This is a genomic window from Ferrimonas sp. YIN67 (assembly GCF_057219095.1).
On record NZ_JBXVVJ010000006.1, the window covers coordinates 57,672 to 173,014 of the forward strand.

The 115,343-nt window shown below is 59.7% G+C and carries 93 protein-coding genes and 3 tRNA genes (2 of these 96 cut by a window edge); 43 read left to right on the plus strand and 53 right to left on the minus strand.

Annotated elements, in window-relative coordinates; translation table 11 throughout:
• Both AC2D8U_RS13475 and AC2D8U_RS13480 read left to right on the plus strand, forming a co-directional pair.
• A protein-coding gene (locus AC2D8U_RS13475; protein WP_484619588.1) for a BCCT family transporter crosses the window boundary here: on the plus strand, positions 1-1,357 show its 3' portion. The gene continues 632 nt to the left of window position 1, outside the view; only the last 1,357 of its 1,989 coding nucleotides appear in the window; the start codon falls outside the window, past its left edge; its stop codon occupies positions 1,355-1,357.
• A 98-nt stretch (positions 1,358-1,455) separates the two neighbouring features.
• Positions 1,456-3,426, plus strand: coding sequence for a BCCT family transporter (locus AC2D8U_RS13480; protein WP_484619589.1), 1,971 nt, complete (start codon positions 1,456-1,458; stop codon positions 3,424-3,426).
• 173 nt (positions 3,427-3,599) lie between these two features.
• On the opposite strand, the gene AC2D8U_RS13485 is transcribed toward AC2D8U_RS13480, so the two are convergent.
• Entirely contained in the window at positions 3,600-4,064 is a 465-nt protein-coding gene (locus AC2D8U_RS13485) for a hypothetical protein (RefSeq protein WP_484619590.1), read from the minus strand.
• 142 nt (positions 4,065-4,206) lie between these two features.
• Positions 4,207-4,470: an accessory factor UbiK family protein gene (locus AC2D8U_RS13490; protein WP_484619591.1), complete on the minus strand. Its 264-nt coding sequence runs from the start codon at positions 4,468-4,470 to the stop codon at positions 4,207-4,209.
• 122 nt (positions 4,471-4,592) lie between these two features.
• Here AC2D8U_RS13490 and rep point away from each other — a divergent pair, with 122 nt between their 5' ends.
• Complete coding sequence (rep, locus tag AC2D8U_RS13495; RefSeq protein WP_484619592.1) at positions 4,593-6,608, plus strand: DNA helicase Rep; 2,016 nt, start codon at positions 4,593-4,595, stop codon at positions 6,606-6,608.
• Between the two features lie 9 nt (positions 6,609-6,617).
• On the opposite strand, the gene AC2D8U_RS13500 is transcribed toward rep, so the two are convergent.
• On the minus strand, positions 6,618-9,173 hold the full coding sequence (locus tag AC2D8U_RS13500) for a bifunctional diguanylate cyclase/phosphodiesterase (RefSeq protein ID WP_484619593.1): 2,556 nt from the start codon (positions 9,171-9,173) through the stop codon (positions 6,618-6,620).
• A 277-nt stretch (positions 9,174-9,450) separates the two neighbouring features.
• Here AC2D8U_RS13500 and AC2D8U_RS13505 point away from each other — a divergent pair.
• The 3 genes from AC2D8U_RS13505 to AC2D8U_RS13515 all read left to right on the plus strand — a co-directional run bounded on the left by AC2D8U_RS13505 (position 9,451) and on the right by AC2D8U_RS13515 (position 9,832).
• A tRNA-Arg gene (locus tag AC2D8U_RS13505) sits at positions 9,451-9,527 on the plus strand.
• A gap of 29 nt (positions 9,528-9,556) precedes the next feature.
• A tRNA-His gene (locus AC2D8U_RS13510) sits at positions 9,557-9,632 on the plus strand.
• A 124-nt stretch (positions 9,633-9,756) separates the two neighbouring features.
• Positions 9,757-9,832: transfer RNA gene (locus tag AC2D8U_RS13515), tRNA-His, on the plus strand.
• Positions 9,833-9,950: 118 nt separating this feature from the next.
• On the opposite strand, the gene moaA is transcribed toward AC2D8U_RS13515, so the two are convergent.
• Genes moaA through AC2D8U_RS13545 form a run of 6 tightly spaced genes read right to left on the minus strand, consistent with a single transcriptional unit; the run spans position 9,951 to position 15,573 of the window.
• A complete protein-coding gene (gene moaA / locus AC2D8U_RS13520; protein WP_484619594.1) occupies positions 9,951-10,937 on the minus strand; it encodes a GTP 3',8-cyclase MoaA in 987 nt (328 codons plus the stop codon).
• An 8-nt stretch (positions 10,938-10,945) separates the two neighbouring features.
• Positions 10,946-12,754 carry a bifunctional molybdopterin-guanine dinucleotide biosynthesis adaptor protein MobB/molybdopterin molybdotransferase MoeA gene (locus tag AC2D8U_RS13525; RefSeq protein WP_484619595.1) on the minus strand — a complete coding sequence of 603 codons (1,809 nt, stop codon included), beginning with the start codon at positions 12,752-12,754 and terminating at the stop codon, positions 10,946-10,948.
• Between the two features lie 10 nt (positions 12,755-12,764).
• The gene (gene mobA / locus AC2D8U_RS13530) at positions 12,765-13,361 is read right to left on the minus strand and encodes a molybdenum cofactor guanylyltransferase MobA (protein WP_484619596.1); all 597 of its coding nucleotides are present in this window, start codon (positions 13,359-13,361) and stop codon (positions 12,765-12,767) included.
• On the minus strand, positions 13,358-14,038 hold the full coding sequence (locus tag AC2D8U_RS13535; protein WP_484619597.1) for an energy-coupling factor ABC transporter ATP-binding protein: 681 nt from the start codon (positions 14,036-14,038) through the stop codon (positions 13,358-13,360). Before AC2D8U_RS13535 ends, mobA begins: the two co-directional genes overlap by 4 nt.
• Before the next feature lie 3 nt (positions 14,039-14,041).
• Positions 14,042-14,752, minus strand: a complete 711-nt coding sequence (locus AC2D8U_RS13540) for an ABC transporter permease (RefSeq protein WP_484619598.1) — start codon at positions 14,750-14,752, stop codon at positions 14,042-14,044.
• Positions 14,749-15,573, minus strand: a complete 825-nt coding sequence (locus AC2D8U_RS13545; protein WP_484619599.1) for an ABC transporter substrate-binding protein — start codon at positions 15,571-15,573, stop codon at positions 14,749-14,751. The genes AC2D8U_RS13540 and AC2D8U_RS13545 overlap by 4 nt, the downstream gene beginning before the upstream one ends.
• Positions 15,574-15,798: 225 nt before the next feature.
• On the opposite strand from AC2D8U_RS13545, the gene AC2D8U_RS13550 reads away from it, so the two are divergent.
• From AC2D8U_RS13550 to AC2D8U_RS13560, 3 genes are read left to right on the plus strand one after another with little or no spacing between them, the layout of a single operon-like run.
• Positions 15,799-17,160 (plus strand): sigma-54-dependent transcriptional regulator, encoded by a 1,362-nt coding sequence (locus AC2D8U_RS13550; RefSeq protein ID WP_484619600.1) that lies wholly within the window; start codon positions 15,799-15,801, stop codon positions 17,158-17,160.
• A complete protein-coding gene (locus tag AC2D8U_RS13555; RefSeq protein ID WP_484619601.1) occupies positions 17,160-19,280 on the plus strand; it encodes a sensor histidine kinase in 2,121 nt (706 codons plus the stop codon). The genes AC2D8U_RS13550 and AC2D8U_RS13555 overlap by 1 nt, the downstream gene beginning before the upstream one ends.
• Positions 19,280-19,531 (plus strand): hypothetical protein, encoded by a 252-nt coding sequence (locus AC2D8U_RS13560; RefSeq protein ID WP_484619602.1) that lies wholly within the window; start codon positions 19,280-19,282, stop codon positions 19,529-19,531. Before AC2D8U_RS13555 ends, AC2D8U_RS13560 begins: the two co-directional genes overlap by 1 nt.
• A 24-nt stretch (positions 19,532-19,555) precedes the next feature.
• Here AC2D8U_RS13560 and AC2D8U_RS13565 read toward each other — a convergent pair whose 3' ends face one another.
• From AC2D8U_RS13565 to AC2D8U_RS13575, 3 genes are all read right to left on the minus strand, one after another.
• Positions 19,556-20,020: a glycine zipper family protein gene (locus AC2D8U_RS13565; RefSeq protein WP_484619603.1), complete on the minus strand. Its 465-nt coding sequence runs from the start codon at positions 20,018-20,020 to the stop codon at positions 19,556-19,558.
• A gap of 143 nt (positions 20,021-20,163) precedes the next feature.
• Complete coding sequence (locus tag AC2D8U_RS13570; protein ID WP_484619604.1) at positions 20,164-21,069, minus strand: substrate-binding domain-containing protein; 906 nt, start codon at positions 21,067-21,069, stop codon at positions 20,164-20,166.
• On the minus strand, positions 21,066-21,899 hold the full coding sequence (locus AC2D8U_RS13575; protein ID WP_484619605.1) for a formate dehydrogenase accessory sulfurtransferase FdhD: 834 nt from the start codon (positions 21,897-21,899) through the stop codon (positions 21,066-21,068). The genes AC2D8U_RS13570 and AC2D8U_RS13575 overlap by 4 nt, the downstream gene beginning before the upstream one ends.
• 252 nt (positions 21,900-22,151) lie before the next feature.
• On the opposite strand from AC2D8U_RS13575, the gene AC2D8U_RS13580 reads away from it, so the two are divergent.
• The 17 genes from AC2D8U_RS13580 to ubiA all read left to right on the plus strand — a co-directional run bounded on the left by AC2D8U_RS13580 (position 22,152) and on the right by ubiA (position 41,176).
• Positions 22,152-22,607: a DUF3305 domain-containing protein gene (locus tag AC2D8U_RS13580; protein WP_484619606.1), complete on the plus strand. Its 456-nt coding sequence runs from the start codon at positions 22,152-22,154 to the stop codon at positions 22,605-22,607.
• Positions 22,604-23,149: a DUF3306 domain-containing protein gene (locus AC2D8U_RS13585; RefSeq protein ID WP_484619607.1), complete on the plus strand. Its 546-nt coding sequence runs from the start codon at positions 22,604-22,606 to the stop codon at positions 23,147-23,149. Before AC2D8U_RS13580 ends, AC2D8U_RS13585 begins: the two co-directional genes overlap by 4 nt.
• Positions 23,150-23,281: 132 nt before the next feature.
• Positions 23,282-24,982 carry a 4Fe-4S binding protein gene (locus tag AC2D8U_RS13590; RefSeq protein WP_484619795.1) on the plus strand — a complete coding sequence of 567 codons (1,701 nt, stop codon included), beginning with the start codon at positions 23,282-23,284 and terminating at the stop codon, positions 24,980-24,982.
• A gap of 13 nt (positions 24,983-24,995) precedes the next feature.
• Positions 24,996-25,619: a TorD/DmsD family molecular chaperone gene (locus tag AC2D8U_RS13595; protein WP_484619608.1), complete on the plus strand. Its 624-nt coding sequence runs from the start codon at positions 24,996-24,998 to the stop codon at positions 25,617-25,619.
• Between the two features lie 133 nt (positions 25,620-25,752).
• Positions 25,753-25,956 (plus strand): twin-arginine translocation signal domain-containing protein, encoded by a 204-nt coding sequence (locus tag AC2D8U_RS13600; protein ID WP_484619609.1) that lies wholly within the window; start codon positions 25,753-25,755, stop codon positions 25,954-25,956.
• Between the two features lie 9 nt (positions 25,957-25,965).
• Positions 25,966-28,830, plus strand: coding sequence for a formate dehydrogenase subunit alpha (locus AC2D8U_RS13605; protein ID WP_484619610.1), 2,865 nt, complete (start codon positions 25,966-25,968; stop codon positions 28,828-28,830).
• A gap of 18 nt (positions 28,831-28,848) precedes the next feature.
• Positions 28,849-29,427, plus strand: coding sequence for a formate dehydrogenase FDH3 subunit beta (fdh3B, locus tag AC2D8U_RS13610; RefSeq protein WP_484619611.1), 579 nt, complete (start codon positions 28,849-28,851; stop codon positions 29,425-29,427).
• Positions 29,428-29,562: 135 nt separating this feature from the next.
• Positions 29,563-30,495: a formate dehydrogenase subunit gamma gene (locus AC2D8U_RS13615; RefSeq protein WP_484619796.1), complete on the plus strand. Its 933-nt coding sequence runs from the start codon at positions 29,563-29,565 to the stop codon at positions 30,493-30,495.
• A gap of 753 nt (positions 30,496-31,248) precedes the next feature.
• On the plus strand, positions 31,249-31,446 hold the full coding sequence (locus AC2D8U_RS13620) for a twin-arginine translocation signal domain-containing protein (protein ID WP_484619612.1): 198 nt from the start codon (positions 31,249-31,251) through the stop codon (positions 31,444-31,446).
• A gap of 14 nt (positions 31,447-31,460) precedes the next feature.
• On the plus strand, positions 31,461-34,325 hold the full coding sequence (locus tag AC2D8U_RS13625) for a formate dehydrogenase subunit alpha (RefSeq protein WP_484619797.1): 2,865 nt from the start codon (positions 31,461-31,463) through the stop codon (positions 34,323-34,325).
• 14 nt (positions 34,326-34,339) lie between these two features.
• Positions 34,340-34,915, plus strand: a complete 576-nt coding sequence (fdh3B, locus tag AC2D8U_RS13630) for a formate dehydrogenase FDH3 subunit beta (protein ID WP_484619613.1) — start codon at positions 34,340-34,342, stop codon at positions 34,913-34,915.
• A 58-nt stretch (positions 34,916-34,973) separates the two neighbouring features.
• Positions 34,974-35,957 (plus strand): formate dehydrogenase subunit gamma, encoded by a 984-nt coding sequence (locus AC2D8U_RS13635; protein WP_484619614.1) that lies wholly within the window; start codon positions 34,974-34,976, stop codon positions 35,955-35,957.
• Positions 35,958-36,246: 289 nt separating this feature from the next.
• The gene (locus AC2D8U_RS13640) at positions 36,247-36,639 is read left to right on the plus strand and encodes a DoxX family protein (RefSeq protein WP_484619615.1); all 393 of its coding nucleotides are present in this window, start codon (positions 36,247-36,249) and stop codon (positions 36,637-36,639) included.
• Between the two features lie 165 nt (positions 36,640-36,804).
• On the plus strand, positions 36,805-37,785 hold the full coding sequence (locus AC2D8U_RS13645; protein ID WP_484619616.1) for a glutathione S-transferase family protein: 981 nt from the start codon (positions 36,805-36,807) through the stop codon (positions 37,783-37,785).
• Between the two features lie 135 nt (positions 37,786-37,920).
• Positions 37,921-39,546, plus strand: a complete 1,626-nt coding sequence (locus AC2D8U_RS13650) for a methyl-accepting chemotaxis protein (protein ID WP_484619617.1) — start codon at positions 37,921-37,923, stop codon at positions 39,544-39,546.
• Between the two features lie 57 nt (positions 39,547-39,603).
• Positions 39,604-40,119: an aminoacyl-tRNA deacylase gene (locus AC2D8U_RS13655; RefSeq protein ID WP_484619618.1), complete on the plus strand. Its 516-nt coding sequence runs from the start codon at positions 39,604-39,606 to the stop codon at positions 40,117-40,119.
• Positions 40,120-40,306: 187 nt separating this feature from the next.
• Entirely contained in the window at positions 40,307-41,176 is an 870-nt protein-coding gene (ubiA, locus tag AC2D8U_RS13660; protein ID WP_484619619.1) for a 4-hydroxybenzoate octaprenyltransferase, read from the plus strand.
• 35 nt (positions 41,177-41,211) lie between these two features.
• Here the strand turns inward: ubiA and AC2D8U_RS13665 are convergent, their stop codons facing one another.
• The 5 genes from AC2D8U_RS13665 to ubiD form a co-directional block, all read right to left on the minus strand.
• The gene (locus tag AC2D8U_RS13665; protein ID WP_484619620.1) at positions 41,212-41,805 is read right to left on the minus strand and encodes a GNAT family N-acetyltransferase; all 594 of its coding nucleotides are present in this window, start codon (positions 41,803-41,805) and stop codon (positions 41,212-41,214) included.
• Positions 41,806-41,995: 190 nt separating this feature from the next.
• Positions 41,996-43,690, minus strand: a complete 1,695-nt coding sequence (locus AC2D8U_RS13670) for a sialate O-acetylesterase (protein ID WP_484619621.1) — start codon at positions 43,688-43,690, stop codon at positions 41,996-41,998.
• A gap of 136 nt (positions 43,691-43,826) precedes the next feature.
• A complete protein-coding gene (locus AC2D8U_RS13675) occupies positions 43,827-44,066 on the minus strand; it encodes a hypothetical protein (protein ID WP_484619622.1) in 240 nt (79 codons plus the stop codon).
• Positions 44,067-44,118: 52 nt separating this feature from the next.
• Positions 44,119-44,811 carry an NAD(P)H-flavin reductase gene (gene fre, locus AC2D8U_RS13680; RefSeq protein WP_484619623.1) on the minus strand — a complete coding sequence of 231 codons (693 nt, stop codon included), beginning with the start codon at positions 44,809-44,811 and terminating at the stop codon, positions 44,119-44,121.
• 25 nt (positions 44,812-44,836) lie between these two features.
• Positions 44,837-46,303, minus strand: coding sequence for a 4-hydroxy-3-polyprenylbenzoate decarboxylase (gene ubiD, locus AC2D8U_RS13685; protein WP_484619624.1), 1,467 nt, complete (start codon positions 46,301-46,303; stop codon positions 44,837-44,839).
• 137 nt (positions 46,304-46,440) lie between these two features.
• Between ubiD and AC2D8U_RS13690 the strand changes: the two genes are divergently transcribed.
• The gene (locus AC2D8U_RS13690) at positions 46,441-46,881 is read left to right on the plus strand and encodes a hypothetical protein (protein WP_484619625.1); all 441 of its coding nucleotides are present in this window, start codon (positions 46,441-46,443) and stop codon (positions 46,879-46,881) included.
• Positions 46,882-47,028: 147 nt separating this feature from the next.
• Positions 47,029-48,216: a conjugal transfer protein TraF gene (gene traF / locus AC2D8U_RS13695; protein ID WP_484619626.1), complete on the plus strand. Its 1,188-nt coding sequence runs from the start codon at positions 47,029-47,031 to the stop codon at positions 48,214-48,216.
• Between the two features lie 99 nt (positions 48,217-48,315).
• Here the strand turns inward: traF (AC2D8U_RS13695) and AC2D8U_RS13700 are convergent, their stop codons facing one another.
• Entirely contained in the window at positions 48,316-49,560 is a 1,245-nt protein-coding gene (locus tag AC2D8U_RS13700; RefSeq protein WP_484619627.1) for a conjugal transfer protein TraF, read from the minus strand.
• Positions 49,561-49,797: 237 nt separating this feature from the next.
• Between AC2D8U_RS13700 and traF (AC2D8U_RS13705) the strand changes: the two genes are divergently transcribed.
• Positions 49,798-51,009: a conjugal transfer protein TraF gene (gene traF, locus AC2D8U_RS13705; protein ID WP_484619628.1), complete on the plus strand. Its 1,212-nt coding sequence runs from the start codon at positions 49,798-49,800 to the stop codon at positions 51,007-51,009.
• Positions 51,010-51,095: 86 nt separating this feature from the next.
• Here traF (AC2D8U_RS13705) and rho read toward each other — a convergent pair whose 3' ends face one another.
• Positions 51,096-52,364 (minus strand): transcription termination factor Rho, encoded by a 1,269-nt coding sequence (rho, locus tag AC2D8U_RS13710; protein ID WP_484619629.1) that lies wholly within the window; start codon positions 52,362-52,364, stop codon positions 51,096-51,098.
• A 204-nt stretch (positions 52,365-52,568) separates the two neighbouring features.
• A complete protein-coding gene (gene trxA / locus AC2D8U_RS13715) occupies positions 52,569-52,895 on the minus strand; it encodes a thioredoxin TrxA (RefSeq protein ID WP_484619630.1) in 327 nt (108 codons plus the stop codon).
• A 170-nt stretch (positions 52,896-53,065) separates the two neighbouring features.
• Here trxA and rhlB point away from each other — a divergent pair, with 170 nt between their 5' ends.
• From rhlB to AC2D8U_RS13735, 4 genes are all read left to right on the plus strand, one after another.
• A complete protein-coding gene (gene rhlB, locus AC2D8U_RS13720) occupies positions 53,066-54,346 on the plus strand; it encodes an ATP-dependent RNA helicase RhlB (RefSeq protein WP_484619631.1) in 1,281 nt (426 codons plus the stop codon).
• Positions 54,347-54,371: 25 nt separating this feature from the next.
• The gene (locus AC2D8U_RS13725) at positions 54,372-55,271 is read left to right on the plus strand and encodes a Ppx/GppA phosphatase family protein (RefSeq protein WP_484619632.1); all 900 of its coding nucleotides are present in this window, start codon (positions 54,372-54,374) and stop codon (positions 55,269-55,271) included.
• Positions 55,272-55,444: 173 nt separating this feature from the next.
• Complete coding sequence (locus AC2D8U_RS13730; protein ID WP_484619633.1) at positions 55,445-56,851, plus strand: L-cystine transporter; 1,407 nt, start codon at positions 55,445-55,447, stop codon at positions 56,849-56,851.
• A gap of 57 nt (positions 56,852-56,908) precedes the next feature.
• Positions 56,909-58,243, plus strand: a complete 1,335-nt coding sequence (locus AC2D8U_RS13735) for a CoA-disulfide reductase (protein ID WP_484619634.1) — start codon at positions 56,909-56,911, stop codon at positions 58,241-58,243.
• Positions 58,244-58,324: 81 nt separating this feature from the next.
• Here AC2D8U_RS13735 and rarD read toward each other — a convergent pair whose 3' ends face one another.
• The 12 genes from rarD to ubiE all read right to left on the minus strand — a co-directional run bounded on the left by rarD (position 58,325) and on the right by ubiE (position 67,545).
• Complete coding sequence (gene rarD / locus AC2D8U_RS13740) at positions 58,325-59,230, minus strand: EamA family transporter RarD (protein WP_484619635.1); 906 nt, start codon at positions 59,228-59,230, stop codon at positions 58,325-58,327.
• Positions 59,231-59,363: 133 nt separating this feature from the next.
• On the minus strand, positions 59,364-59,708 hold the full coding sequence (locus AC2D8U_RS13745; protein ID WP_484619636.1) for a DUF3718 domain-containing protein: 345 nt from the start codon (positions 59,706-59,708) through the stop codon (positions 59,364-59,366).
• A gap of 266 nt (positions 59,709-59,974) precedes the next feature.
• Positions 59,975-60,532, minus strand: coding sequence for a thioredoxin family protein (locus AC2D8U_RS13750; protein WP_484619637.1), 558 nt, complete (start codon positions 60,530-60,532; stop codon positions 59,975-59,977).
• Between the two features lie 130 nt (positions 60,533-60,662).
• Positions 60,663-61,670 (minus strand): porphobilinogen synthase, encoded by a 1,008-nt coding sequence (gene hemB / locus AC2D8U_RS13755; protein ID WP_484619638.1) that lies wholly within the window; start codon positions 61,668-61,670, stop codon positions 60,663-60,665.
• A gap of 78 nt (positions 61,671-61,748) precedes the next feature.
• On the minus strand, positions 61,749-62,534 hold the full coding sequence (locus AC2D8U_RS13760; protein WP_484619639.1) for a TatD family hydrolase: 786 nt from the start codon (positions 62,532-62,534) through the stop codon (positions 61,749-61,751).
• On the minus strand, positions 62,531-63,046 hold the full coding sequence (locus AC2D8U_RS13765) for a hypothetical protein (protein WP_484619640.1): 516 nt from the start codon (positions 63,044-63,046) through the stop codon (positions 62,531-62,533). The genes AC2D8U_RS13760 and AC2D8U_RS13765 overlap by 4 nt, the downstream gene beginning before the upstream one ends.
• Positions 63,047-63,089: 43 nt before the next feature.
• Positions 63,090-63,821 carry a twin-arginine translocase subunit TatC gene (gene tatC, locus AC2D8U_RS13770; RefSeq protein ID WP_484619641.1) on the minus strand — a complete coding sequence of 244 codons (732 nt, stop codon included), beginning with the start codon at positions 63,819-63,821 and terminating at the stop codon, positions 63,090-63,092.
• Between the two features lie 2 nt (positions 63,822-63,823).
• Positions 63,824-64,219, minus strand: a complete 396-nt coding sequence (gene tatB, locus AC2D8U_RS13775; RefSeq protein ID WP_484619642.1) for a Sec-independent protein translocase protein TatB — start codon at positions 64,217-64,219, stop codon at positions 63,824-63,826.
• Positions 64,220-64,224: 5 nt separating this feature from the next.
• Positions 64,225-64,455 (minus strand): Sec-independent protein translocase subunit TatA, encoded by a 231-nt coding sequence (tatA, locus tag AC2D8U_RS13780; protein ID WP_484619643.1) that lies wholly within the window; start codon positions 64,453-64,455, stop codon positions 64,225-64,227.
• Between the two features lie 71 nt (positions 64,456-64,526).
• The gene (gene ubiB, locus AC2D8U_RS13785; protein ID WP_484619644.1) at positions 64,527-66,161 is read right to left on the minus strand and encodes a ubiquinone biosynthesis regulatory protein kinase UbiB; all 1,635 of its coding nucleotides are present in this window, start codon (positions 66,159-66,161) and stop codon (positions 64,527-64,529) included.
• Positions 66,158-66,760, minus strand: a complete 603-nt coding sequence (locus AC2D8U_RS13790; RefSeq protein WP_484619645.1) for a ubiquinone biosynthesis accessory factor UbiJ — start codon at positions 66,758-66,760, stop codon at positions 66,158-66,160. The genes ubiB and AC2D8U_RS13790 overlap by 4 nt, the downstream gene beginning before the upstream one ends.
• Positions 66,761-66,789: 29 nt before the next feature.
• Positions 66,790-67,545 carry a bifunctional demethylmenaquinone methyltransferase/2-methoxy-6-polyprenyl-1,4-benzoquinol methylase UbiE gene (gene ubiE / locus AC2D8U_RS13795; RefSeq protein WP_484619646.1) on the minus strand — a complete coding sequence of 252 codons (756 nt, stop codon included), beginning with the start codon at positions 67,543-67,545 and terminating at the stop codon, positions 66,790-66,792.
• Between the two features lie 157 nt (positions 67,546-67,702).
• Here ubiE and AC2D8U_RS13800 point away from each other — a divergent pair, with 157 nt between their 5' ends.
• Both AC2D8U_RS13800 and AC2D8U_RS13805 read left to right on the plus strand, forming a co-directional pair.
• On the plus strand, positions 67,703-68,362 hold the full coding sequence (locus tag AC2D8U_RS13800) for a transglutaminase-like cysteine peptidase (RefSeq protein ID WP_484619647.1): 660 nt from the start codon (positions 67,703-67,705) through the stop codon (positions 68,360-68,362).
• Positions 68,359-70,290: a bifunctional diguanylate cyclase/phosphodiesterase gene (locus tag AC2D8U_RS13805; RefSeq protein ID WP_484619648.1), complete on the plus strand. Its 1,932-nt coding sequence runs from the start codon at positions 68,359-68,361 to the stop codon at positions 70,288-70,290. Before AC2D8U_RS13800 ends, AC2D8U_RS13805 begins: the two co-directional genes overlap by 4 nt.
• Positions 70,291-70,302: 12 nt before the next feature.
• On the opposite strand, the gene AC2D8U_RS13810 is transcribed toward AC2D8U_RS13805, so the two are convergent.
• Together AC2D8U_RS13810 and rraA are read right to left on the minus strand one after the other, a co-directional pair.
• Entirely contained in the window at positions 70,303-71,349 is a 1,047-nt protein-coding gene (locus AC2D8U_RS13810; protein ID WP_484619649.1) for a formimidoylglutamase, read from the minus strand.
• Positions 71,349-71,834, minus strand: a complete 486-nt coding sequence (gene rraA / locus AC2D8U_RS13815; protein WP_484619650.1) for a ribonuclease E activity regulator RraA — start codon at positions 71,832-71,834, stop codon at positions 71,349-71,351. The genes AC2D8U_RS13810 and rraA overlap by 1 nt, the downstream gene beginning before the upstream one ends.
• Positions 71,835-72,079: 245 nt before the next feature.
• Between rraA and AC2D8U_RS13820 the strand changes: the two genes are divergently transcribed.
• The 3 genes from AC2D8U_RS13820 to AC2D8U_RS13830 all read left to right on the plus strand — a co-directional run bounded on the left by AC2D8U_RS13820 (position 72,080) and on the right by AC2D8U_RS13830 (position 75,215).
• Complete coding sequence (locus AC2D8U_RS13820) at positions 72,080-72,598, plus strand: phosphatase PAP2 family protein (protein ID WP_484619651.1); 519 nt, start codon at positions 72,080-72,082, stop codon at positions 72,596-72,598.
• A gap of 37 nt (positions 72,599-72,635) precedes the next feature.
• The gene (locus AC2D8U_RS13825) at positions 72,636-73,697 is read left to right on the plus strand and encodes an MJ1255/VC2487 family glycosyltransferase (protein ID WP_484619652.1); all 1,062 of its coding nucleotides are present in this window, start codon (positions 72,636-72,638) and stop codon (positions 73,695-73,697) included.
• 87 nt (positions 73,698-73,784) lie between these two features.
• On the plus strand, positions 73,785-75,215 hold the full coding sequence (locus AC2D8U_RS13830; RefSeq protein ID WP_484619653.1) for a DUF2867 domain-containing protein: 1,431 nt from the start codon (positions 73,785-73,787) through the stop codon (positions 75,213-75,215).
• Positions 75,216-75,262: 47 nt separating this feature from the next.
• On the opposite strand, the gene AC2D8U_RS13835 is transcribed toward AC2D8U_RS13830, so the two are convergent.
• The 5 genes from AC2D8U_RS13835 to AC2D8U_RS13855 form a co-directional block, all read right to left on the minus strand.
• Positions 75,263-75,655: a gamma-butyrobetaine hydroxylase family protein gene (locus tag AC2D8U_RS13835; protein WP_484619654.1), complete on the minus strand. Its 393-nt coding sequence runs from the start codon at positions 75,653-75,655 to the stop codon at positions 75,263-75,265.
• 143 nt (positions 75,656-75,798) lie between these two features.
• Positions 75,799-77,127 (minus strand): ATP-dependent protease ATPase subunit HslU, encoded by a 1,329-nt coding sequence (gene hslU / locus AC2D8U_RS13840; protein WP_484619655.1) that lies wholly within the window; start codon positions 77,125-77,127, stop codon positions 75,799-75,801.
• The gene (gene hslV, locus AC2D8U_RS13845; RefSeq protein ID WP_484619656.1) at positions 77,127-77,663 is read right to left on the minus strand and encodes an ATP-dependent protease subunit HslV; all 537 of its coding nucleotides are present in this window, start codon (positions 77,661-77,663) and stop codon (positions 77,127-77,129) included. Before hslV ends, hslU begins: the two co-directional genes overlap by 1 nt.
• Positions 77,664-77,801: 138 nt before the next feature.
• The gene (locus AC2D8U_RS13850; protein WP_484619657.1) at positions 77,802-78,329 is read right to left on the minus strand and encodes a cytochrome b; all 528 of its coding nucleotides are present in this window, start codon (positions 78,327-78,329) and stop codon (positions 77,802-77,804) included.
• 98 nt (positions 78,330-78,427) lie between these two features.
• On the minus strand, positions 78,428-80,461 hold the full coding sequence (locus AC2D8U_RS13855) for a methyl-accepting chemotaxis protein (RefSeq protein WP_484619658.1): 2,034 nt from the start codon (positions 80,459-80,461) through the stop codon (positions 78,428-78,430).
• Between the two features lie 176 nt (positions 80,462-80,637).
• Here AC2D8U_RS13855 and phbB point away from each other — a divergent pair, with 176 nt between their 5' ends.
• A complete protein-coding gene (gene phbB, locus AC2D8U_RS13860) occupies positions 80,638-81,375 on the plus strand; it encodes an acetoacetyl-CoA reductase (protein WP_484619659.1) in 738 nt (245 codons plus the stop codon).
• A gap of 214 nt (positions 81,376-81,589) precedes the next feature.
• On the opposite strand, the gene AC2D8U_RS13865 is transcribed toward phbB, so the two are convergent.
• The 4 genes from AC2D8U_RS13865 to priA all read right to left on the minus strand — a co-directional run bounded on the left by AC2D8U_RS13865 (position 81,590) and on the right by priA (position 87,221).
• Positions 81,590-82,198, minus strand: coding sequence for a tRNA-uridine aminocarboxypropyltransferase (locus AC2D8U_RS13865; protein ID WP_484619661.1), 609 nt, complete (start codon positions 82,196-82,198; stop codon positions 81,590-81,592).
• A 409-nt stretch (positions 82,199-82,607) separates the two neighbouring features.
• Positions 82,608-83,186, minus strand: coding sequence for an SPOR domain-containing protein (locus AC2D8U_RS13870; protein WP_484619662.1), 579 nt, complete (start codon positions 83,184-83,186; stop codon positions 82,608-82,610).
• A gap of 2 nt (positions 83,187-83,188) precedes the next feature.
• Complete coding sequence (argS, locus tag AC2D8U_RS13875; protein WP_484619663.1) at positions 83,189-84,937, minus strand: arginine--tRNA ligase; 1,749 nt, start codon at positions 84,935-84,937, stop codon at positions 83,189-83,191.
• Between the two features lie 85 nt (positions 84,938-85,022).
• Positions 85,023-87,221 (minus strand): primosomal protein N', encoded by a 2,199-nt coding sequence (gene priA / locus AC2D8U_RS13880; RefSeq protein WP_484619664.1) that lies wholly within the window; start codon positions 87,219-87,221, stop codon positions 85,023-85,025.
• A 234-nt stretch (positions 87,222-87,455) separates the two neighbouring features.
• Between priA and rpmE the strand changes: the two genes are divergently transcribed.
• From rpmE to AC2D8U_RS13900, 4 genes are all read left to right on the plus strand, one after another.
• Positions 87,456-87,671 (plus strand): 50S ribosomal protein L31, encoded by a 216-nt coding sequence (gene rpmE, locus AC2D8U_RS13885; protein ID WP_484619665.1) that lies wholly within the window; start codon positions 87,456-87,458, stop codon positions 87,669-87,671.
• A gap of 234 nt (positions 87,672-87,905) precedes the next feature.
• The gene (locus AC2D8U_RS13890) at positions 87,906-89,159 is read left to right on the plus strand and encodes a malic enzyme-like NAD(P)-binding protein (protein WP_484619666.1); all 1,254 of its coding nucleotides are present in this window, start codon (positions 87,906-87,908) and stop codon (positions 89,157-89,159) included.
• A gap of 96 nt (positions 89,160-89,255) precedes the next feature.
• On the plus strand, positions 89,256-90,554 hold the full coding sequence (locus tag AC2D8U_RS13895; RefSeq protein WP_484619667.1) for a MipA/OmpV family protein: 1,299 nt from the start codon (positions 89,256-89,258) through the stop codon (positions 90,552-90,554).
• 192 nt (positions 90,555-90,746) lie between these two features.
• Positions 90,747-92,258, plus strand: a complete 1,512-nt coding sequence (locus tag AC2D8U_RS13900; protein ID WP_484619668.1) for a sulfatase-like hydrolase/transferase — start codon at positions 90,747-90,749, stop codon at positions 92,256-92,258.
• Positions 92,259-92,859: 601 nt separating this feature from the next.
• Here AC2D8U_RS13900 and AC2D8U_RS13905 read toward each other — a convergent pair.
• From AC2D8U_RS13905 to AC2D8U_RS13950, 10 genes are all read right to left on the minus strand, one after another.
• Entirely contained in the window at positions 92,860-95,241 is a 2,382-nt protein-coding gene (locus AC2D8U_RS13905; RefSeq protein ID WP_484619670.1) for a GH92 family glycosyl hydrolase, read from the minus strand.
• Positions 95,242-95,504: 263 nt separating this feature from the next.
• Positions 95,505-96,995 (minus strand): sulfatase family protein, encoded by a 1,491-nt coding sequence (locus AC2D8U_RS13910; protein WP_484619671.1) that lies wholly within the window; start codon positions 96,993-96,995, stop codon positions 95,505-95,507.
• Positions 96,996-97,044: 49 nt separating this feature from the next.
• On the minus strand, positions 97,045-99,687 hold the full coding sequence (locus AC2D8U_RS13915) for a glycoside hydrolase family 3 C-terminal domain-containing protein (RefSeq protein WP_484619672.1): 2,643 nt from the start codon (positions 99,685-99,687) through the stop codon (positions 97,045-97,047).
• A 487-nt stretch (positions 99,688-100,174) separates the two neighbouring features.
• A complete protein-coding gene (locus AC2D8U_RS13920; protein WP_484619673.1) occupies positions 100,175-101,653 on the minus strand; it encodes a sulfatase family protein in 1,479 nt (492 codons plus the stop codon).
• 53 nt (positions 101,654-101,706) lie between these two features.
• Positions 101,707-104,340, minus strand: a complete 2,634-nt coding sequence (locus AC2D8U_RS13925) for a glycoside hydrolase family 3 C-terminal domain-containing protein (protein WP_484619674.1) — start codon at positions 104,338-104,340, stop codon at positions 101,707-101,709.
• 787 nt (positions 104,341-105,127) lie between these two features.
• Positions 105,128-107,752: a glycoside hydrolase family 3 C-terminal domain-containing protein gene (locus tag AC2D8U_RS13930; RefSeq protein WP_484619675.1), complete on the minus strand. Its 2,625-nt coding sequence runs from the start codon at positions 107,750-107,752 to the stop codon at positions 105,128-105,130.
• 74 nt (positions 107,753-107,826) lie between these two features.
• Positions 107,827-110,454 carry a glycoside hydrolase family 3 C-terminal domain-containing protein gene (locus AC2D8U_RS13935; RefSeq protein ID WP_484619676.1) on the minus strand — a complete coding sequence of 876 codons (2,628 nt, stop codon included), beginning with the start codon at positions 110,452-110,454 and terminating at the stop codon, positions 107,827-107,829.
• 422 nt (positions 110,455-110,876) lie between these two features.
• On the minus strand, positions 110,877-111,242 hold the full coding sequence (locus AC2D8U_RS13940; RefSeq protein ID WP_484619677.1) for a hypothetical protein: 366 nt from the start codon (positions 111,240-111,242) through the stop codon (positions 110,877-110,879).
• 151 nt (positions 111,243-111,393) lie between these two features.
• Complete coding sequence (locus tag AC2D8U_RS13945; RefSeq protein WP_484619678.1) at positions 111,394-114,027, minus strand: glycoside hydrolase family 3 C-terminal domain-containing protein; 2,634 nt, start codon at positions 114,025-114,027, stop codon at positions 111,394-111,396.
• A 147-nt stretch (positions 114,028-114,174) separates the two neighbouring features.
• On the minus strand, positions 114,175-115,343 hold the end of the coding sequence (locus AC2D8U_RS13950; RefSeq protein ID WP_484619679.1) for a glycoside hydrolase family 3 C-terminal domain-containing protein. The gene runs 1,462 nt beyond the window's last position; 1,169 of the gene's 2,631 nt are visible here — the last part of the coding sequence; its start codon lies beyond the right edge, outside the window — the gene reads right to left on this strand; its stop codon occupies positions 114,175-114,177.

A 115,343-nucleotide genomic window follows, 5' to 3' on the forward strand; every position in this document is an offset into this window, starting at 1 on the left:
GGGCCTGGGTGTGGCGCAGGTCAACGCGGGCCTGTCTCACCTGTTTGGCATTGCCATCAGCACCCAGGTGCAGGTGGTGTTGATCCTGGTGATCACGGCGCTGGCTACCCTCTCCGTGGTTTCAGGTCTGGACAAGGGGATCCGACGTCTGTCTGAGCTGAATCTGGTACTGGCCGTCAGCTTGATGCTGCTGATCCTGGTGCTGGGGCCGACGGTTTTGCTGCTGCAGACCTTCGTGGAAAATACCGGCAGTTACCTGTCCGAGATCGTTTCCAAGACCTTCAACCTGTATGCCTATGATCCGACGGACTGGCTGGGTGGCTGGACCCTGTTCTACTGGGGCTGGTGGGTTTCCTGGTCACCTTTTGTCGGCATGTTTATTGCCCGGATCTCCCGTGGCCGCACCATACGTCAGTTTGTGATGGGGGTGCTGTTTGTGCCGGCGGGCTTCACCCTGGCCTGGATGACGGTGTTCGGTAATTCGGCCATCGATTTGATCCTCAACCAGGGCGTAGCGTCACTGGGCAGTGTGATCGATGAAAACTCGTCCCTGGCCCTGTTCGTCTTCCTGGATAACTTCCCCTTCTCCAGTGTCCTCTCCTTCGTCGCCATGCTGATGATCGTGGTGTTCTTTGTCACTTCGGCGGATTCCGGCTCCATGGTGGTGGACATGCTGGCCTCCGGGGGGGATGACAAGACCCCGGTATGGCAGCGGATCTTCTGGGCCGGACTGATGGGTGTCTTTGCCATCGTGCTGTTGATGGCGGGGGGACTGTCTGCGCTGCAGACCGCCGCGATCGCCTCGGCGCTGCCCTTCTCCATCATCCTGATGGTCTCCATGTATGGTTTGCTGCAGGCCCTGCGACTGGATCTGCATAAAAAAGACAGCCAGCAGGCTGCCAACCTGGCCCCGAGGGTTACGCGTAACCCTGTCTCCTGGGATCGACGGCTGCGCAATATGATGCAGTTCCCCCGTCGCAGTGACGTTAACCGCTTTATTGATGAAGTGGTGACGCCGGCGATGGAAGATGTCGCCGCAGAGCTGCGTAAGGAGTCGGTGACGGTCAATGTCTTTAAGGATGAAGACAGGGACAGGGTGCGGCTCGAAGTGGTGCTGGGTGCTGAGGTCGATTTCGAGTACGAAGTGCGACCCCGTGCTTTCCTCAGGCCGGCCTTCTACCCCGAGACCACGGAGAGCGAAGAGGACGAGGAGAGCAAGTACTTTCGCGCCGAGGTACACCTGCGCGAAGGGGGCCAGGATTACGACATCATGGGCTGGAGTCGGGAGCAGGTGCTGGGGGATATTCTCGACCAGTATGAGAAACACCTGCACTTCCTGCACGTGGTTCGTGAGTAATCGATAGAGCACAGCCCCCGAGTATTCGGGGGCTGTGTGTTTCTGCCTGAGTCTGAGCTTTGGTGGAGCCGAAGAATAATTTTCCAAGGAGTATGGAGGTGGTTATCTCTGAGCAAGAACAACGACTGGGTCCCGTCTTCTATTGGGCGAGCGGTTTAATCCTGGTTTTGGTGGTGCTGGCAGCCCTGTTTCCTGAGCCGTTTAACCTCCAGATGTCCGGTCTGCAGGGGTGGTTGTTTGATAATGCCAGCTGGTTTTATGTCAGCGTCGTGGCAATGATTTTGGTGTTTGTCGCCTACTTGGGACTGTCCCGTTTTGGCGAGATCAAACTGGGGCCGGACCATGCCGAGCCCAGTTACAGCTATTCATCCTGGTTTGCCATGCTGTTCTCGGCGGGCATGGGGATCGGCCTGATGTTTTTCGGCGTGGCCGAGCCGGTGATGCACTTTATGAGTCCCCCCGAGGGAGATCCGGGCACCATTGCTGCCGCCCAGGAAGCGATGAAGTTGACCTTCTTCCACTGGGGTCTGCACGCCTGGGCGATCTACGCCATCGTGGCGCTGATCTTGGCTTTTTTTGCCTACCGGCATGGTCTGCCCCTGACCCTGCGTAGCGCCCTCTATCCCCTGATCGGGGAGCGGATCTACGGCCCTATCGGTCATGCGGTGGATATCTTTGCCATTCTGGGCACCGTCTTTGGGGTGGCCACCTCCTTGGGCTACGGGGTGCTGCAGATCAACAGCGGGCTGAGCCACCTGTTTGGTGTGGCCGTCTCAACCCCGGTCCAGGTGGCTCTGATCCTGGGGATCATGGCGCTGGCGACCCTCTCTGTGGTGACCGGTCTGGATCGGGGGGTACGCCGTCTGTCCGAGTTGAATCTGGTGCTCGCCCTGTTACTGATGTTGCTGGTGATCGTGCTGGGGCCGACGGTATTGCTGTTGCAAATGTTTGTACAGAATACCGGCAGTTACCTCTCTGATCTGGTCAATAAAACCTTTAACCTCTATGCCTACGATCCCAAGGAGTGGCTGGGGGGCTGGACCCTGTTGTACTGGGGGTGGTGGTTATCCTGGTCGCCATTTGTCGGTTTGTTTATCGCCCGGATCTCCCGTGGACGAACCATTCGTCAGTTTGTTACCGGCGTCCTCTTTGTCCCGGCAGGGTTCACCCTGGCCTGGATGACGGTGTTTGGTAATTCCGCCATCGACATGGTACTGCATCAGGGCCAGCAGATGCTGGGCCAGGCGATCAGTGCCGACGCCTCCCTGGCCCTGTTTCACTTTTTGGAGCAGTTTCCTTTCGCTTCGGTGCTGTCGGTGATCGCCTTGATGATGATCGTGGTGTTCTTTGTCACCTCCGCCGACTCCGGCTCCCTGGTGGTCGATATGCTGGCCTCCGGTGGCAATACTCAGACCCCGGTTTGGCAGCGGGTTTACTGGGCGGTGCTGATGGCCGTGGTGGCGATTGTGTTGCTGCTGGCGGGGGGCCTGGCCGCCTTGCAAACCGCGACCATCGCCAGCGCACTGCCCTTTGCGCTGATCCTGATGGTGGCTTGCTATGGCCTGCTGCAGGCCCTGCGCCTGGATCTGCACAAGAAAGATAGCCTGCAAAGTGCCAACCTGGCCCCCAGGGTTACACGTAATCCTGTGCCCTGGCAGCAGCGCCTGCGCACCGCCATGCGCCTGCCCAGCCGCCTCGAGGTGGCCCAATTTATCGAGGCGACCGTCATGCCCGTTATGGAGGAGGTAGCCGAGGAGCTGTTGAAACAGGGGGTGACAGCCCAGATCCACCCTCAGGCGGATCAGCATAGGGTTCGCCTGGAGGTGCTGCTGGGCGCTGAGATGGATTTCGAATACGAAGTAAGGGTGCAGGACTATCTGCGACCGGCTTTCCGGCCCAGTGATATCGAACCGCTGCTCGACCCGGACCATTATTTCCGTGCCGAGGTACACCTGCGCGAAGGGGGCCAGGATTACGACATCATGGGCTGGAGCCGGGAGCAGGTGCTGGGGGATATTCTCGACCAGTATGAGAAACACCTGCACTTCCTGCACGTGGTTCGTGAGTAGAAACGAGCCCGGGTACTCGGGAAGAGCCTAGGTGCTGGGGAAGAGCCAAGGTAGTGTCCTGCTCTTCCTAGAACCTAGAACCTGCTCTTCCTAGAACCTAGAACCTGCTCTTCCTAGAACCTAGAACCTAGAACCTAGAGCCGAAAAGCGGGGCGCATTGTGCGCCCCGTTGTTTACTCACCGCGCTTAAGAGCCTGTCTCAGTTTGTCGAGCTGGTAGTGGATCCGCTCGGCCATCTTGGGCTGGGCGGCGGCCTGGCCCATCAGGTAGGCGCAGTGCAGGGCGCGATGGTACAGGGGCCAGCGTTGGCCGGCTTCGGCGATGCCCTGGCCTTCGATAAAGTCTCCGAGCAGGGCCTTGAGGGCCTTGCCATCGGTTGGGGTGTTCGTTTGATAGAGGGCTGCGCCGTGTTGAAACGCTTCGATCAGGCCGCCTTTTAGCTGGCTTTTCAGGTCCGGTTCCGGCTCACTTTTGGCTGCCCAGTTGATCCCGGCCTGGTATAGCCTGGCCTCGATCGCCTCCAGTTGCTCTTTTGCCCGGACATTGGCGGCGGCGTGTTCTTTTTGAATGCGTTTGGCCTTAAAGACGAAGAAGAGGGCCACCAGGGCCACGCCAAGCAGGATAAGGTTGTAGATCACGAAGATGTCTCGCGGTGATGGTTTTGCTAGCAAGGATAGGGCAAGGCGCCTTGCCAGACAAAGCGTTCCGGCAAAGTGACAGGCACAAAAAAACGGGCATGCGCCCGTTTTTTTGTGCCTGTCCTACATAATACGATTGGTATTACTCTGCGTCGCTTTGGTCCGCCGGAGTGGCTTCCAGCGCGTCGAGACGGGCTTCCAGCTGTTCAACCATCATGCGGGTCTTGGCCAGCACGGCGGCCTGGCGATCGAACTCTTCCCTGGAGACGAAGTCCAGCTTGCTCAGCTGCGCCTGAAGCAGGGTTTTAGCTTTGAGTTCAAAATCATCGGCCGCGGCTTTGATGCCGGGCGGCAGGGTGCCAGCCAATTGTTGGGCCAGCTCTTCCAGTTTCTGAGGGTTCAGCATAGGTCCGTCTCTGTATCGAATTTTTCGTATAGTACCAGAGTGTGGCTTTGAACTGGCCATCCAATCGGTCGCGTTATTAGGGTAAACTGCGCGCCCCATCTAGCTGAAGGACTGTCTTGTCGATGAAATTAAACCCGGCCCAACACCAAGCCGTTACCTATGTCTCGGGCCCCTGCCTCGTGCTGGCCGGTGCCGGTTCGGGCAAGACCCGGGTGATCATCAATAAGATCGGTTACCTGATCCAACAGTGTGGCTATAAGGCTAAGCACATCGCCGCGGTGACCTTTACCAATAAGGCGGCCCGGGAGATGAAGGAGCGGATCGCCAGCTCGCTGGGCAAGGGTGAGGCGCGGGGCCTGCGGATCTCCACCTTCCACACCCTGGGACTGGATATCATTCGTCGTGAGCACAAGGTGCTGGGGCTTAAGCCCGGCTTCTCCCTGTTTGACGATCAGGACTCCCTGGCGCTGCTCAAGGAGCTGACCGAGGATGAGCTGCTGGAAGATAAGGACCAGCTGCAGCAGCTGATCAAGCAGATCAGCGACTGGAAAAACGATCTGGTGATGCCGGAGCAGGCCAAGCGGATCGCCAATGATGCCCAGCAAGCCCTGCATGCCGAGCTGTATGGGCGTTACCGGGACCATATGACGGCCTACAACGCGCTGGATTTTGATGATCTGATCATGCTGCCGACGGTGCTGCTGTCGACCAATGAGGAGGTTCGGGAGCGCTGGCAGAGCCGCATCCGCTACTTGCTGGTGGACGAATATCAGGACACCAACACCAGCCAGTACCAGCTGGTGAAGCAACTGGTGGGGGAGCGGGCCCGCTTTACCGTGGTGGGGGACGACGATCAGTCCATCTACTCCTGGCGCGGGGCCAAGCCACAGAACCTGGTGTTGCTGGGCAAGGACTACCCCAACCTGGAGCTGGTCAAACTGGAGGAGAACTACCGCTCCTCCGGTCGGATCCTCAAGGCGGCCAACATCCTCATCGCCAACAACCCTCATGTCTACGACAAGACGCTGCGGGCCAACCTCAGCTACGGTGAGCCACTGACCGTGGTGACGGCCAATAACGAGGATCATGAGGCAGAGCGGGTGGTGGCCTCCCTGGTGCGGCATAAGTTTATGAACCACGCCAAGCACAAGGATTACGCCATCCTCTATCGGGGTAACCACCAGGCCCGGATCTTCGAGAAAGCGCTGATGGCCAACCGGATCCCCTATAAGATCTCCGGGGGTACCAGCTTCTTCAGCCGGGCGGAGATCAAGGACATCATGGGTTACCTGCGGGTACTGGTGAACCCGGACGATGACAATGCCTTCCTGCGGATCTGCAACGTGCCCAAGCGTGGCATGGGACCGGCGACGCTGGAGAAGATAGGTCGCTTGGCCAACCGTAAGCAGGTGAGCTTGTTTGCCGCCTGTTTCGATCCCGAGATCGAGCAGGTGCTGCCGCCCCAGGGGGCGGAAACCGTCATGGTCTTTACCCGCTGGCTGGTGGAGCTGGGGGATCGCGCCGTGCGCGGCGATACCCTGGAGGCGCTTAAGGAGATGATCCGCGGGATCAATTACGAGGATCACCTGTACGATACCTCGCCCAGCCCCAAGGCGGCGGAGATGCGGATGAAGAACGTCTCCGAGCTGTATCGCTGGATCACCGACATGCTCGATGGCGACGATCTGGAGGAACCGATGACCCTGGAGCAGGTGGTGACCCGGCTGACCCTGAGGGACATGATGGAACGCAACAATGAGGACGAGGAGTCGGATCAGGTGCAGATGATGACCCTGCACGCCTCCAAAGGGTTGGAGTTTCCCTATGTCTTCCTGGTGGGGGCGGAAGAGGGCCTGTTACCCCACCAGAGCAGCCTGGATGAGGGCAATGTGGAGGAGGAGCGCCGCCTGGCCTATGTGGGGATCACCCGGGCACAGAAAGAGCTGTTCTTTACCCTGTGCAAGGAGCGTCGTCAGTATGGTGAGCAGATCCGCTGTGAGCCCAGCCGTTTCCTGCTGGAGTTGCCTCAGGATGATCTTGTCTGGGAAGCGCGACAGAAGAAGCCGTCGGTGGAGCAACGTCAACAGACGGGCAAGACCAATATCGCCATGATGCGGGCCATGCTCAATAAGAAGTAGGGGTTTGGGCTAGCCTAACTGCGGCTGGCCTTCCTGTTGTCGAGTCGAGGTAAGTTGTGCCACGGGCTGCGGAGAGCTGAACAGGAAGCCCTGTCCCCAGCGACAGCCCATGTCGATCAGCTGGCGACGCTGCCCTTCGGTTTCGATCCCTTCGGCAACGATGATCACCCCCAGTTGCCCTGACATATCGAGCAGGGACTGGACGATGGCCCGGTGGCGATGGCAAAGCGGAGTGAGTTGGCTGTATTGTTTGTCGATCTTGATGTAATCCAGCGGCAGGTGGGGCAGCAGGGTCAGGGCCGAGTAACCGGTCCCGAAATTGTCCAGTCCCAGCCTGACGCCCAGGGCACGGAGACGCTCCAGGCCGGTCTTCAAAGTGGCCTGCTCCAGCCTAAGCTCCCGCTCGGAAAATTCCAGGGCCAGTTGGGATGCCGAGATGGGCATGGCTCGAATATGTTCCTCCAGTAGCGTCAACTGTGCCTCGCTGCGCAGGTGGGCCAGATCCAGGTTGATGTGCAGCCAACCATTGGGGCCCAGTAGGGGGGACAGGATGGCCAGATCCTGACGGATCCGTGACAGGACGTGGCGATCCAGCGCCGTGATTGCCCCGCACTGGCTGGCCCAGGGGAGGAACTCCTGGGGGGGCAGGAGCCCCAGCGTCGGATGGTGCCAGCGAACCAGGGCTTCCACGCCCACCAGGTGGCCGTCGGCCAGATCGATCATGGGCTGATAGAGCAGGGTGAGCTCATTGTGCTCCAAGGCATGGCGGAATTGGGCTTCGCGCCTGTGGTCCTGTTTCAGGGTGGCCTGCATGGTTGAACTGAAGAAGGCAAAGCAGCCCCGTCCGGCGGATTTCGCATGATAGAGGGCGGCATCGGCATTGCGCAGGAGAGTTTCGGGTTTGTTGTCAGCTCCGGGCGTCGCCAGGGCGATGCCGATACTGGTGCCGGGAAAGAAGTCGCGTCCCTCCAGCTCGACGGGCTGGCCGACGGTACGAAGGATCCGCTCGCACACCTCCTGCACATCTTCGATCTGCCGAATGCCATCCAGCAGGATCACAAACTCGTCTCCGCCAATCCGAGCCAGGGTGTCATTGTCCCGAATGCAGGTAGCCAGTCGCCGGGCAATCTCGATCAGGAATTGATCGCCGATCAGGTGACCCAGGCTGTCATTGACCAGCTTAAATCGGTCCAGATCGATAAAGAGGACGGCAAAGCGCTCCTGAGAACGGCGATTAAGCTGCTTGCTGGTGTGCTCAAGGCGATCCAGCAGCAGGGCCCGATTGGGCAAGTTGGTCAGGGTATCGTGGAAGGCGTCGTGCCGCAGGCGTTGCTCCGCTTTACGCCGTTGTGCTATCTGGCGTTGCAGGTCGGCATTGAGGGCCTGCATCTCACGAGTGCGCTCCTCGACCTTGCGCTCCAGCTCTTCATGGTAGCGGGCCCGCTGCTCCTCGATAGTGCGGCGTTCGATGGCACTGCTGATATGCTGGGACACAAAGCCCATCAGTTCCAAGTCTTTCTGATCATACTCTTCACCCGCCTGCTGGCTGAATACCGCCAGGACGCCCCGGGTCTGCCCCCCCAAGGTGAGTGGGACACCTATCCAATCTCTCAGAAACAGGAGGCAGCGTTCGACCCCTTGGCCCAGGCTTCCGTCGGCATAGCTGGCCTGGATGGCTTTTCCCTTGAGCTGTACCGGTTTGCCCGCCTTGAGCACCCGCTCGACCAGGCCATCCTGGGGAGGACGAGGTGGGGGAGGGGGGAGGGTATCGCCAGCCTGGTAGTAGGGAAAACTCAGCTCTTTGCCATCCTCATTGAGCAGGGCAATCAAACAGTTGTTGGCTGGCAACAATTGGCGTAGGGCCTGATGAATGGCTCGATAGAAGCTGTCGATATCGGTATGACGAGCGGTCAGTTCGGTGATCGCCAGAAGGGCTTTCTGTAACTGTTCGGCCCGGCGTCGCTGGCGGTTTTCCTCATGCAGGGCTTGGTTTGCCATGCGCATCTCACGGGTCCGGCGAGCGATGACCAGCTCGGTCTGCTCGGCGTACTTTAGCCTGCCCAGCGCAGTAACCAGGTGATCACCGATAAACTGCAGCAGTTCCTGATCATGCTGGCTGTATAACCTGCCTGGCTGGTAGGACTGCATCGCCAGAACCCCAATGATCTCACCATTTTGTTTTAGTGGCACGCCGATCCAAGCCTCGCACGGCGTGCCCAGCGAGCGGACATTGTGTTCTCGCTCGAGTCTGTGAAAGTCCGACGGACCCAGCCGCATGGCTTGGCCGTGACGATAGAGATGATAGGTGAGGCCGTTGCGAAATGCTTCCTGGCTGGTCTTGCTTATGGGATTGGCATTGCCTTTCCGGTCGACGAAGAAGGGACAGGAGAAACGGTCCTCTTCACTGTGGTAAAACACCGCGTAGCAGTACTCCACTTGGGATTGGCGCAATACCAGGGGACCCAGTTGCTGGTAGAACTGCTCCATGGAGTGGCACTGACTGGCCAGTTCAGAGATCCCCAGCAGCAGTTGCTGGATCTGTTCGGCTTGGCGACGCTGTCTCACTAGTTTTCGTAATCGTTGGACCCGGCGCTGAGACTGCGCAAGCGGTCCGTCGCTGTCGGTTAGCGATGTCCGAGTCATGTGATCCGTCCCTGGCTCTGTTGCTAAACTGTTACATTATATGGCTACGGCTAAAAAACAAACACTTCTGTGGTAAAAATGTGCCCAATAGCAGGATAGGATCCCTTGGGTTAGTTAAAAAATCAGCAGCCGAGTTAAATTTGCGATTTATCCATGGACGCATGGGGGCGGCTTGAGTATTATACCCGCCGTCAAGGATGCGCCCATAGCTCAGCTGGATAGAGCGTTGCCCTCCGGAGGCAAAGGTCAGAGGTTCGAATCCTCTTGGGCGCGCCATTTTCAATGGCCCGACACAAAATTCTTTGGTGGCTATAGCTCAGTTGGTAGAGTCCCGGATTGTGATTCCGGTTGTCGCGGGTTCAAGTCCCGTTAGCCACCCCATCTTTCTCGTTTGCTGGACCCGTTCGGCAAACTCCAATGATACGACTTGGTCAGGCGCGGACAATTGTCTACGCTATCTTACGTATTGTTGAGCAGCCTTGCTGCTGCACCCACTGTTTCAGTGGTGGCTATAGCTCAGTTGGTAGAGTCCCGGATTGTGATTCCGGTTGTCGCGGGTTCAAGTCCCGTTAGCCACCCCATCTTTAACAAAAAAGCCGCACTCATCGAGTGCGGCTTTTTTGTTTTTTAGGGGGTATGTTCCCGATCGCAATGTCTAAAAGCGGTTAGCTAACAGCTATTAGCTAACCGCATACGCGGTTATCCCCCGGTGTGGCTCATAAAGCGCAGGATGTGGGTCTCTCCATCCTGGCTGAAGTGGTGCATCTCCGGCTTGCGGGCCATGGCATCGAGGATCGCCTGCTTGAGCTTCTCCAGGTTACCCGGGTACTGACGCAGGATGGCGCGCAGATCGACGGAGTTTTCATTGCCCAGGCACAGCAGCAACTCCCCCGTGGTGGTGAGCCGCACCCGGTTGCACTCATGGCAGAAGTTATGGCTGTGGGGGCTGATAAAGCCGATGCGAATGTCACTGTCGGGCATGCGGTAGTAACGGGCCGGTCCACCTGTGTTTTCCGTGGTGGGGATCAGCTCGTAGCGCTCGGCCAGTATGGTGCGCACCGCCTCGCTGGTGAGCATGGAGTTGGCCCGACGGTTATCGCTGAGGATCCCCAGGGGCATCTCCTCGATAAAGCTGATGTCCACTCCCTTGTCCCGGGCGAAGGCGACCAGATCGAGGATCTCATCGTCATTGTTGCCTTTCATGGCGACGGTATTGAGCTTGATCCGCTCGAAGCCCGCCTCGATGGCGGCATCGATCCCGGCCAGGACCCGCTCCAGCTTGCCGTTGCGGGTGACGGCCCTGAATCGCTCCGGATCCAGGGTGTCCAGGCTGATGTTGATCCGCTTGAGGCCCGCGTCTTTGAGCGGCCGGGCGAATTTCTTCAACCGGGAGCCATTGGTGGTCAGGCACAGATCCTTGAGACCCGGCAGGGCGGCGATCTGCTGGACCAGGTAGTCGAGGTTGCTCTTGACCAGGGGCTCGCCACCGGTCAGGCGGATCTTCTCGACCCCCAACTCGGTGAACGCCTGGGCGATCTGGTGCAGCTCCTCGAGGCTCAGCACCTGATCCCGGGGCAGGAAGGTGGGATCCTCATCCATGCAGTAGACGCAGCGAAAATCGCAGTGATCCGTGACTGACATGCGCAGATATTTGATTTGGCGGCCAAAGCCATCAATGAGTGCCATGGGATCTCCTACAACAGATCGGCAAAGGGTTGCACCCAGACGCTGTCGCCCGGTTGCACCTCACCTTGGGGTTCTTCAATCACGATCAGGCAGTTGGCCCGGACCATGGAGCCCAGCATGCCACTGCCCTGGTGGCCCGTGGTGGCGACGGTCAGCTGGCCGCCAGCCCCCAGGCTCAGGATCCCCCGGTTGAACTCGGTGCGTCCCACCCGGCTGCGCATCGGCTCGCTGGCGATCGCCTTGAGCAGCTTAGGCTGCCAGTGGTGCTCCCCGGCCATCTTGCGCAGGGCCGGTTGAACAAACTGAATAAAGGAGACCATGACCGCCACAGGATTGCCGGGCAGGCCGAAGAACAGGGCGTCCTTGACGGTGCCAAAGGCCAGGGGGCGGCCCGGGCGTTGGGCGATCTTCCAGAAGTCGATGCTGCCCAGCTTGGCCAGGGCGTCCTTGATAAAGTCGGCATCGCCGACGGAAACCCCACCCGAGGTGATCACCACGTCCGCCGCGTCGGCGGCGTGTTCCAGGGCGGCTATCATCGCCGCCTCGTTGTCCTCGATGATCCCCAGATCCAACACCTCGCAGCCCAGCTTGGCCAGCATGCCATGCAGGGTGAAGCGGTTGGAGTCGAAGATGCAGTTGGCTTGGAGCGGTTGCTGGGGGGCACACACTTCGTCGCCGGTGGAGAAGATCGCCACCTTGGGGCGACGATATACCCCGGGCGTGGCCAGCCCCAGTGAGGCCAGCAGGCCCAGCTCGGCGGGACCGATGCGGTGACCGGCTTGCAACGCGGTGGTGCCCTGTGCGATGTCTTCGCCCGCCTGACGCACGTTCTGCCCCGGCTCGATGGGGCCTTCGAACTGCACCTGGCGTGCGCCGCCGTCGACCTCGGTTTCCGTTGCCAGCTCTCGCATCACCACGGTATCGGCTCCGGCAGGCATGGGCGCACCGGTCATGATCTTGACCGCCTGACCGGGCGCCAGGGTGCCGTCGAAGGCGTAACCGGCAAAGACCTCACCGACCACCTGGTACGCGTCATGGGGGCCGGCTGCAAAGGCGTAGCCGTCCATCGCCGAGTTGGTGCATTGCGGTACGTTGATGGGGGAAACGGCGTCCCGGGCCAGTACGCGGTTGAGACTGTGGGTCAGTTCGGCTTGCTCGATCTCCGCCACCGGGTGAACCATGGCGAGAATGCGGTCCAGTCCCTGTTTCACCGACAGCTGTTTGCGCTCTGTGTCATCACAGCTGGGGCCAAATGGCTGAGGGGCGGCCGGTTGCCAGTGCTGGATAAAGTTTGTGATGAAATCGGCAATGCCATCGACGTCATTGATGTCCAGCTTGGGCAGGGCAAAGTCCGTGGGCAACTGGGTGTCCGCGTCACAGGCGATCGCCTGGATCAGGGGATCCCCGGTGAAGACAAAGGGTTTTCCGACTTCGGCGCGGTGCAGTTCGAGCTTGGGCAGGGGCAGCTTCTTGAAGCCTTCCACCAGGATCATATCGACGCGGGATTGATCGACCATGGCCAGCAGCTCTTTTAGATCCGGATCGCCCTCGACCGGCCGCTCCATCATCAGGGCGCGACGTTTGGAGGAGGCGATCAGCATCTGATCGGCGCCGGCCTTGCGCAGTTCAAAGCTGTCTTTACCCGGCTTATCCACTTCGAAATTGCAGTGGGCGTGCTTGAGCACCGCGATCTTGAGGCCCCGACGATTGAGCTCCGGCAGCAGCTTGCGCAGCAGGGTGGTCTTTCCCGTGCCACTGTAGGCGCACAGGCCCAGTACGGGAACGCGGCAATCCGCCAGCAGGTCGTTTTGTCTCATCTTTCTTCCTTCAGCGCGATTGGCCAAGCAGGGCCTGTTCGAGTTGGTGGTGCTGCTCCGGGGTGTTGATGTTGGCAAAGGCCGATGTCATGCCGGAGAAGGTGCAGCGGGCGACCTGGTGTTGTTGATACCAGAGATCGATCTTGCGATCCCCACCATCCAGATAGGCCTGCAGGGATGGCAGTAGGCCTCGATGGAGCAGCATCACCACAGGGTGCTCTCGCTCTCCGTCGAAGGCGACCACCAGCTCGGCCCCGCTCTGTTGCTGGGTCTGCTGCATCCGCGCGGCCAGATCCCGAGGCAGTTGCGGGGTGTCACAGGGGCAGATCAGCACCCAGTCGGTCTTGGTCTGTTTCAGCGCCACGGCGATCCCGGCTAGAGGGCCGGGAAAGTCGGCCTGTTCATCCCCATGGACCGGGTAACCCAGCTCGGCGTAGCGTGCCTGGTTGCGGTTGGCGATCAACAGGGTCGGGATGGAGTCGCTGCCGACTCGATCCAGCACATATTGCACCATTGGCTTGCCGGCGACCGTGATCAGGCCCTTGTCTTGGCCATCCATGCGGCGTGCGCGGCCGCCCGCCAGCACAGCCAGGGTCAGGTTGTTCATGCCAATTGCTCCTGTGGGGGTTGCAGATGCAAGGTTTGGCCTGCCAGCAGCCACTGCTGCTGGCAGGCTTGAGTGATGCGGGTGTTCTGATGGCTGGTGATCAGCAGGCCACACCCTTGCTGCTGCAGGGTGTCCAGCATGGCGGCAATGGCATCGATGGAGTCGGGATCCAGGCTGGCCGTTGGCTCGTCCAGCAGCAGGTGATCCGGACGCAACACCCAGGCTCGGGCGAGGGCCAGGCGCTGGCGCTCGCCACCGGACAGGACCTGGGCCGAGTGTTGCCGCAGGTGGGAAAGGTTGGCCAGTTCGATCGCCTGTTCGAGCCGTTGTTGACGCTCTTCTGCCGACAGGGCCAGCTGTTTGAGGCCGTAGTTGAGGTTCTCCTCAACGCTGCCATCAAACAGGTAGGGCGTCTGATGCAGGTAGATCACTCGGCCTCGCAGCGGATCGGGGCGTGCCCAGGGGCGGCGGGGAGGCTGATCTCCCCCCTGCTCTAGCCGCACCCGGCCCCGGCAGGGTTTTTGTAACCCGGACAGGATCTTCAGCAGGGTCGTTTTGCCTGCGCCATTGGCACCACGCAGCCAGATCCTTTGTCCGGCTTGCAGTCCAAGCTGGGCAATGGTGAACAGGCGGCGTTGATCGAAGTGGATCTCAAGGTTGTGTGCGGACAAGTGCATGCATTACCCCCGACGAAGGCCTTCCTGCTTGTTGCGCAGGGAGCCCAGAGAAAAGTTAATAATCAGTGCCAGGATCAGCAATACGGTGCCCAGGGCGGCGGCCTGGGCAAATTCGCCCTTACTGGTTTCCAGGGCGATGGCGGTGGGAATGTTGCGGGTCACATTATGGATGTTACCGCCCACCAGCATGGAAGCGCCCACTTCGGTGATGATGCGGCTGAAGGCGGCGATCACCGCCACCAGTAGGGGGGCTCGCAGCTCGTGACATAGGGTCAGGAAGGCCCGGTAACGGGGAGCCCCTAGGGTACGGGCGGTTTCCCAGGCGCGCCAGTCGCCGCCAGAGAAGGCGCCGTAGCTCAGGGAGACCAGTACGGGCGCTGCCAGTAAGCACTGGGCCAGGATCATGGCGTTTTGGGTGAACAACCAGCGTAGATCCCCCAGCACTCCTTGACGATAGAGCAACAGGTAGGCGATCAGGCCGACCACCACAGTGGGGATCGCCTGAAGAGTCTGAAACAGGGAGATGGCGACATTACGGCCGGGAAAACGGCTGACGGCCAGGGCAAACCCCAGCAGGATGCAGGGCAGCAGGGTGACAGCCATGGCCCGCAGCGAGACGCTGAAGGAGACACCTATGATGGCCCAGACATCTGGATCGAAACTCAGCAGCAGGGCCAGGCCCTGCTGGAAAACGGACAACATACCGTCGTTCATTCACTCGCCTTAGTGGGGGAGAAGGTGGCCTTGAACAGTGGCTCACCGTGGATCTTAAAGTCGTCAATCATACGCTGAGCTTGCGGGCTTACCAGCCAGTCGCTAAACGCTTTTGCCCCGGTGTGATTCAGATCCGGGTACTTCTGATCACTGAGTAGGATCACCTGGTAAGGATTGAGCAAAATGGGATCCCCCTGCAGGCTCACTTCCAGATCCAGTTTATCCATGAAGGCCAGGTAGGTGCCGCGATCGGCCAAGACATAGGCTTGCATCTCGCTGGCGGTGAGCATGGCCGGGCCCATACCCTGACCAATGGCGGCGTAGCCGGTAAAGCTGGTGTCCTGCCCGGTGGCTTGCCAGATGGCGAGTTCTTTCATATGAGTGCCAGATTCATCGCCTCGGGAGACGAAGGGGGCTGGCTTGTTGGCAATGTTATTGAAGGCCTCGGTGACACTGCGAGCCTGTTTGACCCCGGCCGGATCGGTTTTCGGCCCCAATACCACGAAGTCATTGGCCATCAGTTGGCGGGGCAGGCGACCGTAGCCTTCCTCAACAAACCGGGCTTCGGCGGCGGGGGCATGGGTCATGACAATATCCACATCGCCGTTGCGGCCGTGACGCAGGGCCTTGCCGGTGCCGGTGGCGATCACCTGAACCTGGTAACCACTCTCTTTTTCAAAGGTCGGTAACAGGTAGGCGAGCAAGCCAGAGTTGTCGGTGCTGGTGGTGGTGGCCAGGCGGATCACCGTGTCCGGGGCGGCAATCGCCAGCAGGGGCAGTGTGAGCAGCATCAGCGCCACGGACTGGATGGTTCGGATCATGGGGTTGGAACCTACTTTACTGGTTAAAAACGGGTCCTTGCGAAGTCATTAGAAGGCAAATATGGTGCCAATCTGATCCCTCAAGGGAGTTTTTTGCTATCGGTCACGTTTTCTGTGTGGTAAACAGGGTCAAAATGACTCACCTTACAAAAGACCTCAGTCAAATTGACCCCAAGGGGACATTTTGGCCCATCGAATTTTGCAGATCGGAGTGACACGCTCATTATGGCTGAACAGGTAATGCAGAACACCGCCATGTCTGTGCTGGTGGTGGACGACGAGTCGGGAATGCGCTCGTTCTTGAAGAAGGCCCTGGCACGTCGTTTTGCCCTGGTCGAGACCGCCGGCAGTGTCGAGGAGGCGGAGCAGTTGCGTAGCCGCTGCCACTTCGATCTCCTGATTGTCGACATCAGTCTGCCTGGTCGGGACGGGATCGAGTGGCATGAAGCGCTGGATCTGGATACCCGTCGCTCCGATGTGATCTTTATGACCGGCTTTGCCGATATGGATACGGCGATCCGTGCCCTGCGGGCCGGGGCGGCGGACTTTATCCTGAAACCCTTCCGCCTTGAGCAGATGATGCAGGCGGTGGACCGCTGCATTGAGCGGCGTCTGTTGCGTCGGGAAAACCTGATGTTGAGACGGGAAATGGCCCACAGCCACCCCAGCACCATCATTGGCAACAGTCCCAATCTGCAGCAGGTGAAGGAGATCACCCGGCGGGTCGCTCCCACCAATTCCGTAGTGCTGATTGAGGGGGAGTCCGGTACCGGTAAGGAGCTGGTCGCGCGTTCCCTGCACCAGCTGTCCGGCCGCACGGGCACCTTCGTCGCGGTCAATTGTGGTGCCATTGCCCCAGAGTTGCTGGAGAGTGAGTTGTTTGGTCATGTGGCCGGAGCCTTTACCGGAGCCCGTGGTGCCCGGGAGGGCCTGTTCAGCTTCGCCTCCGGCGGTACTATCTTTCTCGATGAGATCGGCGAGATGCCACTGCAGATGCAGACCTCACTGCTGCGAGTGTTGGAGCAGCGCACCATACGTCCGGTGGGCTCCGAGAAGGAGATCCCCGTGGACGTGCGGGTCGTCGCGGCGACCAATCGGGAACTGATGGCCGAGGTCGAGGCTGGCCGGTTTCGGCGCGATCTCTATTATCGCCTGAATGTCCTCAACATCCGGATCCCCTCTCTGCGGGAGCGTCCGGATGATGTGGTGGATCTGGTCCATCACTTCACCCGTCAGTTGGCGGCAGAGCTGGGGGTCCGGGAGGTGGCCTGGAGCCATGAGGATCTGCAGGTGATGCAGGGCTATGACTGGCCTGGCAATATCCGCGAGTTGCGGAATCTGGTAGAGAGATGTTTGCTGCTGGGTAAACCGCCCGCCGAGTATTGGCGCAGTCAGCAGACGCCGGCAGAGACCGTTGTCGCAGGGGAGGGGTACCCGGAGGATATGCCCTTGAAAGAGGTGGAACGCCTCCATGTTCTCAAGGTCGTAGAGGAGCAGCTTGGCAATAAATCCGCCGCTGCCCGGATCCTGGGCGTTTCCCGTAAGACCTTGGACCGTAAGTTTAAAGAGTGGGGTTTATCTGAATAATGCTGGCATGGTGGCGGCGGCAGTTTCGCAATGACGTCAAGGTCCTGACCAGTACGGTTCGTTACCGATTGTTGGTACTGATGCTGTTGCCGGTATTGGTGACCCTAGCCAGCTTGGTGTTTATCACCATCTATTGGAACGTGACCTACACGGGCACTCAGCTGTTTATGAAGGTGCGCAGTGATCTTGCGGTGGCTCAGGGCATGGTAGAGTCCAGTGCCCGGCGTCAGGAGCACGCCATGGCCCAGTTGCAGCACGGTTGGGAGTTTGACCGCCTGATGCGGACTCTGAGCCTCTCCGATCGGGCCATGGACCGCCTGTTGGAGCAGGCTCGAGAGCGCTTGCAGCTGGAGTTTTTGCGGATCCTGCCATTGGAGGCGGCGTTGGCGGATGAAGCGCTGCGCCCCTTGATCCCTGAGTCCGGTGATTCCGGTCGCTCCAGCCTGCAGGTGCTGAGTCGATCCCAGATGTTGCAGATCAGTCCAGTGCTGGCGCGAGAAGCCAGCATGGCACTGGAGCCGACGCCCATGGCACAGCCCCCCCGAAAAGGTTTTGAGCAGCGTGGCATGGTGATCCGTTCTTTGGTGGAGTTGCAGGCGCCGGACGGGCGCCGTATCGGCTTCCTCGATGGCGGGGTGTTGCTGAACCATAATACGGAGCTGGTCGACCAGATCCGTGAACTGACCTATGCCGAAGGCACCCTGCCAGCCCGCACCCGAGGCACGGTCACCCTATTCTTGGATAATGTCCGGATCAGCACCAATGTGCCGTCGGAAGAGGGTCTGGGTCGGGCGGTGGGCACCCTGGTGTCGGAGCAGGTTCGGCTCAAGGTACTGGAAGCCGGGGAGATGTGGGTGGATCGTGCCTTCGTCTATAACGACTGGTATATCTCGGCCTACGCTCCCCTACAGGACATCAATGGCGAGCGGATCGGCATGATCTATACCGGCTTTACCGAAGCCCCCTTTGTCCACAATTATCTGATGAACATCTTTGAGCTGGGCACCATCCTGCTGCTGGTCCTGTTGGGCTCTGGTTTGGCGGTATTTTATGGGGCCGCTGGCTTGCTCAAGCCTATCGATAGGATCCACTCCGTGGTTCGGGAGGTACAGCGGGGACATGACCGGCGGATCGGCGATCTGGGGCTCGATCCCTCCAACGAGCTGGCCCAGCTCAGTCGTCAATTTGATCTGATGCTGGATCAACTGCAGGAGCGTAACCGTCAGATCCAGCTGGCGAACGACCAGTTGGAACAGAAGGTGGAGCAGCGAACGGCGATCCTCAAGAAGCGCACCCAGGAGCTCAAGCGCAACATCACCCTGCTGGAAGAGACTCGGCAGCAGATGGTGACCAATGAAAAACTGGTGGCCCTGGGGGAGATGACGGCGGGGATCGCCCATGAGATCAACAACCCGACGGCGGTGATCCTGGGCAATATCGAGCTGATAAAGTGGGAGCTGGGGGAGCATGCGGACACAGTTGAGGAGGAGATTGAACTTATTTTTCAGCAGGTTCAGCGGATCAAGGCGATCATCCAGTCTCTGTTGCAGTATGCCCGCCCCGGCGATCTCAACATGCCCCTGGAGCGCCTGCCCGTGGATCCCATCATCCAGGAGATGTTGGTGCTGGTGCGCCACTCCCTGCGTAAACAGTCGGTCGAGGTAGTGCTGGATCTGCAGGCCACTCAAGCCGTCGAGGTAAACCGTCAACAGTTGCTGCAGGTGCTGATCAACCTGGTGGTCAATGCGGCCCATGCCCTGGATGGTCGAGGAGAGGTGCGGGTACGCAGCGGCGACTGGTTGGAAGAGGGGGCGATCAAGGGCGCCTGGATCGCCGTGGAAGATGATGGTGTAGGCATTCCCGAAGCGCTGCAGCCGAGGATCTTCGACCCCTTCTTCACCACACGTAAGCAGGGAACGGGCTTGGGACTGTCCTTGAGCTACGGGATCATTCGCCGTTTTGGTGGGGTGATGGAGTTGGAGTCCGAGCCGGGGAAAGGCTCCGTCTTTACTGTTCGCTTGCCGCTGAAGTGTCCGGCGCTGGAGCGGGAGGAATCAGTGCCGATCACCCTGCAGCAGCGGCCCGCCGGCGATACCGGCTCTGATCTGGATCTGCCTTGATGGCCAAGCCCAATAAAAAGGGGCCGCAGCGTACCGTCGAGGTGCTCTGCTGCAAGTGCAAAACCCGCCTCTATCTCTATCGCAAGGGTGGCAAGGGCAGTCTGGTCAAATGCTTCAAGGAGCGGATCAGCCGGGACTTTACTACCGAGCCGGGACACTGTCCCGGCTGTGGCGGTCAATTTGCCCGTGATGCCCTGGTGCGGGGCACGCCCGCCTTTAAGATCATCGGCGGCAAGGCGATCGCCAAGTGAGGGAGGGCCTGTCACCGGCCTCACTCACTGGATGCTGTACCCTTTCCCTTCCATACAGGCTTTAAAGGCCCGCTGAAAGGTCGCCATCTGCGCCTGCCTGTTTTGCTCTGCCTGTTGCACCGCCTGTTCGTTCTGTTTCTGTTTACGCCTTTGCTTAGCACCGCCGCCGAGCACGCCAGTGCCTGCTCCGATCGCGGCGCCTTTTCCGGCGTCTCCGGCGATGGCCCCGATAATGGCCCCAGTGGCTGCGCCGCCAACGGCGCCACCGATGCGCTCACCGCCGACCTGCTGCTGAGCCGGTCCGCTTTGGCTGGCCAGGGTGACGGGATCGACGCCGGTGCTATCTGTGGCCCATAGCTGGCATTCGGCTTGATCCAGACGCTGTTGCTCGGGAGCCTGACCTTGGGCCGGGTAGATGATGGGAGGGGTCTGGGCCCAGCAGGGGGCGATAAGCAGCAGGGGGAGAAGGTGGCGGATCGCAAAGTTCATGGCGGGGCTCTCCACAAGATGGCAAGCCCCAAGTATAAGTGCTAACGAGCGGTTGGCTTAAAACGTCAGGCTACAGGCTACAGGCTACAGGCTACAGGCTACAGGCTACAGGCTACAGGCTAGAAGCTTACCGCTGCTCCTTATCAGCTACCACTCCACAGGATCTTGCCGCAATCGGCCAGATCATAGCCCCCCAGGCGCTGGGCATGGGTGAGGGTTTCGGGGTTTTGCATGATCGTAAACAGTTGCTGCAGGTGTTGACGGAAGTAGACCCCCTGGGGCATTACGAAGTCGAAGGACTCCTTGCCCAGGGGAACAAAGGCCAGGCCAAACTCTCCGGCAATACCCTGGCAGCCGAAACCGAAGTCTGCATCACCCCGGGCGATCCCCGCAGCCAGTTCCCGCTCGGTAAAGGAGGTGGCCACCAGGTTCAGATCTGTGCCGGTCATCCCCTTTTCTGCCAGCCAGTTATCAAAGTGGTAGCGGGCGCCGGCGCCCTCCTGGCGATTCATCCAGCGATAGCGCAGGGAGAGGGCTTCATCCACATTCTGCCCCAGGTGGTGATGTTCGGTGCGCATCAACAGGCCAAACTCCCGGCTGGCCCCGTGCACCAGAACCCATTGCTTGTGGGCCGGATAACGCTTGAGCAGGGCGGGATGGCGCAGATCCCGCTCGGCCGCACTGCCCCAGTGGATGCAGCAGAGATCCGCATAGCCCTGGGACAGGTGGGACAGACCCAGGCGGGAGTCGGTAGGAGAGTAGTTCACCAGACCAGAGCTGCCTATCCGCTGGCCGACCCGGCCAACCACCCAGTGCAACAGGGGGTCATCGGAGCCGGTCATGATCAAGCGGTCTGACAGCATGCCGCTGTGGCAGGAGTCGATGATCCAGCGGTCGATCAGGGTCTTTGGAAATAACCATTTACCCGTGATCTTGGTGCCCGGAAGCTGGCGTTCATTCGCCATGGCATAGACTTTCTTTTCATTCAGATCGAGGTAATCTGCCACCTGCTTGGCATTCATAAACAGGTTGTCTTGCTGCTCGCTCATGCGTGCTCCCCATCAAATTGCACGGTTTCAGCGCCGTGATAAATCAGAAAATGTCGTCCCTTGGCCCGGGCGATCAGGGTGATCCCCAGTTGCTGGGCCAGGCTCAGGCCCATTTCGGTGATCCCGGAGCGCGACAGCAGTACCGGGATCCCCATCTTGGCGACCTTAATCACCATCTCGGAGGTGAGGCGGCCCGTGGTGTAGAAGATCTTGTCTCCCCCGCTTAAGCCGTCCAGCCACATGTCACCAGCCAGGGTGTCCACCGCATTGTGGCGACCCACATCCTCGACAAAGCTCAGGATCTGTTCACCCTCACAGACCCCGCAGCCGTGCACCGCCCCGGCATTCTTATAGGTGTCGTTATACTGTCCCAGATTTTTCAGCAGGGCGTAGATCCCGCTTTGGCTCAAGCTGGGGGTGGGCAGTTGGATCTGATCCAGGCCGGCGGTAAAGCTGCCGAATACCGTGCCCTGACCACAGCCGCTGGTGACGGTTTTTTCCGTCAGCTTCTGGCTGACATGGTCCGTGTCCTCACGGGTGATCACCGCTGCCGAGTTCACCTCCCAGTCGACAATGACGGATTCGACCTGCGCGATATCTGTGATAAACCCCTGATTCTTCAAGTAACCAAGGGCCAGGGCTTCGGGCCGGGCTCCCAGGGTCATCAAGGTCACAATAGGCTGCCAGTTGAGATAGAGAGTCAGGGGGCGCTCGCAGGCGATCTGCTTATCCACGGTGGCACCGGTTTCATCCACGGCGGTGACCGCGAGGGTCAGTGGGGCTTCTGCGTGGGTACGGGACAGGCGGGGACGGTGGGTGGGCTGGCTCATAATGGACTCAAACGGCTAAGGGACTGACGGCGGGAGATGCAATTCCCATTCCATCAGGATTCTGTGAGGGGAACGAGAAACGGATCACACTTCGTCTGACTTATTGTCCCAAGCTGTCCCTTGAGGCAAGGACAAAATGTCCCTGGCAGCAAGAATTGTGTGATCCTGGTCTGTGAAAACCGCCGAATAATAGTTGGAACGTTTTTTGCCTATATGATGAAACTGTCCATCAGTCAGAAATGTGGGTAACCGATGCAACATAGTGAATCCCTGTGGCCCCTGTACGTCACGCTAAAATCCACCCAAGTGACGGTAGGCCGCTGGAGCCAGACCCGTTGGGAGATCGACGCCTTGCTGCCCGCCAGTGGTGACAAACCCGAGGGAGCCCATGAAGTGATGATGGAGCTGTTTCTGGATGAGCGTGCCAATTACCGGCTCAATCTGGATCTGCCGACGCCCAAATTGTTTGTGATCTGCGATGATAAGGGGGATGGCGTGCCGGTGCCCATGTCGATCACGGCGAACCAGAATGTTGCCGCCGGAGCCCTGGAGGGAGATACCCCGGTATTGACCTGTCCCATTCCCGAGGCGATCGGCTGCTGGTTGGAGTCTTTCCTCACCCGTCATGGCGAACAGCCGATCAATGCCCATCGTCGCAAGCACGTCGATAGCCGCGGTGAAATGAAACAGAAGCGGGACAAAGCATGAGCGGATTATTGAGCCGCTGGCAGCAACGCCGTCAGGCGGTCGCGAAGCAGGAACAAGAAGAGCAAGCGCAACAGGCGACTGGGCGTGACGAGGTGGCGCAGACCCCTCCGCTGGAGGCCGGAGAGCCGGGTGCCAGCGATGAGGCCCTGGCGCAAGAGGGGGACGCTGAATCGACGGAACTTCCGGATCCCAATGCCATTGAGGAGGGCGGCAGTTTTGCCGAGTTCCTCAAGCCGGAGGTGGATCCCCTCAAACGCAAAGAGGCTCTGCGGGCCCTGTGGAAACAGCCCCACTACAATGTTCGTGACGGCCTGTGCGAATACGACCTTGATTACAAATCTCAGCCCAAACTCAGTGCCAAGGTGGCAGCCGAGTTGGCCGAGAAGGTGTTCCGGCACGTGGTGAAGGAGGCGGAAGAGGATCAGGAGGTCGTCGCCGAGGCGGACAAAAAGTCGTCAGAGCCGGCGGCTTCCCCTGAGGAGCAGGGACAAAAAGTCGCACACCACGACGAGAGTACAGGCAAACCGCAGAACGAGGCGTAACACGGGGGAGATTGGGGAGCGTGAGCCTGGTATGAACCTTGCTCACAATAAGAAGCAATCTGCCGCTCCCGTGTCACCAGTATCCGCCAGTGCGCCAAGAGCAATGAACAGATTTAGGAACGCATAGTGAGCATGATTGAAAGCAGTGTGATGGATCCGGCCCGTGAGCAGAGCCTGGCCCAGACCACCATGTTAGAAAACCTGATCCCGAAAACCGTGTCTTACCATACGGCGGGACACCTGTTGATCCTGGGTGCCGAGGACCGTATTCGCCTTGCCGCCGCTCACCTGATGGGCGAAAGCAATGGCTTGGCCAGCATCACCCTGTTAGCGACAGAAGCGATCTCCAGCCAGGATGAAGTCTATCTGGAGCGAGTGATGGCCGCAGCCGAGACCACCGACTCCTTACCCGCATACTTCAGCCGGGATCTGCAGGTGAGTGGTTTCCTTGGTCAGTTCCGGGTGCTGATCCGCGAAGCGGATGCGCCGGCGCCAATTGAGCTGTCTCTGGGCGCAGTGCGCCGCCCCCACTATGATCTGATCCTCGACTTGGCCGTGCAGCCTGCCATCAGCCTGGAGCTGTTGCCTCCTGGCTACTTTCACGTCGGTGAGGATGCGGACAAGCTGGCCGACGCCCTGGCCCAACTCCCCGAACTGGTGGGTAAATTTGATAAGCCGCGCTATGTCACCGTCAATGGCGATGTGTGTGCCCACCACTCCAGCGGGATCGATGGCTGTACCCGTTGCCTGAATGTCTGCCCGGCGGACGCCATCAGCTCCTTCGAGGGATCGATCCAGATCGATCCCTACCTGTGTCACGGCGCCGGTAGTTGTGCCAGCGCCTGCCCCACCGGAGCGATCCAGTACGATCAGCCTACTCCAACGGTGCTCAAGGATTACCTTAAGCGTCTGTTGACCCGCTATCTCTCCCTGTCGGAACAGCGTCCCGTGGTGCTGTTGCACGATCAGACCCTGGGCGAGCAGGCCATTGCTCAGCTTAAACAGCTGCCCGGTGGCGTACTGCCCGTGGCATTGGAAGAGGTGGCGGTGGCTGGACTCGACGCCTGTCTTGCAGCCCTGGCTTGGGGAGCGCGTCAGGTGGTCGTGTTGACCACGCCGGCGACCCCGCCAACCCTGCTGGGCCTGGTTACCGGTGAGGTCGAGTTGGCCCGTACCCTGATCACCGCCACCGGTCTAGAGGCCGACCGCCTGCGTCTGCTGAGCAGCGAGCAGTTGGACAGTCTGGCTTCCATCACTGCCGATAGCGCGTCGTGGGAGGCCTTGCCAGTGGCGGCCTTTGGCAAAGACCTGGCCAAGCGGGACACCCTGTTTAACGCCCTGGATCACCTCAATGGTGCGGCGGCGGGCAGTGTCGAGACCCTCAGTCCGGGTCGGGTGCCTTATGGACAGGTTCAGGTGGATACGGACAAGTGCACCTTGTGCATGAGCTGTACGGCCCTGTGTCCGACTCGGGCCCTGGAAGATGGCGGTGACACGCCCGCACTTAAATTTACCGAGCAGCCCTGTGTCCAGTGTGGCTTGTGTGAGAAGGCCTGTCCGGAAAAGGCGATCACCCTGCAGCCGCGCATTTTGCTTGATCGCGAGGCGCGTCAGCAGCAGGTCGTGCTCAAGGAAGAGGAACCGTTTGAATGCATCACCTGTGGCAAGCCGTTCGCCACCAAGGCGGTGATCGCCAAAATGACCGTGGCCCTGGAGGGGCACAGTGCCTTTGCCGGTGAGGCATTGAATCGTCTGAAAATGTGTGAAGACTGCCGGGTGAAAGACATGTTCACCGACATTCTCAATGATCCTGAAAAACAACTGCGGGTTTGAGTCCGAGGTAAAAATGACACAACAACAAAACCGAGTCGTGACTGAACACCAGCAGCTGCGCGCCGATATTTATCAGTTGATGGCAGCCCTGCTGCGCCAGGCTCCTAGCGAGGAACTGCTACAGTTTCTGGCAGACCTGGAGCTGGAAAGTGACAGTGATAACCCCATGAACCGGGCCTGGCATGGCCTGAAATTGGCGGCTCAGAGTCATCAGGTGGCGCCGTTGGAAGACGAGTTTTTCAACTTGTTTATCGGTTTGGGCCACGGTGAAGTGATCCCTTACACCAGCTGGTATCTGACTGGATCCCTGATGGATCAGCCATTGGCCCTGCTACGTCAGGACTTGGCTCGCCTGGGCTTTGCTCGCCAGGAGGAGGTGAAGGAACCCGAAGATCACCTTGCGGCCCTGTGTGAAGTGATGGCCTACCTGCTTTTGGAAGCGGGTCAGCACGAGCAACTGATCTTCTGGCAACGTCATATGGAAAGCTGGGTCGAGAAGTTTTTCACCGATCTGGCCAAGGCTAACAATGCGTCCTTCTATGCCGCCGTCGCAGCGTTAGGAGGTGCCTTCTTTGCTACGGAGGCGACCACGTTTGGCAACCAGGTGCTGGATGTTAACGTGCAGCAGACAGGTTAAGTCCTGATGGACTTGCCCCTTTCGCTCGTGCGGAGGGGGCCGCAGTACGGACACGCCATCAGGCAGTAAGTTCGGTGGTGAGGCAGCGGGTTGTCGCCTCACCTTTAACTCACCAACACCCTTAGGAGGTGTTATGAAAGACAGGCAGCCCCGTAAGGATCGCCGCGCCGCCCTTAAAGCCATCGGCTTGGGGGCAGGTGCCGTTGCCTTTGGCAGCAAGGCGGTTCCGATCTCTCACGGCGATCAGCATATCGCCGAGTCCGACTCCGCGAAACCATCCGGCTATCGCGAAACCGATCACGTCCTTTCCTACTACGCCACAGCGCGTCTTTCCTAGGAGGTCTGGATGAAACTCACGAGATCCGTACCAACCAAAGCATCCACTTGCGAGAGTGAGGGCCTGGGTCTGAACCGACGCCAGTTCCTTAAACGCGCAGGGGTGACCTCTGGCGGCATTGCCGCGGCGTCGATGCTAGGCACTGGCATGATGAAAAAGGCCGAAGCCGCTACTGTCGGCGGTTCGGGCGAGATCAGCACCGTTCGCACCATCTGCTCCCACTGCTCAGTGGGATGTGGCGTTTACGCCAAAGTTCAGAACGGCGTCTGGATCGAGCATGAACCTGCCTTTGATCATCCCATCAACCGTGGCAGCCACTGCGCCAAGGGTGCATCACTGATCCACCACACCCACAGTGAGAAACGGGTCAAGTACCCGATGAAGCTGGAGGGAGGGCAATGGAAAAAGCTGAGCTGGGAGGAAGCCATCGATCAGGTCGGCGACTGGATGCTCAAGATCCGCGAGGAGTCCGGTCCGGATTCCATCTACTTCATGGGCTCGGCCAAGACCAACAACGAGCAGTCCTACCTGTACCGCAAGATGGCGGCGATGTGGGGCACCAACAATGTCGACCACTCCGCCCGGATCTGTCACTCCACAACGGTGGCCGGGGTAGCCAACACCTGGGGCTACGGGGCGATGACCAACTCTTACAACGACATGCACAACTGTAAGAGCATGCTGTTTATCGGCTCCAATGCCGCAGAAGCGCACCCGGTGGCGATGCAACACGTGCTGCTAGGCAAAGAGCGTGGGGCCAAGATGATCGTGGTGGATCCCCGTTTCACCCGCACCGCAGCTCATGCCGATGAGTATGTCCATATCCGTCCCGGGACCGACATCCCCTTTATCTATGGTCTGCTCTGGCACATTTTCGAGAATGGCTGGGAAGATCAGGCCTTTATCGATGCCCGCGCCTGGGGCATGGAAGCGATCCGGGAGGAGGTGAAGAACTATCCGCCGGACGAGGTGGAACTGATCACCAGCGTCGGCGAGAAGCAGATGCATCGGGTAGCCAAGACCCTGGCCGACCATCGTCCCGGAACCATCGTCTGGTGCATGGGCGGGACACAGCACACGATCGGTAACGCCAACACTCGGGCTTACTGCATCCTGCAGTTGGCACTGGGCAATATGGGTGTGTCCGGTGGGGGCGCCAACATCTTCCGTGGCCATGACAACGTACAGGGCGCGACGGATTTTGGTCTGCTGTTCGATAATCTCCCTGGTTACTACGGCTTGTCCGAAGGGGCCTGGCAACACTGGTCCCGGGTGTGGGAGCTGGACTTCGAGTGGGTGAAATCCCGCTTTGATCCTGGCACCTATCTTGGGGCAACCCCCATGTTCTCAGCGGGTATTCCTTGTTCCCGTTGGCATGACGGGGTACTGGAGGACAAGGACAAGATCGGCCAGCGTGACAATATACGCATGGCCTTTTTCCTCGGACAGTCGGTGAACACTGAAACCCGGGGACGGGATGTGCGTGAAGCCTTGAATCAGATGGATGCGGTGGTGGTGGTGGATCCCTATCCAACCATGGCCGGGGTGATGCATACCCGTACCGACAACGTCTATCTGCTGCCCGCGGCGACCCAGTTTGAGACCTATGGTTCGGTGTCGGCGTCTAACCGTTCGCTGCAATGGCGCAGCCAGGTGGTTGAGCCGGTGTTCGAGTCCAAACCGGATCACGAGATCATGTACCTGTTGGCCCAGAAAGTGGGCATGGCCGACCAGATGTTTAAGAACATCAAGGTGGAAGGCAGTGTGCCCCTTATCGAGGACATCACCCGGGAATTCAATCGTGGTATGTGGACCGTCGGTTATACCGGTCAGTCTCCGGAGCGCCTCAAGATGCACCAGGAGAACTGGGGTACCTTCGAGTATGAAGATCTTCAGGCCAAAGGCGGCCCGGCCAAAGGGGAAACCTACGGTTTGCCCTGGCCCTGCTGGGGGACACCGGAGCAGAAGCACCCTGGGACTCATATCCTCTATGACACCTCCAAGCACATCCTTGAGGGGGGCGGTAACTTCCGTGCCCGTTTCGGTGTGGAGTATGAGGGGGAGAATATCCTGGCCAACGATCCAGGCTCCAAGGGAAATGAGATCGGTGACGGTCATCCGGAGTTCACCTCAGACATGCTCAAGCAGTTGGGGTGGTGGGATGAGTTGACCGCCGAGGAGAAAGCGGCGGCGGAAGGCCGCAACTGGAAGACGGATCTGTCCGGTGGGATCCAGCGGGTGGCCATGAAACACGGCTGTATCCCCTTTGGTAATGCCAAGGCGCGCTGCCGAGTCTGGACCTTCCCCGATGAGATCCCGATCCACCGTGAGCCGCTCTACACCCCAAGGCGTGAGCTGGCGATCAAGTATCCCAGTTACGACGACCGTCAGGTGGCTCGCCTGCCCACCCTGTATAAATCCATCCAGGAGAAGGTGCGCAACGAGGATCTGGACAAGAAATTCCCCATGATCGTGACCTCCGGCCGTCTGGTGGAGTACGAAGGTGGGGGCGAGGAGACCCGGTCCAATCCCTGGTTGGCAGAACTGCAGCAGGAGATGTTTGTCGAGATCAATCCCGCCGATGCGGCGGACAGGGGGATCCGAGATGGCGATGCGGTGATCCTGCACTCGCCGGAAGGGGCCAAACTGCACATCAGTGCGCTGGTCACGGAGCGGGTGATCCCCGGTGAATGTTTTATGCCGTATCACTTTGCCGGGATCTTCGAAGGCGAGTCTTTGGTACCCGGTTATCCCGAGGGTACGGTGCCCTATATCCAGGGGGAATCGGCGAACACGGCGATGACCTACGGCTATGACATCGTGACCCAGATGCAGGAGACCAAGGTGTCGATCTGCCAGATCAGCAAGGCTTAAGGAAGGGAGACGTTACGTATGGCAACGATGAAATTCCTGTGCGACACCAAACGCTGCATTGAATGCAACGGTTGTACCGTCGCCTGTAAGAGTAAAAACGACAGTGCACTCGAGTGGGGCATTTCGCGCCGCCGGGTGGTCACCATGCATGACGGCGTGGTGGGTAAGGAGGTCTCCATCTCGGTGGCCTGCATGCACTGCTCTGACGCGCCTTGTATGGCGGTATGCCCGGCGGACTGCTTCGAGCAGACGGCCGATGGCATCATCCGTCACAGCAAGGATAAATGCATCGGTTGTGGCTATTGCCTGTACGCTTGTCCGTTTGGGGCGCCCCAGTTCCCGAAAAAGTCCGCATTTGGCGGCAAGGGCAAGATGGACAAGTGCACCTACTGTGCCGGTGGCCCGGATGCGGAAGTAGGCTCTGAGAAGGAGGCTCGTTTATACGGTGCCAATCGCATTGCCGAGGGGAAATTGCCCTTCTGCGCCGAAGTGTGTGCCACCAAGTCGCTGTTGGCCGGTGATGCGGACGTGATCTCCGGGATCTTCCGTCAGCGCGTGGCGGTCCGGGGTGCGGATAACGCCGGCTGGGACGGCTAAGGAGGACCTATGAAAGCGACTCTAAGGCTGCTCTCGGGGCTGTGCCTGATGCTGTTGCTCACCCTTGGGGTGAGCACGGCGTGGGCGGCTTCTACGGCCGAAGCGGATGCAGATGCCCGGCTGGTGCAGTCAGTGATGACGGCTCAGGCCGCCGAACTGGAAGGCGGCAACGCCAAGGCGCCGGAGGGGCTTAATCCATTGTGGACGGAGGTCAAGAACGGTGCACAGGGTCGAACCCAGTCCCTGAGTGAGTTCCATGGCAACCTGATCAATACCTATGATCCGGGCCTGGTTTCGGCCAGACCGGATTGGATAGCACCTGTGCTGGCACTGGCGCTGTTTGGCATGATCCTGGTGTTTGCCGTGTTTGTACTGATCAATGGAGCCGCCAAACTGGAGCACGGCTTCTCCGGGGTGGAGGTGCTGCGTTGGTCCAAGCTCGATGTAGCCGTGCACTGGTTGATGGCCATTCCCTGCCTGTTGCTCATCGTCACCGGATTGGCGTTGCTGGCCGGGCGATTCGTGTTTGGGGATTACCTCGGACCGGATGGGGTGGGAGCCCTGGCCGGGCTCGCTAAGCCGATCCATGACTATATGGCGATCCCTTTTGCCATCTTTGCCGTGATCGCCATGGTGCGCTGGGCTGCTAATAACATTCCGGCAGGCTATGACCTCAAGTGGTTTATGGTGGTGGGGGGATACCTCAACTTTGGGCCTTTTAAGGGCAAGCATCCGGATGCGGGGTTCTCCAACGCCGGTGAGAAGTTGTGGTTTTGGAGTTTCACCATATTTGGTTTATTGGTGATTGGCTCGGGGGCCATCATGTTGTTCCCCGAGTACCTCAACCCCTCCCGGACGACCAGCCTGGCAGCGATCGTGGTTCATGGAGCATCGGCCATTGTGCTGACCGGCTTCACTGTGGTGCACATCTTTATGGCGACTGTGCTGTCCGAAGGAGGTTTTCCCGCCATGGTGTCAGGTTATTGTGATGAGAACTGGGCCAAGCAACACCACAATGTTTGGTACGACGACATCAAGGCCGATGGCACCCTGAAATACAAGGAATAGGCCACTTTGTGTGGTGCTGTGAAGGCGATGTTCATTCACCGTTCCAGGCTGGGAGAGATCCCGGTCGATGGCACGCTGAAGGATAGGAGTTCGTGCTGAATCATCAGGAAAGCCCCGTACATCGATACGGGGCTTTTTTTGCGCTTTTCATCATACCTTGGCCAGCACTTCAAGGGGCCTGGGCTGCACAAGAGAGGCGCACCAGCGGGGATAAGATCGCATTCCGTACGGATAGCAAACGCACTAAGTATCCAATTTCCAGCAATTTCAGCCGAGAACGTTCCATTCCATTGGCTGGTCTGGGGTGAGAATTCTTACGCGAGTGCATTGGGTTTCATCGGACATCGTCTTTTCCCTAGCAATTGTTGGTTGTTTTTAAAAGTAATTTTAAGCAATTTTTGGGGTGTGATCCCGATCACGAAACGAGGGTTTTATCCTGATGGGGGAGCGAGAGCCACACGCCCGTGGGATCACCGGGAAAAACCGTCTTGGCTCTGATTGATAATGGTTATCACGGTGATGTGAGCCAATTTGTCCCAATGAAACAAAAGCACTACATAAACACCCCTTTGAGCCGTATTCGGCAACCTTAATGTTTTTGTTTTAGATCAAATTCTTCCTCTCTTTACTGAGCCAACCTAGCGACTGCGCGTGAGCAAGAGCGCGTTTTGATCGAACTTGTGAAGCGGGTTCGTGCTTGTCGAGTACACCGGCGCATGAGTTGGGATCCGCAGTAACCCAGTAAGGATGGTTATGAATAACAAACCCGAAATGGCACGACGCCAGTTCCTCAAGACAGTGGCATCCGGCAGCGCAGTTGCAGCGGCTGCCGCTGTGGTCTCACCGGCAGCTGTGGCCCAAAGCAGTGACACGAAAGTGACTGAACAGGGGACCGGTTACCGTGAAACCGAGCATGTCCGTAACTACTACGCCGTGGCGCGTGGTCAGTAAGCTGGAGAGGGATGATGAAATTAACCAAGAGCCAAGCCAAGGCAGATAACGGACAAGCTTTAGGCTTAAACCGCCGCCAGTTTTTGAAGAATGCCGGTGTTACCACCGGTGGTATTGCCGCGGCATCCATGCTGGGTGCCGGGATGGTCAATAAGGCCGAAGCCTCTGTTGCCCCGGCCACCGGCGGTAAGACCGAGACCGTGAAGACCATCTGTTCTCACTGCTCCGTGGGTTGTGGTGTGTACGCGGAAGTGGAAAACGGCGTATGGACTGGCCAGGAGCCTGCGTTTGACCACCCAATTAGCCGTGGTGGCCATTGTGCCAAGGGCGCCTCACTGCGTTACCACACTCATAGCGAGAAGCGGGTGAAGTACCCGATGAAGCTGGAAGGCGGGAAGTGGAAGAAGCTGAGCTGGGATCAGGCGATCAACGAGATCGGCGATCAGATGCTGAAGATCCGCCAGGAAAGCGGTCCTGACTCCATCTACTTCATGGGCTCTGCCAAGTTCTCCAACGAGCAGTGCTACCTGTACCGTAAGATGGCGGCCGTCTGGGGCACCAACAATGTGGATCACTCCGCGCGGATCTGTCACTCCACCACAGTGGCTGGCGTTGCCAATACCTGGGGTTATGGTGCGCAGACCAACTCCTACAATGACATGCACAACTGTAAGTCCATGTTGTTCATCGGCTCCAACGCCGCCGAAGCGCACCCGGTTGCCATGTCCCACGTGCTGACAGGTAAAGAGCGCGGCGCCAAGATGATCGTGGTGGATCCCCGCTTCACCCGTACTGCAGCGCACGCTGACGAGTACGTGCATATCCGTCCGGGGACCGACATTCCATTCATCTATGGCCTGCTCTGGCACATCTTCGAGAACGGTTGGGAAGACAAAGACTTCATCAAGCGTCGTGTCTATGGCATGGAAGCGATCCGTGAAGAGGTGAAGAAGTACCACCCCGCAGAGGTGGAAGACATCACGTCCGTTACCGGTGAGCAGATGTACCGTGTCGCCAAGACCCTGGCCGAGCATCGTCCCGGTACCATCGTTTGGTGTATGGGTGGAACCCAGCACACCGTCGGTAACGCCAACACCCGTGCCTACTCCATCCTGCAGCTGGCGCTGGGTAACATGGGTGTTTCCGGTGGCGGTGCCAACATCTTCCGTGGCCACGATAACGTACAGGGCGCGACCGATTTTGGTTTGCTGTTTGATTCCCTGCCGGGCTACTACGGCCTGTCCGAAGGCTCCTGGCGTCACTGGGCCAATGTCTGGGATCTGGAGTTTGACTGGATCAAGGCGCGCTTCGACCAAGGCCAGCACTTGGGCAAAACCCCGATGACCACTCCGGGCATTCCCTGCTCCCGCTGGCACGATGGTGTGCTAGAGGATAAAGCGAAAATTGGTCAGAAGGACAACATTCGTCTGGCGTTCTTCTGGGGGCAGTCGGTCAACACCGAAACCCGTGGCCGCGAGGTGCGTGAAGCCCTGAACAAGATGGACACCGTGGTGGTGGTGGATCCCTACCCAACCATGGCGGGCGTCATGCCGCAGCGTCAGGACGGCGTTTACCTGCTGCCCGCCGCGACCCAGTTTGAGACCTATGGCTCCATCTCGGCGTCCAACCGCTCCTTGCAGTGGCGCTCACAGGTGACCGATCCGATCTTCGAAGCCCTGCCGGATCACACCATCATGTACAAGATCGCCAAGAAGGTCGGCATTGCGGATCAGTTGTTTAAGAACATCAAGGTGAACGGCGATGAGCCGCTGATCGAAGACATTACCCGCGAGTTTAACCGTGGCATGTGGACCATCGGCTACACCGGTCAGTCTCCTGAGCGCCTCAAGCAGCACCAGGAAAACTGGCACACCTTCTCCTGGGAGAACCTGCAGGCACCGGGTGGCCCGGCCAAGGGCGAAACCTACGGTCTGCCGTGGCCGTGCTGGGGCACGCCTGAGCTCAAGCACCCGGGGACTCACATCCTGTACGACACCTCCAAGCATGTGATGGAGGGGGGCGGTAACTTCCGTGCCCGCTTCGGTGTGGAGCACAACGGGGTCAACATTCTGGCCGAAGATCCGGGCTCGAAAGGCAATGAGATCGGTGACGGTCACCCGGAATTCACCGCCGACATGCTCAAGCAGCTGGGCTGGTGGGACGAGCTGACCGCCCAAGAGAAGCAGCACGCGGAAGGCAAGAACTGGAAGACCGATATCTCCGGTGGCATTCAGCGTGTGGCCATGGCCCATGGCTGTATCCCGTTCGGCAACGCCAAGGCCCGTTGTAAGGTCTGGACCTTCCCGGATGAGATCCCGGTTCACCGTGAACCACTCTACACCCCGCGTCGCGATCTGATCGCCAAGTACCCGACCCACGACGACATGCAGGTGCATCGTCTGCCGACCCTGTTCAAGTCCATCCAGGACAAGGTGATCAGCGACAACCTGGATAAGAAGTTCCCACTGGTGGTCACTTCCGGTCGTCTGGTGGAGTACGAAGGGGGGGGTGAAGAGACCCGCTCCAACCCATGGCTGGCCGAGCTGCAGCAGGAGATGTTCGTTGAGATCAACCCGGCCGATGCGGCGGATCGTGGCATTCGCGACGGTGATGAGGTGAAACTGGCCTCGCCGGAAGGCGCCATCATCGGCATGAAGGCGATGGTGACCCAACGTGTGACCGAGGGTGAGTGTTTCATGCCTTACCACTTTGCCGGTCTGTTCGAGGGCGAAGAGCTGCAGTACCCAGAGTCCGGCGGTGTCAGCACCAAGCCGTACGTGGTGGGCGAATCTGCCAACACCGCGATGACCTACGGGTACGACCCTGTGACCCAGATGCAGGAGACCAAAGTGTCCCTGTGTCAGATCGAGAAAGCGTAAGGAGAAGCTAGATCATGGCTACCATGAAGTTTATGTGTGACACCAAGCGCTGCATCGAGTGTAACGGCTGTGTCACTGCCTGTAAGAACGAGAACGACTCTGCCCTGCAGTGGGGCATTCAACGCCGTCGTGTGGTGACCGTCAATGACGGTATGGTCGGCAAAGAAGCCTCCATCTCGGTTGCTTGTATGCATTGTGACGATGCGCCTTGCATGAAGGTGTGTCCGGTCAATGTGTTCAGCAAGACCGAGGACGGCATCGTGCTGCACGATAAGGACCGTTGCATCGGCTGTGGTTACTGTCTGTACGCCTGTCCGTTTGGCGCGCCTCAGTTCCCGAAACAGTCGGCATTCGGCGGCAAAGGCAAGATGGACAAATGTACCTTCTGTGCTGGCGGGCCGAATACCGAGCCAGGCTCCAATGAGGAGAAGGTGAAGTACGGCGCTAACCGTATCGCCGAGGGTAAGCTGCCCATGTGTGCCGAGTTGTGTGCCACCAAGGCGCTGCTGGCGGGGGATGCCGGGACCGTATCCGATATCTACCGTGAGCGTGTGGTCACCCGTGGCCATAAAGACGGTGCCTGGAACTAAGCACTGATGACAGGGGCGGCCACTGTGTCGCCCCTTTGTTGTTTGTGAAGGAGTAATTATGTTCAAGAATTGGCTTAAGCCCTTGCTGGCAGTGATGGTTATGCTGCCAGCGCTGGCGCTGGCTGCGGATCCCGGCACGGTCGCGGAGCAGGCGGGTAACCCGTCTGACGTCCTATGGCAGGCGATCCAGCAGGGGGAAGTGGGTCGCACCACTTCGTCGGTTGACCACCATGGTCAGCTGATCAATACGCCGGATGAGCGTCTGCTGCCGCTGCGCAGTGACTGGCTGGCGCCGGCATTTGTCCTGTCACTGTTTGGCATGATCGGGGTGTTTATCCTGTTCATCCTGGTCAATGGCGCCTCCAAACTGCACGATGGGTTCTCCGGCAAGATGGTGTTCCGCTGGTCCAAGGCCGATGTCGCCATCCACTGGCTTGGGGCGATCCCTTGTCTGTTGCTGATCCTGACCGGTCTGGTGTTGCTGGCGGGTCGTCTCATCGTGGAGCCTCTGTTCGGCCAGCAGGCGTTGGCCAGTGTGGGCGCGTTTGCCAAGCCGGTGCACGATTATATGGCTATCCCGTTTTTGCTCGGCTGGTTGTTGATGAGCGTGAAGTGGGCGAAGAACCAGATCCCCGCCAAGTATGACATCGCCTGGTTTATGGTGGTGGGCGGCTACATCAACTTTGGTCCGTTCAAGGGCAAGCACCCGGATGCGGGGTTTGCCAACGCCGGTGAGAAGCTGTGGTTCTGGGCCTTCGTGATCTTCGGTGCGGTGATCGCCATTTCCGGGGTGATCTTGCTGTTTCCCGAGTACGTTAACCCAAGCCGCAGCCTGAGCCTGCTCGCACTGATCCTGCACGGGGCGGCCGCCATCATCGTTACCGCCTTCTCCGTGGTGCACATCTTTATGGCGACTGTGCTGTCGGAAGGGGGCATGGACTGCATGGTGTCCGGTTACTGTGACGAGAACTGGGCCAAACAGCACCATAACCTGTGGTACGACGACATCAAAGCCGACGGTACATTGAAGTACAAAGGCTAGCTGTTGGCGGTTAGCCACCAATTGCCTACCACGAATAAAAAGCCCCGATTGGTTCGGGGCTTTTTGTTTGAGTAGTGGAGTGATTGCACCGGCGTGAGGGTTTTCATTCCCGCGAGGGAGGGCGGGCAGTCAGACTGGCTTCCTGGCGACGCTGGTGAGGATTAAAACGGTGCTTTCGGCAAAACGTATTAAATAGTCGAAAGATAAGGCCGTTTTTTTGCGATTTTATTCTTATTCCTTGGGACTATTATGCATGGGTCTCTCAATCAATTGCAGAAAGGAATAACCCATGACTGATGTACGTAACTCCCTGGCAGCTCCGGCGGATCTGCTGGCTCGTATCGCCCTCGCGTTTCTCTTCGTCGTTGCCGGCTATAACAAGATCGGGGGCTTTGCCGGTACCCAGGGTTGGATGGAGTCCATGGGCGTCCCCGGTGTGTTGCTCTATCCCGTCGTATTGTTGGAGCTGGGCGGTGGTATCGCCTTGATCCTGGGATACCAGACCCGCATCGTGGCCTTCCTGCTGTCCGGCTTCTGTGTGCTTTCAGCGTTGATCTTTCACGGTGATCTGGCTAATGACTTCAACAGCTTTGCCAAGAACATTGGCCTCGCCGGCGGTTTCTTGCTGCTGGCCGTGTATGGTGCGGACAAGTGGAGCCTGGACGCGAAACTTGCGAAGTAAACGCGGAGCACTCTTGCCCGACTCGAGCCCGGCCCTATGCCGGGCTCTTTCTTATTCGGCATAGACCGTTCGACTAAATCGCACGTTGATGCCGTCTCTTTGCACTTTTTCTTCGTTCATGGCGAACTAACATGGGATCAGGCCCAATAAAAGAAGGACAGGATCATGGGACAGTTGGTGAATGGCGTCTGGCAAGACGTTTGGTATGACACCCAGAGTAACAAGGGGGAGTTTGTTCGTGAACAGGCTCGCCTGCGCAACTGGATCACGCCTGATGGTGCCCCCGGTCCAACGGGCGAGGGGGGATTCAAGGCGGAGAAGGGGCGCTACCACCTCTATGTATCCCTGGCCTGCCCCTGGGCCCACCGCACGTTGATCTTCCGTACGATCAAGGGGCTGGCGGACTATATCGATGTGTCCGTCGTCAGTCCGGATATGTTGGATCAAGGGTGGAGCTTTGATCGGGCCAGTGGCTCCAGCGGTGATCGCCTCTATGACTTCGACTACCACCACCAGATCTATACTGCCAGCCAGGTGGATTACAGCGGGCGGGTGACGGTTCCCGTACTCTGGGATAGCCAGAGTCAGCGTATCGTGAACAATGAGTCCAGTGAGATCATCCGCATGTTCAATGGCGCATTCGATCATCTGACGGGCAATCAGGATGACTACTGGCCGCTGGAGCTGCGGGAGGCGATCGAGGAGATCAACCTGGAGATCTATGACAACGTCAACAATGGGGTCTATAGAACCGGTTTTGCTACGACCCAGCAGGCGTATGAGGCCGCCTATGAGCGACTCTTTGGTGCCCTGGATCGGCTGGAGGCGCGACTGGGCGACAGCCGCTACCTGCTGGGGGGGCGTATCACCGAAGCAGATTGGCGCCTCTTTACCACCCTGGTCCGCTTCGATGCCGTGTATTACGGCCACTTCAAGTGCAATCGCCAGTTGCTGGCCAGTTTTCCGAATTTGTCGGGCTATTTACGCGAGCTCTACCAGTGGCCCGGGGTGGCTGACACCGTCAACTTCGACCATATCAAGCGGCACTACTACTACAGCCATGACATGATTAACCCGACCCGGGTGGTGCCTAAGGGACCCAAACTGGACCTGAATTCCCCTCATGGACGCGAACAGATGAAATGAAGTTGTGACTGGATTTTTGTTTTTGTTTTCATGATGTTGATCGTCGATTAGAGTTGGTGGGTATCGCTTTGCCTGCCCTCTTCCAGGGACGATGTGATGGGAAGAGGATAAACTTGAAAAGGAAGTCAGCCACCCATGTCACTACTCTCCCACCTGTCCATCGGTCGTAAGCTCAGCCTGTTTCAGATCTTGTTCGTTGCTCTGGTATTGCTGTTCTTTGGTTACGGCACCTATACATCAATACAGCGTACGGTGGCCTATACCGATGCCCGTTTGCAGGGCCAGGTGTCGATCGCGGCGGGCCTGCTGGCCGAGTATCAGAAGTTAGAGCCGGTGTTGGGCCAAGCGCAGGCTCAGGCGGCGGCAAAGGCAGCCATTACTGACCAGCGTTTTGATGGCAAAAACTATTTCTGGGTGCTGGATGACAAAGGCACTTTGCTGGTACACCCGCACCGGCCAGACAGCCTGGGACAGGATATGCGCCCGGTGACCGATGGGGTGGGGCATTTTCACTGGCAGGCGATGTTGGATGTGGCAAGGCGTCAGGGGGCGGGTCAGGTGGTTTACCATCTGCAATTGCCCGGCGAGGCGGTGAAAGAGAAGCACTCGTACGTTCAACAGGTTGCGCCCTGGGGCTGGGTGATAGGTGCGGGGATCGATACCGTGCAGATCAACAGCGTCATCTGGCAAGCGGTGAAGCAGCTATTGCTGGTGGGGATAGTGAGCATCCTCCTGCCGGTCTTGATCGGTTGGGCCATTCGGCGGGATATCGTTGGACCCCTGCATCATCTGGAACGCCTGTGTCAGCGCCTGGCGGAAGGGGATCTGCGCCACGAGGCTTCTGCCCTGGATGATCGCCGGGACGAACTGGGCATGCTGTCCCGGGCCTTGGGCAAGGCCCGGAGCGATCTGGCGACGCTGGTGCAGCGTGTACAGCAGGCGGTGGGGCAGAATCGACAGCAGGCCGAGCTGTTGCTTAGCCACAGCAGTGCGAGCCAACAGCAGATCGCAACCCAGCAAGAGCAGCTCATCCAGGTTGCATCGGCCATGGAACAGATGAGTCAGACCGTCACGGAGGTGGCCAGGCATGCGGAAGATACCGCTCTTAGAGCCCAAGAACTCAGCAGTTCGAGTCAGCAAGGGCAGGCGAGCATGCATCAGGGTCAGCAAAGAATTGAGCAACTTGCTGAGGTGATCCGCGGCAGTGCCGATCAGGTTGAGGCCTTGCAGTCCGGCGTGATGGCGATCACCGAGGTTACCGATGTCATCGATGGGATCTCAGATCAGACCAACCTGTTGGCACTCAATGCTGCCATTGAGGCCGCGCGGGCTGGCGAGCAGGGGCGAGGCTTCGCCGTGGTCGCCGATGAGGTACGTCAGTTGGCCAGTCGAACCCAGCAGTCCACATCGGAAGTCAAATGCACGGTGGAGCGCCTGCAGGGCGATGCCGGTGAATCGGTTGCCGGGATGCAGCGCAGTCGGGAACTGGCCGTACAAGGGGTCAATGATATCGAGTCGGTCAGTCAGATGTTGGTCCAGATCAGTGAGCGGGTGACGCTCGCCAGTGAGCGGGTGTCGCAGATCGCCACGGCCGCCGAAGAGCAGAGTGTGGTGGCCGTTCAGATCAATGAAAACCTTCATGCTGTTAACGAGGCGGGGTGTGAGGTCGTACGTTTGGCCTCTGAGCTGGAGGGTGCCAGCCAGGTGATGGCCGAAGAGTCGACGGTATTGGCGCAGCAATTGGAGCGCTTCCGGATCTAGGCGGACTAAACTTAAGGGGTACTAGATTCAGCGCCCAGTCTGGGCAAGGAGGTCAATATGGCCATTGCGATCCGAGTTTGTGATTATCTCAAGAGTTTGGGCGTGTCCTACTCTCTGGTGCCCCATCCTCATAGTCAGTCGGCTGTGCAGTCCGCCATCAGTGCCGGGGTGCCGGTCAGGCAAACGGCGAAGGGAGTGATGTTGGAAGATCATGAGGGACGGCGGATCCTGGCCGTCGTACCTGCGGGGAATCGGGTGATCCTGAGGAAACTCAGTGAGCAGTTGGGCCGTGAATTGCGCCTGATCACGGAAAATCAACTCAAGGGCAGTTTCGAGGACTGTGAACTTGGGGCCCTGCCTGCGACGGGTGATCCCTATCATATCCAGACTATTTACGATGATCAGCTCAGTGAAGAGGAGGAGATCTTTATTGAAGCGGGTGATCACGAACACCTGGTCAGGCTGAGCCATCCGGCATTTCTGGCGATGATGGCGAATCATCCCCATGGCCGGTTCAGCGTTGATCGCAGTGCCGATTACGGTCAGCCGAAACGGGGCTGGGACTGGCAGTAGTCCGCGCTTTCTTGTCGGCGGGTACCTTGGGGTACCCGCTTCTTTGATGCAGGGCGAGTTTGGATGGGCTGTGCGGGTACCATCTGGAGGAGGCCCGGGAAACTGTGATCCGGGCGAGCGGATGGGCTGACAGGGTGTGCGCAATGCCGCATAATGGCGGCAATTAGAATAACAATAAGGCTGATCCATGCTCGCAGTGATGCAAGGGCGTCTCGATGCCTATTTTCGTTTGGCCCGGTTGGACCGACCCATTGGAACCTTTCTCCTTCTCTGGCCCGCCATGTCGGCCCTCTGGCTGGCGTCCGGTGGCCTGCCAGATCCCTTCGTCCTGGTTGTCTTCTTCGTCGGTGTCTGGCTGATGCGAGCCAATGGCTGCATCATCAATGATTTTGCCGATCGTAAACTGGATCGTCATGTGGAGCGGACCCGACAACGACCGCTGGCGAGCGGCGAGATCCGTGCGCGAGAAGCCCTGGCCCTGTTTGTCCTGGTTGGCCTGCTCTGTTATGCCCTGGTGCTGCAGCTCAATGCCCTGACGGTGAAACTGGCCTATGTCGGGATCGTACTGACCGCCATCTATCCCTTCACCAAACGTTTCCTGCCAGCCCCCCAGATGTTTCTCGGTATCGTCTGGAGTTGGTCCATTCCCATGGCCTTTGCCGCCCAGACCGGCACTGTGCCCACCATTGCCTGGTACCTGTTTGCCGCGAACTGGTGCTGGACCGTGGCCTACGACACCATGTACGGCATGGTGGATCGTGAGGATGATCTGAAGGTTGGGATCCGCTCAAGTGCCATCTGGTTCGGCCGTTGGGATCGGCATTGGATAGGCCTGTTTCAGGGGCTGACCCTGATCCTGTTGACGGGGATCGGGATCCGTCTAGGGCTGGGCCTGGCTTATGCGGCGGGCGTGGCGGCCATGGCGTTGTTGTTTGTTTTTCAGCAGCGGCTGATCCGGCAGCGTGAGCGGCCAGCCTGTTTTAAGGCCTTCCTCAACAACAACTGGGCCGGGGCTATCCTGTTCTCCGCCATTGTGCTGGATTATGCCCTGCGATAAATCAAAAAACGCCGAGATCCCTTCGGCATTTTGAGTTACAGGCTGGCCACCGCCCGGGAGCGCTGGTATTGGGCCAGTGTCTGGCTAAACCAGCACTGATCCACGGTGCCCTCCTCGAAGTGCTCATACACCTTGTGGCTGCGACCGTAGCCACTCTTCTCCAGCACTCGCTTGCTGGCCCGATTCGTGTCATAGGTATCCGCCCAGACTTGTTCGGCACCCAACTCCTCGAAGGCGATCTGGCTCAGTATCCGGCAAACGCGGGTGGCCAGTCCCTTGCCCCAGCTTGAATGGGGCAACTGATAGCCCAGATCAAAGTGACCCGGGTTGCCTTGCCGGGCCAACAGGGCGGCCATCCCGGCGAATCCCCCCTGCTCATCGCGCAGGGCCAGCATCAGGACGCCGGGTTTCTTGCCTGTCGCGATGGCAGATTGCATCGCCTCAAACTGCGGCAGGAAGTAGTCGTAATAGACCGGCTCCGGTGAAGGGGCAAAAAAGAGGTATTGATTGACTCGTTCGTCGGCCAGCATACGACAGATAGCGGGCATATCCTCAGGGGTCAGCAGGGTCAGGCTATGGTTTGGGAGTAGAGGATGGGTGCCGCCATCGATCAGGGTGAAGAGAGTCATTGTGCTAGGCCGGTGGGAGAATTTTCGGGCGGGATTATGCCGTTTTGACGGGGGGGAAACTGTGACTCTGGACAAGGATCCGCCAGTGGTTTCAGATCTGCAGGTGACTTTGCCAGGGGGCGACGGCAGGCAGAATGACAGGACGGGGTTTTCCGGCTGACATGCCAGTCAACCCCGTGTTGGAAGGGCTTTAGAACGTCATTGCTGGCCGTTGCCAGTCTTTGGGTTGGTAGCCCTCGGGCTTGCTCGGCTTGAGTACCGTGACGGTGGGTTGCTCCGGATCATACAGCGGCCAGTCGTCGGTGCGGAACGGTGAGGCGGGGAAACCCTCCCTGTTATAGAGCAGGTTGCGCTGTGAAGGATTCATCGCCCAGGCGTAGCGGGCAGCCACAGGCTTGTTGACCGCCTTGGCCGAGAGGATGATCTTATCCCCCTGGATCCTGGCATCGGCCCAGTGCCACTGTTGGTCTTCACCGGCGATGGCAAAGCTGTCGAGGGGGGCATCCCGGGCGGGAAGCAGCCCCTGGCCGACGGCGTCAAAGGTGAGCACCAGCTGACTGCCGTTGAGGCGCGTCTCTTTCAGGCGTGGGCCGGTATCCATATTGTCGAAGCCGTAGACCCGGCTCAGCGCCAGGGCCGCATGACGCAGGCCGATGGGACGCTTGTTCTTGGGATGGAGCTCCACCGCATCGCCGGTATCGATGGCGACGGCCAAACCGGTATTGGCCACCTCTTCACTGACCAGCCGCATCATCTCGCGGTTCACCGCCCAGCTTGCCTCGACACCTTCGACCGGCAGGGTTTGGGGGGGATTCCAGCTGGGCAACTGGGTAAAGAACACAGGGAAGTCAGCGGCGACATTGCCATTGCTCATCTGATGCCAGGAGTGGCGATAGTAGCCGATCATCTGGGCCAACTGCTGGCGATAGTTCAACGCCTGTGCGACGTCTTTCGAGTTGCGCTCTCCCTGATACCAGATCATCCCTTTGATGCCATAGGGACGGACGGGGTGGATCATGGCATTGAAGATGTGTCCTGGCATTTGATGACCCAGGTTGGCGGGCTTGGTGATGATCGGCGGTTTGATCTTGCGGCTCTTGTTTTTCATGATGTCACCGGCCGCCACTTTGGCTTTGTAGGTGGCCAGCTCCTGCTGATAGGTTTGCAGGGCCTGATCACGGTCGAAACGGCGTGAGCGTCTATCCATATCGGCGATCAGGGCCGCGACTCGGGGATCATCAAGCTGGAGCTCTCTTGGGATCCAGCCTTCGATGGGGGTACCGGCATAGGCCTGGACGATGATCCCCACGGGGAGTCCCAGGGCTTGTTGCAGGGTGCTGGCAAAGTGGTAGGAGACGGCGGAGGTTTCTGCCGCCGACTCTGCGGAGCCGACTTTCCAACGCCCGGTGGCATTGTCGAGCAGGGGCTCATGCCAGTGCTGGCGCTCCGACTGGTAGATCCTCAGTTTGGGATTGGCCGCCTGCTTGAGGGTTTCATCGGCGGTAAAGGTGTTTTTGACCGCCCAGCCCATATTGGATTGCCCGGCGGCGAGCCACACCTCGCCGATCGCAACGTTGGCAAAGGTAAGCGTGTTGCTGCCTTCAATGGTGAGCCTGTGCCCCGTCCCATGGCTCGGGGTGGGCAGCATCAGTTTCCAGTTGCCATCGGCGTCGGTGGTGGTCCTGGCGCTGGCGCCCCAGCTGGCGCTGACTCGGATCTGCTCACCGGGATCGGCAAAGCCCCAGATGGCGTTGTCGGTTTGCTGCTGCAAGATCATATTGTCGCCAAACAGGGCCGGAACCCGGACGTCTGCCTGGGCCAGTGGGACGGTGCCAAGCAGGGCGGCAAACGCCAGGATATTCACTCTCTTGTGTTTCTTAGTCACTGCGCCATTGCTCCATAAGTGCCTAGAACTTAACCATTTCCACTCTAGCGATAGGCAAGGGGTTGTCACTCTCTTCTTTGTATATTTTTGTATAGTCGAGGGCTGGTGGGGATGGGGCCCGGGGTTGCCGGGCGGGCTAGGGGGTGTGATCGCCTTGGGCGCCTTGGATGAGCAACAGGAACAGCTTGGCGGTGATCAGCAGGAGTAACCCCAGTCCGGCAGTCCCGGCAATACGTTGTATTCCGGCGATCCCCATATTGAGGTGGAGCTGTTCGACCAGCGTGAGGTAGAGGGCCTGGGCGATCAGCAGTCCGCCAACAAGCATCGTCCCTTTGATCAGTCGACCCCAGACGGGTTGCAACCTCGAGTCGGTCATGGTGTCACTCCTTCTGGGCGGCAGGCCGAGCAACAGCCCGGCACGATGCCGACTACTTCAGAAACGCGTAGGCATCACCATAGAGGTGGGCGTCGAGGACGCCCTGCTCACGGAAGCGCTCCCGGGCGGCTCCGGCCATCTCGAAACGGCCAGCGATATAAACATCGTAATCGTGCAGGCTGATGAAATCCTCGCACACCGCATCAATCACCGTCCCCTGACGTTCGCCCTGGGGGGCGTCATCAAAGACCGGGATAAAGGTTAATGCTGGATGCTGCTTGGCCCACTGTTCGGCGGCCTCGCGCAGATACATGCTGTCGGCGTCCCGGCTGCCCCAGTAGAGGAAGGTGGTCTGAGTATCGCCACTGGCAATAAGGCTCTCCATCATGCTGTGGAGGTAGGAGAACCCGGTGCCACCGGCGATCAGGATCCGTGGACGGCCGCTGTCGGCACGCAGGTGCGCCTGGCCGAAGGGTCCCTCAATGGAAATGCGCTCACTCCCCTGCAACTGCTCGATCACCTGCATGGCATACCCCTCCGCCACGGCGGCGCCAATATGCAGTTCCAGATGTTCGGCGCCCGGGGCCGAGGCGATGGAGAAGGGACGTTTGTCCTTGTCGCCCATCACCACGGACAGATACTGTCCCGGCAGGTGGGCCAGGGGCTGGACCGGTTTCAGGGTGACGCGGTAGACGGTGTCGTTAAAGGGCGTGACAGACACGACCTGGCAAGGGATCTGGCTCATAAGTGCTCGTTATTATTCTGCTTTTTCATTCAAGGCCATAGTCCGCCCAGCGGGCGTCGACCTGCTGTTTGACCGCCTCGTCCATGACAATGGGTTCGCCCCATTCGCGGTCGGTCTCACCGGGCCATTTATTGGTGGCATCCATGCCCATCTTGGATCCCAGGCCCGCCACCGGCGAGGCGAAGTCCAGATAGTCGATGGGGGTGTTTTCCACCATCACCGTATCCCGGGCCGGATCCATTCGAGTGGTGATGGCCCACATCACGTCGTTCCAGTCCCGGGCGTTGACATCGTCGTCGCAGACGATGATGAACTTGGTGTACATAAACTGGCGCAGGAAACTCCAGGCCCCCATCATCACCCGCTTGGCGTGGCCGGGATACTGCTTCTTGATGGTGATCACCGCCATGCGGTAGGAGCAGCCTTCCGGTGGGAGATAGAAATCCTCGATCTCCGGGTACTGTTTCTTGAGGATCGGCACGAATACCTCATTGAGCGCCACCCCCAGCATCGCCGGCTCATCCGGCGGCCGGCCTGTGTAGGTGCTGTGGTAGATGGCGTCCTTACGCAGGGTCATATGGGTGACGGTAAAGACCGGGAAACTTTCTACCTCATTGTAGTAACCGGTGTGATCCCCGTAAGGGCCCTCCGGTGCTTCCAATCCCGGCTCCAGGTAGCCCTCCAGCACCATCTCACAGGTGGCAGGGACCTGCAGCTCATTGCTGACGGACTTGACCACCTCGGTGCGCTCGCCGCGCAGCAGGCCGGCAAAGGCGTATTCGCTCATGCTGTCCGGCACCGGGGTGACGGCCCCTAAAATGGTGACGGGATCGGCCCCGAGGGCCACGGAAACCGGGTAACGCTGTCCCGGGTTCTGGCGCTGGAACTCCTGATAGTCGAGGGCGCCGCCACGATGGGCCAGCCAGCGCATGATCAGCTGGTTTTTACTCAGCAGCTGCTGGCGGTAGATCCCCAGATTCTGACGTTTCTGATTGGGTCCCTTGGTGATGGTCAGGCCCCAGGTGACCAGGGGCGCAACATCGCCCGGCCAGCAGTGCTGCACCGGCAGTCGGGTCAGATCCACATCGTCGCCTTCGAGGACGATCTCCTGGCAGGGGGCCTTGCGGACGATTTTGGGGGGCATGTTCAGCGCCTGCTTGAACATGGGCACCTTGGCGATGGCGTCCTTGAAGCCCGACGGTGGCTCAGGCTCCTTGAGGAAAGCCAGCAGCTCGCCGACCTGACGCAGGGCCTTGGGATCTTCATGGCCCAGGGCCATGGCGACCCGCTTGGGGGTGCCAAACAGGTTGGCCAGCAGCGGCATGGTGTGGCCCCGGACGTTTTCGAACAGCAGGGCTGGGCCACCGCTGCGCAACACCCGATCACTGATCTCGGTGATCTCCAGATGGGGATCGACCTCGGCGCTGATCCGTTTGAGCTCACCCGAGGCTTCCAGGTGAGCGATAAATTGGCGTAGATCCCGAAACTTCACGATATCTGTTCTCGTTCTTGATGTGATGTCCATCTCAGTGCGGGCCATTATAGCGAGGCGGATGCACCTTGTCCCTGCTGGCACCATGGGGGGATGCCGATTAGGCTCAAAGGAGAAACAGATCAGGAGGTGGGATCATGAAACCTGGCCCTTGGATGTTGGGGTTGGCCTGGCTGTCGATGGCGGCGCTGGCGGATGCCGATCTGTATCTGGGCGTCGATTGGCATCAGGGCCACTGGCGCCCCGGCTATGGTATCGGCTGGCATGAGGGGCGTTATGGGCTGGGTTACGGCCGTTATCGTTACGATCCCTGGCTGGATCGCTACCGCTATCCCCATGTTCCTCGAGCATCACGACGGCCCGCTTTGCCCAAGCCCCCGGCCCGGGTGATCGCCCCACAGAGCACCATCCGTTCGGAGTCCGTGGCAAAGGGCAGTCGGGCCAGCCTGCCCGCCAATGCCAGGCTGATCCCAACCGCCAGCGGGGCGCTCTATCTCTGGCAGTCACAATGCTATCGCCTGGACTGGGAGGATGAGCGCTATCTGGTGGTCCCATGCCCGGATCCGCACTCGCCGTGATCTGGCTCATAGACTCGAACCACAACCACCCAAATGCCACCGGATTTAGCCAGTGGTCATATTAATCCCTTCTCGTTGCTGTACTCTTAGCGCCCCTTTGCCACAGAGCAAAGCTATATAAAAACAAAGAGTTGAGAGTTATTTTTTATGTCACGATTGACGATGGCGGCGCTGGCGTTTTGCCTGGCGCCCGGCGCCATGGCGAATGTCAGCAGCGATGCTCGTGTGGGTGCCATGGCGGGGGTTGGGGTCGCCTCGGGCCAATTTAGCCAGGCCCAGCTGAATCCGGCCCTGCTGACCCGCTTGGAACCGCGCCGCCGCTTCTCCATGCGGATGGGCCTGGGGGCGGGAGCACAGGGGTATGAGTCTATGGAAGATGATCTCCATGCGCTGGAAGATACCCTGGACGAGTTCGAATGGGCGGTCAACACGCCGGGTACGGATCCCAATGAACTTCAACGTCTGGCGGAGCGGGCCATCACTCAGTTGGAGGAGTTCGATCAGAGCGCTTTGGAGGCCGATGTCGCCACGCACCTAGGCTTTTACCTACCGGATCAGACCCTGGGCTGGGGGGTCACTGCATCGACTCAGGTTCATGCGGGGGTGCGTTTTCACTATGACGACGAGGATGCGGCGCTGATCAACGATGCACTGGAATCCGGTGAGTTTGATCTGGATGAGATGCATTCCTACCTGGAGGGTAATGGCGTCGCGGTATCGGATGTGGCGGTGAGCTTTGCCCACCTGTTTACTGTCGAGGGCTTTGGTCCCCTGGCGCTGGGCCTGTCGACCAAATATCAGCGGATCGACAGTGTGCATGAGCGCGAAGGCTTCGAGGATGACGACTGGGACAGCGGCTCTGATGAGGAGGACGATGCTCTGGGTTGGGTAACCAGCGAGGGCTTTAACCTGGATCTGGGGCTGCAGGCCCATTGGGGAGCCTGGCAACTGGGGCTGGCGGGTCGTAACCTGTTGGGCCATAAGCTGTATGATGTCGAAGGCACGTCGCTTCGGCTGAAACCCACCTGGGTGATGGGCGGGGCCTATCAGGGCCATGGTGTCACCCTGGCCCTGGATCTGGATCTGATCGAGGACCGCTCTTTCGAGTCGGTTAAGTTACCGAGTCAGTGGGTGCGTCTGGGCTTCGAGTATGATCTCTTCGGTCATCTGCAGATCCGTGCCGGTTACCGTCATGACATGGCGGGTCACTATGACGATCGGCTCAGTGCAGGCCTGGGGCTGAGCCCCTGGAATGTACTGAGCCTGGATCTGATCGCTGAAGTGGGGGAGGAGGATGAACTGGCGGCCGGGCTGATGTTGGGGCTGAAGTTCTAACGGTGATCACCTGGCTTTGTCTAAGGGCCACTCTCTGACAACAGAAAGCCCGCTCAGTGAGCGGGCTTTGTCATTCTTATCGAGCGAATAGGCTCTGGTTTAGAAACGGAAGCCCAGTTGCACACTGGCGCCGAGTTCATCGTCCTCGCCCATCTCGGCGGCAACATCCAGATTGAAGATCTTGCCCGGGGAGATCCCCAGGCCGGCAGTGATGACATCGGTATAGTTACCGCTCAGATCGGTACGGTAGCCGCCGCGCAACTGCAGGTGGCCATAGAGGCTGTACTCGAGGCCGATACGGGCCCATTGCTGTGGAGCGCGGATCACTTCGAAGGACTTGTCCTCCATCAGATCCAGATCGGCGGCCAGGGTGAAGCCGTAGTTCTGGTAGGCCACTGAGCCCAGGGCGCTGGGCTTGAGTTCAAACAGCAGGGGATCACGATCCAATCCGGCCGGTACAGAGGATTCCAGCTCCTGGCTGATCAGGTTGCGCCCCACCAGGGCGAAGTGCCAGTGTTTGCCATAGCTGGTGTGCAGGCCGATATCCAGGTTGAAGCCGGTCTGCTCGGTCAGGTTATCGTCCGAGGTCAGCTCATCTTCGAAGTCGTCGCTGTCGAACATGCCGAGTTTGGCATTATAGAAGTAGGTGTCCAGGCGCTGGGCCTTGGGGGCGATCCCCACCGCCAACTTCTCAAACAGCGGTACGTCAAACTCCGTGGCGAAGCTGAGTGCCACCTCGGTCACCCCGACGCCGACGCCATCCAGGTTGGACTGGATATCCTCCATATCAAATTCGGCGTTGCCGGTCTGGATCGCTTCCTTCACCACACGGTTAACCAGATCTTCATCGGCTTTATCGAAGTGAAACAGGCCACTGACGGCGGTGTAGTTGCTGAGGGTCAGGCCAAAGCCCACTTTCTTGCTGGGGATATAGAAGCCCAGCAATGGCGAGAGCAGGGCCTCGGGATTGAAGCCGTCGATCTTCTTCAGATCGGCAATAAGCTGGGCTTCCAGCTCTTGAGCCCGGGCAATGTCAGCCGGATTGTTATAGTCGAACTGGTAGTTGAGGAACTCGTCAAACGCATCCAGGGTGTCGGCGGCGGCGTCCACATCATCCAGGCCATCTTCGTACTCTCGGGCCTGGACGCCCAGGCCAAGGATCATGGCAAAGTCGTCGTTCTCTTCGAACCGAGTCAACAGGGCCGGGTTCAGGGCTGCCTGGCGGAAATCGCCGGCGCTGATCCCGGTGCCCGCCATGGCAACGGCGCGGGGATCGGACAGGGTGTTGGCGAAAGCCGAGGGGGCCAGACTCAGTGCAACGCAGCCCAGGATGATTGAACGCATTTAATTGTACTTCCATGCCTCTAAATGTTGCCGCATTGTATCTCTCCGTGATTTATATGTCATGTGAAACAGTTGTTTAGCCATTTGGCTCATGGGTTGGGTGAGGTTCGGTTTGGGGCGCAGTGCCGTTCGTGCCGGCAACTCCTGATGAGGCGATAGGGTTTGAGCCGAGACCGTTTTTTCTGCATCCTTGATGCTGCGCTCGACGGAGCATTTTTCCTTTACAGGGATGTGTCAATGAAACCTGCACTCTGGGGCCTGGCGGCCCTCTCTCTCGTGCCCCTGGCACACTCTGCCATCCTGGCCGATGCCCGGGTAGGGGCCATGGCCGGCACCGGGATCGCCTCGGGCGGGTTCCGGCAGGGCTACCTGAACCCGGCCCTGCTCACCCGCACTGCATCTGGCCAGGGGTTTGCCATGCAACTGGGGATCGGCGGGATCGGCCGGGACTATGAAGCGACTGTCGACGATGTGGATGCGCTGCAGGAGAGCCTGGATGCCCTGCAGTCCGCTTTTGATGGCTTCGATGCGAGCAACCCCAATGCCGGTGAGCTGGCCAATATTCGGCACCTGTCCGAAACCTCCATCAGCCAACTGGAGCGGCTCGATCAGGCCAATCCCAGCGGGGCGGCGGCGCCCAGTCTGGGGTTCTATGTGCCGAGTGAGTCTCTGGGGTTTGCCCTGACTCTGGGCGCGACGGCCTACGCCGATGGGGTATTTACCTTTGCCGATGAGGATGCCCAGGTGATCCGGGATGCGGTGACGGATCTGGAGAATGGCGTTGATCCCGGTTTTGATCAGGAGATGCTGGTCTCCTTCGCCGATGCCAACGCCGTGCTGGTGTCTGAGCTTGCCCTGAGCTTTGCCCGCCAGTTCAATGCCCGGGGGATCGGGGATTTTGCCCTGGGGATGACTCCGAAGTATCAGCGGATCGACACCTACTTCTACCAGGCCAGGGTCTCCAGCATCGACAGCGACGAGGTGACCTCCGACGACAACCTCAGGGACAGTGGTCAGTTCAACCTGGATCTGGGGTTTCACAAGGCCTTGGGGCCTTGGCAGGCTGGCCTGGTGGTGCATAACCTAGTGGGCCATGGTCTGCGCAACAGGGATCATGTTCAGCTGGAACTCCAGCCGACCTGGGTCGCCGGGCTTGCCTATCAGCACGGAGGGGTTACCGGGGCGCTGGATCTGGACCTGGTGGAGGATCGCTCCTTCGAAGCGTTCAGGCTGCCAAGCCGCTGGCTCAAACTGGGGCTGGAGTTCGATCTCTCGGGTCATGCCCAGCTTCGTGCGGGCTACCGCAGCGATCTGTCCGGCAACCATGGTGAACGTCTCAGTTTTGGCGTGGGGATCAGTCCGGGGCGTGTGCTTAGCCTGGACCTGGCGGGCGAGTTCGGTGAGGGGGATGAGATGGGCGGCCGGGTGCAGCTTGGCGTGATCTTCTAAGGCCTGATGCCACGGGCCCAGGTGACCTCGGGGACAAACAAAAACGCCCCGCTCATTGAGTGGGGCGTCTTATCTAGGACGACGATTTATTTGCTCTTGGCGCGCTTCATGGCGTCGAAGAACTCGTCATTGGTCTTGGTCATGGCCAGCTTGTCGATAAGGAACTCCATCGCTTCGATCTCCTGCATTGGGTGCAGGATCTTGCGCAGGATCCACATCTTCTGAAGCTCTTCGCTGTTGGCCAGCAACTCTTCGCGGCGGGTACCGGAACGGTTGAAGTCGATGGCCGGGAAGACGCGCTTCTCGGCGATCTTGCGAGCCAGGTGCAGCTCCATGTTGCCCGTGCCCTTGAACTCTTCGTAGATCACTTCGTCCATCTTGGAGCCGGTTTCTACCAGGGCGGTAGCGATGATGGTCAGACTGCCACCCTCTTCCACGTTACGGGCCGCACCGAAGAAACGCTTCGGACGGTGCAGGGCGTTGGCATCCACACCACCGGTCAGTACCTTGCCGGAACTTGGGATCACCGTGTTGTAGGCGCGGGCCAGACGAGTGATGGAGTCCAGCAGGATCACCACGTCTTTCTTGTGCTCGACCAGGCGCTTGGCCTTTTCGATCACCATTTCGGCAACCTGAACGTGACGGGAGGCGGGCTCATCAAAGGTGGAAGCAACCACTTCGCCTTTGACCAGGCGCTGCATCTCGGTCACTTCTTCAGGACGCTCGTCGATCAGCAGTACCATCAGCTCACAATCCGGATGGTTGTGAGCAATGGATTGGGCGATGTTTTGCAGCAACAGGGTTTTACCCGCTTTAGGCGGGGCAACGATCAGGCCACGCTGGCCCTTACCGATCGGGCTGGCCAGATCCAGAACCCGGGCGGTGATGTCCTCGGTGGAGCCATTACCGCGTTCCATCCGCAGCCGGTCATTGGCGTGCAGTGGCGTCAGGTTTTCAAACAGGATCTTGGAGCGAGCGTTCTCCGGACGGTCGTAGTTGACCTGGTTCACCTTGAGCAGGGCAAAGTAACGCTCGCCATCTTTCGGCGGACGGATCTTGCCAGCAATGGTATCACCGGTGCGCAAGTTGAAACGACGGATCTGGCTTGGGGAAACATAAATGTCATCCGGGCCAGCCAGGTAGGAGGAGTCCGCGCTGCGCAGGAAACCGAAGCCGTCCTGCAGGATCTCTAACACGCCGTCGCCAAAGATATCTTCGCCGCTTTTCGCGTGCGCCTTGAGGATGGCAAACAGAATATCTTGCTTACGGGCCCGGGCGAGGTTCTCCAATCCCATGGATTCTGCCAAGGCAACCAGTTCGGAGACCGGCTTCTGTTTCAGTTCGGTAAGGTTCATAGGTGGGTCTTTTCGATCGGTTTTGCGCACCGGTTGGAGCGCGAACGTTTCACTGTCACTGTGAATGTTTAGGGAGATTTCAGCCTCTAAAAGGCCGAGAAATGTACTGGTTAATGAAGTTAGCACCATTGACTGGGGCCGTCCAGCGCTTTCTCCCTGTCAGGTGCCGGGGCGAACAACGTGGCCCCGGCAATGACTGACCGATCACAGATGGGCGTCAATAAACTCTTTGAGCTGGGTTTTGGAAGCGGCGCCCACTTTGGAGCCTGCCAGTTCACCGCCCTTGAACAGCAGCAGGGTTGGGATCCCGCGGATCCCGTACTGGGCCGGGGTGGCGCTATTTTGGTCGACGTTCATCTTGGCGACGGTCACCTTGCCGTCGTACTCATCGGCCAGATCATCCAGGACCGGGGCGATCATCTTGCACGGACCACACCATTCAGCCCAGAAGTCCACCAAAACGGGTTGTTCGGCTTTTAATACGTCGTTCTCAAAACTGTCATCGGACAGGGCGATAATTTTTTCGTTCATTATTTCTGCTCCAGTTGATCTGAGCCGTACCGGGTAGATAGGGCGCGGTTCATTCCTATATGGGCCCGGCGACCAAGGCTTTCAAGGCCTGTAAAAAGTCTTGTTGGACTGGCGATAATTTGACTGGATCGGTTCCCAATAGCAAGCGCATCCGATATGCTGCATCCGTTATGACAAAGACCCATCTTACTGAAACGAAATTCGCGGACTTTCCCCTGGCATCTTCTGTTGTTGATGCCCTGGCCAGCAGTGGTTTTCACCACTGCACTCCGATCCAGGCACTGACCCTGCCGATCGTGCTGGCCGGGAAAGACATCGCCGGGCAAGCCCAGACGGGCACCGGTAAAACCCTGGCTTTTCTGGTGGCCACTTTCCACGAGCTGCTGACTCGTGGCGCGCCGGAAAACCATGACGGCAAGAGCCCTCGGGCGCTGATCATGGCCCCGACCCGGGAGCTGGCGATCCAGATCTGCAAGGATGCCGAGCCGTTGGCCAAAGCCACCGGCCTCAGGTTGGGCCTGGCGTACGGGGGCGAAGGCTATGACAGCCAGCGTGAAACCCTGTCTGCCGGTGTCGACATTCTGATCGGGACCACGGGTCGGCTGATCGACTACTTCAAACAAGGCGTCTACAACCTCAATAGCATCCAGGTGATGGTGTTGGATGAAGCCGATCGCATGTTCGATATGGGTTTCATCAAGGATATCCGCTACCTGTTCCGCCGCATGCCTGCGCCAACCGAGCGTCGTAACATGCTGTTCTCAGCCACCCTCTCCTTCAAGGTGCAGGAACTGGCCTATGAGCACATGAACGAGCCGGAACACGTGCAGATCGAGCCGGAACGCAAGACGGCTGAGCGGATCGAAGAGGAGCTGTTCTACCCTTCGAACCGGGATAAAATGGCCCTGCTGCTGACCCTGCTCGAAGAGGAGTGGCCGGACAAGGGGATAGTGTTCGCCAACACCAAGCATCGCTGTGAAGACATTCATGCCTGGATGGCGGCGGATAAGCATCGTGTCGGTCTGCTCTCCGGTGATGTACCGCAGAAGAAGCGGGTGAAGATCCTGGAGCTGTTTAAAAACGGCGACATCGACTTCCTGGTGGCTACCGATGTGGCGGCACGAGGCCTGCACATTCCGGATGTGACCCACGTATTCAACTATGATCTGCCGGACGACTGTGAGGACTATGTTCACCGCATCGGTCGTACGGGTCGCGCCGGTGCAGCAGGTAAATCCATCAGCTTTGCCTGCGAGCAATACGCCATGAACCTGCCGGCGATCGAGGAGTACATTGGTCACAGCATTCCGGTGACCAATTATGATGCCGACGCCCTGTTGACGGATCTGGAGCGGCCAAAACGCTCTCACTCCCGTCAGCGCCGCCCAGGCGGTGGACGTCATGATCGTCAGGGAGGCCCCCGTGGAGGGCGCCAACGCCGTAACGGCTGATCGATCCCGGTATGGCGGCCCTCTAATGGCCGCCATAACTTTAGGATCCAACAGCTTCAATATGCTGCTGGCCCGCCCGGGTCAGCCATTGCCCCAGGTTGTTGCCAAGCACAAACGTAAGGTTCGCCTGGCCGAAGGGCTGCGCGCCGGCGCGCCCCTCGATCCTAAGGCGGCTCAGGGTGGGCTTGACTGCCTGGCCTGGTTTGGTGAGCTGCTCAAGCAGTACCAACCGTCTCAGGTGGCGGTTTATGCCACGGCGGCCCTGCGCCAGGCCAGCGATGGCCAGGCTTTTTGTCGGCAGGCTTTGCCCCTGCTCGGTTATCCCATCCAGATCATCTCCGGCGAACAGGAAGCGACCTACATCTATCAGGGGATGCGGGCCAGTACCGATGTACAGGGCGCGGCCCTGGTGCTGGATATCGGGGGGGCCAGCACCGAACTGGTGATCGGCGAACGGCAGATCGACTTCAAGCACTCCCTGGCTCTGGGGGCCGTGCTCTATACCCACACCTATTTCTCCCAGGGGATCTCCGAGAAGGCCTTTGCCGATGCCAAGCGGGCAGTGGCGCGGGCGTTGAAGCCCCTGCTCCCAGAACTGTCCTGTCATCGTTGGGACAGTGCTCTCGGGGTTTCCGGGACCATTCGAAGTCTCTTTGAGCTGGCCGATAACCGGGGCATCGCCCTGACCGAACTGACCCCGGCGTTCCTGGCTCAGATCGAACAGGAGATGGTCATTTTGACCAGTGCCAGCCTTGAGGGGCTGGAGGCCGAGCGGAGCCCCACCTTTGCTGCCGGTGTCGCCATCCTCTCCGCCTTGATGACGCAACTGCAGATCCCCGGCCTGCGTCAGGCCGGTGGCGCCTTGCGTGAAGGGGTCCTGGTGGAGCTGGACCAACGCGCCCGTCGCTCCCAGTCACTGTCGTAATAACAAGTTGGCGATTTCTTATTCCCATTGGGAATATAGATGTGCTGCGTCCTTTGGGTATCCTGCCCGTCTCTGGGAACCGGAGTGAATTCTACCGGTTTAATGGATTCTAATAACAAATCCCACTATTACGACTAATGCGCTGGTGTTTCCGGCTCTAAGGTGACCACTTTATGGATCTTTTCGTCCTTGCCAATGTCCTGGTGATGTTGGCGTTGTTTGCCCTGCTCTATAAGATGCAGCGTGATCACGTTAAATTTACCCGCCGTGTCTTCATCGCCCTGGGCCTTGGGGTCGGCTACGGTGCGCTGCTGCAGTGGTTCTATGGCGTGGGGGCCAGTGCCCTGACCGATTCCATTGCCTACTTCGACATTGCCGGTCGTGGCTATGTTCAGTTGCTGCGCATGATCATCGTCCCTCTGGTGATGGTCTCCATCATCAGTGCCATCCTCAAGCTCAAGGACGGCGAGTCCCTGGGCAAGATCAGCGGCCTGACCATAGGGATCCTGCTGATCACCGTGGCCATCGCCGGCCTGATCGGCCTGTTGGTGTCCCAGCTGTTTGGCCTGAGTGCCGAAGGCCTGGTGCAAGGGGGACGTGAAGCGGAGCGTGCCGCGGCACTGCTGGCCAATGAAGGGCGTGCCGAGGGGATCTCCATTGCCAAGACCCTGGTGGATGTGATCCCGGCCAACCCCTTCCTGGATATGACCGGGGCTCGAGATACCTCCATCATCTCCGTGGTGATCTTCTCCGCCTTTATTGGTGTGGCCGCCCTAGGGGTCAACAAGAAGCAGCCAGAGCTGGCCTCCAAGTTCGATGGCTTTATGCAGGTGGCCTACGCCATCGTGATGCGCATCGTAACCCTGGTGCTGCGCCTGACCCCCTATGGTGTCCTGGCGTTGATGACCAAGGTGCTGGCCACCAGCAACTTTGCTGACATCCTTAACCTGTTTAACTTCGTGCTGGCCTCCTACGTCGCCCTGGGGCTGATGTTTGCCGTGCACCTGCTGCTGGTGGCTCTGGTGGGCGGTAATCCGGTGACCTATATGAAGAAGGTGTGGCCGGTGCTGACCTTCGCCTTTACCAGCCGTTCCAGCGCCGCCACCATTCCACTGAACATCCAGACCCAGACCCGTCAACTGGGGATCTCCGACGGTGTGGCCAACTTTGCCGCCTCCTTCGGCGCCACCATTGGCCAGAACGGTTGCGCCGGGATCTACCCCGCCATGCTGGTGGTGATGGTTGCCCCGATGATCGGCCTGGATGTGATGAGCCTGAGCTTTATCGGTACCCTGATCGCCGTGATCGTGGTGGGTTCCTTCGGTGTCGCCGGTGTCGGCGGTGGCGCGACCTTTGCCGCCCTGATCGTGTTCTCCGCCCTGGGGCTGCCCAATGAGGCGATCGCCTTGATCGGCCTGCTGATCTCCATCGAGCCGCTGATCGACATGGGCCGTACCGCATTGAACGTTAACGGTGCCATCACCTCCGGCTTCGTTACCAGCCGGATCCTGGGTCAGACCGACATGGAAGTGTTTAACGCCGAACAGGACTTGGAACTGGATATGGAATCCGTATCCTAAGCTTAATTATTCCCAAAGGGCTGCCTCGGGGCGGCCCTTTTTATTTTGGAACACCCTATGAAGATCTTGATCATTGGTGCCGAAGCCGCTGGCATGAGTGCCGCCGCCAAGGCCCGTCGCAGTGCACCGGACGCCACCATTACCGTCTTTGAGCAAAGTGACGTCGTCTCCTTTGGTGCCTGTGGTTTGCCCTATTTTGTTGGCGGATTTTTTGATGATCCCGCCTTTATGGCCGAGCGCAGCGCCGAGCAGTTTCAGGCCTCCGGGATCGATCTGCGGACTCACCACCAGGTGCTGTCGGTGGATCACCAGGCCAAGCGGGTATGGGTGCGTGATCTGCGCACCGGCAACGAGTTTGAGCAGGCTTACGATAAGCTGATGATCGCCACCGGCGCCTCCGTGGTTCGTCCGCCCATCAGCGGCCAGGAGCTGGCCAACGTACACTATGTGAAGACCCTGGCCGATGGCCTTACCCTGCGCACCCTGGCCGAGCAGAGCCATATCGAGGATGTGGTGGTGATCGGTGCCGGTTACATCGGCCTGGAGATGGTGGAAGCCCTGCACAAACAGGGTAAGCGGGTCCGGTTGATCGAGCTGGCCGATCGGGTCCTGTCCGAATCCTTCGATGCCGAGGTGTCAGAGCTGATCCAGCAGGAGCTGGTGCGGCATGACGTGGCCGTCCACCTGGGGGAAGGGGTTGAGTCCCTCCATGGCGAGCAACTGGTGGAAGCGGTGCAGACCGATCAGGCCACCTATAAGGCCGATCTGGTGGTGATCGCCACCGGCGTCCGTCCCAACACCGCTTTCCTCCAGCCGACCGGGATCGAGACCCTGGCCAATGGTGCCCTGATCATCGATGAACAGGGGCGTACCAGCCTGCCCGACGTCTACGCGGCCGGCGACTGTGCCACCGTCTACCACAGGGTGCGTCAGGAAGCCGTATACATCCCGCTGGCCACCACGGCCAACAAGCTGGGCCGCATGATTGGGGAAAACCTGGCCGGGGCCGAGAAACGCTTTGCCGGGACCCTGGGCAGTGCCGCGGTCAAGGTGCTGGATCTCGAGGCGGGTCGTACCGGCCTGAGTGAGCGGGAAGCCGAAGCTTTGGGGCGCCGGATCAAGAGCGTGGTGATCAACGACAAGAACACCACCAACTATGTGCCCTGGCAACAGGGGATCCGGGTCAAGCTGATCTATGATGCCGACAGCAAGGTGATCCTGGGTGGCCAGGTGGCGGGGGGAGCCGGCTCGGTGCTGCGGGTGGATACCCTGGCGGCGGCGATCCACAGCGGCATGACCACCGAAGATCTGGGCATGCTGGATCTGGTTTATGCGCCACCCTTTGCCCGCACCTGGGATGCGCTGAACGTGGCGGGCAATGTGGCGAAGTGACGCGTTTCCTGTTTTGCGGTTGGCCCTAGGGCAGGGTTAGCCCGCGCAGCGAGCGTAACCTGCCATGGGGGTTGCTCTTGGTTAGGATTGAATGGCCGGACGCGAAGGTGTCCGGCTTTTTTGTACCAACCGGGCGGTATCCAGCGCCACGATGGCGGTTGCCACGCCCACCAGGCCGTAGCTGAGCAACTGATCCAGTGCCAGGGGCTCGCCCAGCACGGCGATGGCGACCAGGAACAGCAACACGGGTTCGAGATAACTGAGCAGGCCAAACAGGCTGATCGGCAGCGCCTGGGAGGCGGAGAAGTAGAGCAGCAGTGAGGCGGCGGAGAGCAGCCCCAGGCCGACCAGGCCGGGCCAGAGCCAGGGTTGTTGCGTCAGGGCCTGGCTCAGGGGGGCGCTGTGCCACATGCCCCACAGGGAGATCGGCACGAACAGGGCGATCTCGAACATCAGGCCGGGCAATGGCGCGACACCGGCAATTCGGCGCAGGACGAAATAGAGGGGGAAGAGACCGGCGACGGCCAGGGTGACCCAGGAGAGGGTACCCTGCACAACCAGCTCGAAAGCGACCCCGATGGCGGCCAGGCTGATGGCCAGGCATTGAGGGCGCCGCAGACGCTCCTTGAACACCCAGGCCCCGGTCATGGCCAGTGTCAGGGGCAACAGGAAGTATCCCAGGGACAGCTCCTTGGTCAGGCCATTGACCGGGGCCCAGACAAACAGGTACCACTGCAGGCCGTTTTGTGCGGCACACAGGAGCATCAATGTCAGGGTTTTGGGGCAGCGCAGGATCGCCAGGATCGCCGGGCCCTGGGCCTTGAGCCAGAGCAGCGGCAGCAGGCATAGGGCGGAAAAGAGGATGCGACCGTAAAACAGCAGATCCCCCGTGAGGGGGTGCAGCTGGTTCACATACCAGGGAACCAGGCCAAACAGGCAGGAAGCGGTGACAGAGTAGGCGACGCCACGGGCTGAGATTGAGGTCATGGGCGGGCTCGATGGGCAAGGAGAAGGCGATCATAGTGGGCGATGGGGGAGCGAACGAGAGGGAAGGAGACAAAGTGTGAATCTGAACAAAAAAACGCCGCGCGGAGCGCGGCGTCGGTCGTTGGGGTAATGGTTACTTGGCTCGTCCGCCGATCACCAGGGTGCCGCGTTGGGACAGATCGATGATCTCGACTTCGGCTGTGACCTTGGCATGACGGTTTAGGCGATCGACCACGCGCTGATCCGGGTTATAGCGTGCCGCAAAGAAGTTGATGGGTTCGTCGTTGCAGGCGATCCCGCGGACTACGTTCTTGATCCGATAACCCGAATGTTTGATGGTGGTGTGCATCTTCAGGGGCGAGCCCGTGGCGGCTGCCATACACAAGCGGGTCTCACGGGTGTTGTCGGCGGCAATAAATTCGGTGGCCGAAGCGGCCCCGCAGGCCAGCAGCACGGTCGCAATAAGCACAGATCTCATGGTGTCGATCCCTATTCTTGATTGGAGGCTCTCCAAGCTTTGCCCACTGCGGCAAAATTGCTGTTAGGGAGTTGTGTGGGGATGTAAGCCATTGCGACCGGCCGCAACGCTAGCTGCGGCTCTTAGGGCATAAAAACAGTGGCTTATGCACATGTTTTGTTGATTGAGAAACACATTCATTCACAGGTAGACATATTCCGACACATTTATCCCAGAACAAAAAAACGCGCCCCCTGGGGCGCGTTGCTGTCTGCCTGCTCGATGATTTAGTGCGGATGCAGGATCTTAAACAGATCGTGCTCCAGGGTTACCTTTGGAGATTCGACGATACGGCCGATCTCCTCACCGCCCTGATGCACCATGATGGTGGGAATGCGCTGGAAGTCATAGGCAGCGGCCAGACCCTCGGGATCGGTGCGGGTGCGATCGATGCCGATGTATTTGACGCTGATGTGCGGGTTGTTGGCTTCGGCCAGGATCTTCGCCAGGCGCGGGGTCTCCCGGTGGCAGTCCGGACACCAGGTACCCACGATCACCACCAACTCAGTGGGCGTCGTGATCTTGCCCAGGAAGGACACCAGTTGGGCATCGGCGTCATAGGCGGCGAAGTTGTCTTCGTAGCCGGGCTGTTGACGCAGTTCATCAAAGCCCAGTAGGCCGGTCAGGATCACTTCCTTCTTCTCCTCTTCTTGTTTTTCACAGGTCGCGAACAGGCCGCCCTGGGTATTCTCCTCAAAACCACAGCCACCCTGGCCATTGTCGGTGGCGTGAGCCGGGAGCAAAAACAGCGGGCCGAGCACGGCCGCTAAAACGGCTTTCTTCATTGCACTTCCTATACAGAGTTGAGAAACGAGACATCGGCTAGTATGACCGCGCTTCAGCGACATGGTGCCGCTCGATGACTCAAAGCGTGATCGAGTCGGCACTTGCTTGAACCGGGGTCTACCGTCAGGCCTAGCCCTCTTGCAGCCAGCGGGCTACATCCTTGGCGAAATAGGTCAGTACGCCGTCGGCCCCGGCGCGTTTGAAGCAGAGCAGGGCTTCCAGGACCACTTTGCGCTCGTCCAGCCAGCCATTCTGGCTGGCGGCCTTGAGCATGGCGTATTCGCCGCTGACCTGGTAGGCGAAGGTGGGCACCTGCAGCTCGGTTTTGACCCGGCGCACCACATCCAGATAGGGCATGCCGGGCTTGACCATCACCATATCGGCGCCCTCTTCGATGTCCATGGCCACCTCCTGGATCGCCTCATCCGTATTGGCGGGATCCATCTGGTAGGTGTGTTTATTGCCCGAGCCCAGGTTGCCGGCACTGCCGACGGCGTCACGGAAGGGACCGTAGAAGCTGGAGGAGTATTTGGCTGAGTAGGCCATGATCTGGGTGTTGTGGTAGCCGGCTGCCTCCAGGGCATCCCGGATCGCGCCGATCCGACCATCCATCATGTCGGAAGGGGCGACCATATCGGCCCCCGCTTCTGCGTGGGAGAGGGCCTGCTTGACCAGGATCTCTGTCGTGACGTCGTTGAGGATGTAGCCTGCGTCGTCGATGATCCCATCCTGGCCATGGGTGGTAAAGGGATCCAGCGCCACGTCGGTGATCACACCCAGTTGCGGGAACTGACGTTTGAGCGCCCGTACCGCTTTCTGTGCCAACCCCTCGGGGTTGTAGGCCTCTTCGGCATCCAGGGACTTAAGCTCGGCCGGGGTCACGGGGAACAGGGCGATGGCGGGAATGCCCAGGGCCACCAGCTCGGAGGCTTCCTCCAGCAGGAGATCGATGGAGAGACGTTCGACGCCAGGCATGGAGGGGACGGCCTCACGACGGGCGTTCCCTTCAAGCACAAACATGGGGTAGATCAGATCGGCGGCGGTCAGGGTGTTCTCGGCGACCATACGACGGGAAAAGTCGTGTTTACGGATGCGACGGGGACGACGGCGGGGAAAAGCTCCGGTTACTGGGCTCACTAGGCACTCCTTTGAAAGTGGGACGCTCGGTCAATGGCCGCATATTAGCAAAATGCTGTGTCGTTGAAACGGCGGTCATCACATTGGAAACAATTGGGTGACGTTGGCTTCGCACTGGCGACACAAGGTGCTCTCGGTCTCACCCCGTAGTTGTGCAACCGTCTGGGCGATGTGCCTGAGGTGGGCAGGCTCGCAGCGGCCGCTTTTGGGTTTGGGGCGCAGATCTCGCGGCAGCAGGTAGGGGGCGTCGGTTTCCAGCAACAGGCGGTTTGCCGGGATCCGGGTGATCAGCTGGCGCAGCGTGTCGCCCCGGCGTTCGTCGCAGATCCAGCCGGTGATCCCGATGTGCAGATCCAATGCCAGGGCGGCATCGAGCTCGTCAGCCGTGCCGGTAAAACAGTGCAGTACCGCCCCAGGCAGGTCCGGCCGGTAGCGCTCTACCAGTGGCAGGAGATCCTCATAGGCTTCGCGACAATGCAGCAGCACCGGCTTGCCCAGCTCGGCAGCCAGGGCCAGTTGCGCCTCCAGGGCGGCGCGCTGGGCCGGACGTGGGGAGTAGTCCCGGTTGTAGTCCAGGCCACACTCACCGATGGCCACAACCTTGGCGTGGGCCACCAGGATGCGCAGCCGGGCGTCACTGTCGCTGTGCCAGCCGCTGGCATGGTGGGGGTGTACCCCGGCGGTGGCATAGACATTGGGGTATTGCTGTGTCAGCTCGATGCAGCGACGGCTTTCCTCCAGATCACTGGCCAGGCAGAGCAGGCGATGGATCCCGGCATCGGTGGCCCGTTGCACCACGGCATCCCGATCCCGGTCAAAGCGCTGGCCGGCCAGGTTGACGGCAATGTCGGTCAGGACATTCATTCGATCCGTTTGACCTTGGTGCTGCTGTTGCTGCCCTGGCGGCTCAGGTTGAAGGAGCCCAGCGCGCCTTTCTCAATGGTGATCTGGTCGTCGATGGCCAGGCGAAAACGGCGGGATTCGATCTGGCGCCAGCGTTGGCCATTGTCCAGAGTCAGGGTCCATTTGTCGTAGGGATCGCGCTTGAGCGCGACGATCCGGCCCTGGACCTGGGTGGGCTGGTCTGGGTGGACTTTTAGGGCCAGGCCAAACTCGGCCTGGGGGGCGGCAGTCCCTGAGGGAACTTGGTGTTGGGTGTTGGGAAGGCGGGCCTGGCTGGCGTCAACCAGCTGATCAAAGCAGAGCAGGCGATCGAGCTGGTCCTGCTGCCGGCGGCACTGGTCGATGGCGTCGGCCAGTTGGTCATAACAGGCCAGCCGGGCCTTGGCGTCCGGCTGTGCCTGGCAACCCAGGGGGGAGGCGTTGGCCGCACTGCCCAGCAGCAGCGCGGTGATCACAAGAATGGATCGGCTCATGGTTTTTCCTTAAACCCGTTTTCAGTATGGGCTGCCTGATCCCCTATGCTTCCTCTTCGTCCTGTTTGGGGGTGTAGATCCGTGCGAACAGGAGGCCCCCCTCAAACAGCAACAGCATGGGGACGGCCAGCATGGTCTGGGAGATCACATCTGGTGGGGTCAGCGCCATGCCGATGACAAAGGCTCCGACCACGATATAGGGTCGCTTGGTCTTCAGGCTCTCCACCGTGGTGGCGCCACTCCAGCACAGCAGGAGCACGGCAATGGGGATCTCAAAGGCAAGGCCAAAGGCAAAGAACAGCTTAAGCACGAAGTTCAGGTAGCTGTTGATGTCCGTAGCCACCTGAACCCCTTCCGGGGCCACGCTGGTGAAGAAGCCGAACACCACGGGAAACACCGCGAAGTAGGCAAAGGCGATCCCGGCATAAAACAGCAGGGTGCTGGAGATCAGCAGGGGGGTCACCAGACGCTTTTCATGCTTGTACAGCCCCGGCGCGACGAAGGCCCAGATCTGGTACAGCACGTAGGGGATGGCGATAAAGAAGGCCACCACCAGAGTCAGCTTAAAGGGGGCAAAAAAGGGCGACGCCACATCGGTGGCGATCATCGACGCACTCTCAGGCATCACCGACAGCAGCGGCTTGGAGAGATAGTGGTAGATGTCGTTCGACCAGTAGGCGATGGCAAAAAACACGGCGAACACTGAGCCAAAGGCGTGCATCAGCCGGGTTCTCAGCTCCATCAAATGGCTGATAAGTGGTTGCTGCTCTGACATAATTATTCTTTCGCTTTGGCTTCAGCGGTCGGTTTGGGAGCGGATGCCCTGGGGGCATCGGCCGGCTCCACCTCGGAAGGGGAGCTGGTACCTTGGGTCGGTGTGTCGTAGCTGCGGGTGACGGAGTCGGCCGCGCTGCGCAGTTCCTCAATGGACTTTTGCAGGTCCGGATCCAGATCCTTGAGGCCCTTGGCTTCGGCTTTCTTCAGATCGGCATGGAGTTGCTCGATCTTCAGTTCCTGCTCCAGCTCCGTTTTAACCGAGCCCGCCATTCTCTTGATGGTACGGACCCAGCCAGAGATGGTGCGGACGGCCACCGGCAGACGCTCCGGTCCCAGGACCACCAAGCCCAATACCGCGATGATCAGAAGCTCGAAAAAGCCGAATCCATCGAGCATAGGAGTTAGGCCTGCTCTTTGTCTTTCTGCTCGGTCTTCTCTGCCGCGCTGCGCTCGGCCTTGTCACCGTTCTCCAGTGACTTTTGCTCTTCAGCCTTCTCTTCGGACATGGCGTTCTTGAAGCCTTTCACGGCACCGCCCAAGTCACTGCCGATCCCGCGCAGCTTTTTGGTTCCGAACAGCAGAACAACGATAAGTGCAACGATCAGAAGTTGCCAGATACCAAAATTGCCCATGATGGCTCCTATGTTTCAGTGTGTTCCGACGCTTTGCATCGGTTTTAAAAATCCAGTGTACCGCGTCTTACTCACGGTTGCCTAATCTGCCAGCTCACCAGCCAGGCCAGTGTGCCAGCCCCTGCCAGAGTAACAGAAGGCCAGATTGTAAGGGTTTTGCCAAGCAAGATTGTGCTTGAGATCACCAAAACCCCGCCGGTGGCAAAAATCAGGTTGCTTGTATGTTGGCGCCGGCGCTCGGCGATATAGCGTTCCATCAGTTGACCCGGATTGCTCAGCAGGTTGCGCCCCAGCAACAGGTTGTCGTGCAACAGTTGCGGTACCTCCGGCAGTTGTTCGGCCAGTTGTGGGGCCGCCTGTTTAAGCCGCTTCAGCTGACTCTGGGGGCTGCGCTGCTCCACCATCCATTGCTCGAGGAAGGGTTTGGCGGTGGCCCAGAGATCCAGCTGGGGGTAGAGCTGTCGACCCAGGCCCTCGATATAGAGCAGGGTCTTCTCCAGCAAAACCAGCTGAGGCTTGACCACCATACCGAACTGGTGGGCGGTGCGAAACAGCTGCACCAGTACGGTGCCGAAGCTGATCTCGTTCAGCGGCTTGTTTTCCAGCGGTTGAAACACCTTGCGCAGGGCGTACTCGAACTCCACCAGATCGGCGCCGGCATTCACCCATCCCGTGGTCAGGAAGATCTGCGCCAGTTGGCGGTAATCGTGATTGAAAAACGCCAGGAAGATCGCCGCCATGTCCCGTTTATCCTGCTCGGACAGGCGGCCGACGATGCCACAGTCGATGCCGATATAGTGGGGATCCTCGGGTCGCTCCCGGGAGACAAAGATGTTGCCCGGATGCATGTCGGCGTGGAAGAAATTGTCGCGGAATACCTGAGTAAAGAACACCTCCACGCCCCGTTCGGCCAGGCGTTTCATATTGGTGCCCTGGGCCTCAAGGGCCGCCAGATCCGTCACCGGGATCCCGTAGATCCGCTCCATCACCATCAGTTGGGGGTGGCTGAACTCGGGGTAGGTCCTGGGTACATAGAGGGCATCTGAGCCCTCGAAGTTGGCCTTTAACTGCATGGCGTTGTCCGCTTCGCGCTGCAGATCCAGCTCCGCCAGGATGGTGCGACGGTAGTCATCGATGACGGCAATCGGCTGCAGCCGGGCACCATGGCGGCTGGCCTGCAGCAGGCGGGCGACCAGGCCCATCAGGGCCAGATCCGATTCGATCACGGCGCGGATCCCGGGGCGGATCACCTTCAGCACGACTTCTTCGCCGCTCGTTTTCAGCCGAGCCGTATGGATCTGGGCGACCGAGGCGGAAGCCAGCGGCGTGGCATCAAAGTCGTCGAAGTGCTGATCGACTGGGCTGCCCAGGGCCTGTTCAATCTGCGTCAGGGCCTGTTCGGAACAAAAGGGAGGCACTTGGTCCTGTAGCTTTGCCAAGGTTTCGGCCAGGGCGTCGGGCAACAGGTCTCGCCGGGTCGACAACATCTGACCAAACTTGATAAAGACAGGGCCCAATGCCTGCAGGGCCAGGTTCAGGCGCTGCTCCTGAGTCTGATCCTTCGCCTGGCGGGGCAGGAAGAACAGGGCCCGATCGAGCCAGCGTAGGGGCGCTGGGCAGCTCTGCGCTGGGAGCAGATCGATAAGCGCATATTGACGGGCGATGGTGAGGATGCGAAGGCCGCGACGCAGGGCGGTCAGGCTCATGATTGGCGCTCCTTCTGCTCGAGCCGGGAAACCAGGCGCGCGACGCGCCGCTCCAGGGCCGAAACCTGGTCGGCAAACTGGGCCAGTTCCTCCCGGACCGGTGCCAGGCGCAGCTCTTCGTGCAACAGGGTGCTGCCATGGCTCTGCAGGCGGGCCAGTTGGTCCTGGCCCCCGTGCAGCAGGGTACGGCCCAGGGTGTCGATCCTGTGGGCCATGCCGTCCCCCACCAGGGGGCTGAGCACAGCGGCCAGATCCGGTTCGATGGCCCCCAGCATGGCGGCCAGTTTCCCGGCCAGCTGCATGTCGCCCTGGATCTCCAGGGCGCCGCTGCCGATCAGGGTCGAGAGAGGCTCGTCGCCCCGAAGGCGAGTGAGGGTGGCCAGCCCCAGCTGCAGCTCGCAGCTGACGGCACCCTCATAGCGGCTGTAGATCTGAATGGGATCGGTCAGCAGCAGGTAGAGGGGAAAGGGCAGTTCAGCCAGCTGAAGTCGAACCACCTGGCCTTGCCAATGCGCCAGGGGGGTCGGATCCGGGTGGTGTTTCAACAGGGCTGCCAGGGCTGTTTCCAGCGCCCCTGCCACCAAGGTTGCTATACGCATCGCCTTCCTATTGGCCTGAGCCTGGTTCCTTAAAACTTGTAACCGCGGTGCAGGGCGACTACGCCATTGGTCATGTTGACGTAGTCGGCCTGATCGAAGCCAGATTCCAACATCATGGTCTTCAGGGTTTCCTGGTCCGGATGCACCCGGATCGACTCGGACAGGTAGAGGTAGGACTCCTTGTCGCCGGCAATCATGCCGCCCATCTGAGGGATCACCTTGAAGCTGTAGAAGTCGTAGGCCTTCTGCATCAGGGCGTTTTGCGGTTTGGAGAACTCCAGTACCAGGAGTTTGCCACCGGGCTTGAGTACCCGTTGCATGGAGCGCAGGGCCTTGGCCTTATCGGTAACATTGCGCAGGCCAAAGGCGATGGTGATGATATCGAAATGGTTGTCCGGGAACGGCAGGGCTTCGGCATTGGCCTGGACATAGTTGACGTTGCCGACGATGCCGTTGTCCTGCAGCTTGGCGCGGCCGACCTTGAGCATGGAGTCGTTGATGTCTGCCAGGACCACTTCACCGGTATCACCCACCAAGTGGGAAAACTTGGCGGTGAGATCCCCCGTGCCCCCGGCCAGGTCCAGCACTTTCATGCCAGGGCGGGCGGCAGCGCACTCGATGGTAAAGCGCTTCCAGTAACGATGGACACCGAAAGACATGACGTCGTTCATCAGGTCATACTTGGATGCCACGGAGTGGAATACATCTGCCACCATCTCCGCTTTCTTGTCACTCTCTACCTGCTGGTAGCCAAAATGGGTTTTGTTGTCACCGCCGTCGGCCATGATCGGGTCCTATCAATACAATCCTCGAAGTTGGCCACAGTCTACACTTTAACTCGACCAACAGAAATGTCCCTTGATGAAAGGTTTGAGGTGGATAAATGAAGGGTATGTCTCGTGTTTTCAGTCTTGCCTCCCGGCTGTGAAGACACGATTACTTGTGCATCTTTGCTTACTCCTTCTGGTGGCCCCCCTGCCGGCGGAAGAGGGGCCTCAACTGCCATGGCGCCGCTACTTTACCTCAGAGCGGCTCGACATCCTGGAGCGGCGATTTGGGGCCGAAGGGCGCCTGCGGGTCCAGGCACTGGAGCAGTTTCTGCTGGAGCAGCTTGCCCTGGATCCCGACGACAGCCAGGCCCTTGAGCGGGTGAACAGTTATTTCAACCAACTCAGGTTTGTGTCCGATCAGGAGCACTGGGGGATGGCCGATTACTGGGCTACGCCTCTGGAGATGGTGGCCAGTGGTGGCGGCGACTGCGAGGATTTTGTCATCGCCAAATACTTTACCCTGCGGATCCTGGGGATCTCACCAGAAAAATTGCGCCTGATGTACGCCAAGGCGGTTGAGCTTAATCAGGCCCACATGGTGCTCCTGTACCTGCCCAGGCCAGATGCCATGCCTCTGGTGCTGGATAACCTGATCAACGGGATCAAGACTGGCGAGCAACGCCCTGATCTGATCCCTGTCTACAGCTTCAATGCCGAAGGGCTGTGGAAGGCCCGGGCATTTGATCAAGGGGTTCGACTGAAGACAGGTGAGAGTGGCGTCGAATTATGGGGCGATCTCTTATCACGCTTGGCCCTGGAGGGTGAAAAATGAGCCTGTATCGACTCTTGGTGTTGGCCATGGTGTTGTTGATCGGCACCCTGTCTGGGGCCAGCGTTTGGCTGTACCTGAGGGGCAGTCAGCAGTTTCTTAATGAACAGTTGGCCAGCCATGCCCAGGATACGGCCACCTCCCTGGGCTTGTCCCTGTCGCCGGTGCTGGCGGGGGATGACTGGGTGTTGGCCGGCTCTATGGTGGATAGCATCTTCGATCGAGGCGCATACCAGCAGATTGAGTTAAACAGCCTGGATGGGGCCCATGAGATCCTGCGCCAGAGTGGGGCCAGTGAGGCGGGTTCGCCGGGATGGTTTCGCCAGCTCTTTCCCCTGGATGCCCCGGTTGCCGCCAGTCAGATCAATGCCGGCTGGCGCCTGGTGGCGCATCTGAAGATCCAGGCCAGCGTGGTGCGGGCCCACGAATACCTGTGGCAGATCAGCCAGCGCGCCTTGTGGTTCAGTGCGATCCTCGCCCTGATCTGTGCCCTGATCGGCAGCTATGTCCTGCGACGCCTGTTGGCACCATTACGCTTGGCGGAGAGTCAGGCCAGGGGATTGAGGCACCACCGCTACTTGAAGCAGACGCACCTGCCCCAGATCAGGGAATTACGTTCTTTGGTGGAGACCATGAACCTGATGGTAGACAACTCCGAGGCAATGTTTAAGGAGCAGTGCCGACGCATGGAGCGGTTGCAAGCCCAGACCCAAATGGACGAGGAGACGGGATTGGGCAACCTGAAGCGGGGCCGTCAGCGCCTGGCCCTGCTGCTCAGGGATCGGGAGTTGGGCGATGGCGTGGTTGCCCGCCTCCACCTGGTGGGGCTGGAAAGGATCGAGCGGCAAGGGGGGATCGATGCCCAGCAGTCGGTGTTGAGGGCGGTGGCTTCCATCCTGAAGGCGATGACCCTGCAGGTGCCCCACTCCCGGGCCTATCGCACCGGCTTTGCCGATTTCATGCTGCTGTTTCCCGGCATGAGCACCGAGGAGGTGCGTCAGATGGAGGGGAAGTTGCGTCATCGTCTTAGTGCCTCGGTGCGCCTGGCTGGCGGCGAGCGGGTGCTGATGGTGGCAACGGCCTACCAGCTGGAGGAGTGCCCGGAGACCTTGGAATCCCGCCTGGAACATCAGGTGGCAAGTGCGCTGGATCAGGAGGGTGAGAGCCTCTTCCTCCTGGATCAGGAGGGAGACAGCCCCCAAGAGGCGCTTGAGTTGAAGACCCGCTGTTTGTCTCAGCTATTGGAGCGGCCCCCCAGGCTGTTGTTGCAGGCGGTCCAGGATCCCGGCAAGGCACTCCTGCACCAGGAGGTTCTGGCCCGGTTTTATGATGGGCGACGCTGGATCGGGCCGGGTCCTGTTATGGCGCTGGCGGCCCGACAGCAAAGTCATCAACAGCTGGATCTGATGATCCTGGATGGGGCGATCCAACGACTGCGCTCCTACCCTGAGATAGGACGGCTGACCTGCAACCTGACCGCCGAATCTGTGCTCGATCCTGGGTTCCTGGCACAGCTGTGCCAGCGCCTCGATGGCTATTGGGACACCCTGGGTATCGAGGTGCCGGAGCGGGCCTTCCTGATGGACGGCGATCGTACCCGGGCGTTTATCCGCACCCTGGCGGATCTCGGGTGCCGGATCTGGCTGGATCATACGACCCCTTCTGGGATGGTATTGGTGGCCCGGCCTGGCCTGTATGGGATCAAGCTCGATCCCGGCTATACCCGGATCCTGCTCAGTGACACGCAACAGACGGATCTGGTGGAGCTGATGATCTCAGCGGCCCACAGTCGAGGGATCAAGGTGGTGGCGGAGCAGGTGGAAGATCCGATGTTGGCCGACCACTTATGGCAGATGGGGGTCGACGGGGTCCAGGGCTTTGCGGTTGCTCCGCCAAGGCCATTTGCGGGCGACGATGAGCCGGGGAACTAGTTCGACACGGGTTTACCGGCAGGGGCGGGTGCGGCCAGCGTGGTAACTCATGACCAGCTCGCACAGCAGTTGGCCGATCTCTCTGCGTCCCGGCTCCTCTCCCGAAGCGTGACAGCCAGGCGCCCCTTCAGCCAGATGCAGGTAGCGCACCCTGGGATCTCGAGCCAGGCGGTAGATCAGGTGGCAGGCGTCGTTGACCGGTACGCCTGCGGCACTCTGGGCCGAGCTTGGGGCCCCTTGGATGGCATCCAGATCCAGCTCCAGTCCCAGGGGCTGCCTGGGGGGCACCTGATCCAGCAGTCGGCTCAGGGCCGCGCTCAAGGTCAGTTCCCGCTTTTGCCACAGGCTCTGGTAGCTGATCCAGCGACCGCCTCTCTGGTAGAGCGTTTGCAAGTTTTCCGCACTGTTTTTGTGTTCATGCAAGCCCAGGATCTGGTAATGGCTCAGGACACCCAGATCCCAGGCATAGCGGAAGCCATTACCACTGTGTCGACCTTCCGGTCGGCGGAAGTCGGCATGGGGATCCAGGTTGATGACGGCCATCGGCTGTGCCAAGGCTGCGGCTGCCCCGATCAGGATCGGCAGGGCATTGTTGTGGCCGCCACCAATCACCACGGGCTCCAACCCGGCTCGAACGATCGCCTCGATCAGGGGGGCAAGTCGTTGATCCAGCTGAGTCACCAGTTGACGTAGCTGACGTAGATCATCCTCCCGATCCGGGTCCAACCCCTCTCCTTGACGGCGCAGATCGGCCACCGTCAATTCCCCCCAGAGGAGAAACTCTCTGCCATCACAGTGTGAGTTGGCTTGCAGGTTCACGAAGGCATCGAGGAAGGCGGGCCAGGCTTGCTCGGCGCCGCCACGGCCGAGATTGGCGCGGGGGCCAAGATCTTCGGGGACGCCCAGCAGGACAAAGCGTGCCCCCTGGGCCCGGGCATGACGCAATTGCCCCTCAATGGGGCCGGGGACAGGCAGTTGTAGCCGCTGACCCAGGCGGACCTCGCCCGGACGCAGAACCAGGTGAGCGCCCAGGCCGGTGGCATCCAACGGCCGCAGCATCACTCTAGATCCAGGGGCTCATCGGACAGGATCACGCCAGTATTGTCGGCATAGAGGTGATCACCCGGCATAAAGGTCACGCCACCAAAGTTGACCGGGATATCGACCTGACCTTCGTTTAAGGCCGTGGCACCGACTGGAATGGAGGCCATGGCCAGGATCCCGATATCCAGCTCCTCCAGGGCGTCGACGTCACGGACACTGCCGTAGATCACCAACCCCTCCCACTGGTTTTTAACTGCCAGCTCAGCGAGGTCGGCATCGATCAGGGCCCGTCGGAGGGACCCACCGCCATCCACCAGCAGGATCTTGCCGGCCCCCTCCTGCTCCAGGACGTCGGCGATGACGCTGTTATCCTCGAAGCATTTGACTGTGTGGAGCTGTCCCCCGAAGGAGGGGCAGCCACCAAAGTTGCTGAAAAGCGGCTCGACGACATCGATCTGATCACCGTACAGATCGCACAGTTCTGAGGTGTTGTAGTGCATGGAAGGCTCCTTGCTAGGTTTCTCATCGCTGGGGTGCGCCGAGAGGCGCAGGACGACGCGGACAGGAATAAACTAGCTAAAACCCATTGAATTGCAATCTCCTAGGGCGAACAAACCGGCTTTGATCGAAAAAGCGGTGTGCTCTCATTAGGATGTTTCACTCTGTCATGGTGGCGACTCGGCACTGTCACCCCCCTGTCATCGGTGCCACCTAACTTTAGCCCCGAACGACAAAAGGGGGATCTATGTGGCAAAGGATCGAGCGATTGGATAGGGCGGCCATGGTGGCACTGCAGCGTCTGCCCGGTGCGCCATTTTGGCGGCCCGCCGCACGAGGATTTTCCCTGAGCGGTGATGGTGCCGGTTACCTGCTGATGGCACTGCTGCTTTGGGAGGTAGGAGGCGACCGGGGGGCGACCTTCCTGCTGGCAGGGGGAGCGGCGTTTGCACTGGAGCTGCCGCTCTACTGGCTGTTGAAAAACAGTCTGAGGCGGGGCCGACCCTGCCATGTGATGGGGGGTGTGATCGCCTTCGTTGATCCCCACGACAAGTTCAGCTTGCCTTCGGGACACAGCGCCGCCGCCTTTCTGTTTGCCACATTACTGGCCTGGTATTGGCCACCCCTGGCGCCCTTGGCCTATGGTTGGGCGGCACTGGTGGGGTTATCCCGAGTGTTGCTGGGGGTGCACTATCCCTTGGATATCCTGGTCGGTGCCGGGTTGGGATTGTGGGCTGCCCAGCTTGGTCTGGCTTGGGCGCAGTAGATCAAAGATTGTTAATACTGGATAAGGATAGATTGGTATGCGGATCCTCTATGGTGTGCAGGGCACCGGCAATGGCCACCTGACCCGGGCTCGGGTGCTCGCACCGGCTTTGGCCCGGGCGGGGGTGGAGGTGGACTACCTGTTTTCCGGTCGGCCTCGGGAGCGGTTCTTCGACATGGAAGATTTTGGTGACTTCCAGTGTCTGTCAGGACTGACTTTTGCGACTCGGGCGGGTCGGATCGATCTGGGCCGAACCCTATTGAAAAACCGCTTGTGGCAGTGGTACCGAGATCTGCGTGCACTGGATCTGAGCCGTTACGATCTTGTGCTCAATGACTTCGAGCCGGTCTCGGCCTGGGCGGCAAAACTGCAGGGGAAGCCCTGTATCGGGATCAGCCACCAAAATGCCTTTAACCACCCGGTACCTGTGACCGGTGACAGTTGGCTCAACCGTACCATCATGAAGCACTTTGCACCGACCACGGTTGCCCTGGGCTGTCACTGGCACCACTTTGGCTGTGATCTGTTGCCGCCCTTTATCGAGGCGATCGAGCCCTCGCAGGATCTCAGTGACCGGGTGCTGATCTACCTGCCCTTTGAGGAGAGCGACGCGATCCTGGCCCTGCTGACGCAGCTGCCGGAGCAGCATTTCGCCGTGTTTCACGGCAGCAAACCAACTCAGGCCCTGCCGGGCAATGTGCAGTGGCACGGTTTCTGCCGGGAGGGTTTTCAGCATGAGTTGGCACGTTGCCAGGGGGTGATCTGCTCGGCGGGGTTTGAGTTGGTCTCCGAAGCCCTGGTGCTGGGTAAGAAACTCCTGCTCAAGCCCCTTGAGGGTCAGTTTGAACAGCTCTCCAATGCCATGGCGTTGGAACTGTTGGGAGCGGCGGAGATCGTCAAAACCTTGCAACCGCAGCGGATCCGTCAGTGGTTGAAGACCCCGGGGATCGAGCCTGTCGGCTACCCCCAGATGGGAGATGCTTTGGTGGCGTGGTTGCTGAAAGAGGAGTGGGACGACGTCAGCAGTCTGTGTCAGTCAGCCTGGCAGCAGGCCCGCCTGCCGGAAGCCTGGGGGCATAAATGGGCTACGGCCTACTGATCAGCCTCATGGTTGCTGTGCCCAGCGTATGATCCTCCAGGGGCTCTCGAGCGTATCAGTTCGAGTGATATTGGAGAGGAACCTGTGATGGCAAAGGTGTTGGTGTTAGGCGCCAGCGGCTTCGTGGGCAGCCACCTGATCCCCGAACTGATCAAGCGTGGCATATCCGTGCGTGCCGCTGGACGTAACCCTGCGCAGCTTCTGGAGCACAACTGGGCTTGTGAGACGGTGCAGGCAGACGTGCTCGCACCCCAGAGCCTTGGACCCGCCCTGGACGGGATCTCCTGTGTTTATTACCTGATCCACGGCATGACCGAGGGGGCGGGGTTCGAGCAACGGGAAGCGCAGGGGGCCAGAAACCTGGCAAGTGCGGCATCGGATGCCGGTGTGGAGCAGATCATCTACCTGGGCGCGCTGCATCCTGAGGGGGCGCACTCGACGCATCTGCGCAGTCGCAGTGCGACCGGTGACGCGTTGCGATCTGGCTCGGTACCTGTGACCGAGATCGGGGCGCCGGTGATCATCGGCCCAGGCTCAGCAGCGTTCGAGGTGATGAGGGATCTGGTCTACCACCTGCCGGTGATGATCACGCCGCGCTGGGTACGTTCGCGCATGGCACCTATCGCCCTGCCGGATCTGCTGCATTACCTGGTGGGGGTGATGAAATGCCCGGAGGCTCGGTCTCATCGTTACACCGTCTGTGGTCCGCAAGTGCTGAGCTATGAGGCACAGATCCGTCGCTTTGCCGCAAAGCTGGGGCGCAAAGTGCGGATCTTGCCGGTGCCCCTGCTCAGCCCGGGCCTTTCGGCGCGCTGGCTGCGCTGGATCACTTCGGTGCCCATCGGGATCGCCCAAGCCCTGGTGGGGGGCTTAAAGCAGGATCTGCTGGCGGAGGATACCCTTAAGCCCCTGCTGCCTCGACAGCAGCTGGACTTTGAACAGGCCCTGGAGTGGGCCCTGGCCAGGGAGAGAGCGCAGGTTATCGCGGCCACTCCGAGTCTGGCGTCTGTACTGCAACAGCATTGGCAGCCCCATCATGCCTTCTATCCCAAGAGTGACGGTGCCAGTGCGGTGATCGATGCAAGCAGAGAGCAGGTGTGGGCGGTGGTCGCCTCCATAGGTGGCCCCAGGCGCTACTTCGCCTTCGACGGGTTATGGCGGATACGTGAAGCGATGGATGCCCTGCTGGGCGGTGAGGGGATGAACTATTTCCGGCCGGATCCAAACGAGCTCAAAGAGGGGGACCGTATCGATTCCTGGACCGTGGCTCAGCTCAAACCAGGGCGGCGTCTCACCCTGCTATTTGGGATGAAGGCGCCAGGCATGGGCGGCCTCACCTTTGAGCTGCTCCCCGTGGCGTCGGGGACCCGGCTGACTCTGCAGTGTTGGTGGTATCCGGCTGGTGCCTTGGGCCTGCTCTACTGGTGGGCCATGTTGCCGGCCCATACTTTGCTGTTTCGTCGTATGGTGGCCAACATCGAGCGGGAGGTGCGCTCCGCTGTGCCGGTTGGCGTTTAGTTTATTCCTAAAAAAACGCCATCCCCTTTCGGCAATGGCGTTGTCGCTCACTCTTTACTGGCGTCAAAGAACTGAACCTTCATGGGGATGAGCGGCTCTCTGGAGGCCTTGGCGGCCTTGAGCCGGTTGAGGTAATCCTCCCACAGCGCCGCCTGGTTTTTGCCCAGCTCGTAGAGGTACTGCCAGGAGTAGAGCCCGCTGTCATGGCCATCGTCAAACACCAGTTTGACCGCATAGCTGCCGACGGGCTCGATCTTGACGATGTTGACCTCGCGCTTGTTGGTCACCAGTACCGGACTGCCGTGGCCATGCACCTCGGCGGACGGCGAACACACCCGCAAGAGCTCGCAGGCGAGCGTCGCTGTTTCACCATTGTCGAAGCGTACCTCCAGTACCCTGGAGGTCTGCTTGAGCTTGAGGCCGGTGACTTTTGGTTCCATGCTGCCTCCCATCCTAAAGGTGCAGGCCTCGTAGGTTAGATCAGCTGGCGAAGCCAGCGTGATCTGACACTCTTTGAAGCAATGTCAGCTTACGCGGCAACGCCGCTAAGCTAACCTACGAAGCGAAAAGCCGTTCGTTGAGGTTAAAGAATAAAGCGGGCCAGATCTTCGTCCTCCACCAGCGCATCGAGGTGGTCGTTGACATAGTCGGCATCGATCACCACGGACTGGCCGCTCTTGTCGGACGCTTCGAAGGAGATCTCCTCCATCAGGCGCTCCATCACGGTATGCAGTCGGCGGGCACCGATGTTTTCGGTGCGCTCGTTGACCTGCCAGGCGGCTTCGGCGATGCGGGCGATCCCCGCTTCGGTGAAGCTGATGGTCATCCCTTCGGTGGCCATCAGGGCAATGTACTGCTCGGTCAGGCTGGCATTGGGCTCTGTCAGGATGCGAACGAAATCTTCGGCGGTCAGTGCCTCCAGTTCGACCCGGATCGGCAGGCGGCCCTGCAACTCGGGGATCAGATCCGACGGCTTGGCCAGCTGGAAGGCGCCGGAGGCGATAAACAGGATGTGATCGGTTTTTACCATGCCGTGCTTGGTGTTGACGGTGCACCCCTCCACCAGAGGCAGCAGGTCGCGCTGTACCCCTTCACGGGAAACGTCGGGACCGGACGCTTCTCCTCGCTTACAGATCTTGTCGATCTCATCGAGGAAGACGATGCCGTTCTGCTCGACCGAGTCGATCGCCTTCTCTTTCAGCTCTTCCGGATTCACCAGCTTGGCGGCTTCCTCTTCGATCAGGGCCTTGAAGGCGTCCTTGACCTTCATCTTGCGACGATCTTTCTGCTGGCCGCCCAGGTTCTGGAACAGGCCCTGGAGCTGGTTGGTCATCTCCTCCATGCCTGGAGGCGCCATGATCTCCACGCCCATCTGGGACTGGGAAACCTCGATCTCGATCTCCTTGTCGTCCAGCTGGCCTTCCCGCAGCTTCTTGCGGAACACCTGGCGGGTGGAGGAGTTATCGGCTTTCTGTTCGTTGCCCCATTGATCTTTGGCAGGTGGCAGCAGGGCATCCAGGATCCGCTCCTCGGCGGCTTCCTCGGCGCGGAACTTGTTACGCTCCATCTCCTGCTCACGGGTCATCTTGATGGCGGAGTCGGTGAGATCGCGGATGATCTGCTCGACTTCCTTACCCACATAGCCCACCTCAGTAAACTTGGTGGCTTCCACCTTGATAAAGGGAGCGTTGGCCAGCTTGGCCAGGCGACGGGCGATCTCGGTTTTACCCACCCCGGTGGGGCCGATCATCAGGATATTCTTCGGGGTGACCTCCTGACGCAGCTCGGGGTTGAGTTGCATCCGGCGCCAGCGGTTGCGCAGGGCGATGGCCACGGCTTTCTTGGCACCGGACTGGCCGATGATGTGGCTGTTCAGTTCGGAGACGATCTCGCGGGGGGTCATGGCGGACATTATTGCGCCTCCTTGGTGGCCAGCTCTTCGATGGTTTGGGTGCTGTTGGTAAAGACGCAGATCTCACCGGCAATGGTTAGTGACTGCTCACAAATGGTACGAGCATCCAGCTCGGTATTGCGGGCCAGGGCGAGGCCTGCGGCCTGGGCAAAGTTGCCGCCGGAGCCGATGGCAATGATCTCATGCTCTGGCTCAACCACATCACCATTGCCGGAGATCAACAGGCTGGTTTCGCTGTCGGCGACGATCAGCATGGCTTCCAGTTTCTGCAGGGAGCGCTCGGTCCGCCAAGCCTTGGCCAGCTCCACTGCGGCACGGGTCAGATGACCCTGGTGGGCATTCAGCTTGGATTCCAGCAACTCGAACAGGGTGAAGGCGTCCGCCGTGGCACCGGCGAACCCGGCCAGGACTTTGCCGCCGTGCAAGTGGCGGACTTTGCGGGCATTGCCCTTCATTACGGTGTTGCCCAGGGATACCTGGCCATCGCCGGCAATAACGACCTTGTCGCCGCGGCGTACAGACACAATCGTGGTCATGAGAAACCCTTATCTACGAGGCGGGCCGATGGGCCGCCGTATTCGGTGGGCGCATCCGCAGGTGGGCATGCGCTTTAGCAATTAGTGTAGATGTGGGGATGAAGCGGGGGGGGTTCAACCCCCCGCCGGAGGAAAAGCTTACAACATCCGCGACAGCACATCGGCTTCGGGGCGACTGTCGAGCACTCGGTGCTTGATGGCCCCGGCCAGATGGAGGATGGCCAGGCCCAGCAGGGTAAAGGCCAGCACGCCGTGCAGGCTGTGAGCCAATCCTTGCAACGCCTCATTTTGAGGCACGATATTGGGCAGGACGTATCCGAATACCGCCAGATCTCGGCCAATGCTCGACATGATGTAGCCACTTAATGGTACGGCCAGCATCAGCAGGTAGAGTGCGCTGTGGGTGGCGTGGGAGAGGCCGATCTCCCAAGAGCGATGGATCCCTTTGGAGCTGGGGATCGGACTTTGGCGACGGGCCAGGATCCGAATGATCAGCAGTGCCAGGATCAGCACGCCGAAGGACTTGTGCCAACCGTACAGGGCCCACTTAAAGTCGGATTTTTCCAGCCCTTCCATATACCAGCCCAGCCCGATCAGACTGAGCAGGCCAAGGGCCATCAGCCAGTGCAGGAGCCGCAGCGGAATCGAGTACTTCTTACTTTCCATAGTAACCTCATTAACTCAGGGGACAAACGGTCTTCTTTTTACCACGTGATGTGATAAAGGTCTAAGAGATCAGCGTGTTGAGATGGTGGTCACGGCCTTCACTGGACAACAAACTGTGCCAGCTTGTCCTGCTGATCCAGGGCGATCCCCGCCACTTGATCTGCCTGTACCGAGAGATCGTCGATCTGACTTTGGCGATCTTCGGCCTGGCTCGCCAACAGGCGGATCCCTTGGTTGATCTGGTGGCATTGCCGGGTTTGTTCCGCCGTCGCATTGCTGATGGTGTCGGCGCGGTTTTGCACCATGACGATGGCGTTGTAGATCTGCTCATTGGCACCGTCCAGCTGCTGACGCAACGCCTCGGTACGGCCCATCTCCTGGCGACTGGCGGTGATGGATTGGCGTGCATTACCGGCGGCCTCGTGCAGGGTCAGGATCATGGTCTCGATGGAGTGGGTCTGCTCCCGGGTTTGCGCCGCGAGTTTTCGCACTTCGTCGGCGACTACGGCGAAGCCCCGGCCCGATTCACCGGCCCGGGCGGCTTCAATGGCGGCATTGAGTGCCAATAGGTTGGTGCGATCGGCGATGTTGTTGATCACCCCGGCTACCGCACCGATCTGATCGACCTGGGTATCCAGTTCCGCCATGCGGTTGTCGTTATCACCCAAATGTTTGGCCAGGGCATCGAGGTGTGCGCCGGTGAGTGTCAGTGCCTTTTGTCCCTGCTGGGCCAGCTCGGCGCTGCGATGACTGTCCAGCAGCGTTTGGCTGCAGGCTTCGGCGATCCCCTGCATCCCCCCATCCAGCTCGGCCACGGCGGCGGCGATCTGGGTCGTCTGAGTGGCCTGCTCTGCCAGGGCCTGTTGCTGCTGGTGGCTGATCCGTGAGCTGGCACCGGCGGCCTGGCTGAGCTCTTCGCCTCCCTGCCTCAAGGCCAGCATCACCTCCCGGTTGCGGCCATTGGCCTGGTTCAGCCAGCTTGCCAATTGGCGGAATTCGGCGGGGCTATCAACCCGGCACTCGTGGGTGAAGTCACCGGCGGCCGTTGCCCTGATGGCGTATTTAAGCTGGGTCAGGGCCGAGCGCAGCAGGATCACCAGGCGATAGGTGATCACGGCCAGGATCGTGCCGCCCAGCAGGGTCAGGGCCATCAGCCACTGACGGCTCTGGCTCACTGTCGTTTGAGTATGCCTCTGCGCCCGATCGACCAGAGTCGTGCTCTGGGTTCTCAGGGTCGCCAGTTGTTGACCCAACTGCGCCAGTTGAGGCAATAACTGCTCCAGCCCAAGCTGGCCTTCATGGCCTAAGCGCACCCGTGCCACCTCCTTGGCAAACAGGCCCTCCCGGGTGGCAGCCAATTCCAGCACCTCAAGGGCCGACAATGCCGAGGGGAACTCGCCGAGCTCAGGGTTGAGCTGGACCAGGGAATCGTACTGAAAGCGCATGCGGCCGACATAGGCTCGTACCTCCCGGTACTGGGCCTGGGCCTGCTCTGGGGTCGTGGCCGTGGTCAGTTGCACTATGGCTCCCACCAGACCGCCTGCACCTGAGATAAAGCTGTCATAGGCATCGTTGGCCCCGGGGATCTGATCAAACAGCAGGGGATAGAGGCGGGCCATCTCATTGCGGACCGAGTTGACGGAGAACAGCAGGTAGCCCCGCCCCTCGTTCAGGGCCTGCTCTATGGTCAGTCGCTGCGTTACCTGATTCAGCAGTTGGCTCATCAACGCCTGTGTCTGACGGGTTTGTTGCTCCAGAGTCTCGACGCTTTTTTGTAGCCAGGGATAGGGATATCGCAAACTGGCCTGTTGCAGCTGTTGAGCTGCCAGCTGCAGCTGCTGGAGGTTTTGCTCATAGGCGGCGTGACGCTCGTTAAACTGCTGTCGGTTGTTGCTGTTGATGGCGTTACGCAGGCTTTGGTCCAGTTGCAGCACGGAGCGCTCTACTTCACCGGCGCGATTGGCAATGGGCAGGGCTTCATCACCCAGTGTGTCGACGTTGCCAGATAGCGTGTTGAGTGCCCAGAGTGCACACCCCACCAAGCCGATGGCGATGACAAATTGCAGAGCCATCGACAGGACGATCCTCTGTACCAGGGTGAGCGCGGCGAGCTTGTGGGCAATGGCTGACATGATCCTTCACATATAGAGTACATAGACCCTGGGCTTTGTACTTCAGCTATATGACACCGTTATGACCCTCTCGTGTGCTGGTTATTTTCTGGTCTGATTTCAAGGTGGATTCACGCCACTGTCATGGTTGAGGCTCTATAGTGGTTAGGCGTCTTAACATAAAAGGGATTGTTCGCATGGAAAGCAAAGTAGCGCTGATCACAGGAGGGTTAGGTGGCATTGGCCTGACCCTGACCAAGTCCTTGGCCGAAGCTGGATATCAGGTCGTGGCAGGATGCCGGCCCAACTCCAGTAACGCTGAGAAGCATGCCGGAGAGCTGGCACAAAGCCATCCCGGCGTGAAGGTATTGCCCTTTAACGTGTCCGATTTCGACGAGTGTCAGCGGGTGATCCTCGACATCGAGGAGACCATAGGGCCGGTGGCCGTACTGGTGAATAATGCCGGGATCACCTGGGATGGCCAGTTAAAGAAGATGAAGGCGGAGCAGTGGCGCCAGGTGATGGATACCAACTTGGACAGTGTGTTTAATCTCTCCCGTGCCGTGATCCCCCAGATGATCGAGCGAGGCTATGGCCGCATTGTCAGCATCTCCTCCATCAATGGTGAGAAGGGCCAGTTTGGTCAGACCAACTACGCCGCTGCCAAGGCCGGAATGTACGGTTTTACCAAGTCTCTGGCCCAGGAAGTGGCCTCCAAGGGGATCACGGTGAATACCATCTCCCCGGGCTACATCGAGACCGACATGATCCGTGCCATCAAAGAGGAGATCCGTGAGGGGATCCGAGGGCAGATCCCGGTCAAGCGCTTCGGACAGCCGGAAGAGATCGCTCGGGCCGTGTTGTTCCTGGCTGACGAACAGGCGGGCTTTATTACCGGTACCAACCTCTCCATCAACGGTGGCCAGTATATGTAACCGGCCAGGGCCGGAGCCTTTAGCCTCAAGCGATGAGCTGTAAGCTAAAAGCCAAGCGCTAAAAGCCAATAAAAACGCGTCCCTTGGGACGCGTTTTCTGTTTTCTTCAGGCTTATTGCTAACCGCTAATCGCTAATCGCTAACCGCTAACCGCTAACGGCTAATCGCTAACGGCTAATCGCTAACGGCTAGTCCGTTCGGCTAGTCCGTTCGGCTAGTCCGTTCGGTAACGCGCCCGGACCTCGGCGGGCATATGGGACAGTTGGCTCTGCTTCAGCGCCTCGAACGCTCGATAAAGGGGGGCGGGATCGCTGCCATCGAGCTGGGCCAGGGCGTAGGCTGTGGCCTCCAGGGTGGAGAGGCTGTCTTCACGATGGGCCTTACGGATCTGGTAATTGCCTTTAGGTGCGTCACGGAAGCTCAATCTGGGCAGGGACTGCAGCCAGGGATTGAGCTGGAGGATCTTATGGGTCTTGCGCCAGGTGCCGTCGAGTAACAGCAGTTGGGCATTGTCCGGCAGTTGCACCTCCTCCACTGCCTGGGCCTCGTCACCTGGGTAAAGCAGGTAGGCGGGAGCATCAGCCAAGGCATCGCGCAAGGGGGCAAAGTCGGCCTCGGTTTCGCCGGGCCAGAGCCGGGCATGGGCCAGAACCTGGCAGGTCAGGGCGGCGGTGCCCTTGGCAGCCTTGAGCTCGCTGGGGTGGATCAGGATCTGTACCTGAGTTCGGTGGGCCATTGGGCTTATGGCATGACAGAGGCAGGCCGTTAGGGGGCGCTGGCAGCGGGGGCAGAGGACGCGTTTTGAGGACGACGATTCAGGCATGGCGGTCCCTTGTGTAGGTCGATGACAGGAATAAGCCTAGGCCTTAGGAAAGCACCTGGGTTCCAGAAAAGAGCCTGGATTTTAGGCAAGAGCCCGGGTGCTAGGGAAGAGCCTGGGTTTTAGGGAAGAGCCTGGGTGCTAGGCAAGAGCCCGGGTTTTAGGCAAGAGCCTGGGTGCTAGGAAAGAGCCTGGGTTTTAGGCAAGAGCCTAGGTTCTAGGGAAGAGCCTGGGTTCTAGGGAAGAGCCTAGGTTCTAGGAGAGCCCCTGTAAGCCCTTACTTAGCACCTAGCACCTAGCACCTGCTCTTCCTAGTACCTAGCACCTGCTCTTCCTAGTACCTAGTACCTAGTACCTAGACCCTAGCACCTGCTCTTCCTAGTACCTAGCACCTAGAACCTAGAACCTAGCCTTAATCCCAGCCCCAGATCTGGCAGCCGTTGATCCCGGCTCGCTCCAGCGTGTGGCGATGGGCTTCGGCCTGGCGTTTGCGCTCGTAGGGGCCCAGGCGAACCCGGTACCAGACGCCGTTGCTGCCTTCGGTCCGGCGCACCTGAGACTCAATGCCTTGGAAGGCAATGGTCGCACGCATGGTCTGGGCCTGATCATCGGTGCGGAACGAGCCGCACTGCATCTGATAGGGACCGGCGTTTTGTGTCTGCTCCGGCAATTCGACTTCCACCTCCTTGTTGGGAAGGGACTCGATGAATTCCCAGCGCTCCGTCGGGGCCTGAGGCAGCGGTGCCTCGGGCTTGGCGTCAGGCTTGGCCACAGGCTGAGGTGTGGTCACCTGAGCCGGGTCGCTGCCATGGCTGGCGCCTTTGATGGAGCTCAGCACATAGCCAAACAGGCACAGCATGGCGATGGCAAACAGGGCCAATGGCCAGGGAAAGGGCTTCTTGGCCGGGGCCTTACCCCGGCGATTCCGATTCTGGCTGGCCCGGCTGCGGCCGGTGCGGGAACCTCCTTTGCCCGCGTAGTCCCGGGTCATGCTTACATGCGCTCCAGGGTGTCAATCCCCAGCAGGCCGAGGCCCACGTGCAGGGTATTGGCGGTGGCGGCACACAGGCGCAGACGGCTGGCCTTGTCGGCTTCCGATACGCCCTCTTTATTGATTGGGCAGGCTTCGTAGAAGCTCATAAAGGCGCCAGCCAGCTCATACAGGTAGGTGCACATCAGGTGCGGCATCCCCTTGTTGGCAACGCCATTTACCGCATCATTGAATTGGACCAGCTTGTTGGCCAGTGCTTCTTCCTTGGCGTGATCCAGGGTGATCTGGCCATCGAGCTGTTCGGCGGTGACACCCGCCTTGCGGAAGATGGACTGGATCCGGCTGAAGGCGTACAGCATGTAAGGCGCGGTGTTGCCTTCGAAGGTCAACATGTTGTCCCAGTCGAACACATAGTCGGTGGTACGGTTTTTGTTCAGATCCGAGTATTTCACGGCGGCCATGGCCACGGTGTGGGCGATCTTCTCCAGCTCGGCACCTTGCAGATCCGGGTTCTTATCGCCGATCAGCTTCACGGCACGGGTGTGCGCCTCTTCCAGCAGTTCGGCCAGCTTCACGGTGCCACCGCTACGGGTCTTGAACGGCTTGCCATCTTTACCCAGCATCATGCCGAAGGCACAGTGCTCTGTGGTGGTCCCTTCCGGCAGGTAGCCGGCCTTGCGGGCGATCAGCCAGGCCTGCTGCAGGTGCTGGGCCTGACGGGAATCGATGAAGTAGAGGATGCGATCGGCGGCATAGTTATCGACCCGGTACTTGGCGGCGGCGATGTCTGTGGTGGTGTAGAGGAAACCGCCATCACGTTTGCGGATGATCACGCCCATGGCGTTGCCGTCTTTGCCCTTGAACTCGTCCAGGAACACCACGGTGGCACCTTCGTCTTCCACCGCCAGACCTTGCTGGGTCAGATCCTCTACGACCTCCGGCAGCATGTCGTTGTAGAGGCTTTCGCCGGCGATGTCCTCGTTGCTCAGGGACACACCAAGACGATCGTAGATCGCCTGGTTCTGCGCCATGGTGATGTCTACCAGCTTGCGCCACATGCGGTTGCAGTATTCGTCGCCGCCTTGCAGCTTCACGACGTAGCCTCGAGCGCGCTCGGCAAAGGCCTCATCTTCGTCGTAGTGTTTCTTGGCTTCGCGGTAGAAGGCTTCCAGATCGGACAGGTCCATATCCGCCGCGTTTTCGTTCTCCATCTTCTCCAGGTAGGCGATCAGCATGCCAAACTGGGTGCCCCAGTCACCGATGTGGTTGGCACGGATCACCTTGTGACCCATGAACTCCAGGGTACGGGTCACCGCATCGCCGATCACGGTTGAGCGGATGTGGTGAACCGCCATCTCCTTGGCCACGTTGGGGGCCGAGTAGTCGGTGATGATGGTCTGGGGCTGGGTTACCGGGGCGACATTGGCGCGGGGATCGTTTGCCATCGCTTCGATCTGCTTGGCCAGGAAGCGGGGGTCCAGGAAGAAGTTGAGGAAGCCCGGGCCGGCGATCTCAGTCTTGGCCACCAGCTCGGAAGCGGGCAGATTGTCGATGATCAGCTGTGCCAGTTCACGGGGATTCTTCTTGGCCGGTTTGGCCAGCATCATGGCCAGGTTGGTGGCCAGATCGCCATGGCTCTTATCTTTGGTGCGATCAACCTGAACGCGCGGCGCGGCATCGGCGGGGATGATGGCCTGATCTTTCAGGCGGCTGACGGTTTGTTCAAGTAACTGCTGGATTTGCTCTTTCATCACGACACCAAAAAAAGCGTTAAAAAACGGGCCGAAATCGGCGGATTATCGAACCCGATAGTTTAACGGCGGTTCGCGTTAAAAACTACAACAGATCTTGCGGATCGCGCTCCAGGTGCCAGCGGCAACGGCGATCCGGCTCCAGTGCCTGCAGCTGGGGCAACCAGGTGTCCATGGCGCGCTGCAACTGGGGCCGGGTCGGAGCCAGGATCAGGGCCTGGAAGCGGAACTTGCCGGCCTTACGCTCCATGGGGGCGGGCATGGGGCCGATCATCTGCACCGCTTGGCCGTCGTCGGTCTGAGCCAGGCGCTCCTTGGCGTCTCGAATGAAGTTACGTGCCACGTCGGCAAAATTGGATTCACTGCGCAGGATCGCCAGCTGCCAATGGGGCGGCAGTTGAGCCTGTTTGCGTTCGGTCAGGGCGTCCTGGGCAAACGCCGGGTAACCGGCCCCCATCAACTGGTGCAGCAGGGGGTGCTCCGGCTGATGGGTCTGCAGCACCACCTCACCCGCCTTGCTGGCGCGGCCCGCCCGGCCCGATACCTGGACATAGAGCTGGGCCAGACGCTCGGCGGCGCGGAAATCGGCGGAAAACAGGGCGGAATCAACATCCAGCATGGCCACCAGAGTGACGTCCGGGAAATGGTGACCCTTGGCCAGCATCTGGGTGCCCACCAGGATCTTCACCTCCCCCTTGCGGATCTGCTCCAGCTTGGCTTCCAGGCTGCCCTTGCGGCTGGTGCTGTCCCGATCGATCCGTACCGAGGGGTAGCCGGGGAACAGGCGTTCTAACGCCCCTTCGAGTTGCTCGGTGCCGACCCCGCGGGTAAACAGTTGGGTGGAGCCGCAGTCGGGACATTGCTTGGGCAATCCGCGCTGACTGCCACAGTGGTGACACATCACCATATTGGCACTCTGGTGGACCGTATAGAAGGCGTCACAGCGCTGGCATTCATGCAGGTGACCACACTCGTGACACAGCAGGGCCGGGGCAAAACCTCGGCGGTTGAGGAACAGCATCACCTGGTTGCCCGCCTCCAGGTGGCTGCGGATCCGCGTGATGAGTGGCGGCGAGAGGCCGGCATCCAGGTGCAGGTGACGGATATCCTGCAGGATCTGCTTGACCGGGCGGCCCAGTCCCGCCCGCTGGCTCAGCTTCAGCTGGCGGTAGCGGCCACTTTCCACATTGTTAAGGGTCTCCAGTGAAGGGGTGGCGCTGCCCAGGAGGATCGGTACCTGTTCCAGCTGTGCCCGCATCACCGCCAGATCTCGGCCGTGATAGCGAAACCCCTCCTGCTGCTTAAAGCTGGCGTCGTGCTCCTCGTCGATGACGATCAGGCCCAGGTCCGGCAGCGGGGTGAACAGCGCCGAACGGGTGCCGAGCACAATCGCCGCGGCACCGGCCCGGGCTCGTTGCCAGCTTGCCAGGCGCTCTGAGTCATTGACGCCGGAATGCAGCACTTCCATGGGCAGTGGGAAACGACGGCGGAACCGGCCAATGGTCTGGGGAGTCAGGCCGATCTCCGGTACCAATACCAGCACTGTCTTGCCTTCACGCAACACTTTCTCCATGGCGATCAGGTAGACCTCGGTCTTGCCCGAGCCGGTAACGCCATCCAGCAGGAAGGGGGCAAAGCCTTCACTCTGGTTGATGGCGGTGACTGCGACCGCTTGTTCCGTGTTTGGCACCGGCGGTTGCTCACCCAGCTCGAAATCTGCTCTCCAGGTGCGGGTAAGCTGGGGCTGCACGGTATGCTCTGCGATCAGTGCCTTGCCCAACAGGGCCTTGAGCGAGGCTCGGCTGAACTCCAGCTCACCGACACGCTCATCCTCCAATTCATTCTGGGTTTGTATGTAGGCCAGGATCCGGGCCTGTTGGTGTGCTGACTTGAGGTCATTGGGATTGAGGGCTTTGCCCGCCTCGGTCAGCCGCCACAGGGTGCGCGGGGCGGGCTCACTGCTCTCCCCCTTGCGCAGTTTTACCGGTAGCAGTTGGGGCAGCACCATGCCCAGCGGTGACAGGTAGTAGCGGCTGGCGGTATTGGCCAGCTTCCAAAGATTGGGGGGCAGCAGGCATTCGCTGTCGAGCACCTGGGAGATGGGCTTGAGTTTATCGGCGGGCAGATCACACTCTGCGCCGGTACTGATCACGAAACCGATCTGATGACGGCTGCCAAAGGGCACCTTAACCCGGCTGCCTATGGTGGGCAGGGGTTGGCCTTCGAGGGCGAGGTAACTGAACAGGCGCGGCAGCGGGACCGGCAGGGCAACTTGGATAAACACGGTGGCTCACAATAGGCTGGGATCCTGACTACCCTATCAAAGTGGAGCGCGTGCGGGCAGTGTCATGGGCACAGGTTGTGCCTTAAGTGATCAATGCGGTGCAGAAATTGGTCAATTGACCTTGCCCGATGGGGGACATTGCTATAAGATCTCGCGCCCTAAACCTATGTGTAACTTACGTGTGGTGTCCGGCTTAGATCCGGATAGCGACACGGCCTTAATTGAGGTTTTCCCATGAAACAAGGTATCCACCCGAACTACGCCGAGATCACTGCTCAGTGCTCTTGCGGTAACACCATCAAAGTTGGCTCCACCGTGGGCAAAAACATCCACCTGGATGTGTGCTCCGCCTGCCACCCGTTCTACACCGGTAAGCAGAAGGTTGTAGACACCGGCGGTCGTGTTGAGAAGTTCAAGAACCGTTTCGGCGCGCTGTCTTCCAAGAAGTAAGCGATTCGAACGATTCGAAGAAGGGCGCCCATTGGGCGCCCTTTCTTTTTGTTTTCTAACTCCTGTCATCACACCATCCCCCACCTGACTTTTCTTACCTCATCAATGGTTTAAATAACCGTCGTTGCAAAGATGTGAATTTTTGTGATTCAACCTTTGCTTTTGTCCGGGTAAGGGTTATGTTTTGCGCGTTCTCCATGAATGTTTTCCACTCGTTGTGAAGAAGATAACAATATGACCGACCTGCGCGAACAAGCCCTCGAATACCATGCCCAGCCGGTGCCCGGCAAGATCAGCATCGCCCTGACCAAACCCGCCGAAACCGCCCATGATCTCGCCCTGGCATACAGTCCCGGGGTGGCCGAGCCGGTTCGGGAGATCGCCGCCAATCCCGAGGATGTGTACCGCTACACCAACAAGGGCAACCTGGTCGCGGTGATCAGCAATGGCACCGCCATCCTGGGCCTGGGTAATCTCGGCCCCCTGGCCTCCAAGCCGGTGATGGAGGGCAAGGCCCTGCTGTTCAAACGTTTTGCCAACATCGATTCCATCGATATCGAGGTGAAACACCGTACTCCGGAAGAGTTTATCGATACCGTGGCCAACATCGCTGACACCTTTGGCGGTATCAACCTGGAAGACATTCGTGCGCCGGAATGTTTCGCCATCGAGCAGGCCTTGATCGAACGTTGCCAGGTGCCGGTGTTTCATGACGATCAGCATGGCACCGCCATCGTGACTGCCGCCGGCATGTTGAATGCGCTGGAGATCCAGGGCAAAGCCCTGTGTGACAGCACCATCGTCTGCCTCGGGGCCGGGGCGGCGGCCATCGCCTGTATGGAGCTGTTGATCAAGTGTGGTGCCATGCGGGAGAAGATCTACATGCTGGATCGTAAGGGGGTGATCCACACCCGTCGCGACGATCTCAACGAATACAAGAAGCTGTTTGCCAACAACACGGATAAACGCACCCTGCAGGATGTGATCACCGATGCGGATGTCTTTGTTGGCGTCTCTGGGCCCGATCTGCTGTCCGCTGCCGACGTGAAATTGATGGCGGATAAGCCGGTGATCTTCGCTTGCTCCAATCCTGATCCTGAGATCAAACCTGAGGTGGCCCATGCGGCCCGACCGGACGTGATCATAGGTACCGGACGCAGTGATTATCCCAACCAGGTCAATAACGTTCTCTGTTTTCCCTTTATCTTCCGTGGCGCGCTGGATGTACGGGCCAGTTGCATCAATGATGAGATGAAAGTGGCCGCCGTCCATGCCCTGCGCGCCTTGGCAAAAGAGCCGGTGCCGCAGAACGTGCTGGAGGCCTATGGCAGCGAGGGGATGAGTTTTGGCGCCGACTATGTGCTGCCTAAGCCAGTGGATGGCCGCCTGCTGCCGCGGATCGCCAGGGCGGTGGCCCAGGCGGCCATAGACTCGGGCGTGGCGGGAGTTGAAACTCTGCCGGAAGGTTATCTATCTACTGATTTATAGTCACTTTCTAGCAATACTTTACGGTTTGAAGCGGGTTCTGCCGCTACAATAGAAAGGCTCGCAATTGGCGAGCCTTTTCGAGTTTTTGGGATTGTTATGCTGTTACGTATTTTCGCTGCCGTCTTGTTCAGCGTCTCCAGCCTACCTGTGTTGGCGGTGCCCGGCGCCGAACAAAAACCGGAGTGGGGGATCGCCGTGGGTGCCCGTTATGCGGATATCCCTTATGCTACCGATGTGGATCAAGTGATGGATATCACGCCATTGATGTTCATCAACGGCGAGCACTTCTATCTGCATGGAATGGAAGCCGGTGTACACGCGTGGCAAAATGACGCCCACCAGCTCACCCTGTTTACCCGCTACCGTTTCTTTGATATTCCACGGGAATTTCAAAACGAGGTGCAGGCGGACAGTTTCGACACGGGTCTGCGCTTCCGCATGATGCCGGGTCGAGACGATTTTTTTGATATCGAGGTGCTGGCTGATGGCAATGGCCGTAGCTATGGTCACTTTCGTTATGGTTTCTATCATCAAGAGGGGAGTCTGGAGCTGTGGCCAAGCATGTCGCTGGACTGGCGCTCCAGCCGCTTCAATGAGCATTACTACGGGTTAAAACGCTTTAAGGCGGATGCGGATCTGGGCGGTAGTGCCGGGATCGATCTGCGCTATCACGTGCACAGCAACTTCTATCTGCTGGGGAATGCCAATGTCGGCGTTTTGGGTGGCAATCTGAGTGATCTGCCGCCCCTGGACTCCCGCTATAACATCGAGACCTTCGTGGGCTTTGGTTTCTTTCCCAAGCCGGATCAGCGGAGGGACAGGTTACGGTTTGATGATCTCGAGGGTCATTATGTGCGTGTCGCCCACGGTTGGGCCACGGAGTCCAATATTGGCGACATCTTTGCGGGCAACCGGGTTAAAGATCCCTTCAACAACCAGCTGACGTCGGTGTTTTGGGGCTATCCGCTGACCAATGAACTCTTTGGTTTGCCGCTGGATATCTACTTCACTCCGGGTGGTGTCGTTCACCACAGCAGTGCCGTGCAGGATCAGAGCTATGAAGGGGTGCTGGCGATGAAAGCCTATTACACCTTTACCTGGCCTATCCGCTGGCGCTTTGGGGTGGCTGAGGGCCTCTCCTATGTCTCGGATATCACTTATATCGAGCAGATCGAGATGGATCGCAAGGGCTATCGCCCATCTAAATTGATGAACTATCTGGACTTTTCCTTGGATGCCAACCTGGGGGACCTGCTGGGCTGGTCGCAGTTGGATAATCTGTGGCTGGGCTACAGCCTGCATCACCGCAGTGCCATCTTTGAAACCAATTCTCAGTTTGGCCGCATTAAGGGCGGCAGCAACTACAACACCATCGCATTGCAGTGGCACTTCTAGTTGCAGTGATGGCCATGAGTCGCCCGGCGTAAGCCGGGCTTTTTTATGCTCGGAATCACTTCGTTGAGCATTTGTGTGCCATTTACACAGTTTGACCTCAATAGCCCTTCGCCTCGTTAGAATGAGCACGATAAATGGCAAAGCACCGTCGTTGCGCTTGGCCACAAGAAAAAAGATAACAATGAGGTTGATATGCGAGTAGGAAAGCGAATTGGACTGACGTTCCTGAGCGTTGGGGTGTCAACGGCCTTGTGTGCGGCGCCGACGGAAACGGCCCCCACGGCTGGCGGAGCAGCTCAAGGAGTTGGGAAACAACCCAATATCATTATGATCTTCACCGACGATCTGCACTACGGCGCACTCGGGGTGACCGGCTCGGTCAACACCAAGGCCGAGACGCCGCATATCGACCGGATCTTCAACGAAGGGGTGAGCTTCCCTCAGGGCTATGCCACTCATGCGGTCTGCGCCCCCAGTCGTGCCGGCCTGATGACCGGCCGCTACCAGGCTCGCTTCGATTTCGAGACCCTGCCGGGCAGCACCGAAGAGCGGATGGCGGCTCGCTATGGCGTCAGCCTCGATGAGATCATGATGTCGAATGTGCTGCAGGACGCGGGCTACAAGACCCATGCGATTGGTAAGTGGCACCTGGGTTCGAATTCCGAGTTTCAGCCTCATAACCGGGGGTTTGATCACTGGTTTGGTTACCGTGGCTCCTGTGGTTTCTACCAGTTCCGCAGCGAGAACCGCGCCGTCAACCTGGGCCAGCCTCTGCCGCCGCTGGATCTGAACGAGAAGCCGAACCTGGATATCGTGCGCAACGATGAGTCGGTGCATGTGCGCGGCTACCTGACCGAAGCCTTCGCTCAGGAGGCGCGGGATATTATCCTGCGGGAGAAGGAGGATCCTTTCTTCATCTACTATGCCCCCTACAATGCCCACGCGCCGGACATTGTGCCTGCCCATTACGTTCCCGAAGGCGGCACCAAGCATGATGGCGTGATCGCCGCACTGGATGTCTCGGTGGGGGTGATCCTCGATGCGCTGGAGGAGGCTGGCGTGGCCGACAACACCCTGGTGGTGTTCTCCAATGACAATGGGGGTAAGCGGGAGTACAGCACCACCTTCAATGGCGGCAAGGCGAGTTACTATGAGGGCGGCGTACGGGTGCCGTTTGGCATGCGCTGGCCGAACCAGATCGAGGCGGGCACCACCTTTAACGGCATGGTGTCGACCCTGGATATGCTGCCGACCTTTGCCGCCGCTGCCGGGGCTGAGATCCCTGAGGGCGTTGAGCTGGATGGCAAGGATCTGATGCCATTCTTGAGTGGTGAGCAAGCCGAAGGTGAGCTTCGTGGGGTGCACTTCTGGCGCAATACCGCGAACCGAGCCGTGCGTGACGGCGACTGGAAGCTGGTTTGGATCATTGATCGTAAAGCCCACAAGGCCAAGCTGAAGGAGCTGGGGATCGAGCACTTCAAGGGCCGTAAGCCGATCCACGCCGAGCGTGATGATGCCCTGTTTGGTGCGCCACAGCTCTACAACCTGGCCGAGGATCCCCAGGAGTCCAAGGATCTGGCCCGGCAGTATCCGGAGATCACCGAGCGGATGGTACAGACCTTCAAGGCGTGGGAAGCCACCATTCCCAACTGGCGGGATGGTGACACTGTGAAGATCGCCGAGATCAGCGCCGCCGACGATTAAAGGCGAGTAAGCGAGAGCAAACAGGCCGGTGCAGAGGATGCACCGGCCTTTTTTATGGTTCATCGCGGATCTCCGGGGAGCAGATACGCCTTTGTAATGAAACGGCTATCTGAGCATTGAACTATTTGGTGCTTAGCCATTGTTTAGAGGCCAGTTTCTCCGCCAGCTTTTAGGCCGACTTTGAGGTGCCCGAGTGAAGCCCGGTAAGGCAAGGGGGAGGGCCTGGATGGCCCGAAAGGCCAGCGGAGGCAGGGATGCTGACTCTGGCCGGGACCGCAGCCGAACCGGGTGAGAACGAGGATAAGCACCGAGTGGAGGCATAGGGGAGTCCAGAGGGGCTCGCCCCTCTTGTTGCCGTCGCCAACGCGACAAACAGTGCTGATGAACCACGAAAAGTTCACGCCAGCCTGGCGTCCGCAAAATTCCGCCAACCGATGTGAAATCAGTGCACACGGATGTGGATAGGCTCCCCGCAAAAGTGCGAAGAACCTTTTTTATGGGCTCTGCTAGGTGTTTGCCGTTGCCCGAGTGACCGGTGTCGTGGCGTGACAGCACCAATAACAAGGCCGCCCCAAAAGGGCGGCCTTGATGGTTTTCCAGGTTAGTGTGTTGGCTGGCTCAGGGACGGCGGACGCAGGCTGGGATCCGTGCCCCATTCCTTGTTGGGCTCCGGCCCCATGGTGAATTCGATCACCCCGCCGCGGCTGAGCTCGTCGAAGTGCAGCCAAGCCCGATCGACGGGCTCACCGTTGAGGGTGAGGGACTGGACGTAGACGTTGTCGGCCGAGTTGTTGCGGGTGACGATCTCCAACTGCTTGCCACTGTGGTACTCGGGATCCAGCTCGATGGTGATCCGATCGAAGATCGGGCTGCCGACGATGTAGACGCCGGAGACCGGATCCACCGGATGCAGGCCCATGGCGCTGAGGATGTACCAGGCGGACATCTGGCCCAGATCTTCGTTGCCCGGCAGGCCCCGCGGGCCCGTGCCGTAGGCTTCATCCATGATGATCCGCGCCCACTTCTGGGTCAGCCATGGCTTGCCGGCGTAGGTGAACATGTAAGGCACATGGTGCACCGGCTCGTTGGCGTGGTTGTAGTACAGGTTCCAGCCGGTGAACTGGCCCTTGGACTTCTCGAAGAAAGGCTCCAGGTGATCCAGGAAGGGCTCGTCGCCCCCCATCAGGTTGATCAGCCCCTGCACATCGTGGGGCACGAACCAGCCCTGCTGGTAGGGGTTGCTCTCCACGGTCCCGGCGCCTTTCAGCAGACCCTTCCATTCAGCCCACTCGGTGTCGCTGTTGCGGGTGCGCATGTTGCCTACCTCGGGATCGTACACCTTGGTGTAGTTCATCGAGCGCTTAAGCAGGAACTCGGCGTCCTCATCGCGGCCCAGGGCTTCGGCAAACTTGGCGACGGCGTAATCGGCGTAGGCGTGCTCCAGGGTGCTGGACATGCTGCCCGGGGTGTAACCGTGCTCGTTGTAGAGCGGACGTGCCTCGTCGATCCCCCCCTCCATCACGGTTTTCAGGGCGGCCTCGTAAGCGGCGTCGACGTCAAAGTTGCGCACGCCACGCAGGTAGGCTTCGGCGAAGACGATGGTGGCCGGATCGCCGACCATGCACTGGGTATAGGCGTTCATCATCTCCCAACGGGGCAGGATCCCGCGACCACTGAGTTGGGCGATCTGGGTCAGGCTGTTGACCTCATCGTTGACGATGTCGGGGCGCACGATATTGAGCATCGGGAACTGGCTGCGGAACACGTCCCAGCCGCTGAACAGGCTGCGGTAGACGAAGCCGTCCGCCTGGTGCACCTGATTGTCGGCACCTATGTAGTTGCCGTCATAGTCGGAGACTGAGCGGGGATCGATGTAGGCGTGATACAGCGCCGTGGCGAAGATGGTCTTTTGCTTTTCGCTGCCCCCTTCGATGGCGACGCCGCTGATCTCCTTGGCCCACAGCGCCCGGTTGTGACGCTGTACGGCGGCGAAATCCCAGTGGGGGATATCGATGGCCAGGTTGGCCTTGGCCCCGTCGACGCTGACGAAGGAGATCCCCGCCTTCATCTGTACCTGATCACCCTTGGTGGTGGGGAATTCGAAGAAGAAGCCGGTGTTATGGCCCTCGATCTTATCCACCTGACGCTGGATCTTGCGGCCGTCCCAGAAACCCCAGTTCTCGATAGGCTGGTCGAACTGGGCGTAGAAGTGCAGGTTATAGCTGACCTTGCCGTGGCCCCGGCCCCAGCCGCCATCCGCGCTCAGCGCCTCGATGGAGCCCTGCAGGGTGTAGTCGTCGATCTTCTCGACGGACTGGATCCCATATTTGACCTGCGCCTCGCGCATGCCGATGCGGCGGGCAAAGTCGATCTGCACCCGGCTGGTGTCGGCGTCCGGGTAGGTGAAGCGCAAAATGCCGGAGCGCGGCGCGGCGGCCAGCTCGACCTGGACATCGTAGTCATCCAGGTGCACCGAGTAGTAGCCGGCCTCGACCGTTTCATTGTCGTGGCTGAATTTGGAGGCGACCGGGCTGGTCATCAGTCCGCGATTGCGCTTGGTGCGGAAGTACTTGAGCTCCTCGCCGGTGGAAGGCATCACCTGCAGGTTGCCGAACTCGCCGAACCAGCCGGCGCCGGACAGGCGGGCGAAGCTGAAGCCCTCGATCTCATCGTGGGTGTAGCAGTAACCCGGCGCAAAGTCGCGGCCGGTGATGGTGTCCGGGCTGAGCTGAACCATGCCGAACGGCGTTGCCGGACCCGGGAAGGTCTTGCCCAGGCCATGATCCATCCCCTCTTTGACGGCCCAGGTGCCGATGATGGGATCGATATACTCCACCAACTGCTCGCCGGACATGGCCCCAGAGGTCTGCGCTGGGCTCGTGGCGGTGCAGGCGGTGGTGGTGGCCACCAGCAGCGCCAGCGTGGCGCTCTTAAGTGGTCGGCAGCCTTGCCAGGGGACGGTATTGCGTATTTTTTTTATCATATTTTCTTCGTAACCCGTTGTTTTTTCTTATTGCAAAAGCCTTCCCCTTTTACAGGTGCGAACTTTAAAGGGAAACACTGCCAGTTAGTATTTGCGATCGGTGCCAATAGATCCGTCGGCGGTCCGATTGTGCAGGGGGGATAGGGGGCCTGGCTCTGCCGTTTCACCATGCGCTGGCTTAGGGTGTCGTCTCGAACCGCCGACAGGAGTCGGTAGCCAAGAGATTTAGCGATCCTCTGTGCGGGGAGGGCCGGGGTCCTGGCTCACCTCTGGGATGGGCGATTTGTCCAACGCTCCTGCCAGGCGGATTGCTGCAGTCGGTGGGGCAGATCGTACCGCCCGCGCAGGTTGGGCGGACCAAACAAGGGATCGACGTTGTCCTGGTTCCACTGCTCCCACAGTTTTTCCAGGGTCGCGACCCGTTCGGGATACTGCTTGGCCAAATCATGCTGCTCTGCAGGGTCATCCGTCAGGTTATAGAGTGCGGGCTCACCCGTTGGTTTTCGGTGAAAGTCCTTGGCGCTATGGACCAGCTTCCAGTTGGCCTGCTGCACTGCCCAGTTAAAGCCGGTGCGCCAGAACAGGGCCTCGTGGGGGGCAGCATCGGACTTGCCCTGCAGGTGAGGCAGCAGGTTGATGCCGTCGGTGATCTCGGGCGCTTGCCCTCCGGCCGCCGCCAGAGCGGTGGGCAGTACGTCGATCTGCAGCACCGGTTGGTCATAGATGAGTCCCTTGGGCAGTTGCGCCGGCCACTGCACCAGGTAGGGGACGTGGATCCCCCCCTCATATAACTGACCTTTGCGTCCTTTCAACGGCACATTGTAGGACCCATTGTCGCCGGGTTTACCGCCGTTATCACTGATGAAAAACAGCAGGGTGTTATCGTACAGCCCCTTGGCTTTCAACTCGTCGAGGAAGCGACCGATGTTGTCATCCAGCTGAGCTAACATGGCCAGTAACCGCCGTCGTTTCTTTGGGGTGACCGCCTTGTCGGTTGAACCTTCGGTATAGGCGTTGGGCAGCACGACATCGAGATCCGCGATACGGTCATGGTAGCGCTTGGGAGCGTCCGTAGGGCCATGGACGGCGGTGTAGGACATGTACATGAAGAAGGGGGTGTCCTTGTGCCGACGAACGAAGTCGATTGCCTTGTCGGTATAGATCTCGGTCAGGAACATTTCACTGGTTTTGGCATCCAGCTCCTCGTCCCAGAAAGCCAGACCATAGTCCAAGTGCTCCTGTCTTAAGTGCAGCTGGTTACCCGGATTGATAATGCCGTAGTACTCGTCAAACCCCTTATTGTGGGGCAGTTGCGGCTCTGAGCTGCCCAGATGCCATTTACCGAAGGCGAAGGTACGATAGCCCAACGCCTGAAAGTGGTTGGCCAAAGTGGGTTCCTCTATGGGTAAGCCGAAGGGGGTCTCCGGCTCTTTTGCGACGGCGTTACCTCCGTAGTGCAGTTCATAGCCCAATCGTTGCTGGTAGCGTCCGGTCACAAGCGAGGCACGAGAGGGGCCACACATGGGGGAGGTGACATAGCCGTTGGTCATCAGTACGCCGTCGTCGGCAATGCGGTCGATGTGCGGGGTGTGTACATCGGCGCTGGCATGCGGATAGGCGCTGATATCGGCATAGCCCAGATCGTCAATGTAGATCACGACGATGTTGGGTGCCGATGAGGTATGGCTGGCGGCGAGCAGTTGCAGAGGTAAAAGGCTCAGCGGCAATAGAGAGGCCAGTTGTTTTTTTAACATCAAGTGCTCCTGAGAGCCCCCGAAGGGGCCGCTCCTTATTGGCTTGACGTTACAGCAGGGTGATGCTGTCCGTCAGGGCAATATTGTCCGAGGCATTACCCACGCGGATCTCGTAGCGATCGCCCAGGGCCCAGTCCTTGGCCTTCTCATCCCAGTAGGCCAGATCGGCCACGTCGATGGAGAGTGTTACCGTTTCGGACTTACCGGCTTTCACGCTGATCCGCTCGAACGCCTTGAGGCGCTGCTTGGGCTTGTCGCTGCGGTCGAACTTGTCGTGGACGTAGACCTGCACCACTTCGTCGCCGTCACGCTTACCTGTGTTCTTGACGCGAACGCTCAGATCTATGGTGCCGTCGGCCTTCACCTTGTTGGACTTCAGCTTGAGCTTGTCCAGGGTGAACTCGGTGTAGCTCAGGCCATGGCCAAAGGCCCACAGCGGCTCCTTGTCGAAGTACCAGTAGCTGCGGCCCTTGGCGATGTCGTAGTCGTCAAATGGCGGCAGATCATTCCAGGTTCTGACAAAGGTCAGAGGCAGTTTGCCGCCGGGGTTGTTGTCGCCGAACAGGGTGTTGGCGATGGCGGTGCCGCCCTGTTCGCCCGGGTACCAAGACTGAATAATGGCGGGGATGTTGTCTTTGAGCCAAGGACTCTCGATGGAAGAGCCCGACTGCAGGACCACAACGGTGTTGGGGTTAGCCTTGACGATGCTGTGCAGCATGTCGGTCTGCGCCGAGGGGAGGCCTTCGAACGGACGGTCCATCGCCTCACGCTCATATTCGACCGAGAGCCCCATGATGGCGATCACGGCATCGGCTTTCTTGGCGACTTCCAGTTCGCCTCCGGTAAACTCACTCTGCTCCTGCGGTAGCTCCCAGCCAAAGCGCAGGGCCGCCTCTTTCGATTTGGGCTCTCGCATGAAAAGGACACTAATTTCATAGGTTTTTGATGCGTCAAGATGGATCGCTTGGGTCGTGTGGGAGAGCTTATTGGGATTGCCTTTGTCCTTTAACAGAGGGCCATCGTTGACCCGGATCGCAGCTTGGCCGCCGAGCTTCTCCAGCCCAAGGGTATAGAGGCCGGTTTGCGGTGGTACGACGGTGGTGGTGTATGTGACGGAATAGGTGTCCTTGCTGAGCTTCTGGTGAGGCTTGTCGTTGCCCCAAGTAAAGTCAACCTGGCCGACATTGTCCCGAGCGACAGGCTTGCCGCTCGCCTTCTGGTTACCATAGTACTCGGCACGCCAGACCCCCATGCCCTGGTTATCCAGCAGAGTGATGTTGTCCATCGGAATGGGCGACAGTTTTGCCTGCTTACTTTCCTTCCAGGGCACATAGAGCACTTTGACATCATCACCCAGGTAGTTGCGGATCCCCTCCAGGGGGTTGACCGAACTCTTTGGGATCCCGCTGTAGGTGCCAAGATTAAGGACGTTGGCATTGGGGCCGATGACCGCAACCGTCTTGAGCGTCGATTTATCCAGTGGCAGCAGAGGCATGCCGTTTACCGGTTCGTTCTGCAGCAGGACCATCGACTTCTCGGCAATCTTCAGGGCGAGATCGCCATGGGAAGCCATGGTTTCAAACGGGATATCTTTCCAGGGGGAGATCTCTTCGGGATCAAACATGCCCAGTTTCAGGCCGACTCGCATGGTATTACGGAAGCCACGATCCAGGCTTTCGGAGTGGGCTTTGCCCCCTTTGATGGCCTTGACGGCCTCGTGGCGAAGCATTCGAGTATTGTCGAAATCCAGAGTCTCGGCGTTCAGTACCGCCGCAGCAGACTCGACATAGTTGTCGTAGATCTCATGCCCGCTGTAGCCCCGCTCGCCCCATCCCTTGGTGAGCATCAGCATGGAGCCGTAATCGCCCAAAACGAAGCCGTCGAAGCCCCATTCCCCGCGCAGGACATCCTTGACCAGCCAGGTGTTGGTCACCGCTGGCTCACCATTGAGGGCATTGTAGGCGGTCATAATGATCTTGGCCTTACCCTCCTGCACCACTTGCTTATAGGCGGGGAAGTAGTATTCGCGCAGTTGTTTTTCCGAAATATTGGCGTTGCCTTTGAAACGGTTGTGCTCTTCGTTGTTGGCGACGAAATGTTTGGCGCCGGCGGCGGTCTTCAGGTATCTGGGGTGGTCACCCTGCAGTCCCTGAACATAGGCGGTGGCCAAGGTACCGTTGATCAGCGGGTCTTCGCCATACGCTTCCTGTGTGCGGCCCCAGCGTGGATCGCGCGCAATGTTGATCACCGGTGACCAAAAGGTCAGTGGGCCCCTGCGGCCACGTTCCAATACGGGGCCGTTGTGATACTGGGCCCGAGCCTCATCGGAGACCGCATCGCCCATCTGTTTGATTAGTTTCGGGTCCCAGGTGGATGCCAGTCCCGTTCCGATGGGGAATACGGTGGAGGCGTTTTTCCTTGGCGCTGCCAGGCCATGCAGGGCCTCTCCCGGCATAAATGCCTTGAGTCCCAGACGTGGTACTCCGCCGTTCCTCAGGGTCATCATATGAGCCTTCTCTTCGTCGGTCAGGCGGGCGCTGAGATCGTCCAGCCTGGCCTCGATGGGCAGAGTGTGGTCATAGAAGGGGATGTTGTATTTGGCGATCTCTTCCGCCGACATGTTGGCGTGAGCCGAACTCCAAAGTACGGTTATGGCCACGGCCATGGCCAGGCTGACTCTATGTGTCTTCATGGAACATCCTGTAAGTCAAACAATCCTATTGATGCCGCACGTAGGGGGGCAGGGCAGATAACGCTAACATCCCATTTGACAGCGCATGTGAGTCACTCGGGTATAGTCTTTAACAAATATTACATTCGCGTAAATTCGATCTGTGGGTCCGGACGTGGTCGCGGCTGGGCTAAGCCCTGGTGTGGTCTTGACGGCCTGCTCTCCTTTCATTGCGGCAAAGCGGCAAGGGGAGGGACTCGAAATGGGGGTTTAGTGGGAGTTTCGTTCGAATGAGGGGCGGACGAGCAGGAACTGCACTATCCACCTTGGCTCAACGGTTGCGCGTTGCATGCCATCAAGCCCGTTTGGGCGAGAGGGTCATGGTGAGTTCAGGGGCCGTTCGTCTTGGGGTCATTGGGGACTGCGGCTTTGTGCCAGTAACACAAAGCCGCAATCTCCCTGCGTTGTGGGCTCGGGTGATAACTTTTCTCAGTTCGCCCGATGTCAGTTATGGCCGATTCTTCCAGCGTTCACGCCAGGTGGGCTCAAGCAACCGGTGAGGCATGTCGTATTGCGGGCGCAGGTTGGGCGGGCCGAACAACGGGGTGACATTGTCCTGGTTCCATTGGTCCCACAGCTTCTGCAGGGTTTCAGCCCGCTCTGGGAAGCGTTGGATCAGGTTCTCCTGCTCGCCCGGATCGTCTCCCAGGTAGTAGAGTTCCGGCTCCCCTTTGGGTTTGAGATAGAAGTCCCTGGCACTGTGCACCAGCTTCCAGTCGCCCTGCTGCACCGCCCAGTTGTGGCCGGTACGCCAGAACAGCGCCTCGTGGGGCGGGGTGTCGGTTTGGCCTTGCAGGTGGGGCAGCAGGTTGGTGCCGTCGGTTGCCTCCGGCGCCTTGGCACTGGCCGCCGCCAGGGCGGTGGGCAGCACGTCGATCTGCAGCACCGGCTGGTCGTAGATCAGGCCCTTGGGCAGCTGCGCCGGCCACTGCACCAGGTAGGGGACGTGGATCCCACCCTCCAGCAACTGGCCCTTCTGGCCTTTGAATGGCAGGTTATAGGAGGCGTTGTTGCCCGGCTTGCCGCCATTGTCACTGATAAAGAACAGCAGGGTGTTGTCGCTCAGCCCATGGCGCTCCAGCTGGGCCATAAAGCGCCCTACGTTGTCGTCCAGCTCAGCCAGCATCGCCAGCAGCTTGCGGCGTTCCTCTGCGGTGACGTGGTAGCGCGGATCCTCACTCTGGTACTCCTCCGGCAGGACCACCTCGATGTCGGCGACCTGCTCGTGATAGCGCTGGGCCGCATCGGTGGGGGCATGCACCGCCGTGTAGGAGAGGTACATGAAGAAGGGATCGTCCTTGTGCCGGTTGACGAAGTCGATCGCCTTGTCGGTGTAGAGCTCGGTGAGGAAGATCTCTTCGCTCTTGGGATCCACTTTGTCATCCCAGAAGGTGAGGCCGTAGTCGATATGCTCCTGGGTCAGGTGCAGCTGGTTGCCCGGCTCGATGATCCCATAGTATTCGTCGAAGCCCTTGCTGTGGGGCAGTTGCGCCTCACTGTTGCCCAGGTGCCACTTGCCGAAGGCGAAGGTGCGATAACCCAGCTGCTGGAAGTGGTGGGCGATGATGGGCTCGGACGCCGGCAGGCCAAAATCCATCTCGGGATCGCGGGCCACGGCGTCGGGGCCCCAGTGCAACTCATAGCCGATCCGCTGTTGGTAGCGGCCGGTCACCAGGGCGGCGCGGGAGGGGCCGCACATGGGGGAGGTGACGTAGCCGTTGGTCATCAGCACGCCATTCTCGGCGATGGCGTCGATGTGCGGGGTGTGCACATCGGCGCTGGCATTGGGGTAAGCGCTGATATCGGCGTAGCCGAGATCATCCACATAGATCACCACCACATTGGGCGGTGTCGCGGGTACGTTGCCAGCCACGGCCGCCAGCGGCAGCAGCGCCGCCGGCAGCAGAGTGACTCCAAGTTTGTTCATTATCTTCTTCCCTTCCTAATAAAGCGCGACCCTAGCGGGCCGCGCGGTTTCGGTTACTTCAAGGTGACGGTCGTGCTCAGCGGAGTATTGTCCGAGGCGTTGCCGACCCGAATTTCGTAGCGATCGCCCAGGGCCCAGTCTTGGCTCTTCTCATCCCAGTAGGCCAGGTCGGCCACGTCGATGGACAGCTTGACGGTCTCGGACTTGCCGGCTTTCACGCTGACCCGCTCGAAGGCCTTGAGGCGCTGCTTGGGTTTGTCGGCGCGGTCGAACTTGTCGTGTACGTACACCTGCACCACTTCGTCGCCATCACGCTGGCCTGTGTTGCGCACGCGCACGCTCAGATCTATGGTGCCGTCGGCTTTGACCTTGTTGGACTTGAGCTTGAGCTTGTCCATGGCAAAGTCGGTGTAGCTCAAACCGTGACCGAAGGCCCACAGCGGCTCCTTATCGAAGTACATGTAGGTACGTCCCTTGGTCAGATCGTAATCGCCGAATGGCGGCAGATCACTCCAGCTTTTGACGTAGGTCAGTGGCAGTCTGCCTGCCGGGTTGTTGTCGCCAAACAGGGTGTTGGCGATGGCGTTACCGCCCTGCTCACCCGGATACCAGGATTGCAGGATGGCCGGGATGTTGTCCTTGAGCCAGGGGCTTTCGATGGAGGAGCCGGATTGCAGTACCACCACGGTATTGGGGTTGGCTTTGATCACGCCGCGCAGCATGTCGGTCTGGGTCTGCGGCAGGCCTTCGAAGGCGCGGTCGATGGACTCACGCTCGTACTCGGTGGACAGGCCCATCACGGCGATCACCGCATCGGCCCGTTTGGCGACCTCCACTTCGCCACCCTTAAAGGTGCTTTGCTCCTGCGGCACCCGCCAGCCAAAGCGCAGCTGGTGCTCTTTGACATTGGCTTTGCGCATGGAAACCACGGTGAACTCATAGGTCTGGGTGGCGTCCAGTTCGATCTCTTTGGTGGTGGTCACCAGCCTGTTGGCATCACCATGATTGCGGATCAGCGGACCGCCGTTAATGCTAATGACCACGTCGGCGCCCTGATGCTCCAGGCCCAGGGTGTAGAGGCCGCTTTGCGGTGGTACCACGGTGGTGGTGTAGGTCACCGAGTAGCGATCATTGGTCAGGCCCTTGTGGGGCTTGTCGTCGCTCCAGCTGAAGTCGATGTGGGCGACGTTGTCCTTGGCAACGGGCTTGCCGCCGGCGTGGGCGTTGTTGTGGTACACCGCGTTCCACACTCCCAGGCCCTGGTTATCCAGGGTGGTGATGTTGTCCATCGGGACATGGGTGAGTTCGTCCTGACCCTCGGACCAGGGCACGTACAGCACCTTGACGTCATCACCCAGGTAGTCACGAATGCCCTGCAGCGGGTTCACAGGATCGGTGGCGGTGCCGGAGTAGGTGCCGTAGTTGAGCGCATCGGCGTTGGGGCCGATCACCGCGACGGTTTTCAGCGCCGACTTGTCCAGCGGCAGCAGCGGCGTGCCATCGACCGGTTCATTTTGCAGCAGCACCATGGAGCTCTGGGCCACCTCGAGTGCCAAGTCTTTAAAACTGGTTAGGGTTTCAAAGGGCAGATCTTTCCAAGGCGACAGCTCTTCGGGATCGTACATGCCCAATTGCAGGGCGACCCGCATGGTGTTGCGGAAGGCGCGATCCAGCTTTTCCAGGGGCACCTTGCCCTGTTCCATGGCGGTCATCAGTTCCTTGCGAAATACCCGGGTATTGTCGTAATCCAGGGTGTCGGCATTCATGACGGCAGCGGTGGCTTCGACGTAGTTGTCGTAGATCTCATGGCCGGTAAAGCCACGCTCGCCCCAGCCTTTGGTCGTCATCAGGATGGAGCCGTAATCACCGATCACAAAACCATCAAAGCCCCATTCACCGCGCATCACATCACGCACCAGCCAGGTGTTGGTGACCGCCGGCTCACCATTGAGCGCGTTGTAAGCGGTCATGACGATCTTGGCGTTGCCCTCCTCGATGGCCTGTCGATAGGCCGGGAAGTAATACTCACGCAGCTGCTTCTCACTGATGTCGGCGTTGCCCTTGAAGCGGTTGTGCTCTTCGTTGTTGGCGACGAAGTGCTTCGGACCGGTGGCAGATTTCAAGTAGGTCGGATGATCCCCCTGAATACCTTTGATGTACGCGGTCACTATGTCTCCGGTCAGCTTAGGATCCTCTCCGTAGGCTTCCTGAGTCCGGCCCCAGCGGGGATCGCGTGCCAGGTTGATTGTCGGGGAGTACATGAACAGCGCCCCACGCTGGCCGAACTTGTTGAACTCTGGACCGTTGTGGTATTGGGCACGGATCTCATCTGAGACGGCATCGCCGGTTCGTAAGATCAGCTCTCTATCCCAGGTGGCCCCCATGGAGATGGAGGTGGGGAAGACCGTATGAGAGTTGGTGCGTGGCGTGGAGAGGCCATGCTGGGCCACCCCTGGTTGAAAGGGTTTGAGGCCAAAACGGGGCACCCCGTTACTGCGCATGCTGATCATCTGGCCCTTTTCCGCCGGCGTCAGTCGAGCGGTGATGTCATCTAGGCGCACTTCGATGGGCAAGTTGTGGTCGTAGAAGGGGATCTCGTATTGGGCGATCTCTTCGGCACTCATGCCCGCCTGTGCGCCGGTGGCAGACATGGCCAGAGCAATTGTCAGACTCAGTGGGGTTCTCATAGGTATCCTTTCCCTTTATATAAGCAACAATGGCGTGTGATAGCGTTATCACAGGCCATTAAATCATCTATTTATTGTGTGCTCATCCATTTTCAACCCGTGTTGAGTGAAAGTGAGAGGCCAATACATGAAATGTTATTCATTTCGATGGGCGGGGAATTTGCCGGCGATAGGTGCTTTTAAATGAGAGGCTTACTACTTAGTGGTGGCAACAGGGTGGCCCTGTTGACTCCTTTGGAAAGCAAAGCGGAGAGGCTTTGAGGGAGAGGGCCATGCCCCTTCAGGCAAAGCTCGACCATAAATGGAGGCCCCATCCTTACGGCTCGGCTTCAAGATCCCCGGCAGGGGCCGATGGACGTGATCAGAGGCGGGGTGCTCACCCATCAAACTTCAGGTTATGGCCCCGCAGCGTACCGGGTTTCGTACATAATCCGGGTATTGCCCGGCGGACCGGTAGCATTCTGGACGCTTTGACGCTTTGACGCTTTGACGCTTTGACGCTTTGACGCTTTGACGCTTTGACGCTTTGACGATTTCCGGCGCGCTCTGTCCCCTCGAGAGGGCCATAACAGAGACGTCAGTCCGTTGGGTAGCATTTCGTGATCTGAGAGGGTTTGGACAGAAAGGGAGAACTGCCCCTGACGGGGCTTTGGTGGCAAAGGCTTACCATCCGTTGCCTTGCTGCCCTAACAGGTAGGTAGATGAAGTGCCTGCGGATCCCGTGAAGACACGAGCCGGTCTCATAAAAAAGGCTCCCGAGGGAGCCTTGTTCTTAACGCGGTGAGCTTTAGCGGATCTGAACCGCAGCGCTCAGCGGAGTGTTGTCCGAGGCGTTACCTACGCGGATCTCATAGCGATCCCCCAGGGCCCAGTCTTGGGTCTTCTCGTCCCAGTAGGCCAGCTCGGCCACGTCGATGGAGAGCTTGACGGTCTCGGACTTACCGGCTTTCACGCTAATACGCTCGAAGGCCTTGAGGCGCTGCTTGGGCTTGTCGCTGCGGTCGAACTTGTCCACGACATAGACCTGAACCACTTCGTCGCCGTCCACTTTGCCTGTGTTCTTGACGCGAACGCTCAGCTCGATGGTGCCGTCGGCTTTCACCTTCTTGGACTTGAGTTTGAGCTTGTCCATCTTAAAGTCGGTGTAGCTCAGGCCGTGGCCGAAGGCCCACAGCGGCTCTTTGTCGAAGTACCAGTAGCTGCGGCCCTTGGTGATGTCGTAATCGTCGAAGGCGGGCAGATCTTTCCAGTTGCGCGGGAAGGTCAGAGGCAGTTTGCCGCTGGGGTTGTTGTAGCCAAACAGGGTGTTGGCGATCGCTTCCCCACCGCGTTCACCCGGGTACCAGGATTGCAGTACCGCCGGGATCCGGTTTTTCAGGAAGGGACTTTCGATGGCGGAGCCGGACTGCAGTACCACGATGGTGTTGGGGTTGGCGTTGATCACGCCGCGCAGCATGTCGGTTTGCTCGCTGGGCAGGCCCGGGGCGGAGCGGTCGACGGACTCGCGCTCGAACTGGGTGGACAGGCCCATGATGGCGATCACCGCATCGGCCTTCTTGGCCACCTCCAGCTCGCCGCCTTCAAACTGGTTCTCTTCCAGCGGCAGGCGCCAGTCGAAACTGAGCTGATGCTCGCCGGCCCGGATCGGGCGACCGGAGAGCAGCTCCAGGGTGTAGCTTTGGTTGGCTTCAAACTGGAAGTCCGCCACGTGCTCCTGTTCGTAGGAGCGGCCGTGGGCACGCATCACCACGTTGTCATTCACCTTAAACACCGCGTTACCGCCGACGTGCTTGACCCGTAGGGTGTAGGTGCCGGCCTGAGGCGGGATCAGCGTGGTGGTGTAGCGCACGGCATAGCCTTTACCCAGGGCCTCATGGGGCGGGGTATCGGTCCAGTGCTGCTTGATGTTCGGCGTCTTGCCGATGGCGATCGGCTCACCCACCCCGTTGGAGTTGGTGTAGTACTCCGCTTGCCACACGCCCATGCCGTGATCGTCCAGCAGGGTGATGTTGCTCATGTCGATATGATCGAACCCGGCCTCGGAGCCGGTCCAGGGCACGTAAAGCACCTCGACGTCGTCGCCCAGGTAGTCACGAATGCCCTGCAGCGCAGTCACCGGATCGGTGGCGGTGCCGGAGTAGGTGCCGTAGTTGAGGCGCTCGGCGTTGGGGCCGATCACCGCGACGGTTTTCAGCGCGGACTTGTCCAGCGGCAGCAGCGGGGTGCCATCCACCGGCTTGTTCTGCAGCAGGACGATGGATTTCTCCGCCAACTCCAGGGCCAGATCCTTAAAGCTGGTCAGGGTCTCGAACGGAATATCTTTCCAGGGGGAGAGCTCCTCGGGATCGAATATGCCCAGCTTGAGGCCGACGGTCATGACGTTACGAAAGGCGCGGTCCAGCTGTGCCTGGGGCACCAGGCCCTCGTCGATCGCCTGGATCAGCTCACGACGGAAGATGGAGGTGTTGTCCAGATCCAGGGTCTGGGCGTTGAGTACGGCGGCGGCAGACTCTTTGTGGTTGGGGTAGATCCCATGACCTTCCAGGCCACCCTGGCCGTAGCCCTTGGTCAGCAGGGCGACCGAGCCGTAGTCGGCCATCACCAGGCCGTCGAAGCCCCACTCGTCACGCAGCACGTCGTTGACCAGCCACTTGTTGGTCACCGCCGGCTCGCCGTTCAAGGCGTTATAGGCGGTCATGATGATGTGGGCGTTGCCCTCCTGCACCACCTGCTTGTAGGCGGGGAAGTAGAACTCGCGCAGCTGCTTTTCGCTGATCTCGGCGCTGGTGTAGAAACGGTTGTGCTCTTCGTTGTTGGCGACAAAGTGCTTGGCGCCGGCGGCGGTTTTCAGGTACTTGGGGTGATCCCCCTGCATGCCGGTGACATAAGCGGTGGCCATGGTGCCGTTGATCAGCGGATCTTCGCCATAGGCTTCCTGGGTGCGGCCCCAGCGCGGATCCCGGGCGATGTTGATCACCGGTGACCAGAACATCAGCGGACCGGGCTGATCCACCTGATCGCGGTTGCCGTGCACGTTGGGTCCGTTGTGGTACTGGGCGCGGGCTTCATCGGAGATCGCCGAGCCCATGCGCTGCACCGCAGCCGGATCCCAGGTGGCGGCCAGGCCGATAGCCTGGGGGAACACCGTGGTGGCATGGGGTGAGGTCAGGCCATGCAGGGCCTCGCCCGGGGAGAAGGCCTTGAGGCCGAGGCGGGGAACCCCCTTGTTGAACAGGGAGATCATATGGCCCTTCTCTTCGTTGCTCAGGCGCGCCGTGATGTCATTCAGTCGGGCTTCCATTGGCAGGGTGTGATCGTAGAAAGGGATCTCGTGTGTTGCTGGAGGATGGGCGGCGAAGGCCGAGCTGCAGCACAGTGCCGTCGCAACGGCCAGGGTGGTTTTATTTATCATCGTTTAGTCTGCTTAATTGGATTTAAATCAAAATAAGAAGGCGTCGGCATCGACGCCTTCTGAGGTGTGTTGGATCACTTGACGCGAACCCGGTCGCTCAATGTGGTGTGGTCCGAGGCGTTGCCGACGCGAATTTCGTAGCGATCGCCCAGGGCCCAGTCTTTGCTCTGCTCATCCCAGTAGGCCAAGTCGGCCACATCGATGGAGAGTGTCACCGTTTCGGACTTGCCGGCCGCGACGCTGACACGCTGGAAGGCTTTGAGGCGCTGCTTGGGCTTGTCGGCGCGGTCGAACAGGTCGTGTACGTAGACCTGCACCACTTCGTCGCCATCACGCTTGCCGGTGTTCTTCACGCGCACGCTCAGGTCGATGGTGCCGTCGGCTTTGACCTTGTTGGACTTGAGCTTGAGCTTGTCCAACTTGAACTCGGTGTAGCTCAGGCCGTGACCGAAGGCCCACAGCGGCGCTTTGTCGAAGTGCATGTAGGTGCGACCCTGGGTGATGTCGTAGTCGTTGAAGGGCGGCAGATCATCCCAGCTCTTGACCCAGGTCAGCGGCAGCTTGCCGCCGGGGTTGTTGTCGCCGAACAGGGTGTTGGCGATGGCGTGGCCCCCCTGCTCACCCGGATACCAGGATTGCAGGATGGCGGGCACATTCTCCTTGAGCCAGGGGCTCTCGATGGAGGAGCCCGACTGCAGCACCACCACGGTGTTGGGGTTGGCTTTGAGCACTTCGGCCAGCATCTCTTCCTGGCCCGGTGGCAGACCCTCCACGGTACGGTCGTAGGCTTCACGCTCGTACTTAACGGAGATCCCCATCACGGCGATCACCGCATCGGCCTGTTTGGCCACCTCAATTTCGCCCCCTTCAAAGGTGTCATCCTGTTTCGGCAACTGCCAGCCGAAGCGGATCCGGTGCTTGCCCTCGTTGGTGTTGCGCATGGTCACCACTTCGAGCTCATAGGTCTGGTTGGCTTCCAGGCGGACCGGGCGGATCTCGCGGTGATCCGTGTCTTTTTGGTGATGCGCATCGATCACTGATACACCATTGACCGACACTTTCACCTCGGTGCCGTGATACTCGGCGCCGAAGGTGTAGTCGCCGCCGATGGAGGGCACGATCTGAGTGGTGTAGCGGGCGGCGTAGTGACGGCCCTGCTGCGCTTCGTGGGGATAGGTATCGAGCCAGTCGAAGTTGATGTCGGCAACATTGTCGCTGGCGATGGGCTGGCCGGCGGCCTTGCCGTTGTTGTAGTACTCGGCGCGCCAAACACCTAGCCCCTGGTTGTCCAGCAGGACGATGTTGTCCATGGGCACGGTCTGCAGCGCGTCTTCGTTCTCGGCCCAGGGCACGTACAGCACCTCGACGTCATCGCCCAGGTAGTCACGGATCCCTTGCAGCGGCGAGACCGGATCTTTCGGGTTGCCGGAGTAGGTGCCGAAGTTGACCATGTCGGCGTTGGGGCCGATCACCGCCACGGTCTTGATGGCGGACTTGTCCAGCGGCAGCAGGGGCTGCTTGGCCACCGGCTCGTTTTGCAGCAGCACCATCCCCTTCTCGGCGGCTTCCAACGCGACGGCTTTGTGGGCGTCGCTGGCCATGATCTCAAACGGTAGATCCTTCCATGGGCTCAGCTCTTCCGGATCCCACATGCCCAGCTGCAGGCTCACCCGCATGGTGTTCTTAAAGGCGCGGTCGAACTTCTCCTGGGGCACCAGGCCCTCTTCGATCGCCTTGACCAGATCGGTGCGGAACAGCGAGGTGTTGTCGAAGTCCAGGGTCTCGGCGTTCATCACCGCGGCGGCGGCGTCCTGGTAGGTGTCGTAGATCTCGTGGCCCTTGTAGCCACGCTCACCCCAGCCCTTGCGGGTCATCATCACCGAGCCGTAGTCGCCCAGCACGAAGCCGTCGAAGCCCCATTCGCCGCGCAGGACATCTTTCACCAGCCAGGTGTTGGTCACCGCCGGCTCGCCGTTGAGGGCGTTGTAGGCGGTCATGATGATCTTGGCATCCGCCTCCTGTACCACCTGCTTGTAGGCGGGGAAGTAGTACTCGCGCAGCTGCTTCTCTGAGATATCGGCGTTGCCGTTGAAGCGGTTGTGCTCTTCATTGTTGGCGACGAAGTGCTTGGCACCGGCGGCGGTCTTCAGATACTTGGGATGGTCGCCCTGCAGGCCCTGCACATAAGCGGTGGCCTTGACGCCGTTGAGCAGCGGATCTTCACCATAGGCTTCCTGGGTGCGGCCCCAGCGTGGATCCCGGGCGATGTTGATCACCGGTGACCAGAACATCAGCGGGCCTTTGCGGCCGCGGGGCATCACTGGGCCATGGTGGTACTGGGCGCGGGCTTCATCGGAGACGATGTCGCCGATCCGCTTCATCAGCTTGGGATCCCACATGGAGGCCAGCATGGTGGATTGGGGGAAGACGGTGGCGACGTTATGACGCGGTGAGGCCAGGCCATGCAGGGCTTCGCCGGGCTCGAACGCCAGCATGCCCATGCGCGGCACCCCTTTGTTCCACAGGGTCAGCATGTGGCCCTTCTCCTCGTTAGTGAGACGGGCGGTGATGTCATCCAGACGCGCTTCGATGGGCAGGGTGTGATCGAAGAAGGGGATGTCGGGCTGATTGTCGGAGACATTGGCCCAGGCCGGTGCCATCAGCAGTGCCGCACTGATCGCCGTCGCTAACTGAGATTTCATTGTGGTTTCCTTTCAAGATCTCTTGGGAGAGATGATCTGAACATGCTGGCTCAGGAGACCTTTTTATTATCGTTTTGTACTCGTTTCACTGATCTGTGGCCGTAAGCCGGATCTGCTCTTGCATTGTTATCGCTAACAGGGTGCGTTATTGAAGCACTAATTTGAAATAATTTGGGTAAAAAGTCGCGAAAATTTGGCTTTTTTTACAGACTGGGCCTGGGTTCATGAATCCGGTTTGTGAGCCCGGTTTGGTGTGGGTGCTCGAGGCGCTTGAGGAGGGGGGAAGGCCTCGAAGCTTTGGCGGGTGCACGAGGCTGCCTGCGCGCGTCAGTTCCTTGGAATCAGGGGGCTGCCTGCGCGGTGCTCGAATTCATTTCGACCACGCCAGGGGCGGATTTGGCGCTGAACAGGCGCTGCAAACCTTAAGGCCGCAGTACCTGGCTTTGTGGTGAACAGCGCGGGGCGGCCACCTTGACGAGGGTCGGGCTCGGTGAGACCCCGTTTTCCTTGAAGGCTTCGATGCCGAAGTCATAGTCTTGCTCGCAGCGAAGGGCTTCGCCGGGGCTGATGGCTTGACTCAACCTTGGAGCCCCCTGATGAAGCAAGGAGATCATATGCCCTTGCTCTTCGTTGCTCAGGCGTGCCGCGATGTCGTCCAGTTGTGCATCGAGGGGCAGGGTGTGATCGCAGAAGGGGATATCGTCTGGGGCAACCGCCTTGATGGGAGTGGCGGCAACGAGGGGGCCAAACCGTGCCATGGAAACCGCCATGCGGGCACTTCTTATCATTGTCTTTTTCGGTTTTGATATCACCACTCGAGTGAGCGTCGGGGCGGGGATCCGGGTGAAACCTGGGGGGGCAGGATCGCATTGGTGAGCGGAAGGGTTGGCGAAATGCAAACAAGGCGCCCGATGGGCGCCTTGTGTCATGTGTTTTGCGTCACTTCACGCGAACCGTGGCGCTCAGGGTGGTGTTGTCCGAGGCGTTACCGACCCGAATTTCGTAGCGATCGCCCAGGGCCCAGTCTTGGGTCTGCTCATCCCAGTAGGCCAAGTCGGCCACGTCGATGGAGAGCTTAATGGTCTCGGACTTGCCGGCGGCAACGCTGACGCGCTCGAAGGCCTTGAGGCGCTGCTTGGGCTTGTCGCTGCGGTCGAACTTGTCGTGTACGTACACCTGCACCACTTCGGCGCCATCACGCTGGCCTGTGTTCTTCACGCGCACGCTCAGCTCGATGGTGCCGTCGGCTTTCACCTTGTTGGACTGCAGCTTGAGCTTGTCCATCTTAAAGTCGGTGTAGCTCAGGCCGTGGCCGAAGGCCCACAGTGGCGCCTTGTCGAAGTACCAGTAGCTGCGCCCCTTGGTGATGTCGTAATCGCCAAACGGCGGCAGATCGTCCCAGCTTTTGACGAAGGTCAGCGGCAGTTTACCGCCGGGGTTGTTGTCGCCAAACAGGGTGTTGGCGATGGCGTTACCGCCCTGCTCACCCGGGTACCAGGATTGCAGGATGGCGGGGATGTTGTCCTTGAGCCAGGGGCTTTCGATGGCGGAGCCGGACTGCAGCACCACGACGGTGTTGGGGTTGGCGGCCTTTACGCTGCGCAGCATGCTGATCTGCTCGCTGGGCAGACCGGGAGCGGAGCGGTCGACGGACTCGCGCTCGAACTGGGTGGACAGGCCCATGATGGCGATCACCATATCGGCTTGTTGGGCCGCCTGCAGCTCACCGCCGTCAAACGGGCTCTCCTCCAGCGGCAGGCGCCAGTCGAAGCGAAGTTGGTGATCCCCTTTCTTGGCTGCCGGCCGGTTGGAAAGCAGCTCCAGGGTGTAGCTCTGGTTGGCGTCAAACGGGTAGTCGGTGACATGCTCCTGGGCGTGGTTGGGGCCGTGGGAGCGCAGCACCACTTGGTCGTTCACTTTCAGCACGGCGTTGCTGCCACTGTGTTGGAGCCTGAGGGTGTAGGTGCCAGCCTGGGGCGGAATGAGGGTGGTGGTGTAGCGCACGGCATAACCTTTACCCAGGGCCTCATGGGGGGAGACGCCATCCCAGTGCTGATCGATGTTGGCCACTGTGCCGACGGCCACGGGCGCGCCCTGACCGCTGGGTCTTTGGTAGTACTCGGCCCGCCATACGCCCATGCCGTGATCGTCCAGCAGGGTGATGTTGCTCATGTTGATATGATCGAACCCGGCCTCGGTGCCGGTCCAGGGCACGTACAGCACTTCGACGTCGTCGTCCAGGTAGTCACGAATGCCCTGCAGCGCAGTAACCGGATCGGTGGCGGTGCCGGAGTAGGTGCCGTAGTTGAGGCGCTCGGCGTTGGGGCCGATCACCGCGACGGTTTTCAGCGCGGACTTGTCCAGCGGCAGCAGCGGGGTGCCATCCACCGGCTTGTTCTGCAGCAGAACGATGGACTTTTCGGCCAGCTCCAGGGCCAGATCCTTGAAGCTGGTCAGGGTGTCAAACGGCAGATCCTTCCAGGGGGAGAGCGCCTCGGGATCGAACATGCCCAGCTTGAGGCCGACGGTCATCACGTTACGAAAGGCGCGGTCCAGTTGCGCCTGTGGCACCAGGCCCTGATCGATCGCCTGGATCAGCTCGTGGCGGAAGAGGGAGGTGTTGTCCATGTCCAGCGTCTGGGCATTGAAGACGGCCGCCACCGACGCCTTATGGTTGGGATAGATCCCGTGTCCTTCTGCCCCGCCGGGCCCAAAGCCCTGAGTCAGCAGGGAGACTGAGCCGTAGTCGGCCATCACCAGGCCGTCGAAGCCCCATTCGCCACGCAGCACGTCGTTGACCAGCCACTTGTTGGTCACCGCCGGTTCGCCGTTGAGGGCGTTATAGGCGGTCATGATGATCTGGGCGTTGCCCTCCTGCACCACCTGCTTGTAGGCGGGGAAGTAGAACTCGCGCAGCTGCTTTTCGCTGATCTCGGCGCTGGTGTAGAAACGGTTGTGCTCTTCGTTGTTGGCGACAAAGTGCTTGGCGCCGGCGGCGGTCTTCAGGTACTTGGGGTGATCCCCCTGCATGCCGGTGACATAGGCGGTGGCCATGGTGCCGTTGATCAGCGGATCTTCGCCGTACGCTTCCTGGGTACGGCCCCAGCGCGGATCCCGGGCGATGTTGATCACCGGCGACCAGAACATCAGCGGACCGGGCTGATCCAACTGATCTCGAACGCCGTGATTGCGCGGCCCATTGTGGTACTGGGCGCGGGCCTCGTCGGAGATCGCCGAGCCCATGCGCTGCACCGCAGCCGGATCCCAGGTGGCCGCCAGGCCGATGGACTGGGGGAAGACGGTGGTGGCATTGGGGGAGGTGAGCCCATGCAGGGCTTCGCCGGGGCTGAAGGCTTTCAGGCCCAACCTTGGAACCCCGTGGTTAAACAGGGAGATCATATGCCCTTTCTCTTCGTTGCTCAGGCGTGCCGTGATGTCGTCCAGTCGGGCTTCCATTGGCAGGGCGTGATCGTAGAAGGGGATATCGTAGGGGGCGGTCGTCTTGATGGGAATGGCGGCAACGAGCGGGCAAAACAGTGCCATGGAAACCGCCAGGCGGGTACTTCTTATCATTGTTTTTCTCAGTGTTGATATCACCACTCGAGTGAGGGTCGGGGCGGTGATCCGGGTGAAACCTGGGTGGCCAGGATCGCATTGGTGAGCGGAAGGGTTGGCGAATGCAAACAAGGCGCCCGAGGGGCGCCTTGTGTCGGTTCGGGATCACTTCACACGAATGGTCTCGGTGAGCTTGATGTTGTCCGAGGCGTTGCCGACGCGGATCTCATAGCGATCGCCCAGGGCCCAGTCCTTGGCCTTCTCATCCCAGTAGGCCAGATCGGCCACGTCAATGGAGAGCGTGACGGTTTCAGACTTACCGGCTTTCACGCTGACACGCTCGAACGCCTTCAGACGCTGCTTCGGCTTGTCGCTGCGGTCGAACTTATCGGTGACGTAGACCTGAACCACTTCGTCGCCATCGCGCTTGCCTGTGTTCTTCACGCGCACGCTCAAGTCGATGGTGCCGTCGGCTTTCACCTTCTTGGACTTAATCTTGAGCTTGTCCATCTTGAAGTCGGTGTAGCTCAGGCCGTGACCGAAGGCGAACAATGGCTCCTTGTCGAAGTACCAGTAGCTGCGACCCTTGGTCAGATCGTAGTCGTTGAACGGCGGCAGATCGTCCCAGCTCTTGACCCAGGTCAGCGGCAGTTTGCCGCCGGGGTTGTTGTCGCCGAACAGGGTGTTGGCGATGGCGTTGCCGCCCTGCTCACCCGGGTACCAGGCTTGCAGGATGGCCGGCACATTGTCCTTGAGCCAGGGGCTCTCGATGGAGGAGCCGGACTGCATCACCACCACGGTGTTGGGGTTGGCTTTCACCACGCTTTGCAGCATCTCGGTTTGCGCCGTTGGCAGGCCCTCGAAGGCACGGTCGATGGACTCACGCTCGTACGCCACGGAAATGCCCATGACGGCGATCACCGCATCGGCCTTCTTGGCCACCTCCAGCTCACCGCCTTCAAACTGGCTCGCCTCTTGTGGCAGCTGCCAGCCAAAGCGCAGCGCGTGCTCTGGGGCATCGGCACGGCGCATGGAGATCACGGTGAACTCGTAGGTCTGGGTGGCGTCCAGTTCGATCTGCTTGGTAAAGCGGGTCATCTCCGGGTTTTCGCCGTGGTCGCGGATCAGTGGCGCACCGTTGACCTGAACCACGATGTCGCCACCCATGTGCTCAATGCCCAGGGTGTAGAGACCGCTTTGTGGCGGCACCACGTTGGTCTTGTAGGTGACGGAGTAACGCTCACGCTCGATCGCTTCGTGTGGCTTGTCATCGGTCCAGCTGAAGTCGATGTGGGCGACGTTATCACGGCCGTCCGCTTGACCACGGGCCATCT

Excerpts from the sequence above, each read along its gene's own strand:
- AC2D8U_RS13490 (WP_484619591.1), bottom strand. The coding sequence starts at position 4,470 with ATGCTGAACCCTCAGAAACTGGAAGAGCTGGCCCAACAATTGGCTGGC.
- rep (WP_484619592.1), top strand. The coding sequence starts at position 4,593 with ATGAAATTAAACCCGGCCCAACACCAAGCCGTTACCTATGTCTCGGGC.
- moaA (WP_484619594.1), bottom strand. The coding sequence starts at position 10,937 with ATGGCACTCATTGATGGCTTTGGCCGCCAAATCAAATATCTGCGCATG.
- AC2D8U_RS13525 (WP_484619595.1), bottom strand. The coding sequence starts at position 12,754 with ATGAGACAAAACGACCTGCTGGCGGATTGCCGCGTTCCCGTACTGGGC.
- mobA (WP_484619596.1), bottom strand. The coding sequence starts at position 13,361 with ATGAACAACCTGACCCTGGCTGTGCTGGCGGGCGGCCGCGCACGCCGC.
- AC2D8U_RS13535 (WP_484619597.1), bottom strand. The coding sequence starts at position 14,038 with ATGCACTTGTCCGCACACAACCTTGAGATCCACTTCGATCAACGCCGC.
- AC2D8U_RS13540 (WP_484619598.1), bottom strand. The coding sequence starts at position 14,752 with ATGAACGACGGTATGTTGTCCGTTTTCCAGCAGGGCCTGGCCCTGCTG.
- AC2D8U_RS13545 (WP_484619599.1), bottom strand. The coding sequence starts at position 15,573 with ATGATCCGAACCATCCAGTCCGTGGCGCTGATGCTGCTCACACTGCCC.
- AC2D8U_RS13550 (WP_484619600.1), top strand. The coding sequence starts at position 15,799 with ATGGCTGAACAGGTAATGCAGAACACCGCCATGTCTGTGCTGGTGGTG.
- AC2D8U_RS13555 (WP_484619601.1), top strand. The coding sequence starts at position 17,160 with ATGCTGGCATGGTGGCGGCGGCAGTTTCGCAATGACGTCAAGGTCCTG.
- AC2D8U_RS13560 (WP_484619602.1), top strand. The coding sequence starts at position 19,280 with ATGGCCAAGCCCAATAAAAAGGGGCCGCAGCGTACCGTCGAGGTGCTC.
- AC2D8U_RS13565 (WP_484619603.1), bottom strand. The coding sequence starts at position 20,020 with ATGAACTTTGCGATCCGCCACCTTCTCCCCCTGCTGCTTATCGCCCCC.
- AC2D8U_RS13570 (WP_484619604.1), bottom strand. The coding sequence starts at position 21,069 with ATGAGCGAGCAGCAAGACAACCTGTTTATGAATGCCAAGCAGGTGGCA.
- AC2D8U_RS13575 (WP_484619605.1), bottom strand. The coding sequence starts at position 21,899 with ATGAGCCAGCCCACCCACCGTCCCCGCCTGTCCCGTACCCACGCAGAA.
- AC2D8U_RS13580 (WP_484619606.1), top strand. The coding sequence starts at position 22,152 with ATGCAACATAGTGAATCCCTGTGGCCCCTGTACGTCACGCTAAAATCC.
- AC2D8U_RS13585 (WP_484619607.1), top strand. The coding sequence starts at position 22,604 with ATGAGCGGATTATTGAGCCGCTGGCAGCAACGCCGTCAGGCGGTCGCG.
- AC2D8U_RS13590 (WP_484619795.1), top strand. The coding sequence starts at position 23,282 with ATGATTGAAAGCAGTGTGATGGATCCGGCCCGTGAGCAGAGCCTGGCC.
- AC2D8U_RS13595 (WP_484619608.1), top strand. The coding sequence starts at position 24,996 with ATGACACAACAACAAAACCGAGTCGTGACTGAACACCAGCAGCTGCGC.
- AC2D8U_RS13600 (WP_484619609.1), top strand. The coding sequence starts at position 25,753 with ATGAAAGACAGGCAGCCCCGTAAGGATCGCCGCGCCGCCCTTAAAGCC.
- AC2D8U_RS13605 (WP_484619610.1), top strand. The coding sequence starts at position 25,966 with ATGAAACTCACGAGATCCGTACCAACCAAAGCATCCACTTGCGAGAGT.
- fdh3B (WP_484619611.1), top strand. The coding sequence starts at position 28,849 with ATGGCAACGATGAAATTCCTGTGCGACACCAAACGCTGCATTGAATGC.
- AC2D8U_RS13615 (WP_484619796.1), top strand. The coding sequence starts at position 29,563 with ATGACGGCTCAGGCCGCCGAACTGGAAGGCGGCAACGCCAAGGCGCCG.
- AC2D8U_RS13620 (WP_484619612.1), top strand. The coding sequence starts at position 31,249 with ATGAATAACAAACCCGAAATGGCACGACGCCAGTTCCTCAAGACAGTG.
- AC2D8U_RS13625 (WP_484619797.1), top strand. The coding sequence starts at position 31,461 with ATGAAATTAACCAAGAGCCAAGCCAAGGCAGATAACGGACAAGCTTTA.
- fdh3B (WP_484619613.1), top strand. The coding sequence starts at position 34,340 with ATGGCTACCATGAAGTTTATGTGTGACACCAAGCGCTGCATCGAGTGT.
- AC2D8U_RS13635 (WP_484619614.1), top strand. The coding sequence starts at position 34,974 with ATGTTCAAGAATTGGCTTAAGCCCTTGCTGGCAGTGATGGTTATGCTG.
- AC2D8U_RS13640 (WP_484619615.1), top strand. The coding sequence starts at position 36,247 with ATGACTGATGTACGTAACTCCCTGGCAGCTCCGGCGGATCTGCTGGCT.
- AC2D8U_RS13645 (WP_484619616.1), top strand. The coding sequence starts at position 36,805 with ATGGGACAGTTGGTGAATGGCGTCTGGCAAGACGTTTGGTATGACACC.
- AC2D8U_RS13650 (WP_484619617.1), top strand. The coding sequence starts at position 37,921 with ATGTCACTACTCTCCCACCTGTCCATCGGTCGTAAGCTCAGCCTGTTT.
- AC2D8U_RS13655 (WP_484619618.1), top strand. The coding sequence starts at position 39,604 with ATGGCCATTGCGATCCGAGTTTGTGATTATCTCAAGAGTTTGGGCGTG.
- ubiA (WP_484619619.1), top strand. The coding sequence starts at position 40,307 with ATGCTCGCAGTGATGCAAGGGCGTCTCGATGCCTATTTTCGTTTGGCC.
- AC2D8U_RS13665 (WP_484619620.1), bottom strand. The coding sequence starts at position 41,805 with ATGACTCTCTTCACCCTGATCGATGGCGGCACCCATCCTCTACTCCCA.
- AC2D8U_RS13675 (WP_484619622.1), bottom strand. The coding sequence starts at position 44,066 with ATGACCGACTCGAGGTTGCAACCCGTCTGGGGTCGACTGATCAAAGGG.
- fre (WP_484619623.1), bottom strand. The coding sequence starts at position 44,811 with ATGAGCCAGATCCCTTGCCAGGTCGTGTCTGTCACGCCCTTTAACGAC.
- AC2D8U_RS13690 (WP_484619625.1), top strand. The coding sequence starts at position 46,441 with ATGAAACCTGGCCCTTGGATGTTGGGGTTGGCCTGGCTGTCGATGGCG.
- traF (WP_484619626.1), top strand. The coding sequence starts at position 47,029 with ATGTCACGATTGACGATGGCGGCGCTGGCGTTTTGCCTGGCGCCCGGC.
- AC2D8U_RS13700 (WP_484619627.1), bottom strand. The coding sequence starts at position 49,560 with ATGCGTTCAATCATCCTGGGCTGCGTTGCACTGAGTCTGGCCCCCTCG.
- traF (WP_484619628.1), top strand. The coding sequence starts at position 49,798 with ATGAAACCTGCACTCTGGGGCCTGGCGGCCCTCTCTCTCGTGCCCCTG.
- rho (WP_484619629.1), bottom strand. The coding sequence starts at position 52,364 with ATGAACCTTACCGAACTGAAACAGAAGCCGGTCTCCGAACTGGTTGCC.
- trxA (WP_484619630.1), bottom strand. The coding sequence starts at position 52,895 with ATGAACGAAAAAATTATCGCCCTGTCCGATGACAGTTTTGAGAACGAC.
- rhlB (WP_484619631.1), top strand. The coding sequence starts at position 53,066 with ATGACAAAGACCCATCTTACTGAAACGAAATTCGCGGACTTTCCCCTG.
- AC2D8U_RS13725 (WP_484619632.1), top strand. The coding sequence starts at position 54,372 with ATGGCCGCCATAACTTTAGGATCCAACAGCTTCAATATGCTGCTGGCC.
- AC2D8U_RS13730 (WP_484619633.1), top strand. The coding sequence starts at position 55,445 with ATGGATCTTTTCGTCCTTGCCAATGTCCTGGTGATGTTGGCGTTGTTT.
- AC2D8U_RS13735 (WP_484619634.1), top strand. The coding sequence starts at position 56,909 with ATGAAGATCTTGATCATTGGTGCCGAAGCCGCTGGCATGAGTGCCGCC.
- rarD (WP_484619635.1), bottom strand. The coding sequence starts at position 59,230 with ATGACCTCAATCTCAGCCCGTGGCGTCGCCTACTCTGTCACCGCTTCC.
- AC2D8U_RS13745 (WP_484619636.1), bottom strand. The coding sequence starts at position 59,708 with ATGAGATCTGTGCTTATTGCGACCGTGCTGCTGGCCTGCGGGGCCGCT.
- AC2D8U_RS13750 (WP_484619637.1), bottom strand. The coding sequence starts at position 60,532 with ATGAAGAAAGCCGTTTTAGCGGCCGTGCTCGGCCCGCTGTTTTTGCTC.
- AC2D8U_RS13760 (WP_484619639.1), bottom strand. The coding sequence starts at position 62,534 with ATGAATGTCCTGACCGACATTGCCGTCAACCTGGCCGGCCAGCGCTTT.
- AC2D8U_RS13765 (WP_484619640.1), bottom strand. The coding sequence starts at position 63,046 with ATGAGCCGATCCATTCTTGTGATCACCGCGCTGCTGCTGGGCAGTGCG.
- tatC (WP_484619641.1), bottom strand. The coding sequence starts at position 63,821 with ATGTCAGAGCAGCAACCACTTATCAGCCATTTGATGGAGCTGAGAACC.
- tatB (WP_484619642.1), bottom strand. The coding sequence starts at position 64,219 with ATGCTCGATGGATTCGGCTTTTTCGAGCTTCTGATCATCGCGGTATTG.
- tatA (WP_484619643.1), bottom strand. The coding sequence starts at position 64,455 with ATGGGCAATTTTGGTATCTGGCAACTTCTGATCGTTGCACTTATCGTT.
- ubiB (WP_484619644.1), bottom strand. The coding sequence starts at position 66,161 with ATGAGCCTGACCGCCCTGCGTCGCGGCCTTCGCATCCTCACCATCGCC.
- AC2D8U_RS13790 (WP_484619645.1), bottom strand. The coding sequence starts at position 66,760 with ATGCGTATAGCAACCTTGGTGGCAGGGGCGCTGGAAACAGCCCTGGCA.
- ubiE (WP_484619646.1), bottom strand. The coding sequence starts at position 67,545 with ATGGCCGACGGCGGTGACAACAAAACCCATTTTGGCTACCAGCAGGTA.
- AC2D8U_RS13805 (WP_484619648.1), top strand. The coding sequence starts at position 68,359 with ATGAGCCTGTATCGACTCTTGGTGTTGGCCATGGTGTTGTTGATCGGC.
- AC2D8U_RS13810 (WP_484619649.1), bottom strand. The coding sequence starts at position 71,349 with ATGCTGCGGCCGTTGGATGCCACCGGCCTGGGCGCTCACCTGGTTCTG.
- rraA (WP_484619650.1), bottom strand. The coding sequence starts at position 71,834 with ATGCACTACAACACCTCAGAACTGTGCGATCTGTACGGTGATCAGATC.
- AC2D8U_RS13820 (WP_484619651.1), top strand. The coding sequence starts at position 72,080 with ATGTGGCAAAGGATCGAGCGATTGGATAGGGCGGCCATGGTGGCACTG.
- AC2D8U_RS13825 (WP_484619652.1), top strand. The coding sequence starts at position 72,636 with ATGCGGATCCTCTATGGTGTGCAGGGCACCGGCAATGGCCACCTGACC.
- AC2D8U_RS13830 (WP_484619653.1), top strand. The coding sequence starts at position 73,785 with ATGGCAAAGGTGTTGGTGTTAGGCGCCAGCGGCTTCGTGGGCAGCCAC.
- AC2D8U_RS13835 (WP_484619654.1), bottom strand. The coding sequence starts at position 75,655 with ATGGAACCAAAAGTCACCGGCCTCAAGCTCAAGCAGACCTCCAGGGTA.
- hslU (WP_484619655.1), bottom strand. The coding sequence starts at position 77,127 with ATGTCCGCCATGACCCCCCGCGAGATCGTCTCCGAACTGAACAGCCAC.
- hslV (WP_484619656.1), bottom strand. The coding sequence starts at position 77,663 with ATGACCACGATTGTGTCTGTACGCCGCGGCGACAAGGTCGTTATTGCC.
- AC2D8U_RS13850 (WP_484619657.1), bottom strand. The coding sequence starts at position 78,329 with ATGGAAAGTAAGAAGTACTCGATTCCGCTGCGGCTCCTGCACTGGCTG.
- AC2D8U_RS13855 (WP_484619658.1), bottom strand. The coding sequence starts at position 80,461 with ATGTCAGCCATTGCCCACAAGCTCGCCGCGCTCACCCTGGTACAGAGG.
- phbB (WP_484619659.1), top strand. The coding sequence starts at position 80,638 with ATGGAAAGCAAAGTAGCGCTGATCACAGGAGGGTTAGGTGGCATTGGC.
- AC2D8U_RS13865 (WP_484619661.1), bottom strand. The coding sequence starts at position 82,198 with ATGCCTGAATCGTCGTCCTCAAAACGCGTCCTCTGCCCCCGCTGCCAG.
- AC2D8U_RS13870 (WP_484619662.1), bottom strand. The coding sequence starts at position 83,186 with ATGACCCGGGACTACGCGGGCAAAGGAGGTTCCCGCACCGGCCGCAGC.
- argS (WP_484619663.1), bottom strand. The coding sequence starts at position 84,937 with ATGAAAGAGCAAATCCAGCAGTTACTTGAACAAACCGTCAGCCGCCTG.
- rpmE (WP_484619665.1), top strand. The coding sequence starts at position 87,456 with ATGAAACAAGGTATCCACCCGAACTACGCCGAGATCACTGCTCAGTGC.
- AC2D8U_RS13890 (WP_484619666.1), top strand. The coding sequence starts at position 87,906 with ATGACCGACCTGCGCGAACAAGCCCTCGAATACCATGCCCAGCCGGTG.
- AC2D8U_RS13895 (WP_484619667.1), top strand. The coding sequence starts at position 89,256 with ATGCTGTTACGTATTTTCGCTGCCGTCTTGTTCAGCGTCTCCAGCCTA.
- AC2D8U_RS13900 (WP_484619668.1), top strand. The coding sequence starts at position 90,747 with ATGCGAGTAGGAAAGCGAATTGGACTGACGTTCCTGAGCGTTGGGGTG.
- AC2D8U_RS13905 (WP_484619670.1), bottom strand. The coding sequence starts at position 95,241 with ATGATAAAAAAAATACGCAATACCGTCCCCTGGCAAGGCTGCCGACCA.
- AC2D8U_RS13910 (WP_484619671.1), bottom strand. The coding sequence starts at position 96,995 with ATGTTAAAAAAACAACTGGCCTCTCTATTGCCGCTGAGCCTTTTACCT.
- AC2D8U_RS13915 (WP_484619672.1), bottom strand. The coding sequence starts at position 99,687 with ATGAAGACACATAGAGTCAGCCTGGCCATGGCCGTGGCCATAACCGTA.
- AC2D8U_RS13920 (WP_484619673.1), bottom strand. The coding sequence starts at position 101,653 with ATGAACAAACTTGGAGTCACTCTGCTGCCGGCGGCGCTGCTGCCGCTG.
- AC2D8U_RS13925 (WP_484619674.1), bottom strand. The coding sequence starts at position 104,340 with ATGAGAACCCCACTGAGTCTGACAATTGCTCTGGCCATGTCTGCCACC.
- AC2D8U_RS13930 (WP_484619675.1), bottom strand. The coding sequence starts at position 107,752 with ATGATAAATAAAACCACCCTGGCCGTTGCGACGGCACTGTGCTGCAGC.
- AC2D8U_RS13935 (WP_484619676.1), bottom strand. The coding sequence starts at position 110,454 with ATGAAATCTCAGTTAGCGACGGCGATCAGTGCGGCACTGCTGATGGCA.
- AC2D8U_RS13940 (WP_484619677.1), bottom strand. The coding sequence starts at position 111,242 with ATGATAAGAAGTGCCCGCATGGCGGTTTCCATGGCACGGTTTGGCCCC.
- AC2D8U_RS13945 (WP_484619678.1), bottom strand. The coding sequence starts at position 114,027 with ATGATAAGAAGTACCCGCCTGGCGGTTTCCATGGCACTGTTTTGCCCG.